Genomic DNA, 111790 nt, shown 5'->3' on the forward strand with positions numbered 1-111790 from the left:
AGCCGAGCTTCAAGATGCTGTCGCGCGTTGCCCGCATCTTCGAGCAGCTGAACAACGCCTGGGATGTGCTGCGGACGATGACGCCCAGCGAATACACCGAGTTCCGCGACGCGCTCGGCCAGTCTTCGGGTTTCCAGTCCTGGCAGTATCGTGCCATCGAATTCATGGCCGGCAACCGCAACCTCGCCATGCTCGGGCCGCACAAGCATCGGCCGGATCTCAGCGGGAAGCTGGAGGCAATCCTGGCCGAACCATCGCTCTACGACGAAGCGCTGCTGCTTTTGGCGCGCAACGGATTCGACATCGGTGCCGACGCCAGGCGCACGGACTGGCGTGAGACACGAACCGAGAATGAAGAGGTCCTGGTCGCCTGGCAGACCATCTACCGCGACCCGCAGCGCTACTGGATGTTCTACGAACTGGCCGAGAAGCTGGTCGACTTCGAGGATTATTTCCGCCGCTGGCGCTTCAACCACGTCACCACGGTCGAGCGCATCATCGGCCTGAAACGCGGCACCGGCGGCACGTCGGGTGCATCGTACCTCAAGAAGATGCTTGAGGTCGTGCTGTTTCCGGAGCTGTGGACGGTCCGCACCCGGCTCTGACATCATCGAAATGAGAACAGGCATACCGAGGGGACGCGCTTGTGGCGGAAAACCCTTCGCGAACAACCGAGGATTGACTGACCATGGGTGGAATTCCTGATCTCGCTGCGATCGAAGCGATGGATGCCACGGATCCGCTGCGCGCCATGCGCGATCGTTTCATTCTGCCGGAGGGGGTGATCTATCTCGACGGCAATTCTCTCGGGGCAGCGTCGCATGCCGTTTTCGGCGAGCTGCAGCAGGCGGCTACCAAGGAATGGGCCCAGGATCTCATCCGGGCCTGGAATACGGCCGGATGGTTCGAGATGCCGATCGAACTCGGCGATCAGCTTGGACGCCTGATCGGAGCCGCGGCCGGCCAGACCGTCGTCTGCGATACGACGTCGACCAACATCTACAAGGTGTTGCATGCGGCGATGGAGATGCGGCCCGGCCGGTTGGCCATCGTCGCCGAGGGCGACAGTTTTCCGACCGACCTGTACATCGCCGAAGGCGTGGCCTCGACCCGGGATGGCGCCTTGCTGCGTCTCGCGGGCGTCGACGCACCAACCATTGAAGAACTGATCGACGAAAGCGTCGCGGTGGTACTGGTCAACCACGTCAATTACAAATCGGGTGAACTGCGCGACATGGCGGCGCTGACGCGCAAGGCTCATGCGGCCGGAGCGCTGATCGTCTGGGATCTCTGCCACACCGCGGGCGCTCTGCCGGTCGAGCTCGACCGCGCAAATGCCGATTTCGCTGTCGGCTGCACCTACAAGTACCTCAACGGGGGGCCGGGCGCGCCGGCCTTCATCTATGCCGCCCAGCGCCACCATGGCGAGATCAGCCAGCCACTCAGCGGCTGGTGGGGGCATGCACGGCCCTTTGCCTTCGAACGGGGTTATGTGGCCGGCACCGGCATCCGCCGCTTTCTGTGCGGCACGCAGCCGGTCCTATCGATGCGGGCGCTCAAAGGTGCGCTTGCCATCTGGAACGACGTCGACATGGCGGAATTGCGAAAGAAAAGCGTCGCGCTGACCGAACTGTTCATCCAGCTCGTCGAAGCGAAGTGCGGCGCCTATGGTCTCACGCTGGAGAGCACCCGCGACGCGACCAGGCGCGGCAGCCAGGTGTCGTTCCTTCACGATCATGGCTATCAAATCATGCGGGCGCTGATCGAGCGGGGGGTGATCGGTGACTTCCGCGCGCCATCGACCATCCGTTTCGGCTTCACGCCACTCTATGTCGGCTACAAGGATGTGTGGCTGGCGGTTGAGGTGCTGGAAGACATTCTGCGCACGGGTGCATGGAAGGACCAGCGTTTCGCCGTCAAGGAGGCCGTTACCTGACGCAGCCGTCCCGACGACTGTTGTCGCGCCCTTGCCTATTGGCGGGATGACGGAGGGACGAATTTCCAGCGCACGAATCCGGTCGCCGCTGGTGGACAGCACTGGCATCACCAAATTAACCAAGGTTGGCATTTTGGCTTCGTTTCGTTCACGGCAGACGAATGCACAGAAGGCTGGGAATACCCCGTCGCGGATCCATGGGCAGCTCATGCCAAGCTTGGGCCAGGGATGGGCGGGCAGCCCATTAACCATAACAATTTCAATGCCGGCAAGCGCATTGTGACGGGATGCAGTCGTCGGCGAGGCCCGGCAGCGAGCTGCCAATAATTTCGATCCCCTTAATAAATTCATTAAACTTTAAACAGTTGCGGAACACAACTGGAACAGATAGTGTTTGTTCTGGGTTTGTTTTCTGATTCTGGTTTTAGGTACCCTGGGGGCCGCCATGCTGACACGCAAGCAACACGAACTGCTGATGTTCATCCATGAACGCCTGAAGGAAAGCGGCATTCCGCCATCCTTCGACGAGATGAAGGAGGCGCTCGACCTTGCCTCCAAATCCGGAATTCATCGGTTGATCACGGCTCTGGAAGAGCGCGGCTTCATTCGCCGACTGCCCAACCGGGCACGCGCGCTGGAAGTGCTGCGGTTGCCGGACTCGATCGCGCCCGGCCTCAACGCGGCGAAAAAGTTCTCGCCAAGCGTCATCCAGGGCAGTCTTGGTCAGACTAGTCTCGGTCAGGGCGGCGTTGGCCGACAGATCAAGCCGGCGTCTTCGCGGATGCCTTCGGCCGGCAATGACGACGACGTGGTCTCCGCCGTGTCGATCCCGGTGATGGGTCGTATCGCCGCCGGTGTGCCGATCGATGCCATCCAGCACCAGACGCATTCGATCTCGGTGCCGCCGGACATGATCATGGGCGGCGAGCACTATGCCCTGGAGGTCAAGGGTGACTCGATGATCGAGGCCGGCATCTTCGACGGCGATACCGTCATCATCCGCAATGCCGATACGGCCAGCCCCGGCGAGATCATCGTGGCGCTGGTGGATGAAGAGGAAGCGACGCTGAAGCGGTTCCGCCGCAAGGGCGCCTCGATTGCTCTCGAAGCCGCCAATCCGGCCTATGAAACCCGGATTTTCGGACCCGACAGGGTCAAGGTGCAAGGCAAGCTCGTCGGTTTGATCCGCCGCTACTGAGGCGGCTGCGGTTTAGCCGCTGGCTTCTCGGGTCTCTGGAAGGGCGGCAGTCCCCTCGCCTCACGCGAGAATTTGCGTTGTACATGCCAGGGCCGATATGGCCTGTCCACGGCGAAGCTGATTGTCGCTGGCGTGGTCGCCGATTGGCGATCGAAGAAGACGGCAGCACTGCCTTTGCGAGCCAGTTGCCGTTTGGTGATGACGAGAACCAGTGGGTTGTGACAGGCGTCATAGGCCGTCGCGTCATTGATGACGATCAGGTCGGCGAAACCACAGGCTTTCCAGGTGTCCTTTCGATCCTCGACATAGGCAATGAATGCACCGGACGGATGCCTGGCGAGACAAACGCCTGATGTGCAATAGAACGGCGCTCCCGGCGGCATTTCAGCGGCATCCCTGACGTCGAATTGGCCATCGCCTTCGTTGAACACCTCCGGCATGACGATGGTTTCGGATGTCAGCGCGCGTTTCCAGTTGTCGACGGTGAATTCGTTCGGGCGCGCGCGGCTGACGGCAAGTTCGCCACCGCCGATCGGCAACGCAACCAGCCTTGCGTCCTCCGAGATCAGCACGTCGGGTGTGCGCGTATCCGAGACGGTCAGCAGGCCGGCAAGCGCGAAGGGAAGAGCCGCGAGCCGCAGCCATGTCGTCGCCATCGTCGCGATGACCAGGGCAATCGCCACCAGCAGGACAGACTGCTGAGAAATCAGTCCGACCGCATCGACAGGCGAACGCTCGGAGATCCAGCCCGATATGGCGATCATCAGCGTAAGTCCCTTGCCCATCAGGTAGAGGGCCGGCCAGTCCAACCCAAACGGCATCAGCAACGCGCTGGCGACGGCCAGAAACATGACGACTGTCACGATGGGCATGATGGCCAGATTGGCGAACAGGCTGAGCGGCGACACACGCTGAAAATGCCAAATGGCAAACAGCGCCGTGGCGCCGCCGGCGATGATGGAAGTCATGGAAAGGCCGCCCGCCGCCAGCAGGAATTTTCGCGTCAGGAAACTGGGCAGCGATCGCTTTGGCGGCGGTGGTCTCGCCTTTCCTGCACGATGATCCGCCCAGCCGGCGTAGGCGCCGACGAGTGCGGCGGTCGCGGCGAAGGACATCTGGAAACTCGGGCCGACCACCTCGTGCGGCGACACCACAATGACGGCGATCGCCGAGATCGCCAGATTGCGCATCGTCAGCGCCGCTCGATCGAACAGCACTGCAATCAGCATCACCGCCAGCATGATGAAACTGCGCTCGGCGGCAACGACGACCCCGGAAATGATGAGATAGGCGGCGATCGAGAAAAGTGCGGCGGCGGCGGCGTATTTCTTGACCGGGCGACGCGCGGAAAAATCCGGAAACAGGGCGAAGGCGCCGCGCAGCAAACCCATGATGGTGCCGGCGACCAACGCCATGTGCAGTCCGGAAATAGAGATGATGTGGTAAATGCCGGTGCGCCGCATCGCTTCGTTGATTTCATCGGGGATGCCGGCGCGAACGCCGACGATCAGCGCCGCGGCGATCTCGCCTTCGGCGCCACCGACGCTGCCCCTGATGTGATCGGCAATGGCTTCACGGGCTTTTTCGATCCCCGAGGAAAGGCGGGCTGCCAGCGGCATATAGTCGTCGGTGACGACGAGTTTTGGATTGCCGAGAAAGAACCCGCTGCCGCCGATGCCGGCAAAATAGCTGTCGAAGGAGAAGTCGTAGCTGTCCGGCCGCACCGGCCCGGTCGGCGGCAACAGCCTGGCATATCCAGTGATCAGGGAGCCGGCGGTCATGTCCGCCGGGATCTTTCGTGTCGAAAGCCGCACCCTCTCCGGCGCATAGCGCAGTTTCGGCCTTGCAGTCGACGTCACGTCGATGGTCAGCCGGATGCGGCCGCTCTCCATCCGGTCGACCGAGACGATCCGGCCGGTCACCTGCGTCGAGATTTCCGAACCCAGCATCTGTGTGCCGGCGCGCCATGTCTCGACCTTTGCGGCGAGCAGCCCGAGCACACACAAAAGCGCCGCCATGAAGCACAAATGGGTTCTCGGCCAGGAACGCGAGATCAGCGCACAGAGCCCCGCCAAGATGACGACTGCGACAGGCTTTGCGAAGTCCGGCTCCGCCGCCAGCGAAAAATAGCCGATCGCTCCGCTCGCCAGGCAGACCGGCACCAGCAGGAAGGCCACGCCACGGTCGAGTTCCAGCCCTGCGGCCGCGGCCACGCTGTAGCGCAGGCGAGGCAGCGAAATCCGGCCGATTTGCCGGCGAACGCGTACGATCCTGCCGGTTTCGGCAGTTGGAACGGAGGCGGAGACATCCGCTTGAAGCGGCGCCTTGCCGGGATCCGGCATGAGGGGCGATGGCGTCGGCAGCGGAGTTGGCAGAGGCGCAAACAGGAATCGCTCGCTGACGCCAACGGCAGCGTCCTCGCCCTGATCCGAGCCCCAGCCTCGTCCAGCCATCGGGTCTGCCCCTTGCGCCCTCGACACCCTATGCTACATGAACGCCGGGCGCGCGAAAGTCCGCGCAACCGCACCCCGCTTCAGATGCTTTCCGAGAGTTCCATGTCCGACAAGGTCGTAACCCGTTTTGCCCCCTCGCCCACCGGCTACCTGCATATAGGCGGCGCGCGCACGGCGCTGTTCAACTGGCTGTACGCAAAGCACACGAGCGGCACGATGCTGCTGCGCATCGAGGACACCGACCGCGAACGCTCCAACGAAGCCGCGACCTCTGCCATCCTCGACGGGCTTTCCTGGCTCGGCCTCAGCTGGGACGGTGAGCCGGTGTCGCAGTTCGAGCGTGCGCCGCGCCATCGCGAGGTGGCCGAGGAGCTGGTGCGCATGGGCAAGGCCTATTATTGCTATGCCACGCCAGCCGAGCTGGAGGCGATGCGCGAGGCGGCCAGAGCCAAGGGACTGCCGCCACGCTATGATGGCCGCTGGCGTGACCGTGACCTCTCAGAAGCGCCTGCAGGCGCCAAGGGCGCCATCCGCATCAAGGCGCCGACCGAGGGGGAGACCATCGTCCATGACCGTGTCCAGGGCGAGGTGCGCTTTCCCAACAAGGATCTCGATGACTTCATCATCCTGCGTTCGGACGGCAACCCGACCTATATGCATGCCGTCGTCGTCGACGATCATGACATGGGCGTAACCCATATCATTCGCGGCGACGATCATCTGACCAACGCCGCCCGCCAGACGGTGATCTACAACGCCATGGGCTGGGACGTGCCGTCCATGTCGCATATCCCGCTGATTCACGGTGCCGATGGCGCCAAGCTGTCGAAACGGCACGGCGCGCTGGGCGTCGAGGCCTATCGTGCCATGGGTTATCTGCCCGAGGCGCTGCTGAACTACCTGGCGCGCCTCGGCTGGAGCCATGGCGACGACGAGATCATGTCGATCGAGGACATGATTTCCTGGTTCGATATCGGCGATGTCAACAAGGGCGCGGCCCGATTCGACTTCGCCAAGCTGGAGGCGATCAACGGCGCGCATATGCGCCGCATGAGCGACGCCGAACTGTTCGATATCTTCATCGCCACTCTGCCCTATCTCGAAGGCGGCCCGGCGATGGCGGCGCGCCTGAACGACAGCAACAAGGCGCAGTTGCTGGCGGCACTTCCGGGCCTGAAGGAGCGCGCCAAAACGCTGGTCGAACTCGTCGATGGCGCCGCCTTCCTGTTCGCCACGCGGCCACTGCCGATCGATGACAAGGCGGCCCTTGTGCTCAATGCCGATGCCCGCAATATCCTGCGCGGCGCTCACGAAGCTTTGAACGGGCTTACGAGCGACTGGACAGCGGCTGCAGCGGAGGCCGCGATCCGCGAGGTTGCCATGGCCGGCGGCCACAAGCTCGGCGCCGTGGCCCAGCCTTTGCGCGCCGCATTGACCGGCAAGAGCACCTCGCCGGGCGTGTTCGATGTGCTTGCCGTGCTCGGCCGCGAGGAAAGCCTGGCGCGCATAGCAGACCAAATCGATTAGGAGCAAACTGGCCCAAGAAGATTGGCATTGAAAGGCGGGTTTCGCAGTGCAACATTAGGCCTTGGCCCAATCTGGCACGCACCCTCCTGAAATGCGGTGGCGAATAAGCGCATTGCGGTGATTTCGACGTGTCGCTTTGCAGAATTTGCCTTTGCCGGCATGAGGAAACAAGAAGGAGTTTGCAATGACCGAAGCTGCGAAAAAACTGGATTTGGGCGGCAAGACCCAGGAGGCCACGGCAACGCTTGCATTCGCCGGCAAGACCCATGAATTCAAGATGCGAAGCGGTTCGGTCGGGCCTGATGTCATCGACATCGCCTCGCTCTACTCCACCACCGGCGCCTTCACCTACGATCCCGGCTTCACCTCGACGGCAAGCTGCGAGTCCGAAATCACCTTCATCGACGGCGACGCCGGAATCCTCTTGCACCGCGGCTATCCGATCGACCAGTTGGCCGAACACGGCGACTTCCTCGAGGTTTGCTATCTCCTGCTCTACGGTGAATTGCCGACCAAGGCCCAGAAGGACGATTTCGACTACCGCGTGACGCGCCACACCATGGTGCACGAACAGATGTCGCGCTTCTTCACCGGTTTCCGCCGCGATGCGCACCCAATGGCGGTGATGTGCGGCGTGGTCGGCGCTCTGTCGGCCTTCTATCACGACTCCACCGACATTTCCGACCCCTACCAGCGCATGGTTGCCTCCATGCGGCTGATCGCCAAGATGCCGACGATCGCGGCGATGGCCTACAAATACCACATCGGCCAGCCCTTCATTTACCCGAAGAACGAGCTGAATTTCGCCGCCAACTTCCTGCATATGTGCTTTGCCGTGCCGTGCGAGGAATACAAGATCAATCCGGTGCTGGCGCGCGCCATGGAGCGTATCTTCATCCTGCACGCCGATCACGAGCAGAACGCCTCGACCTCGACCGTTCGTCTCGCCGGCTCTTCGGGCGCCAACCCGTTCGCGTGCATCGCCGCCGGCATCGCTTGCCTGTGGGGGCCAGCCCATGGCGGCGCCAATGAAGCGGCGCTCAACATGCTGGGCGAGATTGGCCATGTCGACCACATCCCCGAGTTCATCGCGCGCGCCAAGGACAAGAACGACCCGTTCCGGTTGATGGGCTTTGGCCACCGCGTCTACAAGAACTACGATCCGCGCGCCAAGATCATGCAGAAGACGGCGCACGAGGTTCTGGGCGAACTCGGAATCAAGGACGATCCGCTGCTCGACATCGCCATGGAACTGGAAAAGATCGCGCTGACCGATCCCTATTTCATCGAGAAAAAGCTCTACCCGAACGTCGACTTCTATTCCGGCATCACGTTGAAGGCGCTGGGCTTCCCCACCACCATGTTCACCGTGCTGTTCGCGGTCGCCCGCACCGTCGGCTGGATCGCGCAGTGGAAAGAGATGATCGAGGATCCGCGCCAGAAGATCGGCCGCCCGCGCCAGCTCTATACCGGTGCGCCGGAGCGCGACTACGTGCCGATCGCCAAGCGGTGACAGGGGACGAGAGCGAATAGCGAATAGCGAATAGCCAGTAGCGAATAGGGAGTTTTATATAGACCGAGGCGGTGAGAACCGCCTTCTTCCTACTCGCTACTCGCTACTCGCTACTCGCTACTCGCTACTCGCTCTTTTGATATACCGCATCACCACCTGCGCGGCGATGTCACCTGAGGGACGATCGGTCGCCATGCGCCTGGCGACCTCGGCGAAGCCGTCCTTTTGCCAGCTGCGGTAGGGCGTATCGGAAAATAGCGCCTCAAGCTGCCGCGCCAGATATTGCGGCCTCACATACTGGTTGTAGTGTTCCGGCACGACCGTCCGGTCGGCGATCAGATTGGGCAGGGCGGCGCTCCACACCGTGATCAGGGCTTGCGCCATGCGCATGACCGGATCCAGCCGGTAGCATGAGATCATCGGCACGCCCGACAACGCCAGTTCCAGCGATACCGTTCCCGACGCGATCAACGCCGCATCGGCCTTGCCGAAAGCCTGCCATTTGCGCACCGGTTCGAGCAGGATCTCCGGCTTTTCATCCCAGCTGGCGACCGAGGCCCTGACCAGATCCGCGACATGCGGCACCGTCGGCAAGAGCAGCCGCAGCCGGTGTCCGCGCGCGCGCAAGACAGACACCGTCTCGCCAAAAACACCGATTAGCCGGCGCACTTCACCGCGACGCGAGCCCGGCAGCACGAGCAGCGTCTTGACACGATCGGGGGACAGGTCGCGTTCAGGCCCTTGCATCTTCGCGGCGCCGAGCACGCCCGGATCATGGGTCAGGCGATGGCCGACATACGTTCCAGGCGGACCGCCAAGGCGGTCGAGCGCTCTCACCTCGAAGGGCAGGATGCACAGGATATGGTCGACATAGGGCTTCATCGTCACCGCCCTGCCCGGCCGCCATGCCCAAACGCTGGGGCAGACATAGTGGATGATCGGGATCGAAGGGTTGGCGGCGCGCACCTTCTTTGCCACGCGCAGCGAAAAATCCGGACTGTCGATAGTGATGAGACAATCCGGCTGTTCACCGGCGACCAGATTTGCCATCTGGCCGATGCGCCGCATCAAGCGCGGCAGATCACGCAGGATGGCGGTAAAGCCCATGAGGGCAATCTCACTGCCATCGAACGGGGAAGCAAGCCCTAGCGCCTGCAAATGGCGTCCGCCAATACCGATGAGCCTGATGTCGCGGCCGGTTGCGCGTTTCAGCGCCTCGACAATATCGGCGCCGAGCAGATCGCCGGACTCCTCGCCGGCGACGATGGCGATCTTCAATGCCCTGTCAGCCATTGTGCGGCTCCGTCGCGGCAGACAGGCCAATGACGAACAGACCGAGTGCATTGGCACGTGCGATGGTTTCGGGACCCTCGAGAACCAGTGATCGGCCGGCTTCGATGGCGATGCCGGTCAGCCCGGCCGCATGCGCCGCCTCGATCGTCTGCGGGCCAATCGAGGGCAGATCGGCTCGCAGCTCCTGACCCGGTTTAGCGCATTTGACAAGGACGCCACGCGTCCTGCCGGCAAGCCTGCCATGGCCGCGCAGCTCCTTCGTGCGCCGGAGCAGCCCGTCCGTCCCCTCGATGCCCTCCAGGGCGATGGCGCGGCCGCCAATGGCGATCGCCGCCTGACCGATGTCGAGCGCGCCGATGGCTTTCGCAGCCGCGTACGCGGCCTCGATATCACGCCGATCCGATTTCAAGGGAGCAGCCTTGGTCAGGACACCCTCGACAGCGACAAGATCCGGTACGACCTGATGGGCGCCGACGATCTTGACCCCGCGAGCCTCGAGACCGCGTGCCAGAATCTTCAGCAGGCCGTCATCGCCACGGGCGAGCGCCATCACCAGCATGGGCACCAGCGCGAGCAGGCCGAAACTTAGCCGCATGTCGGTCAGTTTTGGCCGGCGTTTGATCTCACCAGCCAGAACGAGATGGGTGATCTTCCGGCGTTTCAGCAACGAAGCCAGCGCGCCGATTTGTTCGAGAGCAAGGCTCTCGTGCTCGTATCTGTAGAGTTCGGATCCACGGTCGACCTCGCCTTCGACCATGATGATGAATGGGGGATAGCGCTGCCCCTCAAGACCCCGGGCGACTTCCACGGGAAGATGACCACCGCCGGCGATAACGCCTACCCTGGCGCCTGGTGCGAGAACGAGACCAGTTGCTTCTGTTTCTGTCTCAGTCTTCGTCATCGACATCGTTGCCATCGCCGCCCTTTAGCGACGGCACAGCATAGTGCCGCTTGCCGCGACTGGTGATGAAATCGATGATCTTCATGGCGGTCGGCGACGACGCGAACTCCGCCTTGGCGAATTCGATGTTCTCGCCAACGGTGCGGGAACGATCGAAGATCATCCTGTAAGCCTTGCGCAGCACAAGGATTTCGGACCTCGGCAGGCCGGAGCGCTTCAGGCCGATGATGTTGAGGCCGCGCAGGCTGGCGCGGTTGCCGACCGCGATTGCAAAGGGAATGACGTCGCCGACGATCGCCGAGCAGCCGCCCAGAAAGGCGTTGTCGCCGATACGGACGAACTGATGCACGGCGGTCAGGCCGCCGATATAGACGTTGTTGCCGACCTCGCAATGGCCGCCCAGCGTCGCGCCATTGGCGAAGGTCGCGTTGTTGCCGACGACGCAATCATGGGCAATGTGGGCGTAAGCAAGGAAATTGCCATTGTCGCCGACCGTCGTCTCACCCCGGCTGGAATCGGTGCCGAGATGCATGGTCACGCCTTCGCGGATCGTGCAGTTCTTGCCGATGACCAGCGTGGTGCGGCCGCCCTTGTGCTTGGTGTTCTGCGGCGGTGCGCCCAATGTCGCCATCGGATAGACCTTGGTCGAGGCGCCGATTGACGTCGCGCCCATCACCGAGACATGACTGACCAGCTCGACGCCATCGCCGATCACCGCATCGGCGCCGACGTGGCAGAACGGTCCGATGCGCACGCCTTGGCCGATTTGCGCGCCTTGCTCCACAACGGAGGAAGCATGGATGGATGTCTTGATTTTCATAAGCATTCGTTCGTCAGTCGCTGGTGACCATCATGGCTGAAATCTCAGCTTCGGCCGCCTTGGCGCCGTCGACCATGGCTTCACAAGCGAATTTGAGCAGGTTGCCGCGTTTCTTGATTTTCTTGACATGGATCTTCAACTGATCGCCGGGAACGACCGGTTTGCGGAATTTGGCGTTGTCGATGGTCAGGAAATAGACCAGCGACGGCTTCTCTGTGCCCAAGCTGCGGATGCAGATGGCGCCGGCCGTCTGCGCCATCGCCTCGACGATGAGTACACCCGGCATGACCGGCTGGTCGGGGAAATGGCCCTGAAAATGCGGCTCGTTTATGGTCACGTTCTTGATGCCGACGGCGGACTCGTCGCCGTCGATGTCGACGATGCGATCGATCATCAGGAACGGATAGCGGTGCGGCAGGAGCTTCATCAACCCCATGATGTCGACCGCTTCCAGCGTCGTCGACGCGATCATATCAGCCATTGCCTCCCTCGCCCTGTTTGCGGGTCCTGGCGAGCTTGCGCAGCATGGCTATCTCCCGCATGGCTTCCGCCATTGGTTGTGCCGGATAACCGCCCCAGATCTCGCCTGCAGGGACATTGCTCATAAATCCACTTCTGGCGGCAAGCTTGGCCCCAGACCCGATGGTCAGGTGATCCGCAAGCCCGACACCGCCGCCCATGGTGACATTGTCACCCACGACCACGGAACCCGAAATACCCGAAAGCCCGGCTATTATGCAATTGCGGCCGATGCGGACGTTATGGGCGATCTGCACGAGATTGTCGATCTTGGTGCCCTGGCCGATGATCGTGTCGGACATGGCGCCGCGATCGACGGTGGTGTTGGAGCCGATCTCGACGTCGTCCTGAATGACGACGCGGCCGATCTGCGGCACGCGTTCGGGCCCCTTGGCACCGCCGACGAAGCCAAAGCCATCCTGGCCGATCCTGGCACCGCCATGGATGATGACTCGGTTGCCGATCAAGGCGTACTGGATGCTGGCGCCCGGCCCGACATAGCCGTCGCGACCGATCTGGCAGGATTGTCCGATGACGGCGCTGGGCGCGATGACGGTACCGCTGCCGATCGAAGCCCCCGGCCCGATGACCGCGCCGGCCTCGATGACGGCACCGGATTCGACATGCGCGGTCGCATCGACATAAGCATGCGGCGAGACACCGGTTTCACTCGTCATCGGCCCCGGCGTCGCCGCCCTCGGAAACAGCAGGCGCCCGACAAACGCGAAGGCCTGTTGCGGACGCGGATGAACCAGAACGGCAACGCCGGCCGGCGCCTTGCCGGCAAATTCCGCCGGGCACAGCACCGCGGCCGCCCGCAATGACGGCATCAGCGCGGAATTACGCTTGCCGTCGACAAAGACGAGCGCATTCTCACCGCCCTCACTGGCCGGCGCGAGCGCCCCGATCGAAATATCGGAGTGGCCGGAATCGACGAGCAGCGAGCCGGTCAGATTCGCGACTTCGCCCGCCGTATACCGGCGTGATGGCGCGAAGAACACCGGATCGGTCATTCCAGAAGCTATATCCAGCTAGGTCGGAACATTTCTCCCGGACCTGAAAGACCCGGGAGCATCGTTAACCGCCGATCAGAAGCGGGTCGATATGCCGAAGTTGAATTCCTGCACGTCGTCGGACGCTTCCTTCTTGACCGGGATCGCATAGTCGATACGGATCGGGCCGAACGGCGACGCCCACATCAGGCCGACACCGACCGAAGCGCGCAGCTTCATGCCAACCGAAGTCTGGGTGGCGGTCGTGTCGATCTTGCTGCCATAGAGCGTTGCAGCGTCCGCGAATACAGCACCGCGCAGACCGAAGCTTTCCGGAATGACCGGCATCGGGAACTGTGCTTCAGCCGAGGCATTGAAATACGTCGTTCCACCGAGATGGTCGCCCGTAACACTGTCCGCCGGACCGATACCGCCATATTCGAAACCGCGGATCATGCGGTCAGTGCTCTGGAATTGATCAAAGATACGCAAACTGCCGTCGCCGCCATAGCCCTGGACATGACCTGCGCCAGCCGAGACGAGACCAACCAGATCGAATTGCTCCGAGAGCGTCTGATAGATGCTGCCGCGTCCAGTCACCTTCACATACTTGGCATCGCCGCCGACGCCGGCAAATTCGGCCGTCGTGGTGGCGTAGATACCTTCATGCGGGTTCTTCATATCGTCGATGGTGTTGTAGATCAGCCCCAAGCTGACCGACGACTTGAGCCACGGGCTTTGTTCGATGCCATCCAGGATAGCCGTCGAAACATCACATTTAAGGGGATCGTAAACGCCACCGGTCACGCAATCATCATCCAGCTTATATTTCTCTTGCGAGATGTTGTAAGCTAGCTGGGTCGAGATGCTGTCTGTGATCGGCAGGCCAAAGCGCACCGTCGCGCCCAAGGTATCGCTGTCGTAGTTGTCGTATTCCCTAGTCTGCTTGAAGATGTCGAAGCCGGCGGCGATGCGCCGTCCGAGGAAATAGGGTTCGGTGAAGGACAGGCTATAGTCGCGCGAATTCTTGCCGCCGCCTGCCGACAGCTTGATGAACTGGCCACGACCGAGGAAGTTGCGCTCGGTGATCGATCCTTCGACCGACGGACCGGACGTGTCGCCACCGGTCGAATAACCGGCGCCGACGGAGAATTCACCGGTCGACTTCTCGACCACGTCGACCACCAGCACGACCTGGTCGGGTTGCGAGCCCGGCACCGTCGAGATGTCGACTTTGTCAAAGTAATTGAGGGCTTCCAGGCGCTTCTTCGCACGCTGGATGAGCACCTGGTTGAAGGCGTCTCCTTCGCTGACGTCGAACTCGCGGCGAATGACATAGTCACGCGTGCGGTCGTTGCCACGGATCTCGATGCGCTCGATATAGGCCTTGGTACCCTGGTCGACCGTATAGACCACAGAAATGGTGTGGTTCTCGAAATTGCGGTCGCCGCGAGGCGTCACCTGCGCGAAGGCATAGCCGGAACCGGCCACCTTCTCGGTCAGCGCGATGATGGAATCCTCGACGTCCTTGGCGTTGTAGACGTCACCCTTTTGGGTCTCGACCACCGATTCCAGCGACTTGCTGTCGACTTCCGGGATCGTGCTTTCGACGCTGACGTCACCGAACGTGTAGCGGTCGCCTTCCTGGACGGTGATGGTGACCGTGTACTTGTTCGTCGCGCTGTCAAGCTCGCCGACAGCGGACACAACCTGGAAGTCGGCATAGCCGTGATTGTAGTAGAAGCGGCGCAGCAGCTCCTGGTCGGCGCGCAGCTTGTCGTCGTCATAGACGTCGTCGCGCAGGACGAAGGAGAGCCAGGACGAGCGCTTGGTATTGATCACATCCGACAGGCGGCGGCTCGAATAGGCGCTGTTGCCGACGAAATTGATCGCCGCGATCTGCGTACGGTCGCCTTCGGTAATGTTGAAGACCACGTTTACGCGGTTGTCGCCAAGCTGCATGACCTGGGTGGTCACGGTCACATCGTCGCGACCAATACGTTTGTAGGCAGCCTTGACCGATTCGACGTCGGCATCGAGCGTCGCCTGCGAGAACGTTCCGCGCGGCTTCAGCTGCACCGCGGCCGCAAGGGCGTTGTCCTTGAGCTTCTTGTTGTTCTGGAACAGCACCTGGTTGACGACCTGGTACTCGGCGACCTTGACCACCAGCGTCGAGCCGACCTGGTTGATCTGTACATCCGAGAACAGGCCGGTGCCGAACAGCGCCTTGACCGCACTGTCGATATCGGAGCTGGAGAAGGCCTTGCCCGGCTTGATGATGATGTAATTGCGGATGGTCTCAGCGTCGATACGCTGGTTGCCGCTCACTTCGACTCTGCTGACGACAGCGGCTTCGGCCGCCGATGTGGCAACGAACTGCACTGCGAGAGCGCCTGGCACGACAAGAGCCGCGGACAGGGTCACCGCGGAAGCGGCGCTCAGAAACTTGGATGCTGCCTTCATCGGGCTTAATAACCTTTTCTCGTAGTCCCCACGGCGAGAAAACCGGACGTGCGGTAATTTCTCCTACCGTATTAACCGGATTTTCCCTACACGCAAGGCTTCTGGTTAATTTGTATTTACTTAACCCTGCGGCGTGGCTTTCGCGTCACTCATATCCCCGTGCATGGTAAACGGCGTCTCAACATCGCCCATGCAGAAGCCAAATTTCTTCATGATTTCAGCACCCAAACAGATCGTTCCAGAAAACGAACCCCATGAAGCACAGCACCAGAAGCAACCCGGCCCGATAGCCCATTTCCATCATCCGTTCCGACACCGGACGGCGAATGACGGCCTCCACCCCGTAGAACAACAGATGGCCGCCGTCGAGGGGGGGAATCGGCAAAAGGTTCAGAATCCCGATGCCAACCGACAGCAGTGCAACCAGCTGTACGAGCCATTCGAATCCCAATTTCGCCGCCTTGCCGGCCATGTCGGCGATCTTCACCGGGCCGCCCAACTGGCATTTGTCTTCCCGCCCGACGACAAAGCGCTGGAGGAACTGACCTGTGCGCTGGATAACGTGTCCGGTTTCCTCGACTGCCGCTGCAACCGCCCCGACGGGCGTGTAGGTGACGAGCCGCGGCTGGCCGAGTTCCTTGTTGTTGACGACGCCGATCACGGCGACCTTGACCTTGTTGCCGAGCGCGTCTTCCTGTTCCATCAGCCGCGGCGCCGCGGTCACCGTGACCTCCTTGCCGTCGCGCAGCATGACGAAGGTGATGATATCGTCGGCACGGCCCGAGACCAGGCGCTGGACGTCGCCGAAGGTTTCGACCTTGTTGCCGTCGACGCTGACGAATCGGTCGCCGGGCAGGATGCCGGCCTTCGCCGCCGGGCTGTCGGCCGTCACCTCGGCCACCATGGGCTCGGCGACATAACGGCCATAGGCGGTGAACAGCACGGCAAAGACGACGATCGTCAGCAGGAAATTGAACAGCGGACCGGCCACCACGGTCGCCGCGCGCTTCCAGATCGGCTGCGTGTGAAAGGCGACCTTGCGCTCCTCCTCCGTTAGCGTTTCGAGTTCTTCCGACGTGGGCTGGCTCGAGGTGGCGTTCATGTCGCCGACGAATTTGACATAGCCGCCAAGCGGTATCGCGCACAGTTTCCAACGCGTGCCGTGGCTGTCATTGAAGCCGAACAGTTCCGGGCCGAAGCCGATCGAGAACGCCCTGACGCCGATGCCGCACCAGCGCCCGACAAGGTAATGGCCCATTTCATGGACGAACACGACCACGGTCAGCACGAAGAGGAACGGCACCAGCGTGCCGAGGACAAAGCCTTCTGTGCTGAAAAGCGCGTGAAGAATCTCGTTCAAGACAAACCCTCAAATTCTTCCACGGCGCGGAGTGTGCCGTGACTGTGACACCAATCCGGGCGAATCCAAGGCGCGCCGCGCATCGGACCTGAAATGACACCACTCAAACGGGAAACAGGCCCTGCGCCGGATGATCGGCGGTCGCCGAAATCCAGCCAATGACGTATAGGGCGAAAGCCGCCGCGACAAGCCCGTCGACACGATCCATGACGCCGCCATGGCCCGGGATCAGCGCACCCGAATCCTTGCGGCCGTGGCGGCGTTTGACCCAGGATTCAAACAGGTCGCCAGCCTGTGAGACAATCGACAGCACGAGCGCCACCAGACCGAGCAATGCCAGATTGCCGACACCGGCGGCGGCGGCGAGGATCAGCCCCGCGACAATGCCGCCCACAGCGCCGCCGAGCGCGCCGCTGCGTGTCTTGCCGGGCGAGATCGACGGGGCCAGCTTCGGGCCTCCAACCGCACGACCAACGAAATACGCAAAAATATCGGTGGCCCAGACGACCGCGAACAGGAACAGGATGGCGATGAGGCCTGAACGGTCGCCATCGCGCAGCAAGGCGAGCGACAAGCCTGAAACGGCGGCATAGGCAAGACCGCTCGCATCCCATTGCCCGGCCTTGCGAACCGAGGCGGCGATCGCCGTTGCGGCAACCATGACCACCACAAGCGGCAGCAGCCAGGATGCGGCAAGACCGCCAATCAGGGCGCCAATGAAGACAACCATCAGCGCCTCCGGCAGGAAACCCAGACTCGTGGCCCCGGCCGGACGCGACATACGGGTCCATTCGTAGAAGATCACCACAGCCATCACGGCGCACAGCAAGCGGAACGGCAGACCGCCGAGCCAGGTCAAGCCAAGGGTGATGATGGCAAGCACGATCGCCGAAATGACGCGCAGCCGGAGATTGCTCATCCCGCGGCCGGTCGCGAAGCGACGTCCTGGGCCCCAAGTCCGCCGAAACGGCGTTCGCGGCTGGCAAATTCGCGCAAGGCCTCGGCAAGGTGCTCGCGGCTGAAGTCGGGCCAGTAGCAAGGCAGGAAGACGAGCTCGCTATAGGCGGCCTGCCACAGAAGGAAGTTCGACAGCCGCAGTTCGCCGCTGGTGCGGATGACCAGTTCCGGGTCGGGAATGCCATGCGTGTCGAGAGCTGCGGCAAAGCTTTCGGCTGATATCGCCTCGCTGTCGAGATCGCCACGCGCCACGGCTGCGGCAAGCTTGCGCGCCGTGCGCACGATCTCGTCGCGGCCGCCATAGTTGAAGGCGATCACCAGCGTCAGTGATTCATTTCCGGCAGTCAGCGATTCGGCCTCGTCGAGCAGCCCCCTGATGTCGGGCTGCAGCCCTGCCCTGTCGCCGATGATCCTGACCCGCACGCCACTCTGGTGCAATTCGGCCAGATCACGGCGGATGAACATTTTCAAGAGGCCCATCAGGTCGCTGACCTCGGACTTCGGCCGCGACCAGTTCTCCGACGAGAAAGCATAGACGGTCAGGTAGGAGATACCGAGCCCGGGTGCGGCTCGCACCGTCTTGCGCAGCGCCTCGACACCGGCACGATGGCCAGCAAGACGAGGCATGCCGCGCGCCTTGGCCCAGCGTCCATTTCCGTCCATGATGATCGCGACATGCGCGGGCGTTGTCATGTTCTCGCTTTCGGGTCAGCCTATGGCCAAGACCCTAAACCTGCATGATTTCAGCTTCCTTATCGGAAAGCAGGTGGTCGATGGTGCTGATCGTCTCGTCGGTAAGTTTCTGGACCTGGTCGGAGCGCTTGCGCTGATCGTCTTCGCTGATGTCACCGTCCTTCTCCGCCTTCTTCAGAAAGTCCATGCCGTCGCGGCGCACATGGCGCGCGGCGACCCGGGCGTTCTCGGCATAGGTGTGAGAGATCTTGACCAGTTCCTTGCGGCGCTGTTCGTTGAGTTCGGGCAGTGGGATCCTGAGGTTCGTGCCGTCGACGATCGGGTTGAAACCCAGATTGGATTCGCGGATCGCGCGGGCGACCGCGCCGACCATCGACTTGTCCCAGACCGATACCGAGATCATGCGCGGCTCCGGCACCGAGACGTTGGCGACCTGATTGATCGGCATGGTGGTGCCATAGGCCTGCACCTGGATCGCGTCGAGCAGGTTGCTGGAGGCGCGACCGGTCCGCAGCGAGGCCAGATCATGCTTGAACGCGGCGATCGCTCCATCCATGCGCCGCTTGAGATCGTCGTACTCACCACTCATCCTAGTCTCCTCGATCCGTCTGACGCGGGTTCACTGCTTCGGGGCCGTATTCGAGCCTGATTTTCGAAACCGGCTTCCCCTTTTTCGGGATCAGGCCCCGGATCAATCGTCCGCGACGACCGTGCAGCGGCCGCCGCCCCTTAGAATATCGCCGAAACCACCTTTTTCGTGGATCGAATAGACGATTATCGGAATGTTGTTTTCGCGCGCAAGTGCAATCGCTGCCGTATCCATGATGGAAAGGCCGCGATTTATGACTTCGCCATGACTGATGCGCTCGAAACGTGTCGCATTTGGGTCTTTCTTCGGGTCCGCCGAGTAGACGCCGTCGACCTGAGTGCCCTTGAACAGCGCGTCGGCGCCGATTTCAGCCGCGCGAAGGGCGGCGGCCGAATCAGTGGTGAAGAACGGATTGCCGGTGCCGCCGGCAAAGATCACCACCTTGCCCTGGTTCATGTAGGCGGTCGCCTGGCGCTGCGAAAAACTTTCGCAAAGCTCGGGCATGGCGATCGCCGAAAGCACCACGGCGTCGACACCGATCTTGTTCAGCGATGTGCGCAGCGCCAGCGAATTGATCACCGTGGCAAGCATGCCCATGTGGTCGCCGGTAACGCGATCACCGCCCTTGGAGGCAACGGCCACGCCGCGAAAGATGTTGCCGCCGCCGATGACCACGCCGACCTCGATGCCCAGTGCGCGAGCCTCGGCGATATCGGCGGCGATGCGATCCACCACTGAAACGTCGATGCCGAAATGCTGTTCGCCCATCAGTGCTTCGCCCGACGCTTTCAGCAAGACACGTCGGTAGAGGGGCTTCACCGTCATCTGGTCCTCGTCATTTGCATGTGGCGCGTTCCGGTGGCCACCAACTCACGCAGGCGCCACCCCGAAACAATGGCGTTCCGATACACGAAGGGGGCCCCCGGGGCGGCCCGCCCCCCCCCCCCCCCCCCCACCCCCCCCCCCCACCCCCCCCCCTGCCCCCCCCCCCCGCCCCGCCCCCCCCCCCCCCCCCCCCCCCCCCGACCCGGAATTCTCTCGCCTTTTGTCAACTCACGCCGGCAAACGCGCCTTCCATGAGCAGGTCCGGGAAGTAGCCCGCCGGCTTGTCGCCGACCGCCTGGCCCCCGGTGAGGCCGCCCTGGATTTCCGGGCCGAAGAACGAATACGGGAACGGCGTGACCGGCTGGCTGACCGCGTCGAGCCTTGCCAGAAGCTCCTGGGGAATCTCGAAATCGAGCGCGCCGAGATTGTCCTTGAGCTGATCGAGCCTCGTCGCACCGATGATCGCCGAAGCGACACCCGGCCGTGTTGCCGCCCAGTTCAAGGCGATTTGGGCCATGCCGCGGCCAAGCTCACCGGCAATTTTTTCCAGTTCGGCAACGATTGCCCAGTTGCGGTCGGTGAATTTCTGGAAGCCGGGATTGGTCGAACCGCGCATCGTCTCCAGTCGCCCGCCCGCCTTGCTGATTGCATCTGAACGATATTTGCCGCTCAGCAGGCCGCTGGCCAGCGGGCTCCAGACCATGATGCCGGCGCCGTAGCGCGTGCCGAACGGCACGAATTCATGCTCGATGTTGCGCTCGGCCAGCGAATATTCGAGCTGCAGCGCCGAAACCGGCTCATAGCCGCGCTGTTCGGCCACGGACTGCGCACGGCTTGCGTACCAGGCGGGGACGTCGGAGAGGCCGACGTGGCGGATCTTTCCGGCGCGCACCAGATCGTCCAGCGTCCGCATCACCTCTTCCGGCGATGTCAGCCTGTCCCACGCATGCAGGATGTAGAGGTCGATGTAGTCGGTGCCGAGCCGTTTCAGTGAGCCCTCGACGGCGCGGATGATGTTCTTGCGGCCATTGCCGCCTGCATTCGGATTGCCCTGCTCCAGATTCATGCTGAACTTGGTGCTGATCACCGCTTTGTCGCGCAGGCCGCGCTCGGCGATGAATTCGCCAAGCCAGGTCTCTGAGGTGCCGCCGGTATAGGCGTCGGCCGTATCGAAGAAATTGCCGCCTGCCTCGACATAGGCATCGACCAGGGCGCGTGCCGTCTCCTTATCGGCGCCCCAGCCCCACTCGGTGCCGAAGGTCATGGTTCCCAGTGCCAACCGGGTGACACGCAGCCCGCTGTTGCCAAGGGTGTAGTAGGACATGGTCATGATGTCGTTTCCGATCCTGTTCCAGAATTCAATGCCGGTCCTGTCCTGGGGTCGTCTTGACCCACGGGTTGCCGCGCTCATGCGTCATGCGGAACGTGAAGCCGTCCACCATCCAGGCGGCTCCTGAACGGGTCAGGTGGTGTTCGTAGGTGCCCCAGACCTCCCAGAGCGGGTCGCCATTGCCTTCCATGCGGTTCCAGGCGTAGCCGTTGGACAAGACAGTCGCGGCACCGGCGTCGATGGTGACCTGGTGATTGGTGCGCAGATGCAGGCTGGTCTTGCTGCCCTTCAGATTCGCTGCCCAGGTCCCGATCAGCTCGTCTGAAGCGATGGTGGCCGCAGGCTGTCCGCTCAGGCTGCTGAAGTCGACGGTGACGCGGTCGGCGAAGTAACTGCGGGCGAGCCGCCAATCCTGGGCATCGACGGCGCGATCGATGGCATCGGCGATGCGGATGACGGCGCGCTCATCAGCGAGCGTCATTTCGCGGGACGGCTCGGCTCCGCCGGCATCGATCGGCGCCAGCGCCATACCCGCCGCGAAGGTGGCATACTTCAATGCGTTCATGTCTTTTCTCCTTTGCGTCGGCCCGCCGCCGATCTGTTGGCCGCAATGTGGGCCAGCCCGGTGACATCGATAAGATTGCATTATTCGCATGGACTGTGCGAGATCATGCATGAATGGACCGCGACCTGCTCAGCCACCTTCCTGTTATCGTCGCCGTGGCGCGGCGCGGCGGCTTTGCGTCCGCGGCGGCAGAGCTTGGCATGAGCCCTTCGGCGGTCAGCCATGCGGTCAGGCTCGTGGAGGAGCGCATCGGTCAACCACTGTTCGCCCGCACGACGCGCAGCGTGTCGCTGACCGAGGCCGGTCAGGCGCTTGTCGCAACGGCCGAGCCCGCGCTGCAGGACATCGCGGAACGGATGGAGCGCATTCGCGGCATCAAGGGTCGCCCGGCTGGACTGCTCAGGATCAATGTTTCGCACGTAGCGGTCCCGATGGCGGTGACGCCTGTCGTGACGGCCATGGCGGAGCGCTATCCGGATGTGACGGTGGAAATCTTTGCCAACGAAGGATTGGTCGATATCGTCGGCGAAGGCTTTGACGCCGGCATCAGGCTTGGCGAAATGATCGCGCAGGACATGATCGCGATCCGGATGACACCGCCATTCCGGGTGATCATCGTCGCTTCGCCGGCCTATATCGGCCGGCGTGGCCGCCCACGCAGCCTGGCCGATCTCGCCGCCCACAATTGCATCGGCTACCGCCTGGTGCGATCCGGCGCGATCTATCGCTGGGATTTGACGGAGGACGGCAAAGACGTGGCCGTGGAAACGCGCGGCACCGCGGTCGTCACCGATTCCCTTGCCGCGATCGACCTGGCGCTGTCGGGGATGGGACTGGCCTATGTGTTCGAGCCGCTGGTGCGCGCCGACCTGGCCGCTGGTCGCCTCGTTCAGGTTCTGCCGCAGTCGGCAATCGAGGAGCCGGGCCTGTTTCTCTACTTTCCGCGCCGGGCGGCAATGGCGCCGAAGCTGCGCGCCTTCGTCGACGTCGCACAAGAAATCGGCCGGACACCCTCGCGGGCGCCCGGCCGAATTGTCTGAGCCGAAAAGCCGGCTGGCGGCTTACTTCTTGACCGCAGCCGCGACTTCCGCCGCGAAATCGGTCTCTTCCTTCTCGATGCCCTCGCCCAGCGCAAAGCGCAGATAAGCCGTGATCTTGGCCGGCGCGCCGATGTCCTTCTCGGCATCCTTGAGTGCCTTCTCGACGGTGATGTCGGGATTGAGCACGAAGGCCTGCTTCAGCAGCACGACTTCCTCGTAGAACTTGCGAAGACGGCCTTCGACCATCTTCTCGATGATCGCTTCCGGCTTGCCGGACTGGCGTGCCTGGTCGGAGAAGATCGCCTTCTCGCGCTCGATAGCCGCCGGGTCGAGTTCTTCGGTGGTCAGCGCCATCGGGCTGGTGGCCGCGACATGCATGGCGACCTGACGGGCAAACGCATTGGCCGCATGCTCGTTGCCCGTGGTCTCGATGGCGACCAGAACGCCGAGCTTGCCGAGACCATCGGCAACCGCGTTGTGGACGTAGGTCGCGACGGCGCCGTGCGGAACGGTCAGCTTGGCAGAGCGGCGGAAGCCCATGTTTTCGCCAATGGTGCCGACAGCGTCCTTGATGGTGTCGGCAACCGACTTGTCCGAACCCGGATACTTTGCGGCAGCCACAGCCTCTGTCGTGCCATAGGCCAGAGCAACCTTGGCTACATTGGAGACGATCTCCTGGAACGCGGCATTGCGGGCAACGAAGTCGGTCTCGGAATTGACTTCTACGACGGCCGCTTCGCGAACGCCGGAATCAACGCCGATCAGGCCTTCAGCCGCGGTACGCCCGGCCTTCTTGTCGGCCTTGGAAATACCCTTCTTGCGCAGCCAGTCGACGGCCTCTTCCATGTTGCCGTTGGTCTCGGTCAACGCCGCCTTGCAATCCATCATGCCCGCGCCGGTCAAGTCGCGGAGTTCTTTGACCTGTGCAGCCGAAATGCTCATTGTCGCCTCTTTGTCTAGAATGCACCGACGCACCATCGGTATTCGATGGTGCGTCTGTTTAGCGTGCCAAAATATGAGAAAGATGAAGGCCGCAACCGGCCTTCGCTTATCAAGCTTCGGGGGCTTCCGACGCCGGAGCCGGGGCCGGCTCGAGCGCCGGCTCGACCGGGGCTTCGACCGAAGCGCCGATGTCGACGCCGAGCGCGCCTTGTTGGCGAGCGATGCCGTCGATGGCAGCCTTGGCGATCAGGTCGCAATAAAGCTGGATGGCGCGGGCCGCGTCGTCATTGCCGGGGATCGGGAAGTCGATCTTGTCCGGATCGCAGTTCGAATCGATGATGGCGACGACCGGGATGCCGAGACGCTTGGCCTCGAGGATGGCGATCGCTTCCTTGTTGGTGTCGATGACGAACATCAGGTCGGGCGTCGAGCCCATGTCCTTGATGCCGCCCAACGCCTTGTCGAGCTTCTCGCGCTCGCGGTCGAGGTTGAGGCGCTCTTTCTTGGTCAACCCTTGCGCCTCGCCGGCCAGCATCTCGTCGAGCTTGCGCAGGCGCTGGATCGAGTTCGAGATCGTCTTCCAGTTGGTCAGCATGCCGCCGAGCCAACGCGAATTGACATAGTACTGGGCCGAACGCTGTGCCGCATCGGCGACGATGTCGGACGCCTGGCGCTTGGTGCCGACGAACAGCACGCGGCCGCCCTTGGCGACAGTGTCGGAAACCTGCTTCAGCGCCTGGTGCAGCAAAGGCACCGTCTGCGAGAGGTCGATGATGTGGATGTTGTTGCGGGCGCCATAGATGTAAGGCGCCATCTTCGGGTTCCAGCGATGGGTCTGGTGGCCGAAGTGAATGCCAGCTTCTAAAAGCTGGCGCATGCTGAAATCAGGCAGTGCCATTCAAAGTTCCTTTCCGGTTAGCCTCCACGGACACAGGCATTTTTGGACTTTGTCCTCGAACGCCACCGGAGGTTTCAGCCGGATTTCTCCCGGGCAGACACCAAAGTCCGTGTGTGGAATGAGCGCGCATATAGAGGGGATGCGCGACAAACGCAAGCGCCGCGGGATCCTTGGTGCGGCGTGCGACGATCCGCGCCTGCCGTCAGCGCTTGGCCTTGCCGTTCGGCACCCGCACCCGCCGGAAGACCGCGACGATCTCCTCGCGGCTGCATTCGATAGCGCCGAGCCGCACCGCACGGTCGCGCTCGAAGCCGGTTATGTCATAGTGCGGCGCCGATGTCTTGGGCGGCCCCTGATATGATGAACGCTTGATCGCCAGCTTTGCGGCGAAGCGATGCAGTTCGTCGGTGTCGTCAGCCAACAGATGGCACCAGCGATGGCCGGCCCAGTTCCAGATCGCTGCGTCGACATAGACTGCCATGAAGCTCGCTGTCTGCCTTCCATCCTTCACGACAGTCGGCCACATGGCCCGTCCGTCCGTCAGTGACGATAGAATGGATTCGGATAGAAAATGAAGCTGCCTTTGGCCGCAAGCTCGGTCACCGTGCTGGTGACGGTTTCCTGCATACGACGGTGCAGCTCGGCAACCGCATCGTCGATCGAGCCCGGATATTCATGCAAGCCGAGTGGATCGGGCACCCGGATATGGGCGCAACGCGGTCCGGCCGGCTGCGGAATGAACCGGTTGATCGTGTCACGCAGTCCGCCCCGGCAATAGTCGTTGCGGATCCGCTTCAGATGTTCGGCGATCTCCTCCTGGGTGATGTGCGGGTTGGCCGAAGCCCAGGGCCCGACGCGTTGCAGCCTTTGAATCGTGTCGGCGAGCGCACGGACCTGCTTTTGCCCTTCCGCGTCGCCGGTGTTTTCGCGCTGCCAGCGACGCGCCCGCCGCAGAAGCTCGATGGTGTCGGTGATGGCAGCGTCGGGTGAGATGCTTTCGCCGAGCCGGCGGCCGAGTTCTGTGACCAACGCCTTCTGGCGTTCGGCATATGTCGCGCCTTCGTCGGACGGCATGCCGCAGGCGGCTTCATCGCGGGTCAGCAGCGTCGAACATATATGGTGGATGCGCTGCGGAAGCGTGTCGGTCGCCTGGCGTTCTATTTTCAGGCTTTTCTCGACATAGGCGCATTCCTTCGCCAGCGCCGCTTCGACATTCCTGGTGAAGGCAAGCTTCCAGATTACGGGGGCGATCCAGACCTTGAAATCGGGGGCCGTGGCCCGACCCAGCCTGAGAGCCTCAAGCCCCATCTCGACAGCACCCGGCAGCAACGGCGCAACGACATTGGCGTGCCAGCCGACGCCGCCTTCGGGATGCAGCAGCACGCCATGGCCTTTCAAGGCCCAGGCGACGGAGTGTTCCTTGGCTGCCCCGCTGTTGCCGGGAATCTGGGCGATCAGATTATTGGCCAGCCAGAATTTCTGCATCATTCTGCCAAGACCGTTGACGACGCCGTTCGTCGCCCACGACGCAGTGAGCGGGCTGACCTGCGACACGATCTCCTTGTCGATCATCCAGTCGGTGAAGAACTCGGGATGATTGGGCGTGATGAAGCTCGCCTTCCCCGCCCCGCAGCTTGCCCTCAGCCGCTCAAGGTCGGTGTCGGGAAAGTCGATATGGCGGACATTGGCGACGCCGCGCAAACCGGCCAGGCGGTTGAACGGCAAGATATCGCGAAATCCGGGAATGCCGCGCAGCATGACGATCCGGTTGACGGATGTCATGGCCCTGATCAGTACCGGGTTAGGTCTCGGCGCAACGAAGACATCGATCTTGCTCAAGCTGCTCCCCCATTGCGCCTGGACGCTGGGGACAAGGTTGAGAGACGATTGCGGCACGTTCAAGTCGTTCGCCACGACCACGGCGTGTCGTGGTTAATCAACTGGCCAGATGAAACACTATTTGGCCGGGCAGGCTTTCGTCTGGTCGAACAGCGACAGATTGACCAGCTTGCCGGTCATCGAGAAGTCGCCATAGTCCATGGTAAGGTCGCGGGTGATGCCGTTGTCATGCAGCTTGAAGCTGATGCGGTATTCCGGCACCTCTTCGCCTGTCTTGCCGGTGTCGTCGAAATAGGCGATGTCGACCGGCCAGTATTTGTCGGTGGCGAGCTTCGCCAGTGCCGGAGCCTCCGGATCGGCCTTGTCGGTGTCGGTTTTCTTGCCGACAACGACGGTGGTGGTCATCACCTTGTTGGCATCTTCGGAGCCGTCGAACAGGTTGGTTTCGTAGAAATTCTCGCCTTTTTCGGCCTTGCCGATCAGTTCGACCAGATGCTGGGTCGGAAACTGGGTCGTGGCCAGTTCGACGCTGTTCTTTTCCGGCTTGTCGATATCGACCTTCAGGCCCTTCGTTCCTTTCGTGGCGATGCCCTTGACCTCCTTGTCGAGGTTCTGGTCGACAAAGGACTTCGTCACGAATGAAAAGGTCTTGCCTTCCGCATCCTCGAACGTGGTCGTCTGCTGATCGGTCAGCCTGGTGTTGTCAGCGGTCACGATCTGGGTGACGAAGCGGAATTTCACCGTATAACCTTCGCAGGCCGAGCCGTTGAACTCATAGACCATGCGGCCGGATATGCCCGTGATGCCGGACTGATCGGAAGCCTTTTTCAGGGTAAGGTCGTAAACGGCGCGGTGGGCCTGCAGCGCCGGCGCGGCGAAGGCTGGGCCGATCGAGAAGACCCCCGACAGCAGGACGGCATGGAATGCAAGGCGCGCTGCGCGCATGAGGTACTCCGATCGTCGCGGCTGATGGCAAGCCGCAGGGAAAGATGGTCCAGCTTAAAAAAAGTCATGGCGGAAGCGAGGCAAAAATAGCAATTTCGGCCCGGCCGGCACGGCGTCACCAAGCAATAGGGAAATACCATGAGTGAAACAATCGAAAAGCGGCTAAGCGACCTGGGCGTGACGCTTCCTGTCGCCGCCGCGCCCGCTGCCAACTACGTACCCTATTGCAGGACCGGCAATTTGCTGTTCACCGCCGGGCAATTGCCGCTCAAGGACGGCAAGCTGCAGGCGAGCGGGCTGCACGGCCGCGACGTCGACACGGCAGGCGGCAAAGAGGCGGCAAAATACTGCGCGATCAACATCCTGGCGCAGGCCAAGGCAGCGCTCGGCAACCTCGAGAAGATCCGCCGGTTGGTGAAGATCACCGTTTTCGTGGCTTCGACGCCTGAGTTTGTCGAGCAGCATCTGGTTGCCAACGGCGCCTCCGATTTCCTGGTCGCGGCGCTTGGCGAGCGCGGCAAGCATGCCCGTTCCGCCGTCGGCACGGCCTGCCTGCCGCTTAATGCCGCAGTGGAAATCGAAGCCATCTTTGAAGTCGAATGAGCCAGGGGACAGATATGACTGACCTATCCTGGCTGACCGCCCGGCCCGTCGCCCATCGCGGCTTCCATGACATGAACAAGACGCGCTGGGAAAACACGCTTTCCGCCTTCGCGGCGGCGGCCGAGCGCGGCTATGCCATCGAATGCGACGTGCACCTGTCGTCCGACCGCATTCCGGTCATCATCCATGACGGCGATCTCAAGCGCCTGACCGGCCAGGACGGCTTCGTCTGGCAGCGCACAGCGGCGGAACTGGCGGCGCTCAAGATCGGTGGCACGGCGGACAATGTGCCGACGCTTCAGGAAGCGCTCGACCTGATCGACGGGCGCGTGCCACTGGTCGTCGAGCTGAAGGGCGTACCCGGCTATGACGAAGGCCTGGTGGCAAGCGTCGGCAAGATGCTCAAGCGCTACAAGGGCAAAGCCGCGATCATGTCGTTCGACCACTGGCTGGTCCGCGATTTCCCGAAACACGCGCCGGGCATTCCGGGCGGACTGACCGCCTACGGCAAAGACGTCAGGCTGATCGAGGCGCATTTCGCCATGCTGGCGCACGAGATCGTCTTCACCTCCTATGCCGCCGGCGACCTGCCGAACGAGTTCGTCAGCTTCGTGCGTGAAAAGCTGAAAATGCCTGTCATCACTTGGACCGTGCAGGACCAGCCGGCTGTCGACCTGACCTTCAGATATGCCGACCAGATGACATTCGAGGGGTTCGAACCCGATCTTGTCAAAGTCGCCTGAGTGTCTGAAACGTGACTTGTACCAAGCTGGACGGAGCTTAAATAAGCCTCATGGATCAAGGCGACGAGGGCGATGGCCAGACAGCAAATGCGGACTATTCGATCCGCGTCGCCGCTGGCATCGGCGCTTTCACCCCAGAGGAATGGAATAGCTTTGCCGGAACTGTGCGCGGCGATGCAGAAACCAATTACAATCCTTTGGTTTCCTTCGCTTTTCTGAGCGCGCTTGAGGATTCCGGATGCGCCGTGCGGCGCACCGGTTGGCAGGGCCACCATCTCAGGCTGGAGGATGGGCAAGGCAGATTGCTGGGCGCGGTGCCCTGCTATCTCAAATCGCACAGCCAGGGCGAATATGTGTTCGACCATGGCTGGTCGGATGCGTTCGAGCGCGCCGGTGGCCGCTACTATCCCAAACTGCAAAGTGCTGTGCCATTTTCCCCGGTCACCGGCCCTCGCCTGCTGGTCACCAAGGGTGAGGACAGCGCCACGGTGAAGGCTGGTCTCGCGGCCGGTCTGAAGGCGGTCACGCAAAAACTCGGTGTCTCTTCCGCGCATGTCACCTTCGCGCAAGAGAGCGACGTGGAAGTGCTGGAAGCGGCAGGTTTCCTGCACCGCACCGACCAGCAATTCCATTTCTTCAACGAAGGCTTTTCGACCTATGACGACTTCCTCGCCACCCTTGCCTCACGCAAGCGAAAGGCGATGAAGAAGGAAAGGCGCGAAGCGCTTGCCGATGGCATTTCGATCGATCGGCTGACCGGCAAGGACATCACCGAGAAGGCCTGGGACGATTTTTATGCCTTCTACATGGACACCGGCAGCCGCAAATGGGGCCGGCCCTATCTCAACCGCCAGTTCTTCTCGCTGATCGGCGAACGCATGGCCGACGATATCCTGCTGGTGATGGCGAGGCGCAACGGGCGCTACATTGCCGGGGCCATCAATTTCATCGGCTTCGACGCACTATATGGCCGCAACTGGGGCTGCATCGAGGACCATCCCTTCCTGCATTTCGAGGTTTGCTACCATCAGGCGATCGACTTCGCCATCGAACGCAAGCTGAAGGTGGTCGAGGCAGGCGCGCAAGGCGAGCACAAGCTGGCGCGCGGCTACCGGCCGGTGACCATGCATTCCGCGCACTACATCGCTCATCCCGGCCTGCGCAACGCCGTTGCCGATTATCTCAGGCGCGAACGCCACGAGGTGGAGCGGATGAGCGAATATCTCGAAGGGCACACCCCGTTCCGCAAGGATCTGGAGGAATAGCAACAGGTTGCCCTGATGGGCAGGGTCGACGATCGTCTTGCCGACTTTCGACGGCTTCGTTACACGAAAGTCACAATCCGGAGCATTGCCATGGCTGAAACCGCCTATGACACCGACAACATTTTCGCGAGAATCCTGCGCGGCGAAATTCCCTCGCACCGCGTCTACGAGGACGATGCGTTCATAGCCTTCATGGATGTGATGCCGCAGGGGCCAGGCCATACGCTCGTGGTGCCGAAGGTACCGTCGCGCAACCTGCTTGACGCCGATCCGTCGATTTTCGGTCCGCTTTTCACGGTCGTTCAGAAGCTAGCGCAGGCGGTAAAAAAGGCCTTCAGCGCCGACGGCGTCACCGTCATGCAGTTCAATGAGCCGGCCTCGGGACAGACCGTGTACCATCTGCATGTGCATGTGATCCCGCGCTTCGACGGCGTCCCGCTGAAGCCGCACACCGGCGAGATGGAGAAGCCGGAGGTGTTAGTCGAAAACGCCGAAAAGATACGAGCGGCACTGCAAGGCTGACGCCGCAATCGCCGACAAACTGGAAACAGCTTTAACCGGCCGAGGGTTGAGCCCGTTGCTCGATGGCACTCGGCCGAGCGACGCCTTGCTCCAGCCGCAGGCGGATCGTATCCGCGCATTGCACAGGGCTCAAAAGCGAGGTGTCGACTTCCAGATCGTATTTGCCTGGCCGGTGGACCTCTTCCTGCCATAGACGCACGGGCAATGGCACGGGATCGTCGGGCGAACCGGTCAGATATCCCTTGTCGGCCGCGCTGACGGCACGCCTTTCCATGATGATTTCGATCGGGCAGCGAACACCGACAAGCAGCACCGGCAGGCCGGCGAGACGGCGAGCGCAATCGGCCAGGATGTGGAGCGGTTTCGAATAGGCATCGTGATGGCCGACATCCGCAACGACATTCAGTTCCAACCGGCTATGAGCGGCTATCGATTCGTAGAGCGCGGCGTACAATCCGGGCACGAAGGCCTCAAGGTCCGGACGCTCGCCGCCAGGCCGCAATCCTATCCCAGGCCGATAGCGTGGCGGCGTGGCCTGCTCGTAGACGTCGACACCGAGATTGAGCCAGACACCGTCGAAGCTCTCCTGAATAGCTCTCGCGATGCTTGATTTTCCCGATCGCGGCGCGCCGTTCAGGATAATGATCTGCCCGGCCATGCATCCTCCCGCTCCAATGAAAAAAGCCCCGTTTCCGGGGCTTTTTCGACTTACGTCAAGGTCAGTTCTTTCGGGGCAGTTGCGGCACGAGGCTGCGCTTGCCGCCGTCCTTGCCCTTGGCTTCGGGCTTCTGCGCCACCAGCTTCTTGGCTGCGGGCTTCTTCGCCACGGCCTTTCTGGGCTTCGGCGTTTCTTCCGGCTCTTCCTTCTTCGGCTTCACCGGCGCCTCGTCGGCGAGCGATTCGAGCTTCAGGCCGGTTTCGCCGGTTTCCTTCTTCTCGACGGTGACCCGCACCGTACCGCCCTTCTTGAGCTTGCCGAACAGCACCTCGTCGGCCAGCGGCTTCTTGATGTGCTCCTGGATCACCCGGCCGAGCGGCCGCGCTCCCATGCGCTCATCATAGCCCTTGTCGGCGAGCCAGGCGATCGCATCTGACGACAGGTCGAAGGTGACGCCACGCTCGGAAAGCTGGGCTTCGAGCTGCATGACGAACTTCTGCACCACCTGATGGATGACCGGCACCGGCAGCGAGCCGAACGGGATGATCGCATCGAGACGGTTGCGGAATTCCGGCGTGAACAGCCGGTTGATCGCCTCGACATCGTCGCCTTCGCGCTTGGTCGAGCCGAAGCCGATCGCCGCGCGCTGCGCATCCGACGCACCCGCATTGGTGGTCATGATCAGGATCACATTGCGGAAGTCGATCTGCTTGCCGTTGTGGTCCGTCAGCTTGCCGTGGTCCATCACCTGCAACAGGATGTTGAACAGGTCCGGATGCGCCTTCTCGACTTCGTCCAGCAACAGCACGCAATGCGGATGCTGGTCGACGCCGTCGGTCAAAAGACCGCCCTGGTCGAAGCCGACATAGCCGGGAGGGGCGCCGATCAGCCGTGAAACGGTGTGGCGTTCCATGTATTCCGACATGTCGAAGCGGATCAGCTCGACGCCGAGCGAGGCGGCCAACTGCTTGGCCACTTCGGTCTTGCCGACGCCGGTCGGTCCGGAGAACAGGTAGGAGCCGATCGGCTTTTCCGGTTCGCGCAGGCCGGCCCGTGCGAGCTTGATGGCCGAGGTCAGCGCGGTAATCGCGGTGTCCTGACCATAGACGACGCGCTTCAGCTCGATATCGAGGCCTTGCAGCACCTTCTCGTCGTCGGCCGAAACCGTCTTCGGCGGGATGCGGGCCATGGTGGCGATCGTGGCTTCGATCTCCTTGATGCCGATGGTCTTCTTGCGCTTGCTTTCCGGCACCAGCATTTGCGAGGCGCCGGTCTCGTCGATCACGTCGATTGCCTTGTCCGGCAGCTTGCGGTCGTTGATGTAGCGCGCCGAAAGCTCCACCGAGGCCTTGATCGCCTCGTTGGTGAACTTCACCTTGTGGAATTCCTCATAATAGGGCTTCAGGCCCTTCATGATCTCGATAGCGTCCTGGATGGTCGGCTCGTTGACGTCGATCTTCTGGAAGCGCCGCACCAGGGCGCGGTCCTTCTCGAAGAACTGGCGGAATTCCTTGTAGGTGGTCGAGCCGATGCAGCGGATCGCACCCGACGACAGAGCCGGCTTCAACAGATTCGACGCATCCATGGCGCCGCCCGATGTGGCCCCGGCCCCGATCACCGTGTGGATCTCGTCGATGAACAGCACAGCACCTGGATAGTCCTCGAGTTCCTTGACGACCTGCTTCAGCCGTTCCTCGAAATCACCGCGATAGCGCGTGCCGGCAAGCAGCGTGCCCATGTCGAGCGCGAAGATGGTGGCGTTGTGCAGCACTTCGGGAACGTCGCCCTCGACGATGCGCTTGGCCAGGCCTTCGGCGATCGCCGTCTTGCCGACGCCGGGATCACCGACATAGAGCGGGTTGTTCTTGGAGCGGCGGCACAGCACCTGGATGGTGCGGTTGATCTCGGATTCGCGGCCGATCAGCGGGTCGATCTTGCCGGCTTTGGCCTTGTTGTTGAGGTTGACGCAATAAGCCGTCAGCGCGTCCTGCTGCTGCTTCTTCTTGCCGCCTTCCTCCTGCGGCTCGGCGCCGTTCTGGCCGCCCTGCTCGTCATCGGCGCCGCGCGGCGAGCGGGTCTCCGACGCGCCCGGACGCTTGGCGATGCCGTGCGAGATGTAGTTGACCGCGTCGTAGCGGGTCATCTGCTGTTCCTGCAGGAAATAGGCGGCATGGCTCTCGCGCTCGGCGAAGATGGCGACGAGCACGTTGGCGCCCGACACTTCCTCGCGGCCCGATGACTGCACATGGATCACCGCGCGCTGGATGACGCGCTGGAAACCGGCCGTCGGCTTGGAGTCCTCGTCGTAGCCGGTGACGAGGTTGTCGAGTTCGGTGTCGATATAGGTGAGAACCGTGTGCTTGAGCTCATCGAGATCGACATTGCAGGCGCGCATGACGGCGGCGGCCTCGGTGTCGTCGATGAGCGCGAGCAGCAAATGTTCAAGGGTTGCGTATTCATGGTGCCGCTCATTGGCGAGCGTCAGCGCCTGGTGAAGCGCCTTTTCCAGGCCTTGGGAGAAAGCCGGCATGTTACCTCACTTCTTCTCCATCACGCATTGCAGCGGATGCTGATTCTGTCGGGCGAAATCCATGACCTGGGACACTTTGGTCTCGGCCACCTCGAATGTATAGACCCCGCACTCGCCCACTCCATGATTGTGAACATGAAGCATGATGCGTGTGGCGGCTTCGCGGTCCTTCTGGAAAAAACGCTCCAGCACGTGAACCACGAACTCCATGGGCGTGTAGTCGTCGTTGAGGATGAGGACCCGATAAAGGCTAGGCTTCTTGGTCTTGGTTTTGGTGCGCGTGATGACGGCCGTCCCGCGGCCGGCCTCATTGCCGTCGCCGCCGCCGTTTTGCATCCGCGCCACGTGTCTCGTGGCAGTCAAACCGATCGTCACGTATTCCTGCCTTTTTCGAATCCCCATGCGAGTCCGACATGTAGGTGTTCGATGTACGATTTTAAGCCCTTCTGTTTAGCTGACAATATGGCTAGGTGACCAAACTTGGACGATTTTCGCAATCGTGAAGGGGCGAGAGGCCCTTGATCGGGAATTGACATGAAAAAACCCGGCCGCGTTTCCGCAGCCGGGTTTTGTCACGGCCCAAAGGGCCGAATCCGGGTCATGCCGGGACGAAGTTACTTCGCCTTGGCAACGATCGATTCGAAAGGCTTGTAAGCTTCCTTGGCGAGCTCGGCATAAAGATCGCCGATCTTGGTGGCCTCGGCGACGAACGCCTCGTAGGACTGCTTGGCGTAATCCGACTGGATCTCGATCGCCTTTTCCAGCGACTTGGCCGAAAACAGCTTCTCCACAGTGGCGCTGCCGGACTCAAAACTCTTCTTGGTGTATTCGCCAGCCTCGGTGGCGATCGCCTGGGCGCCCTTGGAGAGCGACGCGAAGCTCTTCAATCCGGTGTCGGCAAATTCTTTGCCGTATTTGCTGAAGTCCTCATAGGTCTGGGTCATTTCACGATTCCCTTGACGGTTGAGGCGTCCTTCTTCGGGGCGCCCTTGTGCAATGCACTACAATATATTGTGCGCCGCACAAAAGTCAATGTTTCGCGGTGTGCGAGCCCGCCTGCGCAGGCAATGGCTAAAAATCGAATAAAGAGAGCTTCAAGCCCGAATAAAATGGTGAACGCGGCGGTTACCATAAACGGATTGGTAACGCTGCCCCGGTAGCTTGGCCGGAAGCGAGGCAGGACCCTTTGCCGCCTCCAGCGCAACGAAGAAATCCAAGGGAAGTACCAGTGCGTAAGGCGTTGTTGGGCATCGTTTCCAAATCCACCTCCCCTCTCAAAACGATCATGATCATCGCCATGGCGATGGCGTTCGTTTGCGGCGACGTTGCCTCGTCGCTGGCGGCGAGGTCGGCGGCCATCGTCATCGACGCCAAGACCGGCAAGGTGCTGTATTCGGCGGACGCAGACGGCAGGCGCTATCCGGCATCGCTGACCAAGATGATGACGCTCTATCTGACCTTCGAAGCACTGGCGAAGGGCAAGATCAGCAGGAATTCGCAGGTCGTGTTCTCGGCCAATGCCGCGGCCGAGCCGCCGACGAAGCTCGGCGTCAAGGCAGGCGGCTCGGTTACGGTCGAGACCGCGATCCTGTCGATGGTCACCAAATCCGCAAACGACTCTGCAACCGCGCTCGGCGAAATGCTCGGCGGCAACGAAGCCACTTTCGCCCGCATGATGACCGCCAAGGCGCGTGCCTTGGGCATGAACGGCACCGTGTTCCGGAACGCCAACGGCCTGCCCAATCCCGGCCAGTTCACCACCGCGCGCGACATGGCGACGCTCGGCATCGCGCTGAGGGAGCATTTCCCGCAGTATTACGGCTATTTCTCGCAGCGTTCCTTTCTCTATGGGCGCCAGCGCATCAACGGCCACAACCGCCTGCTCGGGCGCATCAAGGGCGTCGACGGCATCAAGACGGGCTACACCCGCGCCTCCGGCTTCAACCTCGTCTCGTCGGTTTCCGACGGCAATCGCCGCATCGTCGGCGTCGTCATGGGCGGCACCTCAGGCGGTAGCCGCGACAATCAGATGGCGACGTTGATCAACACCTATTTGCCGAGGGCATCGACCCGCGGCGGCGGCGATCTGGTAGCCAAGGCCGGCGACAACAACCCGATCACCGCGCTTGCCAAAGTGCTCTTGCCCAAGCACGACGCGCCGACACCGGACGACAAGCCTGATGTGGCGCAGGACGATGCCACCGTCGCCGAGGACGCTACGGTCGCGGAAGACGACACCGCGCAGGCCGAAGAGGCGGCCCCGGTCGTCAAGGCCAGGAAGGTCAAGACCGTCATCGTATCGGCCCCTCAAATTGCCACCGCCCAGGTCGTCGCTGCCTATGCCGAGCCGACGCCGGCGGCTGTCGACCCGGTCAACACGGCGTCGGTGCCGTCGGGCTGGGCCATTCAGGTGGCCTCGTCGCCAAAACAGTCCGAAGCCCAGGCCTTCCTCGACAAGACCACCAAGCAAGCGCCCAAGGTGCTGGCCGACGCGTCCGGCTTCACCGTCGCCTTCGACAAGGACGGGGTCACTTATTACCGCGCCCGCTTCGGTGGCTTTGGTTCGAAGACCGCCGCCTGGAAGGCCTGCACCGCTTTGAAGAAGAAGAACATCGAGTGCTACGCCGTCCAGCAGTAGGACTGCGTGGAAGTCATCTCCCGGAAAAATTCTGCGTCGAAGGAGACTAGTTGTGATTGGAGAGCAAGACGTCCTTGGCTTCATTAATCCGCGCCGCCAGGAAAGACGTGCCGCCGATATCGGGGTGCAGGCGCTGCATCAGGCGGCGGTGCGCCTTGCGGACATCCGCCGCGGCGGCCCCCGCTTCAAGACCAAGGACCTTGTAGGCCTCCTCCTTAGTCATGGCGCCCGAACCTGGCGCAACACCCAACCCTTCGCCACCGTTCGTCTCAGTGTTTTTGCGCCAGACGGGAAATCTGCCGTCAAGATACGTCTCTAGCAACTGCCGGCTCTCCGGATCGCCGGAGAGTTCCCGGTAGAGATGCTGCAACTCTCCCAGCCCCATCGCACCCAGCATCTTGCCTTCATGGCGGCCGGCCAGGACCAGTCCTTCGAGGCCGCCGGTAGCGTGATCAAGCTCCATTTCCAATGCCGCGGTACGCACCGTCGAACGCTTGCCCTGCACCGGTCTGGCCGTCTGGTGTTTCATTCGCACCGAACCATACCAGGCAATTGCAGCGGCCAATATGATGCCGGCGATTCCTTCGCGCCCGACCACAAGCACAGCGACGCCGATCAGCGCCAAAAGAACCGGCCCGAGCGTGCGCATCCCGCTTGCCAGTTTTCCCGGATCAGCGCGCAGAAAGATGGTCACCGCGCCGAGAAGCACCAGAAGCAATGCAACAAATAAGATAACTGCGCCCATCAGTTGCCGCCGCCCCGCAGATGCTCGATCATCAGCCGGTCTTCCGGCCTGCCCCTGGCTTCAAGCGCCTTCAGCCCGCCGGTTGCAAACACCGCAACCGCTGAAAGCAATCCTGCCAGGGTCGCGGCAGCCCGCCGATCAAATCGGAACCAAGCCCCTTTGGACAACCGCGCGATTTCCTTAAACGCTTTTTCTGCGCCGGAATCGTGACCTTCCTGGAAAACGAAGACAGGAACGCCATGCAGGCCGAGGCTGCCGGCCATTTCGGCCAGATCGTCGATGTTTTCCTCCATCGCATCGCCGATATAGACCAGCGCATTGACCTTGGCCGTAGCCGTCTGTTTCAGCGCATGCGCCAGCACCTTGCCGATCTGGGTGTGGCCGCTGCGGCATTGGATTCGCGTCATCAGCTGCTTCAAGGCATTGGTATCGGTTACGAAAGCGGACGAACGGCACTCGCCCAGCCCGCGAAAATAGACCAGTTGGACGCTGAGGATTCCGGCCTTGCCGACGGCATCGAACATCTGGCCCTGCAGCTCACAAGCCAGATCCCAGGTCGGCTGGCGGCTCATCGTCGCGTCGAGCGACAAGATCAGCCTGCCCGAGCCCGTCGCCGACGCAGCCAGCATCCTTGCCTGCCGAAGAAAGGCTTCGATCTCGCCGGCATCGGATTGAGGTTTGACCGGCGCAGGATTGGCCCTTGCGGGCACGGGCTGCTTCTTGTCGTTCATGAAAACAAGATGTGGCGTTGTTCCACCGCTTGCAAGCCCTGCCCAAGGCAACATTGAGGGCCAGAGGCCTGGATTCTCAGGGGTCAGAGCAGACCGAGATCGGCAAGCTCGCGCCTGAGTTTTGGCGGCATCTCGATCAGCCCGGCCTTGCCCTTGCCGAGATCGGGTGGCGCGTCCGCCGGCTTCAGATAGCGCCAGCCCTGAAAGGCCCGGCGCGGCTGCCAGTCGGTTCGAACAACCTCAGGGTCGAGTATCAGGTGGCAGCGGCCGACGCCCTCACCGTCGGTGAACGGCCGGATCTCGGTGATCAGCTGGCGGCATTGCACATTGCCCTTGATCACCCAGTAGAGCGAACCGCCATCGGTAACTTCGGCGCCGCGCGTCGGCATCATGCGGGTGGTGTGGTATTGCTCGACCGGCTCACCGGCGCGCCGCCGCTCGTCGAGACGGAAGGCAATCCACTCTTCGAGATCCTCGACGCTGTCGCAGCCGACACAGAGTTTTATGAGATTGAGAGACATCGCATAAGGTTAGACCGGCACGCGAATGCGTCAACGGCCTGATCGACTTCTCCACAGTAGCGGCTTAGGCCAGACCTCAGCACTCCACGACATTGACGGCTAGCCCGCCAAGGCTGGTTTCCTTATACTTCTCGTTCATGTCGAGGCCGGTCTGGCGCATGGTTTCGATCGCCGCATCGAGTGGTACGAAATGGATGCCGTCGCCCTTGATGGCCAGTGACGCAGCCGTCACCGCCTTGACGGCGCCCAGCGCATTGCGCTCGATGCACGGCACTTGCACCAGCCCGCCGACCGGATCGCAGGTCATGCCGAGATGATGTTCGAGCGCGATCTCGGCGGCGTTTTCGACCTGCTCGGGCGTGCCGCCCATGACGGCGCACAGGCCGGCCGCCGCCATCGCCGACGCCGACCCGACCTCGCCCTGGCAGCCGACCTCTGCGCCCGAAATCGAGGCGTTGGTCTTGATAATGCCGCCGACGGCGGCTGCCGTAAGCAGGAAGTCGCGGATGCTCGGCTGGTCGGCCTCAGGATGGAAATGCAGCCAATAGCGCAGCACCGCCGGCAGCGTGCCTGCCGCGCCATTGGTCGGCGCGGTGACGACCCGGCCGCCAGCGGCATTCTCCTCATTGACCGCCATGGCGTAGATCGACAGCCAGTCATTGGCGAGCAGCGGATTGGGCTTGTTCTGCTGCCACTGCTCCTGCAGCTTGTCATGCAGCATGCGCGCGCGGCGGCGCACCTTCAGTCCGCCCGGCATGATGCCGTCCTGCGACAGGCCACGGTCGATGCAGCCCTTCATGGCGCTCCAGATGCCGTCGAGGCCGGCGTCGAGCTCCTCGCGCGACATCTGCGTCTCCTCGTTGACGCGCTTCATGTCGGCGATGGAAAGACCGCTTTTGCCGGCCATGGCCAGCATCTCGACCGCGTTCTTGAAGGGATAAGGCACTTTCTTGCCTTCTGTGGTCACCGAGCCCTTGGCCTTCATCCGCTGCAGCTCTTCTTCCGAAACCACGAAGCCGCCGCCGATCGAATAGTAGATGCGCTTGAGCAGCAGGCGGCCGCCTGAATCATAAGCATAGAAGGCCATGCCATTGGCGTGGCCGGTGAGCGGCATCTTGCGGTCCAGCACCAGATCGGTAGCCGGATCAAAGCGATAGGAGGGATGGCCGGGCGGCGAAATGCGCTTTTCGGCGGCGATGCGGCTGGCTATGCCATCGGCTTGATCGGGATCGACCGTCTGCGGCGTCAGACCGGCAAGGCCGAGCACGACCGCGCGATCACTGCCGTGGCCGATGCCGGTGTAGGCGAGCGAACCATGCAGGCTGGCGCCAAGCCGGTCGACCTTCACACCCGCCGGGCGCGGCCAGTCACTTCCCGCGATCTCGTCGAGAAACCGCGCCGCTGCGGTCATCGGCCCCATCGTGTGCGAACTCGAGGGTCCTATGCCGATCTTGAACAGGTCGAAAACCGAAAGGAACACGCGGCGTTGTCTCCTGGAGTCAGGTCAAAGACTACATATAGGAACTCCCAGGATATTTCCGCTCTTTTGGAAATCGCGGCGCTGCACCAGCCGACCTTGTTTGCTCCGGCAGCGACATTGGTGCCGATCGCTGGTCGCGGACATCGAAGCGACCCGCACTGAATGTGATAAATTCAGTCCATGGGCGATTCTATCGATCTTCCGACAGCCGATCTCGCGGCGCTAGCCTTCTTCCTCCTCGCGTGGCTGCTGCACACGTTCGCCTCCGACGGCAAGCTGGTCAGCCGCGTGTCGCTGACCACGGCTATGAATGCGCAGCGGCAAGCCTGGATGCGGACCATGGCCGAACGCGAGATCCGCATCGTCGACACCGCCATCATGAGCGGCCTGCAGCAAGGCACTGCCTTTTTCGCGTCCAGCTCACTGATCGCGATCGGCGGCTGCTTTGCCTTGCTCGGCGCGTCGGACCGGGTTCTTGAAGTGCTCAGCGACCTGCCCTTGGGCGGCGCGCCGTCGCGCGCGGCTTTCCAGATTAAGGTCTTCGGACTGGTGCTGATCCTGGCATTTTCGTTCTTCAAATTCGGCTGGGCTTATCGGCTGTTCAACTACTGCACGATCCTCATCGGCGCCGTGCCGATCCCGCATGGCGAAGCCTCGCGCAACCCGGTTACCGAAACGGCGGTGTGGCGTGCGGCGCAGATGAACATGCTCGCGGGAAAGCACTTCAACTCCGGCCTGCGCGGCGTGTTCTTCTCGATCGGCTATCTCGGCTGGTTCGTCGACCCCATGGTGTTCGTGTTGTCGACGCTGTTGCTGCTGGCCGTGCTGGTGCGGCGCCAGTTCTTCTCGGCGGCCAGACAGGCGGTGATCGGTCAGCCGCCAGGCCCTGGAAAAGGCTGATCGATCCGGCCTGACAGCCAATAGGCAAAAAGCCCGATCCATTCGCGGATGGCGGTGGTGGTGGCCTGCAGCGAATCAGCCGGGTTGTCGCGAAACAGGCCGACGCCTTCCCGTCCCGAAGTGCGATAGTCGACCGGCCACGGAACGGTCGCAAAGCCGGCCTTGTCGAACAGCGCCTTGGCGCGCGGCATATGGAAGGCCGAGGTCACCAGCAGCCAGGTCTCGCCGGGCTTCGGCGTCACCAGTTCCTTGGTGAAGACCGCATTCTCATAGGTGTTGCGGGACTTGTTCTCCAGGATCAGGCGATCGGCCGTCACACCAAGCGCGGTGAGCAGACGGGGTGCCGTGGCGGCATCGCCCTCGCCATCGAGAAACAACTCGCCTGTGCCGCCGGAGACGACGATTTTGGCGGTGGGAAAGCGCCGGGCGAGGACAGCGGCCTCGACCATCCGATCGCCGCTGCTGTTCAGATCATAGCCGCCGCGCACCAGGTTGATGGAGCCTTCAAAACCGCCGCCGAGCACGACGATGCCGTCGACCTTTTCCGGCAGCTTCGGGCGCGCAAAGCGCTCTTCCAGCGGGTTGAGCATCATGGCGCCAAGCGACGTCCAGGCCGACAGCGCAAGGATCAGGAGGGCCAGCACGCTGCCGGTGACCGCCAGCCGCGGGCGGCCTATCATCGCCGCGAGCAATCCCGCCAGCAACAGGAAGATCGCCAAATTGAGCGGTTGGATGAAAAACCAGAATATCTTGGAAAAATAGAAGAACATCGCTCATCGCTCTCGGACGAGCGGCATGCTTACCACCACTTTTCCGGCTGGAATGTGCCGGCCGCCTGCTCGATGACGGCAGCAGTCTGGAACAGGGTTTCCTCGTCGAACGGCCGGCCGATCAGCTGCAGCCCGAGCGGCAGGCCCTTGGCGTCGAGCCCGGCGGGCACGGCGATGCCCGGCAGGCCGGCCATGTTCACCGTGACCGTAAAAATGTCGTTGAGGTACATCTTGACCGGATCGGCGGCCATGTCCTCGTCGGCGATGCCGAAGGCGGCGGACGGCGTTGCCGGGGTCAGGATGACATCGACGCCGGCGGCGAAGACAGTCTCGAAGTCGCGCTTGATCAGATTGCGCACCTTCTGCGCCTGTAGGTAGTAGGCGTCGTAATAGCCGGCCGACAGCACATAGGTGCCGATCATGATGCGGCGCTTGACCTCGCGGCCGAAACCGGCTGCACGCGTCTTCTCGTACATGTCGACGATGTCCTTGCCCGGCACGCGCAACCCGTAGCGGACGCCGTCATAGCGGGCGAGGTTGGACGAAGCCTCGGCAGGGGCCACGATGTAGTAGGCCGGCAGCGCGTATTTGGTGTGCGGCAGGGAAATATCGACGATCTCGGCGCCGGCCTCCTTCAGCCAGGCAATGCCCTTTTGCCACAGCGCCTCGATCTCTTCGGGCATGCCATCGACGCGGTATTCCCGGGGAATGCCGACCTTCATGCCCTTGATCGGCTTGCCGATCACCGCTTCGTAGTCCGGCACAGGCCGGTCGACCGACGTGGTGTCCTTCGGATCGACGGACGCCATCGACTTCAACAGGATCGCGGCATCGCGCACGTCACGGGCGATCGGGCCGGCCTGGTCGAGCGACGAGGCGAAGGCGACGATGCCCCAGCGCGAGCAGCGGCCATAGGTCGGCTTGATGCCGACCGTGCCGGTGAAGGCGGCTGGCTGGCGGATCGAGCCGCCGGTATCCGTCGCCGTCGCGCCGGCGCACAGAAAAGCCGAAACGGCGGTCGCTGAACCGCCGGAAGAACCACCCGGCACCAACTGCGCATTGTCCAAGCTGCGCGCGGTCCTGGTGCCGCCGGCCGACACGAAGCCGCCGTCACCCTGATGCGTCGTCGGCATCACCACCGTGTCGACACGCAAACGCCGCCATGGGTTGATGACGGGACCATAATAAGACGTCTCGTTGGACGACCCCATGGCGAACTCGTCCATGTTAAGCTTGCCGAGCATCACCGCGCCGTCGGCCCACAGATTGGCGGTGACAGTCGATTCGTAGCGCGGCTTGAAGCCGTCGAGCACATGGCTGCAGGCCTGCGTATGGACGCCTTCGGTACCGAACAGGTCCTTGATACCGAGCGGGATGCCTTCCAGCGCACCGCCCTCGCCCTTCGCCAGTTTTGCGTCGGAGGCCTTGGCCATGTCGCGCGCCTTGTCACTGGTCACCGCGACATAGGCATTGAGCGCCGGATTGGCGCGATCGATGGCCGCGAGATAGGCCCCGGTGAGTTCGGTCGCGGTGATCTCCTTGCCGCGCAACTTGGCGCGCGCCTGCGAAATCGTCAGCTGGGTCAGGTCGCTCATCAAAGGCTCTTTTCGTAAAACACCGACCACTCGGAATCGGGATAATCCAGCACCGGGCCGCAGCGCGAAAACCCGGCGCGTTCGTAGACAGTCCAGGCGGCGGGATGGCGATCGCCCGTCTCCAGCACCAGGCGCTTCAGCCCCTCAGTACGCGCCAGCGCCTCGACCCGCTCGACGATGCTGGCGCCGATCTTGCGGCCGCGATGCGAAGGCCGTGTGTACATGCGCTTGACCTCGCCGGTGGCGCCGTCATGGCGCTTCAACGCACCGCAGCCAACAGCGAGACCATCCTCGCGGGCGATGAAAACGGTCGTATCCTCACCGGCCATCTGCTCGACCGTCAGATGGTAGCAGTGCTCAGGCGGCGTCAATTCGAGCAAGGTTTCGTTGAGTTCCTCGACCAGGCCGCGCACGTCGTCCTGCAGCGGCGTCTCGATGGCGATCTCGATTGCCATCGGCCCGCTACTCCACGACCTTCGGAACGAGGAAGAAATTCTCGTCGGTCGCCGGCGCATTGGCGACGATGTCGGCCGCCTTGCTGCCGTCGGTGACAACGTCCTGGCGCTTCTTCATCTCCATCGGCGTCACCGAAGTCATCGGTTCGACGCCGGAAACATCGACCTCGTTCAACTGCTCGACGAAGCCTAGTATAGCATTCAGCTCGCCGGTCATGCGTTGGGCATCTTCTTCACTCACCGCGATGCGGGCGAGATGCGCGACGCGCTTCACTGTTTGCAGATCAACAGACATGTTTTGCCTCGGGGAAAACCAGTTCGGGCTATAGCGGCGCCGCGCGCGGTGCGCAACATGCATCGTGCGGCAGATCAGACCGTGGTGGCGGCCCGGTTCTCGGCCATCGGTCCAAGGACAAGGCGCTGTCTATGGCAGGGCAACGCCCTCGCACAGATAGTAGCTGCCGCTATTGCCGCTTGCCTCGCTTTCGTCACCGGCCGGCCGGACCGATACGAGATCGACTTGCTTCGCGTTCATTTGCGTCACCGAGAGCACATCCGGAAAGACATAGCCCGGTTCCTGGCAGATGGCCGTCACCGCCCAGCTTGGCGAAGCCGTTGCCTTGCTGATCTGCAGAAACTCGCAATTGTACTCGACGCCTTGCAGGCCATGCGCCGAAAGAACGATGTTGCCGGCGTCGATCAACGTTTGCAGCGTGTCCCTTTTTGCCTGTTTGCAAAGCTCCTCGGACTGAAGGTAGACGCCTTCGATGAAATCATCCGCGGCGAGCGCGGGCGACGCCGCGACAAACATGGATACGCAAAGAGATCGCCCCAACGCCATGGATTCATTCCGCTTTAGCTGTTTCTAGACAGTAATCGTCTCACCGATTTTCGGCAATGCCACCGTCACACCGGATCCCTCCAGTCCCGCCTCGAACTTATCAGCGGTCTGATCGATCATCGGGAACGTGCCGAAATGACAAGGGATAACGGTTTCGAACTTGAAGAAGCGGCGGCAGGCAAGTGCCGCCACTGCGCCGCCCATGGTGAAACGGTCGCCGATCGGCACGATGCCGATCTTCGGTTCATGCAACTCATTGATCAGCGCCATGTCAGAAAAGATGTCGGTATCGCCCATGTGATAGAGCGTCTTGTCTTCCGGGAAATGCAGGACAAGGCCGCCCGGATTGCCAAGATAGGTGTTCTGGCCGCCATCGCCCGGGAACGAGGACGAGTGCAGCGCCTGGACGAACGTGGTGGTGAAGCTGCCGCAATCGACGGTGCCGCCGATGTTGCCGGGATTGATCTTCTTGTCGCTGGCGCCCTTGCCGACCAGGTACATGCAGATCTCGAAATTCGCGACCAACTGGGCGCCGCTTTTGCCGAGCACTTCCAGCGCGCCGCTGGTGTGGTCGCTGTGACCATGCGTCAGCAGCACATGCGTGATGCCCTCGGCCGGTCCTTCCCAACCGCCCGTCCAGGACGGATTGCCGATCAGATAGGGATCGATGAGGATCTTGGCGTCAGCCGTTTCGATGCGGAAGGCCGAGTGGCCGTACCAGGTCAGTTTCATGAATGCATTCCTCGATTTTTGTCTTGCCAAAGGATAGAACGCCGACAGCCCGGAGATCAAAGGGTTACTGTGCCCGTTATGCGGTTGAGAGAACACATGACGGTGAAAGGCAAAGGACGGCCGTTGGGCATTATCACGATAGAGGAATTGCCGGCGCGGCTGGCCGGCGGCAAGACGCTGGCCGGGCTCGACCTCGGCGACAAGACGATCGGCGTCGCGGTCTCGGACCAGAGGTTTTCCTTCGCCCATCCGCGCCCGGTCATCATGCGAAGGAAATTCTCGCTCGATGCGGCGGCGCTGCTCGCCTTGCTGCGGAAGGAGAATGCCGGCGCGGTGGTGATTGGGCTGCCGATCAACATGGACGGTTCGGAAGGGCCGCGCGCGCAGAAATCGCGCGCCTTCGTCCGCAACATGGCGCAGATGAGCGACCTGCCCTTTGTGCTCTGGGATGAAAGGCTATCGACGGTCGCCGCCGAAAGGACGCTGATCGAGATGGATTTCTCGCGCCGCAAACGTGCCGGCAAGATCGATTCGGCGGCAGCCGCGTTTATTCTGCAGGGAGTTTTGGACCGGCTTCAGTCGCTCCACGCATCCGCCCGAACGGAACCGGACCCGCCCAGCGCCGTCTGACCCAGACTGTGATTTCGCGGCGGCGGCGAAATGCCCACAGCGCCATCAGCAGAAACCCGTCGAAGACGCAGGCCTTTGCCACCATGCCGGGGATGGTCGCCGGATCGATGCCGAGCATCTGGCCATAAAGTTCGAAGACGAAATCGTGCAGTCGTCGGCTGAGCATGACATAGCCGAAATTCATGTCGTTGAGCGAAAGGTAGAACCAGCCCCAAAATAGTGCCATCGGGCCCGCCCACAATGCGAAGATGTAACGCATCAGCGGCCTCCCCCGGCATTGGAGCCCGTGCGGCCCGATATGAGTGAAAGCAGCGAATTGTGGGCCGCGGCCTTTGCCATGCCATGCGCGACGGCGCGAACCTCGCCCTTGCCCGAAGCAGCTGCCGCAACCGCGGACCGCCGTTCGGCAAGCATGGCGACATAGGACGCCAGAAGTGCTGCCAACTGCACGGCGACGACCATGAACAGCCCATTGATGCCTTGCGCGGCGCCACCGATGACGATCAGCGACAACACGCCGGACGCGGAGATGAAGGCGATGCGGGCAACGCTGTCGGCGCCCTGGCTGGTCGCGTCATTGATCAGGGTTTCGACGAAGGCCCAGAAGAACAGCACCGCCACGACAAGCAATGCGGTGGCGAGCGGCGCCACGACGACGAATTTGTCGAGGTCGATGAAGCGGGTGCCCTCGATTGTGGCTCCCAACACCCCGAGCGCCGCCGCCACACCACGGTTTCCGTCGATGCAGATGAGCGCAAGCAGGGCGAAAACGATCGTCCAGTGCAAGGCCAGAAAAGAGGTCAATACGTGTCGCATCGGCGTTCCTGCTTCGCAAAGAAGGGGCGGCCAATTTGAACCATTCCCTGCTTTCGCTGAGACAGTGGGCTTTGCCGCTCGCTACCGCAATGGAAACCATTTGTTAAGGTTAACGGCGATTAGTTATGTGCACGAGGATATCCGCCGATGCCTCAAAACGTGCATGCCGTCAGTTTTTGTGACGCTCGCGGCTCAATTCACCGGCGGGTAGAGCGTGTCGATGATCATGCGCGCATCGTGGCGCGAATCGAGCATGCCATAGGTGTTGCGCCATTGGCCGGCCAAGCGCGTCTCGACGAAAGCGTCGGCGATCCGCCCTGCCCCCAGCCGGCGCAACTCCGCCGCCGCCGCCGACAGTGCCAGCTGTTCGGTGAGCAGACGGGCGGAGCCCTCGTCGGTCGCCGCGACCTGCATAGCCGCCTTCAGCACGCCGATCGTGCCGCGTCCGCCGGCGCCGAGATCGCGGTCGATGCCGGCCAGCACATCCTCAAACAGGCCAGGCGCACGGCCAAGCACGCGCAGCACGTCGAGTGCCATGACATTGCCCGAGCCTTCCCAGATCGCGTTGACCGGGGCTTCGCGATAATAGCGGGCGAGTGGCGCCTCCTCGACATAGCCATTGCCGCCGAGACATTCCATCGCCTCGTAGAGCAGCGGCGGTGCGATCTTGCAGACCCAGTATTTGACCACCGGCGTCATGGCGCGGGCAAACGCTGCTTCACCGCGGTCGCCGGCCGCTTCATCGAAGGACCGCGCCAGCCGGAACGACAGCGCTGTGGCGGCGGCGACATCGAGCGCCATGTCTGCCAACACGCGCTGCATCAACGGTTGCTCGATCAAGGTCGAGCCAAACACCTGTCGGTGGCGCGCGTGATGAACGGCCTCGGCCAGGCCCGCGCGCATGATCGCCGAAGATGCGATGGCACAATCGAGCCGGGTCAGGGTGACCATGTCCATGATCGTCTTCACGCCCGCCCCCGGTTCGCCGACCATCTCGCCGATGGCGTTGACGAATTCCACTTCGGAGGACGCGTTGGAGCGGTTGCCGAGCTTGTCCTTCAGCCGCTGGAAGCGGAAGCCGTTGCCCGAGCCGTCACCGAGAACGCGCGGCACGAGGAAGCACGACAGTCCCTCCGGCGCCTGCGCCAGCACAAGGAACGCATCCGACATCGGCGCCGACATGAACCATTTGTGCCCGGTCAGGCGATAGAAGCCGCTGCCGGCGCGCTCCGCCCTCGTCACATTGGCGCGCACATCGGTGCCGCCCTGTTTCTCGGTCATGCCCATGCCGAGCGTCAGCCCGGTCTTCTCGACCGGCGGCTTCTGGCTCTGGTCGTATTTGCGCGTCGTCACGCGCGGCGCCCATTCGCGAAACAGTTTTGGGCTGGCCATCAAGGCAGCCAGTGAAGCGTTGGTCATGGTGATGGGGCAGAGATGCCCGGTCTCGAGCTCTGCCGTCAGGTAAAACCGGGCGGCACGGACCTGATGGCGGCGGCCGATCTCGGCGTCGCCATTTTCCCAGACCGAGGAATGCAGCCCGTTGGCCACCGAGCGGCGCATCAAGGCGTGATAGGCGGGGTGGAACTCGACCACATCGATGCGCCGTCCCTGGCGATCATGCGTCCTGAGCTTCGGGGTCTCGACATTGGCAAGACGCGCCAGTTCCTGCGCCTCCTGCGTCAGCACGAAACGGCCAAGCCCATCGAGTTCCCGGCGCACCGGATCGGAAAAACGCTCAGCGAGCTGGATCAGCAACGGATCGCCCCGCCAGGCGTTGCCGCCCGTCAGCGGCGGCGGCTGGTTCGTCACGTCGTCGGTCACGCCCAATCCTTCTATCGGTAGAAAGGTGCTTATCGTCAGAAAGCCACGAATCCGAGGCCGTCGGCTAGATATAGCCAAGCCATGCAGCGCGCGCGATGAAAATACCGGCCGATTTAATCGGCCATCTACACGAAAAAATTGAGGAGAACGGCTTCAATCCAAAGCTGGCGCTTGCAGCCGCAAAATCTCCACCCTATAGCAGCGCCTTGAGATGACCGACGCTTCGTCCCTGACACTCTACCCTCACCGCCATCTTCTGGGCATCCGCGACCTTTCCCCCGCCGACATCGAGCTTTTGCTCGACAGGGCGGATCGTGCGGTCGCGATCTCGCGGCAGTCCGAGAAAAAAACCTCGACGCTGCGCGGCCGCACCCAGATCAACCTCTTCTACGAAGCCTCGACGCGTACGCAGTCGTCGTTCGAGCTTGCCGGAAAGCGGCTCGGCGCCGATGTCATGAACATGTCGGTGGCGAGCTCCTCGGTGAAGAAGGGCGAGACGCTGATCGACACGGCGATGACGTTGAACGCCATGCGCCCCGACATCCTGATCATCCGCCACCAGTCGGCCGGCGCCGCCGCCCTTCTGGCGCAGAAGGTCGGTTGCTCCGTCGTCAATGCCGGCGACGGCGCGCATGAGCACCCGACACAGGCACTGCTCGACGCACTGACCATTCGCCGCGCCAAGGGCCCGCTGTCGAAGCTGATCGTGGCGATCTGCGGCGACATCCTGCACTCGCGCGTGGCGCGCTCGAACATCATGCTGCTCAATGCGCTCGGCGCGCAGGTGCGCGTCGTCGCACCGTCGACGCTGCTGCCCACCGGCATCGAGAAAATGGGCGTCATCATCACCCACTCGATGGCCGAGGGCCTCAAGGGGGCCGACGTGGTGATGATGCTGCGCCTGCAGCGCGAGCGCATGGAAGGCGCCTTCGTGCCGTCGGTGCGCGAATATTTCCGCTATTTCGGCCTTGATGCCGAGAAGCTGAAGGCGGCCAAGGACGACGCGCTGGTGATGCATCCCGGTCCGATGAACCGCGGCGTCGAGATCGCCTCGGAAATCGCCGACGGACCGCAAAGCGTCATTCAGGAACAGGTCGAGATGGGCGTCGCGGTACGCATGGCGGTGATGGAAGCGCTTCTCGATCCCCGTCGTAATCAAGAAGGCCGCAACCACGAGGGCCGCGGCGCATGAGTACGACGGTCTTTGAACGCGCCCGCATCGTCGACCCGTCGCGCGGCATCGACGAAGTCGGTGCCGTCATCGTCGAGGGCCACAAGATCGTTGCCGCCGGCAAGGCGGCGCTCAACCAAGGGGCGCCCGAGGGCGCTATCGTCGTCGACTGCGCCGGCAAGGCGATCATTCCAGGCCTGATCGACGGCCGCGTCTTCATCGGCGAACCGGGCGGCGAGCATCGCGAAACCATTGCGTCGGCAAGTGTCGCGGCGGCGGCCGGCGGCGTCACCTCTATCGTCATGATGCCCGACACCGACCCGGTGATCGACAATGTGGCGCTGGTCGAGTTCGTGCTGCGCACCGCCAAGGACACGGCAATCGTCAACGTCTTTCCGGCGGCGGCAATCACCAAGGGCCTCGACGGGCGCGAAATGACAGAGTTCGGCCTGCTGCGCGAGGCCGGCGCCGTCGCCTTCACCGATGGCCGCCACACCATATCGAGCGCGCTGGTGATGCGCCGTGCGCTGACCTATGCACGCGACTTCGGCGCCACCATCGTGCATGAGACGCAGGATGCCGACCTCGGTTCGTCCGGCGTGATGAATGAAGGCCTCTACGCCAGTTGGCTCGGCCTCTCCGGCATTCCGCGTGAAGCCGAATCCATTCCGCTGGAGCGTGATCTCGCCCTTGCGCGGCTGACGCGCGGCTCCTATCACGCGGCGAAGATCTCGACGGCGATGGCGGCAAACGCCGTGATGCGCGCGAAAGCCGACGGTGCTGCCGTAACGTCAGGCGTCGCGATCCACAATCTGTCGCTGAATGAAAACGATGTCGGCGAATACCGTACCTTCTTTCGCCTGACGCCGCCCTTGCGCGCCGAGGAAGACCGGCTGGCGATGATCGAGGCGGTCAGGGACGGCACGATCGACATCATCGTCTCCTCGCACGATCCGCAGGACGTCGACACCAAGCGCCTGCCCTTCGCGGATGCGGCAGCCGGCGCCATCGGGCTCGAAACCCTGCTGGGCGCGGCATTGCGGCTCTACCACAATGGCGACGTGCCGTTGCTCCGGCTGATCGAGACCTTGTCCACCGCTCCCGCAAAACTGTTCGGACTGCCCGGCGGCACGCTGAAACCGGGCGCCCTCGCCGATCTTGCGCTCGTCGATCTCGACGAACCCTGGATCGTCAGCGAGAGCGGCATTCGTTCGCGCTCGAAAAACACCTGTTTCGAAGGCGCGCGGCTGCAAGGCAAGGTCTTGCAAACGCTGGTGGCGGGCCGCACAGTATTTTCCGTCTGAGCCGGCCACCGCGCGCCTGATCCGGCCAGCCTGGGGGAAACGCGGGGAAACAATGACTTACAGCCTTATCCTAGCTCTCGTGTTTGGCTATTTTCTTGGCTCGATTCCGTTCGGGCTGCTGCTCACCCGCGCGGCTGGCCTTGGCGATGTGCGCAAGATCGGCTCCGGCAACATCGGCGCCACCAATGTTCTGCGCACCGGCAACAAGGGCCTTGCCGCCGCGACGCTGCTGCTCGACGCGCTGAAGGGCACGGCCGCCGTGCTGATATCAGGCCATTTTTCGCCTGAACTGGCGATCTGGGCAGGCCTTGGCGCCTTTCTCGGCCATCTCTTCCCGGTATGGCTGGGTTTCAAGGGCGGCAAGGGCGTCGCGACTTATCTCGGCGTGCTGATCGGCCTTGCCTGGCAGGTGGCACTGATCTTCGCCGTCGTCTGGCTGGTGATGGCATTCCTGTTCCGTTATTCCTCGCTGGCGGCGCTGACGGCGGCCGTCGTCGTGCCGATCGCCCTCTATCTGTTGAGCACGCCGCAGAATGCTGCCCTGTTCGTGGTGATGAGCATCATCGTTTTTATCAAGCACCGGGAAAACATTTCACGCCTGCGTGCCGGCACCGAGGGCAAGATCGGAGCTAGGGAGTGAGCGAGCCGGCTGCCGGGCCGCGCCTCAGCGACCGGCAGCGGCTGAGCTGGCTGCGGCTTATCCGCACCCAGAATGTCGGTCCCGCCTCTTTTCGCGACCTGATCAACCGCTTCGGTTCAGCCGAAGTGGCGCTCGAAATACTGCCGGAGCTGATGATTTCAGGCGGCGCCAAACGCATCGCCCGCATTCCTTCCATTGCCGAAGCCGAGGCCGAGTTGGAGACAGCCCGAAAGGCTGGCGCGCGCTTTGTCGGCATCGGTGAGACAGACTATCCGCCGCTTTTGCGCAACATGGACAATCCGCCACCGCTGCTGGCGGTCAAAGGCAATGCCGCAGTGTTCCGGCTGCCGGGGGTCGCCATCGTGGGCGCCCGCAACGCATCGCTGGCCGGCATCAAGATGGCGCGCATGCTGGCGGCGGAACTCGGACGCGACGGCTACGCAATCGTCTCCGGCCTGGCGCGCGGCATCGACACGGCGGCGCATCAGGGCAGTCTTGCGACCGGTACGATCGGTGTTCTGGCTGGTGGCCTCGACCTGCCCTACCCGCCCGAAAATGCCGGCTTGTGCGGGGAAATCGCTGAGCGCGGCGCCGTCATATCGGAAATGCCGTTCGGCTGGCAGCCGCGCGCACAGGATTTCCCGCGCCGCAACCGCCTCGTCGCGGGCGCGGCCCTTGGGCTGGTGGTTGTCGAGGCAGCACAACGCTCGGGATCGTTGATCAGCGCCAGGCTCGCGGGCGAAATGGGCCGGCTGGTCTTCGCCGTCCCGGGCTCACCGCTCGACCCACGCGCCGCCGGCACCAACGGCCTGCTCAAGGACGGCGCCACCCTGGTCACTGAGGCATCGGACATTTCCAGGGCGATTGCCCCGCTGACCGGCATGCGGGCGCCCGACGTGCCGCCGTTCGAAGAGCCGCCCGACTTCTCGGTCACGCCGCCGCCCGGCGAAAGCGATCGCGCCCGAATCATCGAGACGCTCGGCCCGACGCCCGTGCCGATCGACGAGATCATCCGCCACACCGCCTTGCACCCGGCCCAGGTCTTCATGGTGCTCCTGGAGCTCGACCTCGCCGGCCGCCTCGAGCGCCATGCCGGCGGACATGTATCGCTGGTATTTGGGGATTCTTCCATCTGACTCGAGACACCTTCGGTGCGACGCTGTTCGCATCCCGGAAAGAGAACTCGCTATCTCTATGCGGTGGGCCAGAAAAACGCATCAACCCAATTTACAACTGACATGTTAGTGAGCTATCACTGCCTTCGAACATCCTTTCGGAGACTTCCCGGTGACATCACGCTTTGGCCTTTCAGCCGCACTCGCCACACCTTTTGATGCCTCCGGGCAGATCGCCACCGCCCTCATGGTTGCCCAGGCCAGGCGTTGTCTGGCCGAGGGGTGCAGCAGCGTTACGCTTTTCGGCACCACCGGCGAAGGCGCGTCGGTGGGCGCCGTGGAGCGGCATTCGGTGACCGAAGCCATGCTGGCTGCCGGGATCTTGCCGCATCAACTTGTTGCCGGCGTGCTGGTCGATGCGGCCGAAGATGCCGCCGAACAGGCCCGACATGCCTTGCAACGCGGCGCCCGCAACATTCTGCTTGCACCGCCGAGCTACTTCAAGAATGTCGGTGAGGACGGTCTTTTTGGCTGGTTTTCCGCTGTCTTTGCCGCGCTCGGTCCCCTCGCCCGCGGCGTGCTGCTCTACAACATCCCGTCGGTCACGATGGTGCAGCTCTCGCTTGGCCTGATCGGCCGCTTGCGCACCGCCTTTCCGGATGTCGTTGCCGGGGTCAAGGATTCCGGCGGAGACTGGAGCTACAGCGAGGAGCTGCTAAGCGCCCATGGCGATCTGGTGATCCTGATCGGTGATGAGCGGCATCTGGCGCGAGCGGTGCGAATTGGTGCTCAAGGCGCAATCTCCGGCATGGCCAATTTCGCCACCGGCGAAATCCGCGCCATGGCCGAGGATGGGCGCGATGATACCCGCGTCGAGCGTTTCGTGCTCGAATTGCTTAAATACCCGGTCACTCCGGCGGTGAAGGTCATGGTGGCGCGCAAGACTGGCGACGATCGCTGGCTGGCGGTCCGCCCTCCGCTGGAGCCGATCGCTTCGCAGGGGCGCCAACAGCTTGCCGCCGCCTATGACAGTCTGTTTGCCAGGGAATCAGCCTGATCGGCAAAGGGAAGCGCGCTGAAATGGAAGACGGCAGCGAACCGACCACCCTCAGGGAAAAAGCCTATGCCAGCTTCACGCGGCATTTGCTGGCCCGCGATCTGCTGCCGGGCCAGTTCGTGTCGCAGCGCGAGCTGGTTGCCTTCACCGGATTGCCGCTCGGCGCCATTCGCGAAATCGTGCCGCGTCTCGAGGCCGAAGGGCTACTGACGACGATCCCGCAGCGCGGCATGCAGATCGCTCATATCGACATCAGCCTAATCCGCGAGGCTTTTCAGTTCCGCCTGTTCATGGAGCGCGAAGCGGTGGCGCTGTTCACCACCAGCGCCTCCGATGAGGAACTTGCCCGCCTGCGGCGCGAACATGAGGAGATGCTGGCGCAAGCCCTTTCGCAGGCGCCGACGCCCGAAATGGAAGCCAAGGCCCAAAGCATCGACTGGGCGATGCACGACACCTTCATCGATGCGCTGGGCAACGAGATCATCGCCAAGGCCTATCTGGTCAACTCGGTGAAGATCCGTCTGATCCATCAGGAGCGCTTCCGCATCGACGGGCGCGTCGTGCCGGTCATGCGCGAGCACCTCGCGGTCATCGAAGCCATGGAGAGCCGCGACCCGCAGAAGGCGGTCGAGGCGATCAGCCTGCACATTGACAAGGCGCGCCGGCTGGCGCTGCAAATCTGAGGAACCATGAGCCGCACCGCGGTCGCGGTGCAATCGACAACGACAGCAACCGGGAGGAAGAAATGTCGTCCAATCTGTTCAACCCAACCAGGAGGCAACTCCTTCAAGGAACCGCGGCCCTTGCCGCCGCCGGCATTGCGGGCGTCCGCCCGGGCTTTGCCGCCGGCGTCGACTGGAAGCGCTTCGCCGGCACGACGCTCGACGTCAATCTGGTCAAAAGCCCGCGCAGCGACACCCTCATAAAATATCTCGCCGAGTTCGAGGAGTTGACCGGTATCAAGGTCAATGCCGAGGCGACGCCCGAGCAGCAGCAGCGCCAGAAGACGGTGATCGAGCTGAGCTCCGGCAAGCCGAGCTTCGACGTCGTGCATCTGAGCTATCATGTGCAAAAGCGGCAGTTCGAAAAGGGCGGCTGGCTGGCAGACATATCAGGCTATCTCACCGATCCTACCCTTACCGATCCCGGGCTGGTCGAAAGCGATTTCGCCGATGCCGGCATGCTGTTCGCCAAGGACGGCCAGGGCGTGCTGCGTTCGCTGCCCTTCTCGGTCGACTACTGGATCCTCTACTGGAACAAGGAACTGTTCGAGGCCAAGGGGCTCAAATACCCTGAAACCTTCGAGCAACTGGTGGCCGCAGCGGAGGCGCTGACCGACCCGTCGACCAACACCTACGGTTTCGTCGCCCGTGGCATCAAGAACGCCAACACACCGGTGTGGACGTCGCTCATGCTTGGCTACGACATGACGCCACTCGATGGTCAGGGCAAGCTGCGCACGACGTCGCCCGAGGCGATCGAGGCCGCCGGCCTCTACCAGCGGCTGATGACCAAGTCCGCGCCTCCAGGCGTCACCGGCTTCAACTGGGCCGAAGCGCAGTCCGCCTTCCTGCAAGGCAAGATCGGCATGTGGTTCGACGGCGTCGGCTTTGCCCCGCCGATGGAAAATCCGGAAAAGTCGCGAGTGGTCGGCAAGGTCGGCTATGGCGTCATGCCCAAGGGTCCCAAGGCGCACGCCGCGGGCACCTTCGGCGACGGCATCGGCGTGACGGCCGCCAGCGAGAAGAAGGAGGCCGCCTATCTGTTCTGTCAGTGGGCAGTGTCGCCGGCCATGGGCGCGCGGCTGCTGCAGGCAGGCGCCGGCGTCCCGTTTCGCAAATCGGTGCTTGAAGATCCCAAGGTGCGCGAAGGCGTCACCATGCCGGCGAGCTGGCTCGATGCGGTGGTCGGCTCCGGCAATGTTAGCCGGCTGTCGCTGCCGGTCATCATCCCGGTCACCGAATTCCGCGACATCTATGGAGTTGCGCTGACCAATTTGATCGCCGGCGCCGATCCCGCCGAGGAGCTGAAGAAGGCCACCGAGCAGTTCCAGCCGGTCCTCGACAGGAGCGAGCAAGGCTGATGTCCGCCACCACCCCAGAACGCACCGGGGTGACGACGCAAGCCATCGAAGGGAGCCAGACGATCCGGCTGGCTCCCAACTACTGGCCTTTCGTCGTTCCGGCGCTCGTCGTCGTCGGCGCAGTGATCGTCTTTCCCTGGGCCTTCACGCTGTGGATGAGCGTCAACCGCTGGACGCTCGGCCAGTCGCGAAGCTTTGCCGGGATGGAGAATTATCTGCGGCTGGCGGTCGACCAACGCTTCTGGGAATCGCTGCTCCATACCTTGAGCTACACCTTCCTCTCGGTTGCCGCGCCGATGCTGCTTGGCACCATCGCCGCCCTGATCTTCGACGCCAGGTTTCCGCTGCGCGGCCTGTTGCGCGGCGTCTTCGTGATGCCGATGATGGCGACGCCCGTCGCCGTGGCGCTGGTCTGGACGATGATGTTCCATCCCCAGCTCGGCGTCCTCAACTACCTTTTGTCGCTGATCGGCATCCCGGCGCAGGAATGGATCTTCAACGCCAACACGGTCATTCCGTCGTTGGTTGCGGTCGAGACCTGGCAGTGGACACCGCTGGTGATGCTGATCGTGCTTGGCGGCCTGGCGTCCGTGCCGCGCGAGCCGTTCGAGAGCGCCGAAATCGATGGCGCCAATGCCTGGCAGCAATTCTGCTATCTCACTTTGCCGATGATCGCGCCGTTCCTGATGATCGCGGTGATCATCCGCACCATCGATGCGCTGAAGAGTTTCGACATCATCTACGCCATGACCCAGGGCGGACCGGGCACGGCCTCGGAAACCATCAACATCTATCTCTACAACACCGCCTTCTCCTACTACGACATCGGCTATGGCTCGGCCATGGCCGTGGTGTTCTTCATCGTTATCGTCGCCCTGTCCTTCATCCTCTTGATGCTGCGCCAGCGCTCCCAGTGGATCGGCGTGGAGGGCAAATAGATGAGTTCACGGCTGCTCAATCAGGTCGGGCTGTTTTTCGCGGCCCTGGTCTTCGTCTCGCCGGCGATCCTGTTCTTCCTCTGGATGATCTCGCTGTCGCTGAAATTCGAGATCGACAACGGCGCCTACCCGCCGATCCTGGTCCCCGAACATCTCGCCTGGTCGAACTACGCAAAGGTGTTCGAGGAAAACAATTTCCTGCTCTATCTCTGGAATTCGGTTCTGGTGACCGGCACGGCGACACTTTTGGCACTCCTGATCGGCGTCCCGGCCGGCTATGGCATCGCACGGCTCAAGGCCGAACGATCGGCGGTCGTCATCATGATCGCCCGCATGACGCCGGGGCTTTCCTATCTCATCCCGCTTTTCCTGCTGTTCCAATGGGTCGGCATTCTCGGGACGCTGTGGCCGCAGATCATCATCCATCTGGTGGTGACGGTGCCGATCGTGGTCTGGGTGATGATCGGCTATTTCGAGACCACGCCGATGGAACTGGAGGAGGCGGCCAACATCGACGGCGCCTGCTCCTGGCAGGTGTTCCGGCTGGTCGCTTTGCCCATCGCCAAGCCGGGCATCGTGGTCGCCTTCATCTTGTCCGTCATCTTCTCATGGAACAATTTCGTCTTCGGCGTGGTGCTCGCCAGCCGCGAGACGCGCACGCTGCCGGTCGCCGTCTACAACATGCTCTCCTACGAGCAGGTGAGCTGGGGTCCGCTCGCCGCCGCGGCCCTGGTGGTGACGCTGCCGGTGCTGGTTCTGACCATGTTCGCACAAAGGCAGATTGTCGCCGGACTGACCGCCGGCGCCGTCAAGGGCGGCTGAGCGCTACCCGACATCAAACTTTTTCGAGGAAACCCAATGGCTTCGGTAACAATCAACAACGTGCAGAAGGCTTTCGGAACGGCCAAGATCATTCACGATGTCAGCGTCGACATCGCCGATGGCGAGTTCGTCATCCTCGTCGGCCCGTCGGGCTGCGGAAAGTCGACGCTGCTGCGCATGATCGCCGGCCTTGAAACGATCTCAGGCGGCAGGATCGCCATTGGCGACCGCATCGTCAACAATCTGCGGGCACGGGACAGGAATATCGCCATGGTGTTCCAGAACTACGCGCTCTATCCGCATATGACGGTGGCAGACAATATGGGATTTGCCCTGAAGATCAAGAAAGCCGATCCGGCCGATACCGCCAGCCGCGTCGGCCGAGCCGCCAGCATTCTGGGCCTCGACAAGCTGCTCGACCGTTACCCGCGCCAGCTCTCCGGCGGCCAGCGCCAGCGCGTCGCCATGGGCCGCGCGATCGTGCGCGATCCGCAGGTTTTCCTGTTCGACGAGCCGCTGTCCAATCTCGACGCCAAATTGCGCGTCCAGATGCGCGGCGAGATCAAGGCGCTGCACCAGCGGCTGGGTACCACCACCATCTATGTCACGCATGACCAGATCGAGGCCATGACCATGGCCGACAAGATCGTCGTGCTGCACGACGGCCTCGTCGAGCAGATCGGCGCGCCGCTCGACCTTTACGACCGCCCTGCCAATCTCTTCGTTGCCGGCTTCATCGGCTCTCCGGCCATGAACTTCATCACCGGCCACGTCGAGGAAAGCGTGTTCCGCAGCACCGGTGGACTGACCTTGCCGCTGCCGGAAGGCATCAACTTGGCAAAAATTCCCGCGGGTGAACTCATCTACGGCATCCGTCCCGAACATATCCGAGCAACGACTTCCCGGGGTATTGCCGGCACGATCGTGCTTCTGGAAGCCACCGGTTCGGAAATCTTCGCACGGGTCGACTGCGCCGGCGAAGAAATCTCCTGCCTTTTCCGGGAACGGCTTGCGCTGAAGCAGGGCGAGCAGATGCGGATCGAGATCGATCGTGCCTGTGCTCACCTGTTCGATGCCAAGACCGGCCGGCGATTGTAGGGCAAAGGTCCGATATCCCCGCGCAAAGGTCTCAAGCGACGGGTTAGCTCTTGCCACTCGCGTCGCTTGGCAGCAGTCTCGGCTCAAAGAGCCGCTCATCGGGTGGATGCCGGTGCGACAGGATTTTGCAATTGCGACAGGATTTTGCAATGACCCGCGATCAGATGCTCACCCACCTCCGCGCCGCCGGTGACGTCGCAAGCGAGGCGGCGGCGCATGGGCACCATCCCTTCGGCGCCGTCCTGGTCGGGCCCGACGACCGCATCCTCATGCGCCAGGGCAATCTCGACACGGTGCGTCACGCCGAGACCGAACTCGCCCGGCGCGCCGCGGCGGCCTACGAGCCGGAGTTCCTCTGGACCTGCACGCTGGTCTCAACCGGTGAGCCCTGCGCGATGTGCACCGGAACGCTCTACTGGGCGAATATCGGCCGGCTAGTCTACGGCTACGAGGAGGCCAAACTCTTGGCGCTCACCGGGGATCACGCGGAGAATCCGACGATGAGCCTCTCTTCGCGCACCGTGCTCGACTCCGGCCAGAAAAAGATCGAGGTCTTTGGCCCCTTCCCCGAAATCGCGGACGAACTGCTCGCGCCGCACCGCGATTTCTGGAACCGCTGACGGCTTCGTGCCAGTCGGCAAACCCCGGTCAATGGCAACAGCCGTCGGATCGATCGGAGCCGTAATGCTGCTGCCGTGCGCATGGGAAAGTCTCCCCGCTGGCTATGGAGGATTTATAACGATTTGGTGAGCGCGATGGGATTCGAACCCATGACCTACTGATTAAAAGTCAGTTGCTCTACCGGCTGAGCTACGCGCTCCCGCGGGCTCAAAAGCCGCCCTCGAAATTGCGCGGAACATAGGGAGAGTGCCTCGACCGGTCAACCGGAAAAAGAGGGTTCGTAAACACGGTGGCTTCGCCTCGTCGCGGCACTCTCTCGTCGCATCAGCGGAGAGAGCAACTAAGGAGCTCAGCCGTTTAGCCCGCAGCGGCATCCTGTCTCGGGAACAATTGCATAGGCCACTCGTTTTTCCAGCACGGGGACGTCCGCTAACCCTCGAGGAGAAGAGCAATGAACAGAATCACAGTGGGTATGCTGGCAGCCACGCTCTCGGCCACATTCGTTGCGGCGGAGGCAGTGCCCGTCAACGCCCAACCGAACTATGTGCCGCAATCCCAGGTCGCGGTGCCGGATGTGCAGACAGTCCAGTACCAGGAGTGGCGCAAGAACCGCTACAATCGCAGTTTTTCGCGTGACCGCAATTTTTCCCGCAATCGCGGCGCGTATTGGAACGGCCATCGCGGCTATCGCGAATATCGCCCCGGCTACCGTCGTCACGGCGATTATTGGTTCCCGCTCGCGGCCTTCGCTACCGGCGCGCTGATCACCGGCGCCATCATCAACAATGAACGCAATCGTGTCTATGAAGGCAACTCGCATGTGCAGTGGTGCTACGACCACTATCGCAGCTACCGTGCTTCGGACAACACGTTCCAGCCGAATTACGGCCCTCGCCGAGAGTGCCGTTCGCCTTACTGATCCAAAGTGTGAGTGCTGAGTAAAAAGCCCGCGCCGGAAACAGCGCGGGCTTTCTATCGAGATACCTAAGCGGGAAAGCCGTTGTCAGATCGCCCAGTTGATGCTCTTAAAAATCAAATATAGCGCTCCACCCTCACCACGCGGTGAACGGTAGGCCCCAAGAGCATCGCAAATTCGAGCCATCGCTCCAGTCAATTCCCAGCCTAGCGCTTCCAGGTCATTGTCGGCGTCCGTCACGTAGGCCTGCGTCAACTCATCTATGCTGTTCTTCTCGCCGAAGGAGCGAACCAGCCTGGCGTCGCTGAGTAGCTCGCCGGGCAAATTCGAATTTGCCCACGCCCACAGCCAGTTGCTGGCCTTGGCGCTCGTAGAGCCCGCAATCTGGATCTCGGTAACGATCTTGACGCCTCCTTCATCCGAGAACAGAAGCTTTCCAGCCTTAAGATCATAGTCATAGCGCGACCAGCTGCCGAGGTGGAAATCTTTGTTCAACCGGTCATTCTTGGCATTCAGCTGTTCGATAGCCTCGTCGCGCCACGCAGGATACCAGTCTGGCTTCATCCCCTCGCCCCATCACTCATCACCTCACGGGTGCTTATTGCACGCTCAGCGTTCTGCGAACAGCATCGCGCCAGCCGGCAAGCTTGGCTATGCGCACGGAGCCATCCATGTCCGGCTGGAATCGTCGCTCCAGCGCCCAGCTTTTCGCGAACTTCTTGGCATCCGGCCACACGCCCGCTTTAGAGCCAGCCAGCCATGCGGCGCCCAGCGCGGTCGTCTCCAGAATGGTCGGGCGGTCGACCGGTGCATCGAGGATGTCGGCGAGGCGCTGCATGGTCCAGTCGGACGCTACCATCCCGCCGTCGACCCGAAGCACGGTCTTGGCTGAGGCGCCCTTCCAGTCCTTGCGCATGGCGTCGAGCAGGTCGCGTGTCTGGTAGGCCACGGCTTCCAGGGCCGCGCGGGCAAACTCCGCCGGGCCGGAATTGCGGGTCAGCCCAAAGATGGCGCCGCGTGCTTCGGCATCCCAATGCGGCGCGCCCAGCCCGACGAAGGCGGGCACCAGATAGACGTTTTGCGTCGGATCAGCCTCGGCCGCCAATTTGCCGCTCTGCTCGGCCTTGCCGATCACCTTGATGCCATCACGCAGCCATTGGACGGCAGCACCGGCGATGAAGATCGAGCCTTCCAGCGCGTAGGTCGTCTTGCCGTTCAGCCTATAGGCGATGGTGGTCAGCAGTCGGTTTTTCGAGCGCACCAGATCGCTGCCTGTGTTGAGCAGCGCAAAACAGCCGGTGCCGTAGGTCGATTTCATCATGCCTGGCTCGAAGCAGGCTTGGCCAATGGTCGCCGCATGCTGGTCGCCGGCAACGCCGAGGATTCTTATCTCGGCGCCGAAGAGGTTTTTCTCCGTGATTCCAAAATCATCGGCACAGTCTTTTACCTCGGGAAGCATTTTTGACGGGATGTTGAGAATGGCCAGCAGCTCGTCGTCCCAGGCATTCTCAGCGATGTTGTAGACCAGCGTGCGCGAGGCGTTGGTGGCGTCCGTCGCGTGGACCTTGCCGCCGGTCAGCCGCCAGATCAGGAAGCTGTCGATGGTGCCAGCCAGCAATTCGCCTTTCTCGGCGCGCTTTCTAGCGCCCTTCACCTTGTCGAGCATCCAGGCGATCTTGGTGCCTGAAAAATAGGGATCGAGCAGCAGGCCGGTCTTGCGGGTGAACTTCTTCTCCAGGCCCTGCTTCTTCAGTTTCTGGCACAGTGGCGCGGTGCGCCGGTCCTGCCAGACGATGGCGTTGTGGATCGGCTTGCCGGTCGCCCTGTCCCAGATGACGACGGTCTCGCGCTGGTTGGTGATACCGAGCGCGGCCACCTCGGAAGCATTTCGGCCGGCCTTCTTCAATGCCGCCTTCACGGTAGACACGACACTCGCCCAGATATCCTCGGGATCGTGCTCGACCCAGCCGGAGGCCGGATAATGCTGGGTGAATTCCTTCTGCCCGCTGCCGACGACCTTCATCTGACCGTCGAACAGGATCGCCCGTGTCGAAGTCGTTCCCTGGTCGATTGCCAGCACAAAACCGCTCATTCCAGCGCCCTCCGTCTCGATACAAAGAGGGGAGACGGCAACGAGCCGCCTCCCCCAATTTCACACGGGCGCGAACGCCCGCATAGACAATGCTACTTCTGCCAGCTTTTCACCAGTTCGTCGTAGTTGATGGTGATCGGCTTTTCCTTCTCGTTCTCGATCTTCAGCTGAGGAGCGAGATTGCCTTTCTTGACCGCGTCGGCGTTCCAGTAGGCGAGGTCATGCTCTTCGGCCATCTTCGGGCCGATATCGCCCTGGACGCCCGACTTCTCGATGCGGCTCATCACCTTTTCCTGCTCACCGCAGAGCGAGTCCATCGCTTCCTGCGCCGTCTTGGCGCCCGACGAAGCATCGCCGATCGCCTGCCACCAGAGCTGTGCCAGCTTCGGATAGTCAGGCACGTTGGTACCGGTCGGCGACCACTGGACGCGCGCCGGCGAGCGGTAAAACTCGATCAGGCCGCCGAGCTTCGGAGCGCGCTCGGTGAAGCTCTTGTCGTGGATCGTGCTCTCGCGGATGAAGGTCAAGCCGACATGGCTCTTCTTCACGTCGACGGTCTTCGAGGTGACGAACTGCGCGTAAAGCCATGCGGCCTTGGCGCGGTCGGTTGGGGTCGACTTCATCAGAGTCCAGGAACCCACGTCCTGATAGCCGAGCTTCATGCCGTCCTTCCAGTAGACGCCATGCGGCGACGGCGCCATGCGCCACTTGGGCGTACCGTCGTCGTTCAGCACTGCCTTGGCGCCGGCATCGACCATCGAGGCGGTGAAGGCGGTGTACCAGAAGATCTGCTGCGCGACCGCGCCCTGAGCCGGAACCGGGCCGGATTCGGAGAAGGTCATGCCCTGGGCTTCCGCCGGAGCGTAGGCCTTCAGCCAGTCGAGGTATTTCTGGATCGAATAGACGGCAGCTGGGCCGTTGGTGTCGCCGCCGCGCGCCGTGCAGGAGCCGACCGGTCGCGAGTTCTCATCGACCTTGATGCCCCATTCGTCGACGGGCAGACCGTTCGGGAGGCCTTTGTCGCCGTTGCCGGCCATGGACAACCAGGCGTCAGTGAACCGCCAGCCGAGCGACGGATCCTTCTTGCCGTAGTCCATGTGGCCATAGACCTTCTTGCCGTCGATCTCTCGGCCGGTGAAGAACTCGGCGATATCCTCATAGGCCGACCAGTTGACTGGAACGCCGAGGTCGTAACCGTACTTGGCCTTGAAGTCGGCCTTGTTCTTCTCGTCGTTGAACCAGTCGTACCGGAACCAGTAGAGGTTCGCGAACTGCTGGTCGGGAAGCTGGTAGAGCTTCTTGTCGGGCGCGGTCGTGAACGAGGTGCCGATGAAGTCCTTCAGGTCGAGGTTCGGATTGGTGACGTCCTTGCCGTCGCCAGCCATCCAGTCGGTCAAATTGCGCACCTGCTGGTAGCGCCAGTGGGTGCCGATCAGGTCGGAATCGTTGACCCAGCCGTCATAAAGGTTCTGGCCGGTCTGCATCTGGGTCTGGATCTTCTCGACGACGTCGCCTTCCTGGATGACGTCATGCGTGATCTTGATGCCGGTGATGGCAGTAAAGGCCGGCGCCAGCACTTGCGATTCATACTGGTGCGTGGCGATGGTTTCCGAAACGACCTTGATGTCCATGCCGGCGAAAGGCTTCGCGGCATCGATGAACCACTGCATTTCGGCTTCCTGGCCGGCGCGGTCGAGCGTCGAAAGCGGACCGATTTCCTTGTCCAGGAAGGCTTTCGCCTCGTCCATACCGGCATAGGCGTTGCCAACCCCGAGCAATAGGACAAGCGCAGTCGTTGATGTTAAAAATTGCCGTCGCATTGTGTTTCCTCCACTGTTTTAAGGTTTCAAGTGCGATCTGGAGCGGCCGCCGGCACGCGGTCGCTCCAACAGTTTCCCCCTCTATACGTAGCGGAACACGCCAACGGCGTAGACCACGGAGAGAGCGAGAGCCCACCACAGGTTGGATCCGACGAGACCCAACCAAGCGAGATGGATAAAGGCGCTGCCAAGCAGCGAGAGGAAGAGACGGTCGCCGCGCGTTGTCTCGAAACGCAGCACGCCGACGCGCGGATTGCCGCCCGGCGAGGCATATTCCCACGCCGCCATGCCGCACAGCAGCAGAAGGATGGTCCCGAAGAAGGCCGCGGTCGGCCAGGTCCATGCCATCCAGGTGAGGTCGAAATTCATGACCAAACCCTCCCCGGGGTGAAGCCCTTGGCGATGGTGTTGCGCGCGAACTTCTGCGTTCGTTTCATCAAACCCTCCCCAGGGCGAAGCCCTTGGCGATGTAGTTGCGCACGAACCAGATGACCAGCGCGCCGGGGATCAGCGTCAGCACGCCGGCGGCGGCGAGCAGGCCCCAGTCCATGCCGGCGGCCGAGACCGTGCGGGTCATGGTGGCGGCGATCGGCTTGGCGTCGGTCGTGGTCAGCGTGCGGGCGATAAGCAGTTCCACCCACGAGAACATGAAGCAGAAGAAGCAGGCGACGCCGATGCCGCTCGCGATCAGCGGCATGAAGATCCTGACGAAGAAGCGCGGGAACGAGTAGCCGTCGATATAGGCGGTCTCGTCGATTTCCTTCGGCACGCCCGACATGAAGCCTTCGAGGATCCACACCGCCAGCGGCACGTTGAACAGGCAATGCGCCAGCGCGACGGCGATGTGGGTGTCGATCAGGCCGAAGGCCGAATAGAGCTGGAAGAAGGGCAGCGCGAACACCGCCGGTGGCGCCATCCGGTTGGTCAGCAGCCAGAAAAACAGGTGCTTGTCGCCGAGGAAGCGATAACGCGAGAAGGCGTAGGCCGCCGGCAGCGCCGCTGCCACCGAGATCACCATGTTCATCACCACATAGGTGATCGAGTTGATGTAGCCCGAATACCAGGATGCATCGGTGAAGATGGTGACGTAATTGGCGATCGTAGGCTGATGCGGATACAGCGTCAGCGAGGAGACGATCTCGGCATTGGTCTTGAAGCTCATATTGATGAGCCAGTAGATCGGCAGCAACAGCACGATGATGTAGACCGTCGGCACGATCCACCACCAGCGCGATTCCTCGCCGCGACGGCGCATCAGCCGCGCGATCTGGTCCTGCGACATTGCGCTGGCAAGTCCTTCCGAAGCCGTCGTTTCGCTCACTCTTTCCTGCCTCGTCGTTCTTTCGTTGGCGCCGCTCATCTCAGCGCTCCGCGTCGTAGTTGGTCATCACGGTGTAAAACACCCATGACAGCAGAAGAACGATGAGGAAGTAGACCAGCGACATGGCCGCGGCCGGGCCGAGGTCAAACTGGCCGAGCGCCGTCTTGACCAGGTCGATCGAAAGGAATGTCGTCGAGTTACCCGGTCCGCCGCCCGTCACCACGAAAGGCTCCGTGTAGATCATGAAGCTGTCCATGAAGCGTAGCAGCACGGCGATCAGCAGCACCCGGTTCATCTTCGGCAGTTGGATGTAGCGGAACACCGCCCAGCGCGAGGCACCGTCGATCTTGGCCGCCTGATAGAAGGCATCCGGAATGGAGACCAGGCCCGCATAGCAGAGTAGCACGACGAGGCTGGTCCAGTGCCAGACGTCCATGATGATGACGGTGACCCAGGCGTCGAACGAATCCTGCACGTAGTTGTAGTCGATGCCGAGCGCATTGACGTAATAGCCGAGCAATCCGATGTCGTTGCGCCCGAAAACCTGCCAGATGGTGCCGACGACGTTCCACGGGATCAACAGCGGCAGTGCCATCAGCACCAGGCAGACCGGTACGCCCCAGCCCTTCTTGGGCATGTTGAGGGCTATGAAGATGCCGAGCGGCACTTCGATGGCGAGGATGATAAAGGAGAAGATGAGGTTACGGACCATCGCCTCCCAGAAGCGGCTGGAAGAGAGCAGTTCCTCGAACCACTCGGTGCCGGCCCAGAAGAAGACGTTGTTTCCGAACGTGTCCTGCACCGAATAGTTGACGACGGTCATCAGTGGGATCACCGCCGAGAACGCCACCAGCACCAGCACCGGCAGCACTAGGAACCAGGCCTTGTTGTTCCAGGTCTTTTCCATCTATGCCCCCATCTCGACGCGCCAGGAATCGGCATAGATGTTGATGCCGGCCGGGTCGAACCGCATCTTTGGTTCAGCGGGTACGGTTTCGTCCTCACCGATCACGGCAGCGATGTCGCGCCCTTCGAGCTTGGCGCGCACCACCTTGTGGCGGCCGAGATCCTCTATCTTGCTGACCTGCACGGCCATGCCGTCGCGGCCGAGCCGGACATATTCGGGACGAATGCCAAGCTCGATGGCGCCGCTGGCTGCCTTGGGTGCGCCTGGCAGTTCGATCCGCTGCGATCCAAGCGTCGCCGTCTTGCCGTCGATTGCCACCGGCATGACGTTCATGCCGGGCGAGCCGATGAAATAGCCGACGAAAGTGTGGCGCGGCCGTTCGAACAGTTCCGCCGGCGTGCCGATCTGGACGATACCGCCATCATACATGACCACGACCTGGTCGGCGAAGGTAAGCGCCTCGGTCTGGTCGTGCGTGACATAGACCATGGTGTAGCCGAAGCGGCGGTGCAGCTGCTTCAACTGCGAGCGCAGCACCCACTTCATATGCGGATCGATGACGGTCAGCGGCTCGTCGAACAGAATGGCGTTGACATCCGAGCGCACCAGTCCGCGGCCGAGCGAGATCTTCTGCTTCTGGTCGGCGGTCAGCCCCCTCGCCTTCTTCTTCGCCCACGACGCCAGGTCGATCATCTCGAGCGTCTCGCGCACCTTGCGGTCGACATCGGCTTCCGGCACGCCGCGATTGCGCAGCGGGAAGGCCAGATTGTCGTAGACGGTCATCGTGTCGTAGATGACCGGGAACTGGAACACCTGCGCGATGTTGCGCTCTTGCGTCGACAGACTGGTCACATCCTTGCCGTCAAACAGCAACCGGCCATGTGAGGGATGAAGGAGACCCGAAATGATGTTGAGCAGCGAGGTTTTGCCGCAACCGGAGGGCCCGAGCAGCGCATAGGCGCCGCCATCCTCGAAGACGTGATGCACTTCCTTGAGAGCAAAATCGGCATCTGTCCGCGGGTTCGGCAGGTAGGAGTGACGGATGTGATTGACGTCGATGCGCGCCATATCGCTCTCCTATGCCGCCAGCTTCGGTGCGCTTACGGCGCGGCCTTGCCCGTCGAAGACCATGATGTGACGCGGGTCGATAAACACGTCGATCGCGGCGTCAGTCTCGAAATCGAGGATACCGTGGGTCAGCATGACCCAGCGCGCATCGGCGAAGTCGAGATGAATGAAGCTCTCCGACCCGGTGATCTCGGTGATGGTGACCTTCGCACGCACCGGCACGGCCAACGCATTGGGCCGATCGAGCGAAAGATGGTGCGGCTGGAAGCCGACCGTATAGTTCGCATCGGCAATGCCGACGAGTTCGGCCGGCACCGGCAGCTTGACGCCGCCTTCGAGCAAAAAGTCCGGACCCTTCTTGGCCAGCACGATGGTGTTGAGCGGCGGGTCGGCGAAAGTTTTGGCCGTCACCAGATCGACCGGCTTGCGGAACACGTCGATTGTCGGGCCGAACTGGGTGATGTGGCCTTCGGAAAGTGTCGCCGTATTGCCGCCGAGCAGCAGCGCTTCATGCGGCTCGGTCGTGGCATAAACGAAGATGGTGCCGGCGGCGGCAAAAATCCTCGGCAGTTCGGCGCGCAGTTCTTCGCGCAGCTTGTAATCGAGATTGGCAAGCGGCTCGTCGAGCAGAACCAGGCTGGCATTCTTGACGATGGCGCGCGCCAGTGCGGTGCGCTGCTGCTGGCCGCCGGACAGGCTGAGCGGCGTGCGGTCGAGGTAAGGTGTCAGTTTCAAAAGGGCGGCGGCTTCACGCACCTGACTGTCGATCTTGGCCTGCTCGACGCCGGCCACCCGCAACGGCGAGGCGATGTTCTCATAAACGGTCATCGCCGGATAGTTGATGAACTGCTGGTAGACCATGGCGATCTTGCGCTTCTGCACCGGCACGCCGGTGACATTCTGGCCGTCGAACCAGATCGAACCGGAGGTCGGCACATCGAGGCCGGCCATCAGCCGCATCAGGCTGGTCTTGCCGGAAAGCGTGGGCCCGAGCAGGACGTTGAGCGAGCCATGCTTAAGCGTCAACGACACGTCGCGGATATGCTCGACCGCACCAACCTTCTTGGTGACGTTCCTCAGTTCCAGCATGACGCCTCCTCCCAGGCCTTCCGCATCAGCTCAAACCCCTCTTCATTCGGCAGCCGCGACATGTCGCCGGCTTATGCCGCGCATGAATTCATCGAGCGCGGCCACCTGTTCGCGGCTGAGATGCAGACCGCGCTTGGTCCGGCGCCACAATACATCTTCTGATGTGACCGCCCATTCGTTTTGAACGAGGTAGCGCACCTCGGCCTCAAAAAGATCGGCGCCAAAGTTACGGCCGAGATCAGCATTCGATTTGGCCAGCCCCAACAGCATCCTGGCGCGGGTGCCGTAGAGCCTAGTCAGCCGGCGGGCCAGGCGCGCGTCGAGGAACGGATAGGCGGTTTTTAGTTTCGCCACTTCGGCATCGAAACCAGTGGCCGGGAAATCGCCGCCCGGCAGTGGCGCGTTTGCCGTCCACGGCTTGCCGCGCTTGCCAAGAAAACCCTCGATCTTTTCCAGCATCGATTCCGACAGCCGGCGATAGGTGGTGATCTTGCCGCCGAAGGCGTTGACGATGGGGGCAGCGCCCTCGCCGCCATCGGCTTTGAGCACATAGTCGCGCGTCGCTTCCTGCGCCTTGGAGGCGCCGTCATCATAGAGCGGACGAACGGCCGAATAGGTCCAGACGATGTCCGTGCGCTTGACCGGTTGCGCGAAATATTCGCTTGCCGCGGCGCAGAGGTAGTCGATCTCGGTGTCGGTTATCTTCACGTCATGTGGATCGCCGGGATAGTCCTGGTCGGTGGTGCCGATCAGTGTGAACTCTTCCTCATAGGGAATGGCGAAGATGATGCGGCCATCCCGGTTCTGGAAGAAATAGGCACGCGGATCGTCGAACTTCTTGGCGATGACGATATGGCTGCCCTGCACGAGGCGGACATTGTGCACATCGTGGAGGCCGACGACGCCGGAAAGTACATGATCGACCCAGGGCCCGGCGGCATTGACCAGCAGGCGCGCCTTGATCTCCTCGGTCTCGCCGGTCTGCAGATCCTCGATCTGGACCGTCCACAAACCGTTTTCGCGGCGCGCACCGACCACTTTCGTGCGGGTGCGGACCGTTGCACCGCGGTCGGCGGCATCACGCGCATTCAGTGCCACCAGCCGTGCATCGTTGACCCAGCCATCCGAATATTCGAAGGCCTTTTTAAACAATGGTTTCAGAGGCTTGCCGGCCGGATCCCTGGCCATGTCCAGCGTCCTGGTCGCCGGCAGCAATTTGCGCCCGCCGATGTGGTCGTAGAGGAAGAGACCGAGCCTGATCAGCCAGGCTGGGCGCAGGCCCTTGGCATAGGGCAGCACGAAGCGCATCGGCCAGATGATGTGCGGCGCATTCTTCCAGAGAACCTCGCGCTCCATCAGCGCCTCGCGCACCAGGCGGAATTCGTAGAATTCTAGGTAGCGCAGGCCGCCATGGATCAATTTGGTCGAGCCCGAGGAGGTCCCGCTGGCCAAGTCGTTCATCTCGGCGAGGAAGACGGAAAAGCCGCGCCCAACGGCATCGCGGGCGATACCGCACCCATTGATGCCGCCACCAATGACGAAAATGTCACGGATCGGAGATGCGTCCACGAATTCCTCCAACGATTTCGCATTGCACCATTTTTGGCCTTTTACGAAACCGTGTCGGAATTATTTCGAAATGATAACGAATGTCAAACGAAATATCACAAGCCTGTGAGAAGACTGCGATGGAGCGTCGAAATCGCTTAACCGAGCGATGTTTCGATCAGTTGAACCTCGGCTTCCTGGCAGATTTTGCGCACCGACGGGATGTCGCAACGGTCGGTGATGAAGGTGTTGACCTGCGACAGGTGGCCGATGCGCACCGGGGCGGTTCGCTCGAATTTGGTCTGGTCGGAAACCAGGATGACATGCCTTGCGTTGGCGATGATCGCCTGCGCCACTTTGACCTCGCGGAAATCGAAGTCGAGCAAGGCGCCGTCATGATCGATGGCGGAGGCGCCGATCACCGCATAGTCGACCTTGAACTGCCTGATGAAGTCGACCGCCGCCTCGCCGACCACACCGCCGTCGGAACCGCGCACGACACCACCGGCAATCACCACCTCGATCGAGGGATATATCCGCATCCTATTGGCAACATTGATGTTATTGGTGATGACCATGAGACCGCTGTGATCGAGCAGCGCTTTGCTGACGGACTCTGTCGTGGTGCCGATGTTGATGAACAACGAGGCGTTATCGGGGATCAGCCTGGCCGCCGCCCGGCCGATCGCCTCCTTCTCGTCGGCGGCGATCTTGCGCCTGGCCTCATACTCCATGTTCTCGATGCCGGACGGGAACAGCGCGCCGCCATGGATGCGCGAAAGCAGCCGCTGGTCGCACAAATCGTTGAGATCCTTGCGTATGGTCTGCGGCGTCACATTGAAATGTGTGGCCAGATCCTCGACTAGCACCCGACCATGATCCTTGGCCATCTGGATGATTTCAGCATGGCGTGGCGACAGATACATAGGGCAACCTCCCGTTTTCGTTTTTCTTGTCTATAGTCGAAAACGAAACCGATGAAAAGGCATAAGCCGGCTAACGAAATGCATATGATCGCAAAGGCAAACGCCAGCGCAATCCCGGCTGGACTTGCTCAGACCACACCGCGCGCGATTTCCGTGACGACGGTGAAGGCCATATCGACATCGGCGGCGGTCGCTTCGAACTGTCCGACCTGGAAACGGATGGCTATCCGTCCATCGACCCGCGTCTGCGTCAGGTAGATGCGGCCATCGTCGTTGATCGCATTGACCAGCCGCAGATTGTGCTCGTCCGCCTCCGCGTCGGTTGCTGCCTTGTGTCGGAACGAGAACAGCGACAGCATAGGCTCGCTGACGATCTCGAAATCCGGCTCGCTTGCCAGCCGCGCGGCAAGCCCTTCGCTCCACGCGACATGGTTGCGGATCATCGTGCGCAGGTTTTCCAGCCCATGCGCACGCAACAGGAACCACAATTTCAACGCGCGGAAGCGCCGGCCGAGCGGCACCGACCATTCGGAATAGTTGATGATGCCGTCATGACCGTGCGTCTTCAGATAATCCGGCTTGATAGCCAGCGTCCTGACATGGCTTTCCGGGTCGCGCAGGAACTGGATCGAGCAGTCGAACTGGGCTCCGAGCCATTTGTGCGGATTGAAAACGACCGAATCGGCACCTTCGACACCCGTCCAGAAATGCCGATACTCTGGACAGATCATTGCAGATCCGGCCCAGGCGGCATCGACGTGGAGATAAAGGCCATGCCGCCGCGCCACCTCGGCAACCGCTGCAATATCGTCGGTGCCGCCGGCGCTGGTGCCGCCGACACAAGCGATGATCCCCGTTGGCAGCATGCCGGCTTCCCGGTCGGCGACGATCGCCGCCTCGAGGGCTGCCGTATCCATGGCGCGAAAACGACCACCGACGGGAATGCGCACGAGATTGTCCTCGCCGATGCCGGACACCCAGATCGCCCGGTCGATCGAAGTGTGCACCTGGTCGGAGGAATAGATGCGCAATCGCGCTTGCCCGGCCAGGCCTTGCTTGTTGCCTTGCCAGTCGAGAGCCCGTTCGCGCATGGTCAGCACCGCGGCCAGTGTCGCCGACGAGGCCGAATCCTGGATCACCCCGGCGAACCCTTCGGGCAGGCCGAGCGCCTGGCGCATCCAGTCGACGGTGCGCGTTTCGAGTTCGGTCGCCGCCGGCGACGTCTGCCAAAGCATGCATTGCGCGGCCATCGCCGAAACCAGATATTCCGCCACCACCGAGACCGGCGCCGCATTGGCCGGGAAGTAGGCAAAGAAACGCGGATGCTGCCAATGCGTCATCCCCGGCAGAATCTTCTCTTCGAAGTCGGCGAAGATCCGGTCCATCGGTTCGGCGTCTTCGGGTGGAGACGCCTCTATGCTTCTAAAGATGTCGCCGGGCTCGACCAGCGGCCGCACCGGCCGCTCGCGCAGCGTGTTGCGGTAGTCGGCGCCCCAGTCGGCGGCACGCCGCGACCACTGCCGGAACTCATCGTTGTTCATCCTATCCTCCCGACATGATCCCTCGCCGCCATCCGCCGCGGCTGGCCCTTATTATTTAACGCGTGAAATATATGCAACCACCCGCGAATGCGGAACGCCTCAGCCAGGGAAATCAGGCAGGCTGGCAAAGGCCGTCTTCAGCGCATTCGACCAGCCGTCCGAGATCGTGCGGTAATATTGGTCGTCCTGGCCGATCCGCTTTTTCAATCCGACCTTGAAAGCGTCCTTCTCCAGGAAGAGCAGGTCGAGCGGCAAGCCGACGGATAGGTTCGACTTCAACGTCGAATCGAACGACACCAGCAGCAGCTTCACGGTCTCGGCGAGGCTCATCGTCTTTTCATAGGCGCGGATGATGATGGGCTTGCCGTATTTGGTCTCGCCGATCTGGAAAAACGGCGTGTCATCGGTCGATTCGATGAAATTGCCTTCGGGATAGATCATGAACAGGCGCGGCTCGCTGCCCTTGATCTGGCCGCCGAGAATGAAGGAGGCATTGAAGTAGGAATCCGCCTTCTCGCCGGCTGGTGACGAACTGGCGATGACTTCCTTGACCGTGTCGCCGACCAGCCGCACCGTCTGATACATTGACGGCGTCTCCAGCAGCGTGGCGTGACGATCGGCAACTGCCTTGGTGCGTTCATCAAGCAGGCTGACCACGGCCTGCGTCGTCGCCAGGTTGCCCGCCGACATCAAAACGATGACGCGCTCGCCCGGCTGTTCCCAGACATGCATCTTGCGGAAGGTGGAAATCGAATCCATGCCGGCATTGGTGCGCGTGTCCGACATGAACACGAGCCCGCGATCGATCTTCAGGCCGACGCAATAAGTCATGGAATCTCTTCTGGCGGCAATCCTGCGTAGGATTACTGCTCCACCGTGACGGTGACCGCAAGCTGTTCTTCGACCTGTCCCAGCCGAATTCCCGACACCGGCGTGGCGTCGCGGTAGTCGCGGCCGGTTGCCACCTTTACATAGCGCTCGTCAGGCGAAATGCCATTGGCGGCGTCGAAGGCAACCCAGCCGAGGCCCGAAACATGCGCTTCGGCCCAGGCATGACTTGCGGCCTGCTCGACCGTCGCATCCAGCATCAGATAGCCGCTGACGTAACGGGCCGGAAAGCCCATGGCGCGGGCAGCGGCGGCAAAGACATGGGTGTGATCCTGGCAGACACCGGTTTTCAGCGCCAAGGCTTCCTCCGCCGGCGTCGTCGCATTGGTGGTGCCGGGCGTGTAGGCGACGCGCTCGCTAATAACAGCCATCAGCCGGTGCAGCCTTTCGATGTCGGTGCCCTTGCCAACCGATGTGGCGAGTTCGCGAACACCACTGCCGATCGCCGTCAATGGTGTTTCATGGCTGTACAGCCATAGCGGTGTGAACCCCTGGTGTGGTCCGGAGACGCCTGCGGTGTCGCGCGTCACCACTTCGCCTGATGCTTCCACCGTGATGAAGTCGCGCTCGCCCTCGACGCTCAACAGCCTTGTGTCATTGCCGAAATGGTCGACAAAGCGAACCTCTTCGCGCGCGCCTTCGATCGCCAGCGCCCAGGACAAAACAGTCTGCGTCGATCCGCTGACCGGAAGCAGCCGCAACCGCTGCAACAGATAGTGCACCGGTGCATCGTAGCGGTATTCGGTCCGGTGGGTGATCTTCAGCCGCATGCGCTATGTCCCGCCTGTGAGCATGATCCTGTCCCAGTTTTCGGAGTCATGCTCAATTGAACCGGTAGTCCTGCGCGATCTCGTCGCCGAGCCTGGTGTTGTCGCGAATGAAATTGGCCAGGAATTCATGTAGGCCGGCATCGAAAATATCCTTGATCGATCCGGCTCTCAGCATCGTCTGCGTTTTCTCCGCCGTTGCGTGGCAGGCATGACGTTCGCCGTAATCGTCGCCGAGGAACTTCAGATGCTCCGACAGGAAGCGATAGCAGAAGGTCAGCGAGCGCGGCATGCGGACATTGAGGATCAGATAATCGGCGATGTTGGTCGGCTTGTAGTCGGCGTCATAGACCCAGCGATAGGAGCGATGCGCCGACACTGAACGGAGGATCGATTCCCACTGGTAGTTGTCGAGCGTCGAGCCGACCCAGGAGATCGACGGCAGAAGTACGTAGTATTTCACGTCGAGGATGCGCGCCGTGTTGTCGGCGCGCTCGACATAGGTGCCGAGTTGGGAGAAATCGAAAATCTCGTTGCGCAGCATGGTGCCGTAGAACGAGCCGCGGATCAGCGCCGTCTCGCGCTTGATCGCGTCGAGCACGCTGGGCAGGTCGCGCTCGTCGATCGGCCTGGCCAGCATTCGCTTCAGCGACATCCAGGCTTCGTTGATGCTCTCCCATGTCTCGCGCGTCAGCGCGGTGCGCACCATGCGGGCATTGTTGCGGGCCGTCTCGATCGACGCCATCGTGCTCGACGGATTCGACGTGTCGCGCAAAAGAAAGTCGGCGACATTGGCGGCGGTATAGTCAGAATATTTCTGACTGAAGGTGATGTCGGAACCGGCGCTGAGCAGCACTGAACTCCACTCTTCCGAGGCGTTCTGCGTGCGGGTCAGCGCCATGCGCAGACCCGCATCGACCAGCCGCGCCATATTCTCCGCTCGCTCGATATAGCGGTTCATCCAGTAAAGCCCGTTGGCGGTGCGGCCGAGAAGCATGTCAACGTGCCTCGATTTTGAGCGAGTAGCGAATAGCGAGTAGCGAATAGGGGAAAAATAGCTTCATAACTTTTGTTGCAGGCTCCTGATCATAGAACGTAGCATTTTCCCGATCTCATCGGCTTTGCTAAGCAAGCGCACCACCTCTGCTTCGACCATCAACCCTACTTTTGCGGACACGATCAGGTGCGTTTCCAACTCTTTGAGAGACCCCTGGGCCATGCGAAGAAATTGAATGAATGATCCCGTACTTTCTCGCCCATGCCCTTCAGCGATGTTTGCGGCAATTGATACGGACGACCGCCGCATCTGAGAGGTCATTCCGTAGACTTCGCTGTTTGGAAAGGCCTTTGTTACCGAATAGCAATCTACGGCCAACTCGACGGCCGCCTTCCAAACAATCAAGTCCCTGTAAGAGTTAATCGTCGTTTTGCTGCCCTTCCCCTATTCGCTACTCGCTACTCGCTATTCGCTTCAATCATCCAGCACCCACGTATCCTTCGTCCCGCCACCCTGCGAGGAATTCACGACCAGCGACCCCTCCTTCAGCGCGACGCGGGTCAGCCCGCCGGGCACGATCTGGATGCGGTCGGAGACCAGCACATAGGGCCTGAGATCGACATGGCGCGGCGCCAGCCCCTTGTCGGTCAGGATCGGGCAAGTCGACAGCGCCAGTGTCGGCTGGGCGATGTAGTTCGACGGCTTTGTCGCAAGCTTCTTGGAAAAATCCTCGCATTCCTTCTTGGTCGCCGCCGGCCCGACCAGCATGCCGTAGCCGCCGGAACCGTGGACCTCCTTGATCACCAGCTCGCCGATGTGTTCAAGCACATATTTCAGGCTGTCCGGCTCCGAACAGCGCCAGGTCGGAATGTTGCCCAGGATCGCCTTGCGGCCGGTGTAGAATTCAATGATCTCGGGCATGTAGGAATAGATCGCCTTGTCGTCGGCGATGCCGGTGCCCGGCGCATTGGCGATGGTGATGTTGCCGGCACGGTAGACATCCATGATGCCGGGTATGCCAAGTGCGGAGTCAGGGCGGAAGGTCAGCGGGTCGAGGAAGGAATCGTCGACGCGGCGGTACAGCACGTCGATCTGCTTGTAGCCTTCGGTCGTGCGCATCGCGACATGGCCGTCGACGACCCGCAGATCCTGGCCTTCGACCAGTTGCACGCCCATCTGGTCAGCAAGAAAGGCATGTTCGAAATAGGCGGAGTTGAAGCTGCCGGGCGTCAACACGGCAATGGTCGGCGCGCCCTTGGTGCTTTGCGGCCGCACCGCCGCCAGCGACTGGCGCAGAAGCTGCGGGTAGTTCTCCACCGGCCGCACCTTGATCTTCTGGAACAGCTCGGGGAACAGCTGCATCATCGTCTCGCGGTTCTCCAGCATGTAGGAGACGCCCGACGGCGTGCGCGCATTGTCCTCCAGCACATAGAATTCGTCCTCTGAGATGCGGACGATATCGACGCCGATAATGTGGGTGTAGACGCCGGCCGGCGGCCTGACCCCGATCATCTCGGGCAGAAACGCCTCGTTCTTGGCGATCAACTCCCTGGGAATGCGCCCGGCGCGCAGGATTTCCTGGCGATGGTAGATGTCGTCGAGGAAGGCGTTCAGCGCCTGCACGCGTTGCTCGATGCCTTGCGTGAGGCGCCGCCATTCATTGCCTGAAATGATGCGGGGTACGATGTCGAACGGGATCAGCCGTTCGGAGGCTTCCTGCTCGCCATAGACGGCGAAGGTGATGCCGGTCTTGCGGAAGACGCGTTCGGCGTCCTGCATCTTCTCGGTAAGCCTGGCCGGATCCTGCTCCTTCAGCCAGCGATCATAAGCCGAATACGGTCTTCTCAATCCGGAGACTTCCGGAAGCATTTCATCGAACGCTGCCAATCGCATACTCCCCTGTGACACCATTTCACTGGCGTCGCAGAAGAAAATCAAGCGCAATCGGTCATTTGGGAGATGCGGACGATCAGTATGTTGCGGCTGCCTAAAATTGAGGCAGCTGAAATATGCCGGTAGTCAGGCTTTGCCTCGTGTCCGGGCAAGTGCGTTTCGTGGCTAGAATGCGCGGAACGTGACGACGGTGAATGTGTCCTTGATGCCGGGGAGAATCTGCACCTTCTCGTTGACGAAGTGGCCGACATCTTCCTCGTCGTCGACATAGAATTTGGCGAGCAGATCGTAGTTGCCGGCGGTGGAGTAGATTTCCGAGGCGATCTCGGCATCGGCAAGCGCGCTGGCAACCTCATAGGATTTGCCCAGCTCGCATTTGATCTGCACGAAAAACGCCTTCATGGCTTCGTCCCGCTAAACGTCCAAGTCCAAGCGGCCCTTCTGGCAGACTGGAGGCGGGCTTTCAAGCGCTGGAATGAATGCTCAGCCGGCTCGGGCCCAGGCTACCGCCTCTCGCAGGCCTGTCACCGGCATGCCGCGCTTGAACCGAGCGAGATGAATATTCTCACCATCGCTGAAACCACGATGGGCTGCCAAGCGTATGTTATGATGCGTCTTCGGACAGCGCTGTTTTTGAGGGAAGATATTTCGCGGGACAACGGAGACAGGCCATGCGCCGCGCCTTTTTCGCATTCGCAGTCGTTCCATTCATTTTCGTGTCGTCGGCGTTTGCTGGCGACGCCGAAATCAAGGCTGGGCAGTCTGTCATCGACGGCCAACTGAAGGCCCTTATCGCCAATGACGGCGCCACCGCCTACAGCTTCGCCGCCCCGAATGTGAAACGGGTCTTCCCGACCGTGGACGCCTTCATGAACATGGTGACCAACGGCTACCCGCCGGTGCGCAAGCCGCAGACCTATTCCTTCGGAAAGGTCGAGGAGACGGCTCCGGGTTCGATCGTCCAGCAGGTGCTGATCGTCGGTCCCGACGGCAAGGACTACGAAGCTGTCTACACGTTGCAGCAACAGCCCGACGGCACCTTCCAGATCACCGGCTGCAGCCTGCGTGCATCGAATTCGCTGAGCACTTGAAGCCTCAGCGCAACGGAATATCGCCCCTCGCCCAACCCTCGGTGATTTCCGCGCCGCGTGTCCCGAACGTGCCGGCCTCGATGGCAGCACGGATGTCCTGCATAAGGCTCTGATAATACGAGAGATTGTTCCAGGTCAAAAGCATGGCCCCGAGCCCCTCCTGCGAGCGCACCAGATGGTGGAGATAGGCGCGCGAGTAGTCCCGGGCGGCCGGGCAATCGCTTTCCTCGTCCAAAGGGCGCGGATCGTCGGCATGGCGGGCGTTGCGCAGATTGACCTTACCGCGCCTGGTGTAGGCAAGGCCATGCCGGCCGGCTCGCGTCGGCATCACGCAATCGAACATGTCGATGCCGCGCGCCACCGATTTCAGGATATCGTCAGGCGTGCCGACGCCCATGAGATAGCGCGGTTTGTCATCAGGTAGTTCCGGACAGGTGATGTCGAGCATCTCGAGCATCACTGCCTGCGGCTCGCCGACGGCCAGGCCGCCGACGGCGTAGCCCTTCAGCCCCATCGCGCTCAGCGCCTGCGCCGACCGCATCCTGAGTGCCGCGTTGTCGCCGCCTTGCACGATGCCGAACATCGCCTTGCCCGGCTGATCGCCGAACGCCGTCTTGCAGCGCTCGGCCCAGCGCAGCGACAGTTCCATGGCGCGCTCGATCTCCTTCATCTCGGCCGGCAGCGCCGTGCATTCGTCGAGCTGCATCTGGATGTCGGAATCGAGCAGCCCCTGGATCTCGATCGAGCGCTCCGGTGACATCTCATAGGCGGCGCCGTCGATATGCGAGCGGAAGGTGACGCCTTTTTCGGTCAGCTTCCTCAACTTCGACAGCGACATCACCTGGAAACCGCCGCTGTCGGTCAGGATCGGATGCGGCCAGCGGGCGAACTCGTGCAAGCCGCCGAGCCGCGCCACACGCTCGGCACCTGGCCGCAGCATCAGATGGTAGGTGTTGCCAAGGATGATGTCGGCGCCGACGCCGCGCACCTGGTCCATATACATGGCCTTGACGGTGCCGCCGGTGCCGACAGGCATGAAAGCCGGCGTGCGGATTTCGCCGCGCGGCATATCGATCACACCACGCCGCGCCTTGCCGTCAGTCGCCAGAACCTTGAAGCTGAACGGCTTAGCCATTGAATTCCTTGTCGTGGACCGTAGCGCCCGGTGCCTGCTTGTCGAGCGACTGGCGGTATTGGATGCAGCCGCGCATGAATTTTGGCCAGGGCGGCACGGCGATCGCCGGTTCGATCCTCTCCGGCAAGAGCGACCACAGATCGGGGTGATGCCAGCACAGATCATGGCCGGTGGAATCGCGATGCTGGCGAATGCCGGCACGCAGTTTTTTCACCTCCGCGATGAGAGCATCGCGATCCAGGCTCTCGAGATCATCGTCCATCGCTTGTCTCCGCTCGATAAAGCAGGCTTGCGTCGCCATACGAGTAGAATCTGTAACGATTCTCGATGGCATGCGCATAGGCCGCGCGCATCGTTTCAAGACCGCTGAAGGCCGAAACCAGCATGAACAGCGTCGAGCGCGGCAGATGGAAATTGGTCATCAGCATGTCGGCGGTGCGAAAACGATAGCCGGGCGTGATGAAGATGTCTGTCGGGCCGGACCAGGCAGCCAGAGCACCGTCCTCACGCGCAGCACTCTCCAGCAGGCGCAGCGAGGTCGTGCCAACCGCAACGATGCGCCTGCCCCTCGCCTTGGCCGCATTGAGCGCGTCCGCTGTGTCTGCGCTGACCGAGCCCGTCTCGGCGTGCATCTTGTGGTCGGCGGTGTCGTCCGCCTTCACCGGCAGGAACGTTCCGGCGCCGACATGCAAGGTGACGAAGCGGCGTTCAATGCCCTTGGCGTCGAGTGCTGCAAAAAGCTCCGGCGTGAAATGCAGGCCCGCTGTCGGTGCCGCGACGGCGCCTTCCTCACGGGCATAGATGGTCTGGTAGTCGGCCCGGTCGCGTTCGTCGTCGTCACGCTTCGAGGCGATATAGGGCGGCAACGGAATATGGCCGACCGCGTGCAACGCTTCGTCGAGGAAAGGCCCCGACAGGTCGAAGGCAAGCAGCGCCTCGCCGCCCTCGCCTTTCTCGATCACGGTTGCGTCGAGCTGACCGAGGAAACAGGAATTGCCGTCATGGCCGAAATGGATGCGGTCACCCGCGGCGATGCGCTTGCCCGGCCGCATGAAGGCCAGCCAGCGGTCCGGGGCCATGCGCATGTGCAGCGTGGCCTCGACCTGTGCCGTCGCCTCTCCGCGCCGCCTGATGCCTTTGAGCTGCGCCGGAATGACCTTGGTGTCGTTGAAAACCAGCACGTCGCCGGCCCTCAGCAAGGACGGCAGGTCGCCAACCCTGCGGTCGTCGAGCCCTTCGCCCGGTTTGATCACCAGCATTTTGGCGCTGTCGCGCGGCTCCGCCGGGCGAAGCGCGATGCGCTCCTCCGGCAGATAGAAGTCGAAGAGATCGACGCGCATCAGTAGAGCCGGACGAGCAGCGCTCCGGCCAGCAGCAGCACCGCGCCGGCAACGCGGCCGAGCGAGATTTCACGCACAGCGACGCCGAGGAAGCCCACGCGATCGATGAGCATGCCGGCCAGCAGCTGGCCAGCCACCAGAAACGCCATCAGCGCGGCAGCGCCGATGCGCGGTGTCAGGATCGTCGACAGCGTGACATAGAAGCCGCCGAGCATGCCGCCGGCGACGAACAGCCAGGGCGCCGGCGCTTTCCAGTCGAGCGAGATGCCCTGCAGCTTCACCACTGCGATGGAGAGGATGCCGAGCACGATCGCGCCCGACAGGAACGAAAGCGCCGCCGCCGCCACCGGGAGACCCAGGCCGCGCGCCAGCTGCGAATTGATCGGTGCCTGAATGGCAATGAAGGCGCCGGACAGGATGCCGAGAAGCGACCAGACGACGCCCATCATTGTCGTTACCTTACTTGACGTCGGCCGCGACCTTCAGCGACACGATCTTGTCGGGATCCTGCACCGGCTCGCCGCGCTTGATCTTGTCGACATTGTCCATGCCTTCGATGACCTGGCCCCAGACCGTGTACTGGCGGTTGAGGAAGGCGGCATCGTCGAAGCAGATGAAGAACTGCGAATTGGCCGAGTTCGGGTTCTGCGAGCGGGCCATCGAGCAGGTGCCGCGGCCATGGTTGGCGTTGGAGAATTCAGCCTTCAGGTCCGGCTTTTCCGAGCCGCCCATGCCCGCGCGCGACGGCGCAAACGAGGGCTTGCTCGAATTGCCGAACTTGACGTCGCCGGTCTGCGCCATGAAGCCCTCGATGACGCGGTGGAAAACCACGCCGTCATAGGCGCCTTCGCGGGCCAGTTCCTTGATGCGGGCGACATGGCCGGGCGCCAGGTCGGGGAAAAGTTCGATGACCACATTGCCCTTGGTCGTTTCCATGATGAGCGCGTTCTCGCGGTCCTTGATTTCGGCCATGTCAGATATCCTTTTGAGAAAACAGAGTTATTTGTCGGCAGCGATGCGCACCTTGATCATCTGGTCGGGGTCGGTGACCGTGCCATTGTCCGCTTCGTCGCCCTTCTTGACTTGATCCACCAGTTCCATGCCGCTGACGACGTTGCCGACGATGGTGTACTGGCCGTCGAGCGGCGGTGCCGGCGCGAACATGATGAAGAACTGCGAATTGGCGGAGTTGGGGTCCTGCGAGCGGGCCATGCCGACCACGCCGCGCGTGTAACGCTCGGTCTGCGAGAATTCGGCCGGCAGGTCGGGTAGATCGGAACCGCCGGTGCCGACGGCCTGGGCGCTAAAGCCCTTCTTGATGTTGCCGAACTTGACGTCGCCAGTCTGCGCCATGAAGCCGTCTATGACGCGGTGGAAGGCGACGTTGTCATAGGCGCCCTGGCGCACCAGCTTCTTGATCTGCGCGACGTTCTTGGGCGCGAGATCGGGCCGAAGCGCAATGGTAACGTCGCCGTCCTTCAGCGTGATGATCATGGTGTTTTCCGGGTCGGCGGCGAATGCCGAGACCGATGCGGTCACAAGACCGGCGAGCACAACGAGGAACGAGGCGAGCTTTTTCAGCTGCATATCTGTCTCCGGGTCTTATTTCTTGAATTTGGCGGTGAGCGCACCGACAACCGCCGCCGGCACGAAGGGGCGGATGTCGCCTCCCATCGAGGCAATCTGGCGGACAAGTGTGGCGGTAATGGTGCGCACGGAGGGGCTGGCGGGCAGAAAAACCGTCTGCAGCTCAGGCGCCATGGTCTCGTTCATGCCGGCCATCTGCATCTCATAGTCGAGGTCGGTGCCGTCGCGCAGGCCGCGGATCATGATCGAGGCGCCCTGCTTCCTGGCAGCGTCGATGACCAGCCCGTCGAAGGCGACGACCTTGATGCGGGCACCATCACGCCCGAATTCCGCTTTCGTGGCGGTCTCGATCAATTGCACCCGTTCCTCAAAGGAAAACAGCGGTTGCTTGCCCGGATGGATGCCGATCGCCGCATAGACGATGTCGGCCACGGCCAGCGAGGCCTTCAGCACATCGAGATGGCCGTTGGTCAGCGGGTCGAAGGAGCCGGCATAGAGGGCGATGCGTTCAGTCATGGCTGGTGCTTCTAATGCATGATCCCAAAAAGTGGAAACCGGTTTTTGGAAAAGATCATGCTCAAATGAAAGCTAGAGCCTGTTCCATCTTCCGTCCATCAAGATGGAACAGGCTCTAGCGAGCCTCTCTCGCAAAGGCAAATCCGATTGGCGCGCCGGCCGTGAACCTTTTCCGGCGCATGAACGACAGATGAACACGCTGATCACGAAGCCTTCACGCAGCGTTCACTAGGTTGCACCTTAATAAGATGAAACCAAAATCCCATCTATCCGTTGTTAGGCGCAGGAGAACACGCACATGCTGATCTACATGCTCGCCACCGCAATGACCGTCGCCATGCTGATCGCCACCGTATTCGGGCTGCATCAGGAGGCACAACGCGTCCGCGTCAAGGCAAACACCAAACGCTTCGAAGGCTTCGGCCCCCGCAAGCCATATCGTCACTACTGATAAAGCCTGAACTTGCTGCCGCGCCGGCCGATTAGCCGGCGTTGCTATGTCAAAACCTGGGTGCCGGTCTTACTCCGCACCCTCAGGACCGGCGTCAGGCGCCGGAGCGACATCAGCGCCGCCCTCAACGGTCTCTTCGATTTCCTCATCCGATTGCGGCTCAGAGATCCGCTCGACCGAAACCACCTTTTCACCTTCAGCCGTGTTGAAGATGGTCACGCCCTTGGTGGCGCGGCTGGCGAAACGGATGCCGTTGACCGGCACCCGGATGACGGTGCCGCCGTCCGAAACCAGCATGATCTGGTCGTCACTACCGACCGGGAAGGTCGCCACCAGCCTGCCGATCTCGGCAACTTTCGAAACATCCGTGGCACGAATGCCCTTGCCGCCGCGTCCGGTCAGCCGGAAGTCATAGGACGAAGAGCGCTTGCCGTAGCCATATTCGGTCACCGTCAGCACATACTGCTCGTGTGCCTTAAGGAACTCGTAGCGTTCGTCGGAAAGCTCCGTCTCCTCGCCGACCTCTTCGTTGGTCAGCGCGATCTCTTCCTCCTCGCCGGCAGCGATTCCGGCGACAAGCCGCCGTTCGGCCGCCGCCCGCTTGAGATAGGCTGCGCGCTCGGCCGGCGGCGCATCGACGTTCTCGATTACCGACATCGAGATGATGCGGTCGGTCTCGGCCATGGTGATGCCGCGCACGCCGACAGAATTGCGGCTCTGGAAGACGCGCACGTCGCCGACCGAGAAGCGGATGCACTGACCGGAACTGGCGGTCAGAAGCACGTCGTCATTGTCGGTGCAGGTCTCGACGCCGAGGATCTCGTCGCCCTCCTCCTCCAGCTTCATGGCGATCTTGCCGTTGCGGTTGACCTGGACGAAGTCGGAAAGCTTGTTGCGGCGCACGGTGCCGCGCGTGGTGGCGAACATCACGTCGAGCTCGCCCCAGCTGGTCTCGTCCTCGGGCAGCGGCATGATGGTGGTGATGCGCTCGCCCTGCTCGAGCGGCAGCATGTTGATCAGCGCCTTGCCGCGTGACTGCGGATTGCCGATCGGCAGCCGCCAGACCTTTTCCTTGTAGACGATGCCGCGCGAGGAAAAGAACAGCACCGGCGTATGCGTGTTGGCGACGAACAGCCGGGTGACGAAATCCTCTTCCTTGGTCGACATGCCCGAGCGGCCCTTGCCGCCGCGGCGCTGCGCCCGGTAGAGCGATAGCGGCACGCGCTTGATGTAGCCGGAATGGCTCACCGTCACGACCATGTCCTCGCGCTGGATCAGGTCTTCGTCTTCCATGTCCGCCCCACCATCGGTGAGTTCGGTGCGGCGCGGTGTGCCGAACTCGTCGCGCACAGCGGCAAGCTCGTCCTTGACGATCTGCTGGACACGCGCTCGGGACGACAGAATGTCCAGATAATCAATGATTTCGGCGCCGATCGTGTTCAACTCGTCGGCGATTTCGTCGCGGCCGAGCGCTGTCAGGCGCTGCAAGCGTAATTCGAGGATGGCGCGCGCCTGCTCCTCGGACAGATTGTAGGTGCCGTCCTCGTTGATGCGATGGCGCGGATCGTCGATCAGAAGGATCAGCGACTCGACGTCGCCGGAGGGCCAGCGCCGCTCCATCAACTGCTCGCGTGCCGTCTGCGGATCCGGCGCGGTGCGGATCAGCTTGATGATTTCGTCGATATTGGCAACGGCGATGGCGAGACCGACCAGCACATGGGCGCGGTCGCGCGCCTTGCGCAGCAGGAATTTCGTCCGCCGGGTGATCACCTCCTCGCGGAAGGCGACGAACGCCTTCAGCATATCGGTCAGGTTCATCACTTCCGGCTTGCCGCCATTCAGCGCCACCACATTGGCGCCGAAAGAGGTCTGCAGCGGCGTGAAACGGTAGAGCTGGTTGAGGATGACGTCGGCAACTGCGTCGCGCTTCAGCTCGATGACGACCCGGTAGCCCTGGCGGTCGCTTTCGTCGCGGATGTCGGAAATGCCTTCGATGCGCTTGTCGCGCACCAGTTCGGCCATCTTCTCGATCATCGACGACTTGTTCACCTGGTAGGGAACTTCGGTGATGATGATCGATTCACGGTCATTGCCGCGCTGTTCGATGTTGACCTTGCCGCGCATGACGATTGAGCCGCGGCCGGTCGCATAGGCGCTGTAGATGCCGGAACGGCCAAGCACGATGCCGCCGGTCGGGAAATCCGGCCCCGGAATGATTTCCATCAGCGCCGGCAGGTCGATCGCCGGATTGTCGATGAGGGCGATCGCGCCGTTGCAGATTTCGCTGAGATTGTGCGGTGGGATGTTGGTCGCCATGCCGACGGCGATGCCGCCCGAGCCGTTGACCAGAAGGTTGGGGAACCGTGCCGGCAGAACCTTGGGTTCACTGCCCGACGCATCATAAGTGTCCTGGAAATCGACGGTATCCTTGTCGATATCCTCCAAAAGCTCGTGCGCGACCTTGGTCAGCCGCGCTTCCGTGTAGCGCATCGCCGCCGGCGGATCGCCGTCGATGGAGCCGAAATTGCCCTGTCCGTCGATCAGCGGCACGCGCAGCGACCAGTCCTGCGCCATGCGCACCAAGGCGTCATAGATGGAAGCGTCGCCATGCGGATGGTATTTACCCATCACGTCGGCGACCGGACGTGCCGACTTCACATATTTGCGGTTCCAGTGGTAGCCGCTCTCATGGGCGGCGAAGAGAATGCGGCGATGCACCGGCTTCAGGCCGTCGCGTACGTCGGGCAGCGCACGGCTGACGATCACGCTCATGGCGTAATCGAGATAGGAACGCTGCATCTCCTCGACGATGGATATCGGCTCGATGCCGGTGGGGCCGCCGTCGGCGCCGCGCGGTGTCTTCTGGTCGGTCAAATCGGATCACAATCTAATCAGGAATCACTCGGTGCTTATATAGGAAGCAAGGCCGAAACTCCAACATGTCAGGCACTTTTCCAGTGTCATTTTTGGTGGTAATTTCAAATGGATACCGCTGATTGCGACGATATGGCCAAGGCGGTTTCGCTGCCATCGACGCAAAAGCCTGCAATGGACGTTTTCCCTGAGCGAAAGCCACGAGCGCGATGGATTGGACCCCTGTGGCTGCCCTCGCGAGCACCTGAGCCGATTCACGAGACGCGAACGCCCATTGCGCCACGGCGGGCGCGATACTTGCCGGGCGTTTCGCCCATGACACGACGAAACCGGCGGTTGAAGGTCGACAGATCGTTGAAGCCGGCCTCGAAGGCGATCGCCGAGACCGCCTCATCCGACATGTGCAGCCGCACCGCTGCCCTGTGCAGCCGCGTCTTGAGCAGGAACTGATAGGGCGTCATGCCCGCGACCTGCCGGAAAACGCGCAGGAAATGGTAAGGGCTGGTCGCAGTCTCATCGGCAAGCGCTGAAAGTGAGACCGGCCCGTCGGCAGCCAGCTCGATCCGCCGCACCGCTCCGGCGACCCGTTTCTGGTCACGGCGGCTCGGCGCGCGCCTGACATGCGTGGTTCCGGCGGCAGCGGTCACGGCAGCACCGGCTATGCGCAGGGAAAGTTCCTCGAAGGCATCTATGTCAGCAGTCTCGCGCGCGGCCTCCGCGTCGGCCAGCAGTGGCGCCAGCACCGGCAAAGGCGGCAGGCGCGGCGTGGCGAAGGCCAGCTTCCTGGCGCCCGGCACGCCAGCCACGATCCGTTCCATGTAGGACGGTCCGAAATGAAACGACAGGCAACGGTCGCCGCTGCCATGTTCATGCCCGCATTCATAGCATGTGCCGGAATTGCCGAGCAGGAGGGCACCGGGCGCCAGCATCGCCGTGCCTTGTTGCGCGCGGTAGCGAAACGTGCCGCTGGTGACGGCGGCGACGCAGAAATCCTGATGTGCTTCCTCGAACGGCCGATCGCCGGCACCGGCCGTGCAGATCACGTCCGTCACGCGCCAGCCCGGGCCGGATGCAAGCGTATGCGTTGTCGCTGTCATGGCCGAAATATAGCAATTTTTCCCAAGCCCAGAACCCCGTCACCGCCTAGTCTTCCCGGCCTCCTGACAAGAAGAGAGTTGAACCATGTTTGACCAATCCTCCTTTGCCGAAGCCTTGCACAGTCCCGGACCTATCAACGGGCTCGCCGAAAAACTGAACCTCTACGGGCGCTTCGCCGGTGCCTGGACGTTCGATGCCTCGCGCCACCTCGAGGACGGCACCGTGCTGACCGGGCGTGGCGAGGTGCATTTCGGCTGGGTGCTGGAAGGCCGGGCGATCCAGGACGTCTGGATCCTGCCCGCGCGTAACGCCGGCCCCTCGCCCTCGCTCGGCGCCTGGACGTTCTATGGCACGACGCTGCGTGTCTATGATCCCGGCGCCGACGCCTGGCACATCTTCTGGAGCGATCCGCGCAACCAGTATTTCAGCCGCCAGCTCGGCCGCGCCGAGGGCGACACGATCGTGCAAGTCGGCGCCGACGGCACCGGCTCTTCGGTGCGCTGGAGCTTTTCGCGCATCACCGAAGACAGCTTCCGCTGGCTCGGCGAGCGCTCGCACGACGGCGCGGACTGGCACCTCGAAGTCGAATTCCTGGCGCGTCGTCAATCTGCAGACTAGTGCCCAAACCGTTGTAACAATGGAGAAAACCATGTTCGATCATATCTCGATCGGCGTCCGCGACACCGCCGCCTCCAAGCGCTTCTACGATGCGGCGTTGAAGCCGCTTGGTTACAGCTGTCTCAGCCAGTCGCCGGGTTCGTTGGGCTATGGAACTCAGGGCGTCGCGCTATGGGTCAACGAAGCGGCACGGCCTGTGCCTTCAGACGAAAAATCCGGCCTGCATTTCTGCTTCGCCGCACCGACGCGGGGCAGCGTCGACACTTTCCATGCCGGCGCGTTGCGTGAAGGCGGCATCGACAATGGCGCGCCGGGTCTGCGCGCCGACTATGGCGAAAACTACTATGCCGCCTTTGTCGTCGATCCGGACGGCTATCGCATCGAGGCCTATTGCGACGCTGCCGGCTAATCCGTCGAAGTCCTCAGTTTCGCGGTCCTGACTGTTCCCACCGACCGGGCTTTGCTCTACCAATATCCTGGTACGGGCTCGGCCCGGCGGGAGGGGTCAGAGATGCCGAGTTTCGACAGCCTGTTCAACGCCTTCGTCACCATTCTCGTGACCATCGATCCGCCTGGCCTGGCGCCGCTGTTCCTGGCCGTAACGCGCGGCATGAACCGCGAGGAGCGCCAGCAGGTTTCCGTCCGTGCCTCGATCATCGGTTTCCTGGTGATGGCGCTGTTTGCGGTTGCCGGCGCCTCGATCCTGTCGGTGTTCGGCATCACGCTGCCGGCTTTCCGCGTCGCTGGTGGCTTCCTGCTGTTCTTCATCGCATTCGAAATGGTGTTCGAGCGCCGGCAGGACCGCAAGGAGAAGATCGGCGACGTCGCCATCACCAAGGACATGATCCACAACATCGCCGCCTTCCCGCTGGCGATCCCGCTGATCGCCGGTCCCGGCGCCATTTCGGCAACGGTGCTTTTGTCCGGTTCGTTTCCAGGATTTGCAGCCCAGGCGGCCTTGGTCGGCATCATCTTCGTCTGCCTCGCCATAACCTATCTGGTGTTCGTGCTGTCGGAACGCATCGACCGCATCCTCGGCCAAACCGGCCGCTCGATCCTGACCCGGCTGCTCGGCGTCATCCTGGCCGCACTTGCCGTGCAGTTCGTCGCCGATGGCATCAAGGCGCTGATGGCGGGCTGAACGGCAGTTTCTACTGCCTACTGCCTACTGCCTACTGCCTATTCACCCCCGTATCGATCACTTCGAAGTCGTGAGTGATCGTAGCGGTTTTGGCCAGCATCGCCGAAGCCGAGCAGTATTTTTCGATCGAAAGATCGATCGCCCGCTTGACCTTGTCGGGCGACAGCGCCCGGCCCTTGACCACGAAATGCATATGGATGCGCGTGAACACCCTGGGCTCGGTTTCGGCCCGGTCGGCGTCGAGTTCGACGACGCAATCCTCGACCGCCTCGCGGCCCTTTTCGAGGATATGCACCACGTCATAGGCCGAACAGCCGCCGGTTCCGATCAGCACCAGTTCCATCGGGCTCGGGCCCGGCGTCCTGCCTTCCGGTCCGGGCGCGGTTCCGAGCACGACCTTGTGGCCGCTACCCGACTCGCCGACGAAGGTGCGTTCCTCGACCCACTTGACGCGCGCTTTCACGTGATACGTCTTTCCGCTGAAATCAATTGATCGGCGCGCGCTGCGTGCCGATCATATCTTGATACCGGTCCGTTCGCTCAGAACGGGATTTCGTCGTCCAGTTCGCGCGACGAACCGCCACCGCCGCCACTCTTGGCACCACCGCCGCCGCCGCGATTGAAGCCTTCGCTCGGGCTGGACTGGCCGAAATCGGAACCACGGCTGCTGCCACCACCGGCATAGCCGCCGACCTGGCCGCCCTCACCCTGTCCGCGTGCGTCGAGCATCTGCAGCTCGCCACGGAATTTCTGCAGCACGACTTCCGTCGTGTACTTGTCGGCGCCGGTCTGGTCCTGCCATTTGCGCGTCTGCAGCTGGCCCTCGACATAGACCTTCATGCCCTTCTTCAGATACTGCTCCGCCACCTTGGCGATGCCCTCATTGAAGATGACGACGTTGTGCCACTCGGTTTTTTCCTTGCGCTCGCCGGAATTCTTGTCGCGCCAGCTTTCCGACGTCGCGATGCGGATGTTGACGACCGGCTCGCCCGAGTTCAGCCGGCGAATTTCAGGGTCCGCACCGAGATTGCCGACCAGAATGACCTTGTTGACGCTACCCGCCATGATATTTCTCCGCTCATCCGAAACCAATTTTTGTCGCAGCACCTTACAGGCTGCGGACGTCAGCCGCCTGCTAAGGCTGGCTTTTCCCACAAGGTTTTTTGTTCCCTTTTCGTTCTATAGAGTAGACGCTGTTCTGTCAATGTTTGTCGGCATCATGTAGTGTTTCGGCCTGGAATTTCCACGACATCGGGAACGGATCGGGGGGATCGAAATGAAATCAGTTGCACATGAGGACCAGCAGCGCGAGCAATGGCGAGCAGGCGTGGAAACGCGTATGCACGTGTCAGCCAGCAACGGCGCAACGCAACTTTGCATATTCGAGCAATGGGTCGAGACCACGGTCGGTGCCCCAACGCATTGGCATCCAGTCGAGGAAGTGCTCACGGTCATCGCAGGCAAGGCCGAGATGTGGATCGACGATGAGCGCAGCGTCCTGACATCGGGACAGTCTCTCGTTGTTCCCGCGAACAGGAAACACGGTTTCCGGAACGTCGGTTCCAAGCAGCTTCACATCCATGCCGTGCTTGCGTCGCCGATCTTCGAGGCGACGTTTGATGGACCTGCGGGAGTGGTGAAGCGCTGGCTTCCGGCAATTTCGTAAACAGCGCTTGCCAAATCGATAAGTATCGACTTATGCTTTTGTCATGATCGAAGCAGAGATTTTCCGCGCCCTGGCCGATCCGACGCGCCGCGCTGTCTTTGAGCGGCTCGCCGCTGGTGAAATGACGGTATCGGAATTGCGCACCGGCATGACGGTGTCGCAACCGGCGGTGTCGCAGCATCTGGCGGTGCTGCGCGGCGCCGGCCTGGTGGTCGAACGGCGTGCCGGCCGCAACGCTTTTTACCGCGCCGACCCGCAGGGGCTCGCCCCCCTGCTCTCCTGGATCGAACGCTACCGGACCTTCTGGCCGGAACGCATCGAAAGACTGAAGGCGGTTTTGAAGGATATGGACCAATGACGAACGTTCGATCGATGAAGGCCGACCAAAACCATCGTGAAATCTCTCCCGATGCGATCGAGTTCGAGTGCGACCTTGCCGAGCCGCCGGAGAAGGTATGGCGGGCCCTGACCGTGCCGGAGCTGCTCGCCGCCTGGATGATGCCGAACGACATCAAGCCGGAGACCGGCAATCGTTTTGCCTTCGCCGGGCCAGAGGCACCGATCGAATGCGAAGTCCTCGACGCCGAGCCGGAGAAGCTGCTGCGCTATTCCTGGCGGGAGCAGCCAGGCGACGCCGCGCGGCAGGATCGCCTCGACAGCCCATTGGACAGCCCATTGGATAGCATTGTCACCTTCACACTTGCCCGAACCGTTTCCGGCGGCACCCATTTGCGCATCGTTCATGACGGCTTCGCCCGCAAGGCAATGCCCGCGGTCGCCATGGCGGGCACCAGCTGCCGGCTTTCGCTCGACGCAAACGGTTCACGCAAGCCAATCGCCGCGAACACACCTCGCCGCTTGCTGCGTGCAGCCTGAACAAGGACAATGGAGAGAAGATCATGAGCGGTGTTGCCAGTCTGGTGCCGATGGTAATCGAGCAATCGAGCCGCGGCGAACGCGCCTTCGATATCTTTTCGCGGCTGTTGCGCGAACGCATTGTCTTCATCAATGGCGAGATCAACGACGACATCTCGGCGTTGGTCTGCGCGCAGTTGCTGTCGCTGGAATCGGACAATCCAGACAAGGAGATCTCGCTTTACATCAACTCGCCGGGCGGTGTGGTGACCAGCGGCTTCGCCATCTACGACACGATGCAATATATCAGCTGCCCGGTGTCCACCGTGTGCATGGGCTTTGCCGCCTCGATGGGTTCTTTCCTGCTGATGGCGGGCACACCGGGGCGTCGTATCTCGCTGCCGAACGCCACCATCCTGCTGCATCAGCCGCTGGGCGGGTTCCAGGGCCAGGCCTCCGACATCCAGCGCCATGCCGAGCGCATCATCCAGACGAAACGGCACATGGCCGAACTCTATGCGCAGCATTGCGGCCGCACCTATGAGGAGGTCGAACGCACGCTGGACCGCGACCACTTCATGACCGCCCGCGAGGCCCAGGCCTGGGGCATCGTCGACCACGTTTTCGACACGCGCAAAAAGGCGGCATAAAAGTGGGCCGGATCGCACTCCCGCCGGCGCTCAAGTGGTCGCCCAAAGTGGCCTGGTTTTGGGAGAATGATATGCATAAAAACAAAGGCCTAAAACGCATCGCCTGAATCCGTTCTCGAAACACGACACGCTTTGGACGATTTGACGATGCCGGTCTGGTCCCATCGCCGGCACGCCACTATAATCCTGGGATGACCGACACTCATCCGCCCAGAACATTGTACCGTGTCATCGCCATTCTAGCGCTCGCGTGTCTCTCGAGCGGCACAGCCTTCGCCGGCGACGGCTCGGCGCAGGCGCGGAAAGGCGCCCTGCCCGGCGTGGCCGGCGATTATCGCATCGCCAGGCCGACTCCTCAGCCCGAACCCGATGATGCATTTCCCGGCAACGGCAACGGCCAGTTCAAGATCGGCGATACGGATGTCAGGATTTCCGGCAGCATCACCGTCGATGTCGGCGTCGGCTCAATCGGGCAGCCGCGCCACTGATAGTGGTGCCGGCGTGCTGCGCTGGCATATCGCCAACAAGACAATTCGCACATAAAGCGGCCCCGCCGTGCCTTGCGCAAACGGACGGGGCCTTTTTGGATCTCAAATCCAACTTCTACCGGGGGCGTACTGCCGGCATTTGATTTCGGATGCAACGCGGCGTCAGCCGACGATCCGACTTCAGTCTCTGATTTTTACGGGGTATGGCAGGTCACGGTTTGTCGGGTGGCGCAGACGCTAAACCCTGGCACTTATGCCTGCCGCCGCTCCAGTAACAACTGGAACCCTGTGGGACGATCCGGTGGCGTCATAGCTCCGCTCCTTTTTGTCCATTGCGACGTTGTCGTCCGAAGCACAAATCGCTAATGCCTGCGGCGTCTCGCAGGCCGCCTCCGGGCGGCGAGACCATCGAAAGACGGCCGGCTTCGTTGACTGCCGAAGCTTGCCTCCAGGAGCAGGCGCCCGTCAAGCTTCAATAGCCGGTTACCGAAAAATGTGATCGCCGGGAGGTTACGTGCAAGTCAGTTTTTGCACAGCTTTGTCAGGAGCGTGTTCGGTCTTTGTTCTTTCTGCTTGCCCGTTCACGCGAAAGACGCTTAAACGCTTTTGTCGGGAATTGTGGCGTCTCTCGACGTAGCGGTAAAACTACCTACATAGGGGATGGTTGGGAAAACCCGCCATTCCAGGAAATTCCAGATTCTGAGGCGGCGACCGGCGATGGCCGACCATAAATATCTTTCCATTCGCGGGGCGCGCGAACACAATCTGAAGAATGTCGATCTCGACCTGCCGCGTGACAGCCTGATTGTCATGACCGGCCTGTCGGGTTCCGGCAAGTCGTCGCTTGCCTTCGACACCATCTATGCCGAAGGCCAGCGCCGCTATGTCGAAAGCCTTTCGGCCTACGCACGGCAATTCCTCGAAATGATGCAGAAGCCGGATGTCGACCAGATCGACGGCCTGTCGCCTGCCATCTCGATCGAGCAGAAGACCACCTCGAAGAACCCGCGTTCGACGGTCGGCACCGTCACCGAGATCTACGACTACATGCGCCTGCTGTTTGCGCGCGTTGGCATTCCCTATTCGCCGGCCACCGGCCTGCCGATCGAGAGCCAGACAGTTTCGCAGATGGTCGACCGCGTGCTGGCGGTCGAGGAAGGCACCCGCCTGTTCATCCTGGCGCCGATGGTGCGCGGCCGCAAAGGCGAGTACCGCAAGGAACTGCTGGAGCTGCAGAAGAAGGGCTTTCAGCGCGTCAAGGTCGATGGCGTCTTCTATGAAATCGCCGACGTGCCGGCGCTGGACAAGAAGTACAAGCATGACCTCGACGTCGTCATCGACCGTATCGTCGTGCGCGGCGATCTGGCGACACGGCTTGCCGACTCCATCGAAACCGCGCTGAAGCTGGCCGATGGGTTGGCGGTAGCCGAATTCGCCGACAAGCCGCTCGATTCCAGCCAGACCGGCGAGGATTCGGTCAACAAGTCGAAGAACGAGACGCATGAGCGCATCCTGTTCTCGGAAAAATTTGCTTGCCCGGTCTCCGGCTTCACCATTCCGGAAATCGAACCGCGCCTGTTCTCGTTCAACAACCCGTTCGGCGCCTGCCCGACCTGCGACGGCCTCGGCAGCCAGCGCGCCATCGACGGCAATCTGATCGTGCCGGACGAAAACATCTCGCTGCGCGACGGCGCCGTCAGCCCGTGGGCCAAGTCGACCTCGCCCTATTACTCGCAGACACTGGAAGCGCTCGGCAAGGCCTATGGCTTCAAGCTCGGCGACAAGTTCAAAGACCTGACCGAAGAGGCAAAGGAAGCCATCCTGCGCGGCACCGGCGAGCGTGAGATCACCTTCCAGTATGATGACGGCCTGCGCTCCTACAAGACCACCAAAACCTTCGAAGGCGTCATTCCCAATCTCGAGCGCCGCTGGAAAGAGACCGAATCCGCCTGGATGCGCGAAGAAATCGAGCGTTTCATGTCGGCCACGCCCTGCCCGGTTTGCAAGGGCTACCGCCTGAAGCCCGAGTCGCTGGCCGTAAAAATCGCCGGCAAGCACATCGGCGAAGTCACCGAGCTTTCCATCCGCAAGGCCGACCAGTGGTTCACCGACCTGCCTGCGTCGCTTAACGACAAGCAGAACGAGATCGCGGTTCGGGTCTTGAAGGAGATCCGCGAGCGGCTACGCTTCCTCAACGATGTCGGACTCGACTATCTCACTTTGTCGCGCAATTCCGGCACGCTATCGGGCGGCGAAAGCCAGCGCATCCGGCTGGCATCACAGATCGGCTCCGGCCTCACCGGCGTGCTCTATGTGCTGGACGAGCCGTCGATCGGCCTGCATCAGCGCGACAATGCGCGCCTGCTCGATACGCTCAAGCACCTGCGCGACATCGGCAACACGGTGATCGTCGTCGAGCATGACGAGGACGCCATTTTGCATGCCGACTACGTCGTCGACATGGGCCCGGCCGCCGGCATCCATGGCGGCGAGATCATCGCCCAGGGCACGCCGCAGCAGGTCATGGCCAATCCCAATTCGATCACCGGCAAATATTTGTCGGGCGCGCTCGAAGTGGCGACGCCTGGCGTGCGCCGCGAGGCGAAGAAAAACCGGCGCCTGAAAATCGTCGGTGCGCGCGGCAACAACCTGAAGAACGTCACCGCCGAAATCCCGCTCGGCACCTTCACCGCCGTCACCGGCGTGTCGGGCGGCGGCAAGTCGACCTTCCTGATCGAGACCCTGTTCAAGGCCGCCTCGCGCCGCATCATGGGCTCGCGCGAGCACCCGGCCGATCATGACCGCATCGAGGGTCTCGAATTCCTCGACAAAGTCATCGATATCGATCAGTCGCCCATCGGACGAACCCCGCGCAGCAATCCCGCCACCTATACCGGCGCCTTCACGCCGATCCGCGACTGGTTCGCCGGCCTGCCCGAGGCCAAGGCGCGTGGCTATCAGCCCGGCCGCTTCTCGTTCAACGTCAAGGGCGGCCGCTGCGAAGCCTGCCAGGGCGACGGCGTCATCAAGATCGAGATGCATTTCCTCCCCGACGTCTACGTCACCTGCGATGTCTGCCACGGCAAGCGCTACAACAGAGAGACGCTCGATGTCCTGTTCAAGGGCAAGTCGATCGCCGACGTGCTCGACATGACCGTCGAGGAAGGCGTCGATTTCTTCGCCGCGGTGCCCGGCGTGCGCGACAAGCTCGATACGCTGAAGCAGGTCGGCCTCGGCTACATCCATATCGGCCAGCAGGCGACGACGCTGTCGGGTGGCGAAGCGCAGCGCATCAAGCTCGCCAAGGAACTGTCGCGCAAGGCGACCGGCAAGACACTTTACATCCTGGACGAGCCGACCACCGGCCTGCATTTCCACGACGTCGCCAAACTGTTGGAAGTGCTGCATGAACTTGTCGACCAGGGCAACACGGTGGTGGTCATCGAGCACAATCTCGAAGTGATCAAGACCGCCGACTGGGTGCTCGACCTCGGCCCCGAAGGCGGCGACGGCGGCGGCGAGTTAGTGGCGTCGGGCACACCGGAAGCAATCGTGCGCGAGAAGCGCAGCTACACCGGTCAGTTCCTCAAGGAGCTGCTGGAGCGGCGCCCCGGAGGCAAGCGCGAAGCGGCGGAGTGATGATCGGACCGGTTAGCGCCTGGGAGAGCTTTTGAATGACAATCAGAAGGGCGCGGGCTGGTGATCTCCAGACAATCGTCACGCTGACCGAAACCGCCTACGCGCCTTACACCGCCCTGTTCGGCGCACAGCCGATCCCGGTCACCGAGGACTATGCGCCGCGCATCGCGCGTGGCGAGGTCTGGCTTCTGGACAGCGACGACGAACTGGCCGGAGCGATCACGCTGGAGCGGCATGACGATCACGCGATGATCTTCTCCGTCGCCGTCGCACCAGGATTTCAAGGCAAAGGGTTCGGCATCGCCCTGCTGAAACACGCGGATGAGCAGACGCGCTTGTGGCGCCTGCCCGAGGTGCGGCTCTACACCAACGCCAGGATGGAGCGGAACATCGCGCTTTATTTCGCTTACGGCTATCGAGAAACGGGTCGCCGGCCCAATCCCTATCGGCCAGGCTGGGTGCTCGTCGACATGGCAAAACCGGTCGACGGAACCACGACGAGCTGACTTTTCTGAATTCAGCCAGGCTTTTGAATTGGGAGGATGACAATGAGCACATCGGGAACAATCCGCGCCGGCATGGGCGGCTGGACGTTCGAGCCGTGGGATACGTCCTTCTATCCCGACAAGCTTTCCAAGGCCAAGCAGCTGAACTACGCCACTCGGCAGGTGCCGAGCATCGAGGTCAACGGCACCTATTATTCCAGCTTCAAGGAGCCGACCTTCGTCAAATGGGCAAGCGAGGCGCCGGACGGTTTCGTCTATGCGTTGAAAGGCAACCGCTTCGTCACCAACCGGCGCGTGCTCGGCGAGGCCGGCGAATCGATGATGCGCTTCCTCGGCTCGGGCGTGACCGCGCTCGGCGAAAAGCTCGGGCCGATCCTGTGGCAGTTCGCGCCGACGAAAAAGTTCGATCCGGACGATTTCGAAGCTTTTTTGAAACTGCTCCCGGAAAAGCAGGACGCCGTCGCGTTGCGCCACGCGGTCGAGGTGCGCAACGACAGTTTTGTCGTGCCGGAATTCGTAGCGCTGGTGCGCAAATACAAGGTCGCGATCGTCTATGCCGACCATGCCAAATACCCCGACATCGCCGACGTTACCGGTGATTTCGTCTATGCACGGCTGCAGACCGGCAGCGACGACAATCCCGATTGCTACACGCCAAAGGCCCTTGATGAATGGGCGGCGCGAGCAAAGGTCTGGGCGGAGGGCAAGCAGCCGGCCGACCTGCGGCGTGCCGACCCCGCTACCGATGCACCGGTCCAGCCGCGCGACGTGTTCGTCTACTTCATCACCGAAGGCAAGGTGCGCGCGCCGTTCGGCGCCATGGCGCTGATGAAGCGAGTGAATTAAAGCGGCCTCTACCCGGCACCTTACCTTGTTGTTGGAACCTGCACGACGCCTTGATCGTTCTATCCTGGCAGGCGGCGATGCGTGCGACATCGCGAACGCCTGGCCACCGATCCCGCAAGCTCCTGCATCGATGCAGGAGCTTGAAGAAGGGCAAGGACAAATGGCTGTCATCCTCTTCGGTGCATTGCTTACTGTCGCCGGCGTTGTGTACATGGCAGGCGCCGTCCTCTGGCGCGGGCGGCTTAGCGATCCTGCGCCTGTAGTTCCGGATCGCCCGATGCCAAACCTCGCAACACCAGGCCCGACGCTCGAGCCACGCCGGCGGGGGCTCAGTTTCCTCGGCTTGTCGCAGAATTGGCCAGGCCTGTTGATGATGGGGGTCGGCCTAGCCCTGCTGTTGTTGTCGGCGCTCTTCTGACGCAGCGGAATCATGGCATCTTCGCCACGGTCGTAACCTTATCGATACCTCCTTGCTGCATGAATCCAGCTTGGCCAAGTCGCCGATCTGGGCCGCCGAGGGCAAGGACGAGGGGCATGTCGCTCGACTACACTTCACTTCTGTTGGCTGTCGGGTTTTCCGCCGCCTGCCTGAGCCTGACATTGTTCGGCATGTGGCTGACCGCTCGCTCGGAGAAATTCCTGCTGACATGGGCGGTCAGCCTGATGTTCGTGGTCGGCGACATTTTTGCCTATGACGCCTATATCGACATGCCTGGGCGCCTGCTCGGCATCACGACCCTTGCCCTGCTCCTGCTTGGCTTCTCGACCATGCTGGGCGCTGCCTATCAGTTCAGAACCGGCGGGTCGCCAATGCCGCGAACGGTGCTTGGCGGCGCCATTTCGCTGGCCGTGACGTTGCCTCCTATGGCTCTTGGCTATGACGGGCTGGGCTTCATGCTCGAAAACGCCTTGGCCGCATTGCTTCTGTTCGCAACGGCGTTCGAATACTGGAAAGGCCGCGACGAAGCCCCTGCCCTGACGATCGGCATCACCACACTCTATTCGGCCACGGCCACGTCCTTCGTTCTGTGCGCCATGGTTCTTGCGTGGGATGGAAAGCTGATCCTTGGGCATGCGCCCAGCAACTGGGCCGAGGAACTCAGCCTCATCATCGTCATCGCCAGCATGACCGGCATCGGAGCGCTTTCCCTGGCTCTCAATCAGGGGCGCCTGGCCAGGCATCATCGCCGCAACGCGCTGACTGATCCGCTGACCGGCCTTCTCAATCGCCGTGCCCTGTTCGACCTGCATGGCAATGCGCCGGTCGGCGCCTTCACGGCCGTGGTGGTGTTCGACCTCGACGGCTTCAAGGCCATCAACGACGAATTCGGCCATGCCGCCGGCGATGAAGTGCTGAGGGTGTTCGCCAGGGACCTCGCCGGCAACCTTCGCCCGGCCGACGTCGCCGCGCGCATGGGCGGCGAGGAATTCGCGCTTGTGCTGAAGCGGACCTTGCCCGAAACGGTGGAAGCCACCGCAGAAGCCATACGGGCAGCTTTCGCCGCGCGTCGCATCGAAACCGAGACCGGCTCGCTGATATGCACGGTCAGTGCCGGTTTTGCCTTCGGCACCAAAGAGGGCCTCAGCTTCGACAAGGTGCTCAGCGCCGCCGACAAGGCGCTCTACGTCGCCAAGCGCGGCGGCCGCAACCGCGTCACCGCCTCGGCATTCCGGCGCGCGGGTTAGTCCACGCGCATCGATGCCATAGCTACGATCGGGACGGGCGAACGCGGCTCTTATGCCGCCATGACGATTTCATTGAAGGCATCCAGGTCGACATAGAAGACCTTGGTGATTTCCTCGATCAGGTCGTCGTGGCCGTAGCCTTGGGACTTCAAGATGTTGATGGCGGTGATGATGTCGACGCGCTCGGTAAGCCGCCGCTTCTGGTAGTCCTCGACATAACGTTCCATGGCTGTCCCTTGGCCTGAGTGCCCAAACGCGTTGAACGACAAAGATCGCAGGAGGGAAGCTAGGAAGCCTTGCTTGCGTGAAACTTGCCCGGTGCTAGCCGCGCCCTCGATCTGCGATGAACCAGACTGATACGGAAGCGGCCGACTCACAAAAGCCCTGCGAAAGACTAGCACGCAGTCTATGGTGCACCAGTGACGCAGATGGCTGGATCGGAGAAATATTGGACTTGCCAAGGACTTCGGATCGTCAACTGAAGTCCAGCGTCGATTCTACACCGTCAGGAACTTGCGTACATCAGCACGGTCTAAATCTTCCGCCGGGCCGGTATGGACGATCAGGCCCCGGTCCATGATGTTGACCTCGTCGGCAAGCTCGCGGCAGAAATCGAGATATTGTTCGACCAGAAGCACGGCGATGCCGGCCTGGTCGCGCAAATAGCGGATCGCACGGCCGATATCCTTGATGATCGACGGCTGGATGCCTTCCGTCGGCTCGTCGAGCACCAGCAGCTTCGGCCGCATCACCAGGGCCCTGCCAATAGCGAGCTGCTGCTGCTGGCCGCCGGAAAGGTCTCCGCCACGGCGGCCGAGCATCTGCTTCAGCACCGGGAACAATTCGAAGACATGCGCCGGAATGTTGCGGTCGGCCCGCTTCAGCGGCGCGAAGCCCGATTCGAGATTTTCCCGTACAGTGAGCAGCGGAAAGATCTCCCTGCCCTGCGGCACGAATGCGATGCCCGACCGGGCGCGGTCATACGCCGCGCTCCGGTCGAGCGCCTTCCCCTCGAAGGCAACGCTTCCGCTCGTCAGCCGGTGGTGGCCGACGATCGATCTCATCAAACTGGTCTTGCCGACGCCGTTGCGGCCGAGCACGCAAGTAATCTTGCCGGCGCCGGCCTTCATCGACACGCCGCGCAGCGCCTGGGCGGCGCCGTAGTGCAGCGTGGCATTGGAAATTTCGAGCATGTCAGCGCCTTCTCCAGAACCTGAGGAGGGACAGATCGAAATGATGGAATTGAACCCGCCACACCATGCTCATCTCCCCAGATAAACTTCGACGACGCGCTCGTCGGCCGAAACGAAATCGAGTGTGCCTTCCGACAGCACCGAGCCCTCGTGCAGGCAGGTTACCTTGACGCCGAGTTCGCGCACGAAATGCATGTCGTGCTCGACGACGATGACCGAATGGTCACGCGCAATATCCTTCAGCAGCCGCGCGGTTTCCTCGGTCTCGGCATCGGTCATGCCGGCGACCGGCTCGTCGACCAGAAGCAGCTTCGGATCCTGCGCAAGCAGCATGCCGATCTCGAGCCACTGCTTTTGTCCATGGCTCAGATTTGCCGCCAGTTCGTTACGCTTGTCGCCAAGCCGGATGATGCCGAGAATGTCGTCGATCTGCCGCGTCTCGGCGGCCGAGCGGCGATGAAACAGTGCCGGGAAGATCGAGCGCGGCCCCTTCAGCGCCAGCATCAGGTTTTCCTCGATCGTGTGGCTTTCGAAGACGGTCGGCTTCTGGAATTTGCGGCCGATGCCCATCATGGCGATCTCAGCTTCGTCATGCTTGGTGAGATCCACCTGGCCGTCGAAGAAAACCTCGCCCTCGTCGGGCCGCGTCTTGCCGGTGACAATGTCCATCATCGTCGTCTTGCCGGCGCCGTTGGGACCGATGATGGCGCGCATCTCGCCCTTGTCGAGCACCAGCGACAAATTGTTGATGGCACGAAAGCCATCGAAGGAGACCGAGACGCCGTCGAGATAGAGGATCGTGTTCGACTTCGACATGGTCGCTCACTCCGCCGGCTGCGGTTCGGGGCTGGTCGCGGACCAGTCGCCGGGCGTTCTCGCCTCGCTGCGAACGATTTTCGTCGGCGGCGGAACGTCGACATCGGTGCCGGCTTCCTCGGCAATCGAGGCTGCCCGCAGCGCCTTGGCGTTGCCACGCCAGGAATCCCACATGCCGATGAAGCCCTTGGGCAGCAAAAGCGTGACGGCGACGAACAGCCCACCCAATGCAAACAGCCAGAATTCCGGCAGCACGCCGGTGAACCAGGATTTGCCGGCATTGACCAGCAGCGCACCGATGATCGGTCCGACAATGGTGCCGCGACCGCCAACGGCGGCCCACACGACGACTTCGATCGAATTGGCCGGCTCGAACTCACCCGGATTGATGATGCCGACCTGCGGCACGTAGAGCGCGCCGGCTATACCGGCCATGACTGCCGAGATGGTGAAGGCGAACAATTTTACGTTCTCCGCCCGCCAGCCGAGGAAGCGCGTGCGGCTCTCGGCGTCGCGCACCGCCATCAGCAACTTGCCGTATTTGGAACCGACGATTGCCCAGGTGACGAAAACGGCGAGTGCGAGCATCACCGCGCTGGCCGCGAACAGCGCCGAACGCGTCGCGTCGGCTTGCACGTTGAAGCCCAAAATGTCCTTGAAATCGGTCAGGCCGTTGTTGCCGCCGAAACCCATGTCGTTGCGGAAAAGGGCAAGCAGCAGCGCGTACGTCATCGCCTGGGTGATGATGGAGAGATAGACGCCGGTGACACGGCTGCGGAAGGCAAACCAGCCGAAGACGAAAGCGAGCACGCCGGGCACCGCGAGCACCATGAGGCCGGCAAACCAGAAATGGTCGAAGCCATACCAGAACCACGGCAATTCCTTGTAGTTCAGGAACACCATGAAATCAGGCAGGATGGGATTGCCGTAGACGCCGCGCGAGCCGATCTGGCGCATCAGATACATGCCCATCGCATAGCCGCCGAGCGCGAAGAAAGCGCCGTGGCCGAGCGAAAGGATGCCGCAATAGCCCCAGACAAGGTCGAGCGCCAAGGCGAGCAGCGCGTAGCAGAGATATTTGCCGGTCAGCGCCACGATATAGGACGGGATGTAGAACGCGCTCGTCGGCGTGACCGCCAGATTAAGCAGCGGCACGATGATAGCCACCGCCAGCAGGATGAGAACCGTGATGGCGATTCGGCGGTCCGCGCCGGCGGCGAAGAAGCGTCCGGTGATCATGCTTCCACCGCCCTGCCCTTGAGCGCGAACAGGCCGCGCGGGCGCTTCTGGATGAACAGGATGATGAGGACCAGCACCACGATCTTGCCGAGCACGGCGCCGGCATAGGGCTCAAGGAACTTGTTGACGATGCCGAGCGAGAAGGCACCGACCAGCGTACCCCACAGATTGCCGACGCCGCCGAAGACGACGACCATGAAGCTGTCGATGATGTAGCCGCGTCCGAGATTGGGCGAGACGTTGTCGATCTGGCTGAGCGCCACACCGGCGATGCCGGCAATGCCTGACCCCAAGGCAAAAGTCAGCGCGTCGACCCAAGGCGTCCTGATGCCCATCGAGGCGGCCATGCGCCGGTTGGCGGTGACGGCGCGCATCTGCAAGCCCCAGGGCGTGCGCTTCATCACGTAAAGCAGCACGGCGAACACGGTGAGCGCGAAAACCAGGATCCACAGCCGGTTCCAGGTGATCGCAAGCTGGCCGACATTGAACGAGCCCGACATCCAGGAGGGATTGCCGACCTCCTGGTTGGTCGGCCCGAAAATCGAGCGCACGGCCTGCTGCAGGATCAGCGAAACGCCCCATGTCGCCAGCAATGTTTCCAGCGGCCGCCCGTAGAGGAAGCGGATGACGCCGCGCTCGATGATCAGACCAACCAGAGCCGAGACGAGGAAGGCGAGCGGCAGTGCAATGACCAGTGACCAGTCGAACAAGTCCGGAAAAGACGTACGGACCACTTGCTGGACGACGAAGGTCGTGTAGGCGCCGAGCATGACCATCTCGCCATGCGCCATGTTGATGACGCCCATGACGCCGAAGGTTATGGCAAGCCCGATCGCCGCCAGCAGCAGCACCGAGCCCAGCGAAATGCCGTACCAGATGTTCTGGCCGGCATCCCAGACGGCCAGGGTCGAATTGATGGTGGCGATCGCGCCCGTGGCCGCTTGCTTGACCGCATCCGAGGAGTTCGCCTCGACCGAGGTCAGCAGCGAGACCGCATCACGGTCGCCCCGCGCGCCGATCAGCGAGATGGCAGCGAGCTTATCGGTATCCGGCCGATCGGAGACCAGCACGGAGGCGGCACGAGCCTGTTCGAGAAGAGCCTTGACGCTGGCCACGGTCTCAATGGCGATCGCGGTGTCGAGCGGCTCGATGTTTGCGGCGTCGGGTGTCTTGAACATGGTGTCGGCGGCGGCAATGCGGACAGTCGGGTCCTTGGCGCCAAGCGTCAGCGTGCCCAGCGCATCGCGGATGGCGCGGCGCAGCGTGTTGTTGACCTTGATCTTGGTGATGTCGTCCTTGGCCGCCTCGCCCGATGCCTCGCCGCTCAACGGGTCGAAAAGCTGGACGCTCTCGCCCGCTTCCTTGCCGGTAAACACCAGGGAATCGGCCTTGCGGACATAGAGGTTGCCGTCGGCGAGCGCCGCAAGTGGCCGTTCGACTGCCGGGTCGCCGGTGCCCGCCAGTTCGTGGACGACGGCTCCGGTCTCCGAAAAACCCTTGGCCGTCGCGAATTTGGCGATGATGCCACGCAGATCGGCTTCGCCAGCGCCCAATGACGACAGCGTCGCCAGCAGGAACAGCAATGTCAGGCCAATCGCAGGGAATGGGTTCATCGGCTTGAGGCGATCCTTGAAGGTTGAATTGGGCGTCCGGACGGCGGAGGAAACCGTCCGGACGCGCGCGGTCTTAGGTCATGGACCCGGTGGTCCAGACCGAGGTCATGGACCTGGTGGTCCAGACCAGGTCAGACCTGGGAGGATCAGTTCGTTCCCTTGCCGCCGCACTTGCCGGTGGCAACGTTGAAGTTGCCGCACGACAGAGGCGCGCGCCAATCGGAGATCAGGTCCTTGGAGTCAGGCAGGTAGTCGGACCATTCGTCGCCCATCACGAGGCCCGGCGTGCGCGACACTGTCTCGAACTGGCCATCGGCCTGGATTTCACCGATCAGCACCGGCTTGGTGATGTGGTGGTTCGGCATCATCGTCGAATAGCCGCCAGTCAGGTTCGGCACCGAAACCCCGATCATGGCGTCGATGACCTTGTCCGGATCGGTGGTGCCGGCCTTCTCGACCGCCTTCACCCACATGTTGAAGCCGATGTAATGGGCTTCCATCGGGTCGTTGGTGGTGCGCTTGTCGTTCTTGATGAACTTGTGCCAGTCGGCGATGAACTTCTTGTTCTCAGGCGTGTCGATGCTTTCGAAGTAGTTCCAGGCGGCGAGATGGCCGACCAGCGGCGCGGTGTCGAGACCGGCAAGCTCTTCTTCGCCGACCGAGAAGGCCATGACCGGGATGTCCTCGGCCTTGATGCCCTGGTTGCCGAGTTCCTTGTAGAACGGCACGTTGGCGTCGCCGTTAACGGTCGAGACGACGGCGGTCTTCTTGCCAGCCGAACCGAACTTCTTGATGGCCGACACTTCGGTCTGCCAATCGGAGAAGCCGAACGGCGTGTAGTTGACCAAGATGTCTTCCGGCGCGACACCCTTGGCCTTCAGGTAGGCTTCGAGGATCTTGTTGGTGGTGCGCGGATAGACGTAGTCCGTGCCTTCCAGCACCCAGCGTTTCACCGAACCGCCGTCCTCGCTCATCAGGTAGTCGACGGCCGGGATGGCTTGCTGGTTCGGCGCCGCACCGGTGTAGAACACGTTGCGCTCGCTCTCCTCGCCCTCATACTGGACGGGGTAGAACAGGATGTTGTCGAGTTCGGAAAACACCGGCAGCACCGATTTGCGCGACACCGAGGTCCAGCAGCCGAACACCGCCGCGACCTTGTCCTTCGAAATCAGCTCGCGTGCCTTTTCGGCGAACAGTGGCCAGTTGGAAGCAGGATCGACGACGACCGCCTCGAGTTTCTTGCCGAGCAGGCCGCCCTTGGCGTTCTGCTCGTCGATGAGCATCAGCATCGCGTCCTTCAGCGTCGTCTCCGAAATCGCCATTGTCCCCGACAGCGAATGGAGAATGCCGACCTTGATGGTGTCGTCGGCCGCCTTGGCGGGCGCGGAGATCAACAGGCCGGCGGCAACCACGCTCGCCGAAAACATCTTTGTTATTGTCGAGAAATTACCCCTCATATGACAGACTCCCAAGCTGGTTGATTGCACCGCGACACTACAATGCAACCCCCATGCCAATCGCTTTGGCGACGCCAAGGGGAGACGAATAATCCAGCCTTATCAGTGTGTTGAAATATTAGGCTTATAAAAACAAAGAAAGCCGGTTAAAAATTGATTGAGAGAAATTTGCGCAGTGCGCGGGGTGATTGCCTAATTTTCGCCCAATTTTACCAAGTGCCTAGATTTTGGTCTTCGCAGGCGGATCACCGACGACCGATGTTGCGGCGCGACGCAAAAATAGGGCAATCTCGCTTCTCAAACGAGCGACGTCATGGTTTCAGGCATTTCACGCATTTTTTTCGGCATATTGCTTCTGGCGGCAGCAACCGGGGCGGCCCGAGCCGACTTCAGCGACGGCAAGATGCCCGACGGCACCTATCACTGCGAAGTGTATCTGCTTGGCATGTTCCTCAACCTCGGCGACATCACCATCAAGGGGAACGTCTACAGCGGCCCATTCTACACCGGCCTCGGCGTCTTCGGGACCGCGCAGCAGGGGTACAACTATCAAATGGATGCAAACGGCGTGATCTCCTGGCTGGGGCCTTTGGGCGGCTATACCGCCGGTGGCAACTCGCTGTCGCTGACCCAGGCAACGCTGGACGGCCAGGCCCCACCCTCCTTCGACATCATCATGAAGCAGCCCGACGGCGCTTTCACCGCCTCGACCTGCACCAAACAATGAGACGGCAAGAAAAAGGCGCGGAACCTTGTGGGATCCGCGCCAGCAGGCCGTCGGGAGGATGTGACTAGATCGTCTTGGCTGACATCTGCGCGGCGATGTAATCCGCCTGGCGGATTGCCAGCGACACGATCGTCAGGGTCGGGTTTTCCGCCGCACCGGTCGTGAACTGGCTGCCATCCGACACGAACAGGTTCTTGATGTCGTGCGCCTGGCCGTGCTTGTTGACGACGCCGTCTTCCGCTTTTTCGCTCATCCGGTTGGTGCCGAGATTGTGGGTCGACGGATAGGGTGGCGTCGGGAAGGTGCGCGTGGCGCCGACCGCCGCATAGAGCGCAGTGGCCTGCTTGTAGGCGTGGTTGCGCATCGCGGTGTCGTTCGGGTGGTCGTCGAAATGCACGTCGGCGATCGGCATGCCGTGCGCGTCCTTCTCGTCGGCATGCAGCGTGATGCGGTTCTCCGCGCGCGGCATGTCCTCGCCGACGATCCACAGGCCGGCCATGTGGTCGTAGTGGTCGAGGGCGGTGGTGAACGAGCGGCCCCAGGCGCCCGGATCGAGGAAGGCGGCCATGAACGGCAGGCCGAGCGACAGCGTCTCGAATTCGTAGCCGCCGACGAAACCACGCGACGGGTCGTGGCGTGCCTCGTCGCGGATGATGCCGGCCATGGTGGTGCCGCGATACATGTGCACCGGTCTGTCGAAGATGGCGTAGACCGAGCCGGTGGTGTGACGCATGTAGTTCTTGCCCACCTGCCCCGACGAGTTGGCGAGACCATCGGGGAATTTGCCCGACGCCGAATTGAGCAGCAGCCGCGGGCTCTCGATCGAGTTGCCGGCGACCGCGACGACGCGGGCTTTCTGTTCCTGCAGCTTGCCGTCCTTGTCGGCATAGACGACGCCCGTCACCTTTCCGCTAGCGTCGTGGTTGATCTTGATCGCCATGGCGTTCGGCCTGACCTCAAGATGGCCTGTCGCCTCGCCCTTGGGGATTTCGGTGTAGAGCGTCGACCATTTGGCGCCCCATTTGCAGCCCTGGAAGCAGAAGCCGGTCTGCTGGCAGGACATGCGGTCGTCGCGATCGACCGAGTTGATCGCCATGTTGCCGGTGTGGCATTCCTTGTAGCCGAGTTTGTCGGCGCCGGCCTTCAACACCTTGAAATTGTTGTTGCCCGGCAGCCTCGGCCAGTCATTGGTGCCGGTAACGCCCATCTTGGCTTCGGCCTTGGCATAGTAGGGCTCCATCTCGGCCAGCGTGATCGGCCAGTCGAGCAGGTTGGCGCCTTCCAGTTTGCCATAGGTCGACAGCGTCTTGAACTCATGCTCCTGGATGCGCAGCGAGGCTCCGGCCCAATGCGTGGTCGAACCGCCGACCGACTTGACGATCCAGGCCGGCAGGTTCGGAAAATCCTTGGCCACACGCCAGTCACCGGATGTCGTGCGCTTGTCCGTCCAGGCGAGCTGGCTGAACGAACCCCATTCGTCGTTGATGAAATCCTCGTATTCGTGGCGCGCACCCGCTTCCAGGATGACGGCGTCGACACCTTTCTGGGCGAGTTCGTTGCCGAGCGTGCCGCCGCCGGCGCCCGAGCCGATGATGACGACCACGCCGTCGTTGTTCAGGTCAAATGAAGCTGCCATGGTTTCCTCCCATGATTTCTGTTTGCGGGTTCGGGAACGACGGGGCTCAGAGCCACTCGATGTCGTCGAAACCGCGCGCGATGTAGCCGCCCTTGGAATAGGACTCGCCCTCGTAGCCGAAGATCGGCCACACCTCTTTCTGGTTGTAGAGGCTGACGACGAGGCCGCCACGAATGGCCTGGAAGAACGGCGTCGCCTCGATCTGCTTCAGCACGCCGACGCGCTGGTCCTCCCAGCCGAGGCCCCGATAGCCTCCGTCACCGGACTTCTTGTCGAGGTCGGCGATGCCGTCTTCGATCATCGCCTTGTAGGCGGCGTCCTTGCCGGCCTGCTCGTCATGGCCCTTCACGGCAACGGCGTAATATTTGTCGGGGACCTGATCGTGCGGATAGATGTCGCGCGCCATCTGGATCAGCGTCGCCATGGTTTCGGGCTTGAGCGCAGATGTTTCCAGCCCCCAGGCATGTTCGGGGCTGATGACCGCACTGCCGGAGATGACCAGCAGCGCGCCGATGCCACCGCGTTTGAGAAGCTCGCGACGTGAAAGCCCAGGCTTCGCGTCATAGATCGTGACCATTTTGTTCCTCCCTGCTTGCTATTTGCACTCCTTGAAGCACGTCACGATTGACGGGCTTCAACACCTTGTTTGTGCATGTCGTTGTCCCAAAACAGCTGCGCACTTTTGGGCGACATGGTTGAGAGTGCCGTTGCTGGCGCCGCACCCGCCGGTGCGGTTGCTATGTCTCCTATTGGAAGCGACCTCCACGCTGCAGAACCTCGATCTTGTAGCCGTCCGGATCCTCGATGAAGAAGAAGCGGGCGATCAGCGACCCGTCGCGGTTGAATTCGACGATCTTCCTCGGGTTGAGGCCGAGCGCGCCGAGACGGTCATGTTCGCTGTCGAGATCGGCGACCGAGACCGCCAGGTGACCGTAGCCGTCGCCGAGTGCGTAAGGCTCCTGCCGATCCTTGTTCACGGTCAGTTCGAGCTCGAACCCTGTCTCGGCATTGCTGAGGTAAACAAGCGTGAAAGTCCCGAAGTCCAGCCTGTCGGCGACATCGAGCCCGAAGGCATTTCTGTAGAAATCGACGGATCGGGCCTCATCGAGAACCCGGATCATGCTGTGGATCGCCTTGGCCAAATCAGTCTCCGCGGTGGTGTGGAGGCGATTATGCGCGGCGCGGACAAAAGGTGGTGGCAGCCGGTTACCACGCCCGGAACCGTGAACGGGACGAAAGTCCGATTGCCGGACCGGCAATTTTGCCTGAGAATGCATACGGGGACAGGTTAAGCAGTATCAAGCTGCGGGCCCGTCCACCCAAGACCAACAATCATGGGAGGTTTGTCGGATGTGCAGGGTGTTTGCGGGCCAGGATCCCGAAGGCTATCGCCAGATCAACCGGTCGATTCGCATCGACGGCTACTCGACCAGCATCCAGCTTGAAGCGACATTCTGGGCTTTGCTGGACGAAATCGCCGAAAACCAGGGTTTGACGACGCCAAAATTCATCTCGAAGCTTTATGACGAAGCCATCGAGATCAACGGCGCCATTCCAAACTTTGCCTCGATGCTGCGCACCACCTGCGCACTCTATTTGCGCGGCCATCGGCCTGATATGGACGAGCAGATGGTGCCGAAGCGGGAAGCCGCCTAGAGCGCTTCCACAGCGACAGCGAACGCCAGCCGGCTCATGTCGGTGAACAGCACCTGGCGTTCGGAATAGTCGGTCTGTTCGCCGGTCTCGATGTTGTCGACCACGACGCACATCGACAGCGCGCGAGCCCCGAAATGCGCGGCGATGCGATAAAGCGCGCTGGTTTCCATATCGACGGCCAGGGCTCCGGCAGCCTGCGCATCGGCAAAACGGCCGCGGCCTTCCGGGTGATAGAAGATGTCGCTGCAGACCGTCAGGCCGGCACGATGGTCGATGCCAAGTTCGGCCGCCTTGGCCAGCGCACAGGCGAGAAGCGCCGGATCCGGGCCGGCGGGTCCATAGACGCCGAAAACCTGACCGCTCTGGGCGCTCTCCGCCTGTGCCGATTGCGAGATGACAAGGCTGCGCAGCTTTGCCTCGGCGGTCAGGCTGCCGCAGGTGCCGGTGCGGATCAACGTCCGGGCGCCATAATGGTCAAGCAATTCATGGGCATAGATCAGAAACGACGAGACGCCGATGCCGGTCGACTGGATGCTGATGGGTTTGCCACGAAACAGCCCGGTAAAGCCAAGCGCGCCGCGTCGGCGATTGATGCAACGCGGTGCTTCCAGGAAAGTTTGAGCCATCCACTCGGCGCGCTGTGGGTCACCCGGCAACAACACCGTGTCGGCGTAGTCGTCCTTGTCTGCTTCGTTGTGTGGCGTCACCAACTGCCCCCAGTCCCTCCCGCCGTTTCATCCGCAATCATGGCGTTGTCACGACGCAGTGCAAGGGAAGAACGTAGGGAGGCTCTAAGACTCCAGCATGTCCTTGACGATCGTTGCCAGTTGCTTGAGCGAAAACGGCTTTGGCAGGAAGCCGAAATGCGCGTCGGCCGGCAGGTTTCTGGCGAATGCATCCTCCGCATAACCGGACACGAAGACGAACTTGATGTCCGGCTGGCGCTTGCGCAACTCGCCAAGCAGCGTCGGTCCATCCATTTCCGGCATCACCACGTCGGAAACGACGATGTCGACCTTGCCACCCAGCGCTTCGAACACTTCCAGCGCCTCGACGCCCGAAGACGCCTCATGCACGGTGTAGCCGCGCGAGGTCAGCGCCCGCATACCGCCCATGCGCACGGCATCCTCGTCCTCGACGAGCAGCACCGTGGCCGAGCCCGACAGATCCTTGGCCGCATCGGCGACCTTCGCCGGTGCTGCCGGCACATCGCCGGGCTCACCTGCTTTTTTCGCTTCCGCGATATGACGCGGCAGGAAAATGCGGAAAGTCGACCCTTTGCCGACCTCGGAATCGCAGTAGATGAAGCCACCGGTCTGCTTGATGATGCCGTACACCATCGACAGGCCAAGGCCGGTGCCCTTGCCGACTTCCTTGGTGGTGAAGAAGGGCTCGAAAATCTTCTTCAGCACGTCGGGCGCGATACCGCTGCCGGTGTCCTCGACTTCGACCACGACATAGTCGGCCGGGGTGAGTTCGCGGTAGGAAAAGGCCTTGCACTCCTCGGCGGTCACATTGCGGGTGCGCACGGTAAGATCGCCACCCGCCGGCATTGCGTCGCGCGCGTTGACCGCGAGGTTGACCACCACCTGCTCGAACTGCCCGATATCGACCTTGACCGGCCACAGGTCGCGGCCATGATCGACCTTCAGCTTGATGTCGTTGCCGACCAGGCGGGCCAGCAGCATCCTGAGATCGGCGAGCACGTCGGTCAGGTTGAGCACTTCCGGCCGCAATGTCTGCTTGCGCGAGAAGGCCAGCAGCTGCCGCACCAGCGAAGCCGCCCGGTTGGCATTTTGCTTGATGTTCATGATGTCGGGGAAGGACGGGTCCGACGGACGGTGGTTGGTCAACAAAAGATCGGACGCCATGATGATGGCGGTCAGCACATTGTTGAAATCGTGCGCGATGCCGCCGGCAAGCTGGCCGACCGCCTGCATCTTCTGGCTTTGCGCCATCTGCCCTTCGAGCGCTTTCTGCTCCGTCGTCTCGACGGCGTAGACGATGGCCGACTCCTCGGCGCCCTCGCCGCCGGTCCCGTCGGCGACAG

General features: G+C 62.1%; 116 protein-coding genes and 1 tRNA gene (2 of these 117 cut by a window edge). 41 read left to right on the forward strand and 76 right to left on the reverse strand.

From position 1 onward, the window contains the following. The 3 genes from kynA to lexA all read left to right on the forward strand — a co-directional run. Positions 1-605, forward strand: the 3' portion of a protein-coding gene (gene kynA / locus NKI73_RS05135) for a tryptophan 2,3-dioxygenase (protein ID WP_027036649.1). It extends 232 nt beyond the left edge of the window; only the last 605 of its 837 coding nucleotides appear in the window; its start codon lies off the left edge, out of view; it ends in the stop codon at positions 603-605. Positions 606-688: 83 nt separating this feature from the next. Further along, complete coding sequence (gene kynU / locus NKI73_RS05140; protein WP_352627776.1) at positions 689-1936, forward strand: kynureninase; 1248 nt, start codon at positions 689-691, stop codon at positions 1934-1936. Between the two features lie 445 nt (positions 1937-2381). Next, positions 2382-3134: a transcriptional repressor LexA gene (gene lexA, locus NKI73_RS05145; RefSeq protein WP_352627777.1), complete on the forward strand. Its 753-nt coding sequence runs from the start codon at positions 2382-2384 to the stop codon at positions 3132-3134. Here lexA and NKI73_RS05150 read toward each other — a convergent pair. Continuing rightward, complete coding sequence (locus tag NKI73_RS05150; RefSeq protein WP_352627778.1) at positions 3128-5587, reverse strand: ComEC/Rec2 family competence protein; 2460 nt, start codon at positions 5585-5587, stop codon at positions 3128-3130. The two genes, lexA and NKI73_RS05150, sit on opposite strands and share 7 nt — an antisense overlap. Positions 5588-5689: 102 nt before the next feature. Between NKI73_RS05150 and gltX the strand changes: the two genes are divergently transcribed. Further along, the gene (gene gltX / locus NKI73_RS05155) at positions 5690-7114 is read left to right on the forward strand and encodes a glutamate--tRNA ligase (protein WP_352627779.1); all 1425 of its coding nucleotides are present in this window, start codon (positions 5690-5692) and stop codon (positions 7112-7114) included. 184 nt (positions 7115-7298) lie between these two features. After that, positions 7299-8627: a citrate synthase gene (gene gltA, locus NKI73_RS05160; protein ID WP_352627780.1), complete on the forward strand. Its 1329-nt coding sequence runs from the start codon at positions 7299-7301 to the stop codon at positions 8625-8627. A gap of 117 nt (positions 8628-8744) precedes the next feature. On the opposite strand, the gene lpxB is transcribed toward gltA, so the two are convergent. The 13 genes from lpxB to NKI73_RS05225 form a co-directional block, all read right to left on the reverse strand. Beyond that, complete coding sequence (lpxB, locus tag NKI73_RS05165) at positions 8745-9920, reverse strand: lipid-A-disaccharide synthase (RefSeq protein WP_352627781.1); 1176 nt, start codon at positions 9918-9920, stop codon at positions 8745-8747. Further along, positions 9913-10821, reverse strand: coding sequence for an LpxI family protein (locus NKI73_RS05170; protein ID WP_502905580.1), 909 nt, complete (start codon positions 10819-10821; stop codon positions 9913-9915). The genes lpxB and NKI73_RS05170 overlap by 8 nt, the downstream gene beginning before the upstream one ends. After that, a complete protein-coding gene (gene lpxA, locus NKI73_RS05175; protein ID WP_352627783.1) occupies positions 10808-11641 on the reverse strand; it encodes an acyl-ACP--UDP-N-acetylglucosamine O-acyltransferase in 834 nt (277 codons plus the stop codon). The genes NKI73_RS05170 and lpxA overlap by 14 nt, the downstream gene beginning before the upstream one ends. A 13-nt stretch (positions 11642-11654) precedes the next feature. Beyond that, positions 11655-12122 (reverse strand): 3-hydroxyacyl-ACP dehydratase FabZ, encoded by a 468-nt coding sequence (gene fabZ, locus NKI73_RS05180; protein WP_352627784.1) that lies wholly within the window; start codon positions 12120-12122, stop codon positions 11655-11657. Then, complete coding sequence (gene lpxD, locus NKI73_RS05185) at positions 12115-13173, reverse strand: UDP-3-O-(3-hydroxymyristoyl)glucosamine N-acyltransferase (RefSeq protein WP_352627785.1); 1059 nt, start codon at positions 13171-13173, stop codon at positions 12115-12117. Before lpxD ends, fabZ begins: the two co-directional genes overlap by 8 nt. Before the next feature lie 75 nt (positions 13174-13248). After that, complete coding sequence (gene bamA / locus NKI73_RS05190; protein ID WP_352627786.1) at positions 13249-15615, reverse strand: outer membrane protein assembly factor BamA; 2367 nt, start codon at positions 15613-15615, stop codon at positions 13249-13251. Between the two features lie 217 nt (positions 15616-15832). Beyond that, on the reverse strand, positions 15833-16975 hold the full coding sequence (gene rseP / locus NKI73_RS05195; RefSeq protein ID WP_352627787.1) for an RIP metalloprotease RseP: 1143 nt from the start codon (positions 16973-16975) through the stop codon (positions 15833-15835). A 103-nt stretch (positions 16976-17078) separates the two neighbouring features. Beyond that, positions 17079-17894, reverse strand: a complete 816-nt coding sequence (locus NKI73_RS05200; protein ID WP_352627788.1) for a phosphatidate cytidylyltransferase — start codon at positions 17892-17894, stop codon at positions 17079-17081. Further along, the gene (locus NKI73_RS05205; protein WP_352627789.1) at positions 17891-18625 is read right to left on the reverse strand and encodes an isoprenyl transferase; all 735 of its coding nucleotides are present in this window, start codon (positions 18623-18625) and stop codon (positions 17891-17893) included. Before NKI73_RS05205 ends, NKI73_RS05200 begins: the two co-directional genes overlap by 4 nt. A gap of 34 nt (positions 18626-18659) precedes the next feature. Further along, complete coding sequence (gene frr, locus NKI73_RS05210; RefSeq protein WP_128309126.1) at positions 18660-19214, reverse strand: ribosome recycling factor; 555 nt, start codon at positions 19212-19214, stop codon at positions 18660-18662. A gap of 102 nt (positions 19215-19316) precedes the next feature. Next, a complete protein-coding gene (gene pyrH / locus NKI73_RS05215) occupies positions 19317-20039 on the reverse strand; it encodes a UMP kinase (protein ID WP_082525466.1) in 723 nt (240 codons plus the stop codon). Positions 20040-20262: 223 nt separating this feature from the next. After that, on the reverse strand, positions 20263-21369 hold the full coding sequence (locus tag NKI73_RS05220) for an aldo/keto reductase (RefSeq protein WP_352627790.1): 1107 nt from the start codon (positions 21367-21369) through the stop codon (positions 20263-20265). Between the two features lie 28 nt (positions 21370-21397). Further along, complete coding sequence (locus NKI73_RS05225) at positions 21398-21934, reverse strand: nuclear transport factor 2 family protein (protein ID WP_352627791.1); 537 nt, start codon at positions 21932-21934, stop codon at positions 21398-21400. A 113-nt stretch (positions 21935-22047) separates the two neighbouring features. On the opposite strand from NKI73_RS05225, the gene NKI73_RS05230 reads away from it, so the two are divergent. Beyond that, positions 22048-22974 (forward strand): LysR family transcriptional regulator, encoded by a 927-nt coding sequence (locus NKI73_RS05230; RefSeq protein ID WP_352627792.1) that lies wholly within the window; start codon positions 22048-22050, stop codon positions 22972-22974. A gap of 21 nt (positions 22975-22995) precedes the next feature. Here NKI73_RS05230 and tsf read toward each other — a convergent pair whose 3' ends face one another. From tsf to NKI73_RS05255, 5 genes are all read right to left on the reverse strand, one after another. After that, the gene (gene tsf / locus NKI73_RS05235; protein ID WP_352627793.1) at positions 22996-23916 is read right to left on the reverse strand and encodes a translation elongation factor Ts; all 921 of its coding nucleotides are present in this window, start codon (positions 23914-23916) and stop codon (positions 22996-22998) included. Positions 23917-24025: 109 nt separating this feature from the next. Then, complete coding sequence (gene rpsB, locus NKI73_RS05240) at positions 24026-24814, reverse strand: 30S ribosomal protein S2 (RefSeq protein WP_292177508.1); 789 nt, start codon at positions 24812-24814, stop codon at positions 24026-24028. Between the two features lie 202 nt (positions 24815-25016). Further along, positions 25017-25295, reverse strand: a complete 279-nt coding sequence (locus NKI73_RS05245) for a DUF4031 domain-containing protein (RefSeq protein ID WP_352627934.1) — start codon at positions 25293-25295, stop codon at positions 25017-25019. Between the two features lie 59 nt (positions 25296-25354). Beyond that, entirely contained in the window at positions 25355-26653 is a 1299-nt protein-coding gene (locus NKI73_RS05250) for a lysophospholipid acyltransferase family protein (protein WP_352627794.1), read from the reverse strand. Between the two features lie 117 nt (positions 26654-26770). Beyond that, complete coding sequence (locus NKI73_RS05255; protein ID WP_352627795.1) at positions 26771-27598, reverse strand: cell envelope integrity EipB family protein; 828 nt, start codon at positions 27596-27598, stop codon at positions 26771-26773. 138 nt (positions 27599-27736) lie between these two features. On the opposite strand from NKI73_RS05255, the gene NKI73_RS05260 reads away from it, so the two are divergent. The 4 genes from NKI73_RS05260 to NKI73_RS05275 all read left to right on the forward strand — a co-directional run bounded on the left by NKI73_RS05260 (position 27737) and on the right by NKI73_RS05275 (position 30731). Then, positions 27737-28201, forward strand: coding sequence for a RidA family protein (locus tag NKI73_RS05260; protein WP_352627796.1), 465 nt, complete (start codon positions 27737-27739; stop codon positions 28199-28201). A gap of 14 nt (positions 28202-28215) precedes the next feature. Continuing rightward, on the forward strand, positions 28216-28944 hold the full coding sequence (locus NKI73_RS05265) for a glycerophosphodiester phosphodiesterase (protein ID WP_352627797.1): 729 nt from the start codon (positions 28216-28218) through the stop codon (positions 28942-28944). Between the two features lie 50 nt (positions 28945-28994). Beyond that, entirely contained in the window at positions 28995-30209 is a 1215-nt protein-coding gene (locus NKI73_RS05270; protein WP_352627798.1) for a GNAT family N-acetyltransferase, read from the forward strand. Positions 30210-30299: 90 nt separating this feature from the next. Continuing rightward, positions 30300-30731 (forward strand): HIT family protein, encoded by a 432-nt coding sequence (locus NKI73_RS05275; protein WP_352627799.1) that lies wholly within the window; start codon positions 30300-30302, stop codon positions 30729-30731. Positions 30732-30762: 31 nt separating this feature from the next. Here the strand turns inward: NKI73_RS05275 and NKI73_RS05280 are convergent, their stop codons facing one another. The 4 genes from NKI73_RS05280 to NKI73_RS05295 all read right to left on the reverse strand — a co-directional run bounded on the left by NKI73_RS05280 (position 30763) and on the right by NKI73_RS05295 (position 34863). Continuing rightward, on the reverse strand, positions 30763-31389 hold the full coding sequence (locus NKI73_RS05280) for a chloramphenicol phosphotransferase CPT family protein (RefSeq protein ID WP_352627800.1): 627 nt from the start codon (positions 31387-31389) through the stop codon (positions 30763-30765). Between the two features lie 61 nt (positions 31390-31450). Beyond that, positions 31451-33919, reverse strand: coding sequence for an ATP-dependent Clp protease ATP-binding subunit ClpA (clpA, locus tag NKI73_RS05285; RefSeq protein ID WP_352627801.1), 2469 nt, complete (start codon positions 33917-33919; stop codon positions 31451-31453). A 6-nt stretch (positions 33920-33925) separates the two neighbouring features. Continuing rightward, positions 33926-34255 carry an ATP-dependent Clp protease adapter ClpS gene (gene clpS / locus NKI73_RS05290; protein WP_010909565.1) on the reverse strand — a complete coding sequence of 110 codons (330 nt, stop codon included), beginning with the start codon at positions 34253-34255 and terminating at the stop codon, positions 33926-33928. A gap of 278 nt (positions 34256-34533) precedes the next feature. After that, positions 34534-34863: a phasin family protein gene (locus tag NKI73_RS05295; RefSeq protein WP_352627802.1), complete on the reverse strand. Its 330-nt coding sequence runs from the start codon at positions 34861-34863 to the stop codon at positions 34534-34536. A 284-nt stretch (positions 34864-35147) separates the two neighbouring features. Here NKI73_RS05295 and NKI73_RS05300 point away from each other — a divergent pair, with 284 nt between their 5' ends. After that, on the forward strand, positions 35148-36557 hold the full coding sequence (locus NKI73_RS05300) for an SPOR domain-containing protein (RefSeq protein ID WP_352627803.1): 1410 nt from the start codon (positions 35148-35150) through the stop codon (positions 36555-36557). 46 nt (positions 36558-36603) lie between these two features. Here NKI73_RS05300 and NKI73_RS05305 read toward each other — a convergent pair whose 3' ends face one another. From NKI73_RS05305 to NKI73_RS05320, 4 genes are all read right to left on the reverse strand, one after another. Further along, entirely contained in the window at positions 36604-37302 is a 699-nt protein-coding gene (locus NKI73_RS05305) for a DnaJ domain-containing protein (protein ID WP_352627804.1), read from the reverse strand. After that, positions 37302-38033: a vWA domain-containing protein gene (locus NKI73_RS05310; RefSeq protein ID WP_352627805.1), complete on the reverse strand. Its 732-nt coding sequence runs from the start codon at positions 38031-38033 to the stop codon at positions 37302-37304. The genes NKI73_RS05305 and NKI73_RS05310 overlap by 1 nt, the downstream gene beginning before the upstream one ends. A gap of 83 nt (positions 38034-38116) precedes the next feature. Next, positions 38117-38554 (reverse strand): DUF1489 family protein, encoded by a 438-nt coding sequence (locus NKI73_RS05315; RefSeq protein WP_352627806.1) that lies wholly within the window; start codon positions 38552-38554, stop codon positions 38117-38119. A 76-nt stretch (positions 38555-38630) separates the two neighbouring features. Beyond that, positions 38631-40034 carry an L-serine ammonia-lyase gene (locus NKI73_RS05320; RefSeq protein WP_352627807.1) on the reverse strand — a complete coding sequence of 468 codons (1404 nt, stop codon included), beginning with the start codon at positions 40032-40034 and terminating at the stop codon, positions 38631-38633. Positions 40035-40214: 180 nt separating this feature from the next. On the opposite strand from NKI73_RS05320, the gene NKI73_RS05325 reads away from it, so the two are divergent. Continuing rightward, positions 40215-40934: a DUF599 domain-containing protein gene (locus NKI73_RS05325; protein WP_352627808.1), complete on the forward strand. Its 720-nt coding sequence runs from the start codon at positions 40215-40217 to the stop codon at positions 40932-40934. On the opposite strand, the gene NKI73_RS05330 is transcribed toward NKI73_RS05325, so the two are convergent. The 6 genes from NKI73_RS05330 to NKI73_RS05355 all read right to left on the reverse strand — a co-directional run bounded on the left by NKI73_RS05330 (position 40907) and on the right by NKI73_RS05355 (position 45327). After that, positions 40907-41704 (reverse strand): YdcF family protein, encoded by a 798-nt coding sequence (locus NKI73_RS05330; RefSeq protein ID WP_352627809.1) that lies wholly within the window; start codon positions 41702-41704, stop codon positions 40907-40909. The genes NKI73_RS05325 and NKI73_RS05330 overlap by 28 nt on opposite strands. Before the next feature lie 29 nt (positions 41705-41733). Next, positions 41734-43299, reverse strand: coding sequence for an amidase (locus NKI73_RS05335; protein WP_352627810.1), 1566 nt, complete (start codon positions 43297-43299; stop codon positions 41734-41736). Further along, a complete protein-coding gene (locus NKI73_RS05340; RefSeq protein ID WP_352627811.1) occupies positions 43299-43754 on the reverse strand; it encodes a GNAT family N-acetyltransferase in 456 nt (151 codons plus the stop codon). Before NKI73_RS05340 ends, NKI73_RS05335 begins: the two co-directional genes overlap by 1 nt. A gap of 7 nt (positions 43755-43761) precedes the next feature. After that, positions 43762-44049, reverse strand: coding sequence for an Asp-tRNA(Asn)/Glu-tRNA(Gln) amidotransferase subunit GatC (gene gatC / locus NKI73_RS05345; RefSeq protein ID WP_352627812.1), 288 nt, complete (start codon positions 44047-44049; stop codon positions 43762-43764). 129 nt (positions 44050-44178) lie between these two features. After that, positions 44179-44595, reverse strand: coding sequence for a hypothetical protein (locus NKI73_RS05350; protein ID WP_352627813.1), 417 nt, complete (start codon positions 44593-44595; stop codon positions 44179-44181). Positions 44596-44619: 24 nt separating this feature from the next. Next, entirely contained in the window at positions 44620-45327 is a 708-nt protein-coding gene (locus NKI73_RS05355) for a metal-dependent hydrolase (protein ID WP_352627814.1), read from the reverse strand. Between the two features lie 123 nt (positions 45328-45450). On the opposite strand from NKI73_RS05355, the gene ruvX reads away from it, so the two are divergent. Next, on the forward strand, positions 45451-45957 hold the full coding sequence (gene ruvX / locus NKI73_RS05360) for a Holliday junction resolvase RuvX (RefSeq protein ID WP_352627935.1): 507 nt from the start codon (positions 45451-45453) through the stop codon (positions 45955-45957). Here ruvX and NKI73_RS05365 read toward each other — a convergent pair. The 3 genes from NKI73_RS05365 to NKI73_RS05375 all read right to left on the reverse strand — a co-directional run bounded on the left by NKI73_RS05365 (position 45875) and on the right by NKI73_RS05375 (position 48594). Next, positions 45875-46216 (reverse strand): DUF6105 family protein, encoded by a 342-nt coding sequence (locus NKI73_RS05365; RefSeq protein ID WP_352627815.1) that lies wholly within the window; start codon positions 46214-46216, stop codon positions 45875-45877. The two genes, ruvX and NKI73_RS05365, sit on opposite strands and share 83 nt — an antisense overlap. Next, positions 46216-46773 carry a hypothetical protein gene (locus NKI73_RS05370; RefSeq protein WP_352627816.1) on the reverse strand — a complete coding sequence of 186 codons (558 nt, stop codon included), beginning with the start codon at positions 46771-46773 and terminating at the stop codon, positions 46216-46218. Before NKI73_RS05370 ends, NKI73_RS05365 begins: the two co-directional genes overlap by 1 nt. Positions 46774-46965: 192 nt before the next feature. Continuing rightward, complete coding sequence (locus NKI73_RS05375) at positions 46966-48594, reverse strand: DNA alkylation response protein (RefSeq protein ID WP_352627817.1); 1629 nt, start codon at positions 48592-48594, stop codon at positions 46966-46968. Positions 48595-48805: 211 nt separating this feature from the next. On the opposite strand from NKI73_RS05375, the gene NKI73_RS05380 reads away from it, so the two are divergent. The 11 genes from NKI73_RS05380 (at position 48806) to NKI73_RS05430 (ending at position 59442) form a co-directional block, all read left to right on the forward strand. Next, the gene (locus NKI73_RS05380; RefSeq protein WP_352627818.1) at positions 48806-49786 is read left to right on the forward strand and encodes an aspartate carbamoyltransferase catalytic subunit; all 981 of its coding nucleotides are present in this window, start codon (positions 48806-48808) and stop codon (positions 49784-49786) included. Next, complete coding sequence (locus tag NKI73_RS05385; protein ID WP_352627819.1) at positions 49783-51069, forward strand: dihydroorotase; 1287 nt, start codon at positions 49783-49785, stop codon at positions 51067-51069. The genes NKI73_RS05380 and NKI73_RS05385 overlap by 4 nt, the downstream gene beginning before the upstream one ends. Before the next feature lie 52 nt (positions 51070-51121). Beyond that, positions 51122-51709 (forward strand): glycerol-3-phosphate 1-O-acyltransferase PlsY, encoded by a 588-nt coding sequence (plsY, locus tag NKI73_RS05390; protein WP_352627820.1) that lies wholly within the window; start codon positions 51122-51124, stop codon positions 51707-51709. Beyond that, positions 51706-52845, forward strand: coding sequence for a DNA-processing protein DprA (dprA, locus tag NKI73_RS05395; RefSeq protein WP_352627821.1), 1140 nt, complete (start codon positions 51706-51708; stop codon positions 52843-52845). Before plsY ends, dprA begins: the two co-directional genes overlap by 4 nt. 151 nt (positions 52846-52996) lie before the next feature. Continuing rightward, positions 52997-53881, forward strand: a complete 885-nt coding sequence (locus NKI73_RS05400; RefSeq protein ID WP_352627822.1) for a dihydrodipicolinate synthase family protein — start codon at positions 52997-52999, stop codon at positions 53879-53881. A gap of 23 nt (positions 53882-53904) precedes the next feature. Beyond that, positions 53905-54564 carry a GntR family transcriptional regulator gene (locus tag NKI73_RS05405; RefSeq protein WP_352627823.1) on the forward strand — a complete coding sequence of 220 codons (660 nt, stop codon included), beginning with the start codon at positions 53905-53907 and terminating at the stop codon, positions 54562-54564. Between the two features lie 62 nt (positions 54565-54626). After that, positions 54627-55964 carry an ABC transporter substrate-binding protein gene (locus NKI73_RS05410; protein ID WP_352606190.1) on the forward strand — a complete coding sequence of 446 codons (1338 nt, stop codon included), beginning with the start codon at positions 54627-54629 and terminating at the stop codon, positions 55962-55964. Beyond that, positions 55964-56902, forward strand: coding sequence for a carbohydrate ABC transporter permease (locus NKI73_RS05415; protein WP_352627824.1), 939 nt, complete (start codon positions 55964-55966; stop codon positions 56900-56902). Before NKI73_RS05410 ends, NKI73_RS05415 begins: the two co-directional genes overlap by 1 nt. Continuing rightward, positions 56903-57724 (forward strand): carbohydrate ABC transporter permease, encoded by an 822-nt coding sequence (locus NKI73_RS05420; protein WP_352627825.1) that lies wholly within the window; start codon positions 56903-56905, stop codon positions 57722-57724. It begins immediately after the preceding gene. Between the two features lie 36 nt (positions 57725-57760). After that, positions 57761-58822 (forward strand): ABC transporter ATP-binding protein, encoded by a 1062-nt coding sequence (locus tag NKI73_RS05425; protein WP_352627826.1) that lies wholly within the window; start codon positions 57761-57763, stop codon positions 58820-58822. 149 nt (positions 58823-58971) lie between these two features. Beyond that, positions 58972-59442 (forward strand): nucleoside deaminase, encoded by a 471-nt coding sequence (locus NKI73_RS05430; RefSeq protein ID WP_352627827.1) that lies wholly within the window; start codon positions 58972-58974, stop codon positions 59440-59442. A 124-nt stretch (positions 59443-59566) separates the two neighbouring features. On the opposite strand, the gene NKI73_RS05435 is transcribed toward NKI73_RS05430, so the two are convergent. Further along, positions 59567-59642, reverse strand: a tRNA-Lys gene (locus NKI73_RS05435). A 252-nt stretch (positions 59643-59894) separates the two neighbouring features. Here NKI73_RS05435 and NKI73_RS05440 point away from each other — a divergent pair. Beyond that, entirely contained in the window at positions 59895-60362 is a 468-nt protein-coding gene (locus tag NKI73_RS05440; RefSeq protein WP_352627828.1) for a BA14K family protein, read from the forward strand. Positions 60363-60446: 84 nt separating this feature from the next. Here NKI73_RS05440 and NKI73_RS05445 read toward each other — a convergent pair whose 3' ends face one another. The 17 genes from NKI73_RS05445 to NKI73_RS05525 form a co-directional block, all read right to left on the reverse strand. Continuing rightward, complete coding sequence (locus tag NKI73_RS05445; RefSeq protein ID WP_352627829.1) at positions 60447-60923, reverse strand: DUF6882 domain-containing protein; 477 nt, start codon at positions 60921-60923, stop codon at positions 60447-60449. A gap of 34 nt (positions 60924-60957) precedes the next feature. After that, positions 60958-62451, reverse strand: coding sequence for a glycerol kinase GlpK (gene glpK / locus NKI73_RS05450; protein WP_352627830.1), 1494 nt, complete (start codon positions 62449-62451; stop codon positions 60958-60960). Positions 62452-62543: 92 nt separating this feature from the next. Then, positions 62544-64271 carry an ABC transporter substrate-binding protein gene (locus NKI73_RS05455; protein ID WP_352627831.1) on the reverse strand — a complete coding sequence of 576 codons (1728 nt, stop codon included), beginning with the start codon at positions 64269-64271 and terminating at the stop codon, positions 62544-62546. 81 nt (positions 64272-64352) lie between these two features. Next, entirely contained in the window at positions 64353-64640 is a 288-nt protein-coding gene (locus NKI73_RS05460; protein WP_127258932.1) for a DUF2160 domain-containing protein, read from the reverse strand. Positions 64641-64707: 67 nt separating this feature from the next. Then, positions 64708-65631, reverse strand: a complete 924-nt coding sequence (locus NKI73_RS05465; RefSeq protein WP_352627832.1) for a carbohydrate ABC transporter permease — start codon at positions 65629-65631, stop codon at positions 64708-64710. Between the two features lies 1 nt (position 65632). Further along, positions 65633-66499, reverse strand: coding sequence for a carbohydrate ABC transporter permease (locus tag NKI73_RS05470; protein ID WP_023759298.1), 867 nt, complete (start codon positions 66497-66499; stop codon positions 65633-65635). Further along, positions 66500-67567 carry an ABC transporter ATP-binding protein gene (locus NKI73_RS05475; protein WP_352627833.1) on the reverse strand — a complete coding sequence of 356 codons (1068 nt, stop codon included), beginning with the start codon at positions 67565-67567 and terminating at the stop codon, positions 66500-66502. It abuts the gene before it with no gap. Between the two features lie 9 nt (positions 67568-67576). Next, positions 67577-68656, reverse strand: a complete 1080-nt coding sequence (locus NKI73_RS05480; protein ID WP_352627834.1) for an ABC transporter ATP-binding protein — start codon at positions 68654-68656, stop codon at positions 67577-67579. A gap of 42 nt (positions 68657-68698) precedes the next feature. After that, complete coding sequence (gene glpD / locus NKI73_RS05485) at positions 68699-70225, reverse strand: glycerol-3-phosphate dehydrogenase (protein ID WP_352627835.1); 1527 nt, start codon at positions 70223-70225, stop codon at positions 68699-68701. 137 nt (positions 70226-70362) lie between these two features. Continuing rightward, positions 70363-71130 (reverse strand): DeoR/GlpR family DNA-binding transcription regulator, encoded by a 768-nt coding sequence (locus NKI73_RS05490; protein ID WP_352627836.1) that lies wholly within the window; start codon positions 71128-71130, stop codon positions 70363-70365. 128 nt (positions 71131-71258) lie between these two features. Next, positions 71259-72671: a pyridoxal phosphate-dependent decarboxylase family protein gene (locus tag NKI73_RS05495; RefSeq protein WP_352627837.1), complete on the reverse strand. Its 1413-nt coding sequence runs from the start codon at positions 72669-72671 to the stop codon at positions 71259-71261. Positions 72672-72770: 99 nt separating this feature from the next. Beyond that, the gene (locus NKI73_RS05500; protein ID WP_352627838.1) at positions 72771-73502 is read right to left on the reverse strand and encodes a proteasome-type protease; all 732 of its coding nucleotides are present in this window, start codon (positions 73500-73502) and stop codon (positions 72771-72773) included. A 32-nt stretch (positions 73503-73534) separates the two neighbouring features. Further along, entirely contained in the window at positions 73535-74329 is a 795-nt protein-coding gene (locus tag NKI73_RS05505; protein WP_352627839.1) for a transglutaminase family protein, read from the reverse strand. Positions 74330-74381: 52 nt separating this feature from the next. After that, positions 74382-75323, reverse strand: coding sequence for an alpha-E domain-containing protein (locus NKI73_RS05510; RefSeq protein WP_352627840.1), 942 nt, complete (start codon positions 75321-75323; stop codon positions 74382-74384). Positions 75324-75386: 63 nt separating this feature from the next. Continuing rightward, the gene (locus NKI73_RS05515; RefSeq protein WP_352627936.1) at positions 75387-75746 is read right to left on the reverse strand and encodes a four helix bundle protein; all 360 of its coding nucleotides are present in this window, start codon (positions 75744-75746) and stop codon (positions 75387-75389) included. 51 nt (positions 75747-75797) lie between these two features. Continuing rightward, positions 75798-77210: a circularly permuted type 2 ATP-grasp protein gene (locus NKI73_RS05520; protein ID WP_352627841.1), complete on the reverse strand. Its 1413-nt coding sequence runs from the start codon at positions 77208-77210 to the stop codon at positions 75798-75800. A 171-nt stretch (positions 77211-77381) separates the two neighbouring features. Next, entirely contained in the window at positions 77382-77618 is a 237-nt protein-coding gene (locus NKI73_RS05525; protein ID WP_010909609.1) for an Lrp/AsnC family transcriptional regulator, read from the reverse strand. Positions 77619-77887: 269 nt separating this feature from the next. Between NKI73_RS05525 and NKI73_RS05530 the strand changes: the two genes are divergently transcribed. Further along, complete coding sequence (locus NKI73_RS05530; protein ID WP_352627842.1) at positions 77888-78307, forward strand: DUF4864 domain-containing protein; 420 nt, start codon at positions 77888-77890, stop codon at positions 78305-78307. A 4-nt stretch (positions 78308-78311) separates the two neighbouring features. On the opposite strand, the gene tgt is transcribed toward NKI73_RS05530, so the two are convergent. The 7 genes from tgt to coaD form a co-directional block, all read right to left on the reverse strand. Next, entirely contained in the window at positions 78312-79442 is a 1131-nt protein-coding gene (gene tgt / locus NKI73_RS05535; RefSeq protein ID WP_352627843.1) for a tRNA guanosine(34) transglycosylase Tgt, read from the reverse strand. Beyond that, on the reverse strand, positions 79435-79704 hold the full coding sequence (locus NKI73_RS05540; protein WP_352627844.1) for a hypothetical protein: 270 nt from the start codon (positions 79702-79704) through the stop codon (positions 79435-79437). Before NKI73_RS05540 ends, tgt begins: the two co-directional genes overlap by 8 nt. Further along, positions 79694-80782, reverse strand: a complete 1089-nt coding sequence (gene queA / locus NKI73_RS05545) for a tRNA preQ1(34) S-adenosylmethionine ribosyltransferase-isomerase QueA (RefSeq protein WP_352627845.1) — start codon at positions 80780-80782, stop codon at positions 79694-79696. Before queA ends, NKI73_RS05540 begins: the two co-directional genes overlap by 11 nt. Continuing rightward, positions 80782-81231, reverse strand: coding sequence for a DMT family transporter (locus NKI73_RS05550; protein ID WP_352627846.1), 450 nt, complete (start codon positions 81229-81231; stop codon positions 80782-80784). The genes queA and NKI73_RS05550 overlap by 1 nt, the downstream gene beginning before the upstream one ends. A 10-nt stretch (positions 81232-81241) precedes the next feature. After that, on the reverse strand, positions 81242-81754 hold the full coding sequence (locus tag NKI73_RS05555) for a peptidylprolyl isomerase (RefSeq protein WP_352627847.1): 513 nt from the start codon (positions 81752-81754) through the stop codon (positions 81242-81244). Positions 81755-81781: 27 nt separating this feature from the next. After that, positions 81782-82276, reverse strand: coding sequence for a peptidylprolyl isomerase (locus NKI73_RS05560; RefSeq protein ID WP_352627937.1), 495 nt, complete (start codon positions 82274-82276; stop codon positions 81782-81784). 108 nt (positions 82277-82384) lie between these two features. Further along, a complete protein-coding gene (coaD, locus tag NKI73_RS05565) occupies positions 82385-82885 on the reverse strand; it encodes a pantetheine-phosphate adenylyltransferase (protein WP_352627848.1) in 501 nt (166 codons plus the stop codon). Between the two features lie 298 nt (positions 82886-83183). Between coaD and NKI73_RS05570 the strand changes: the two genes are divergently transcribed. After that, positions 83184-83336 (forward strand): hypothetical protein, encoded by a 153-nt coding sequence (locus tag NKI73_RS05570; protein ID WP_082525247.1) that lies wholly within the window; start codon positions 83184-83186, stop codon positions 83334-83336. Positions 83337-83405: 69 nt separating this feature from the next. Here NKI73_RS05570 and gyrA read toward each other — a convergent pair whose 3' ends face one another. Beyond that, positions 83406-86210 (reverse strand): DNA gyrase subunit A, encoded by a 2805-nt coding sequence (gene gyrA / locus NKI73_RS05575; RefSeq protein ID WP_352627849.1) that lies wholly within the window; start codon positions 86208-86210, stop codon positions 83406-83408. Positions 86211-86464: 254 nt separating this feature from the next. Beyond that, complete coding sequence (locus NKI73_RS05580; RefSeq protein WP_352627850.1) at positions 86465-87307, reverse strand: helix-turn-helix transcriptional regulator; 843 nt, start codon at positions 87305-87307, stop codon at positions 86465-86467. Between the two features lie 85 nt (positions 87308-87392). On the opposite strand from NKI73_RS05580, the gene NKI73_RS05585 reads away from it, so the two are divergent. From NKI73_RS05585 to NKI73_RS05595, 3 genes are all read left to right on the forward strand, one after another. Continuing rightward, positions 87393-87926, forward strand: a complete 534-nt coding sequence (locus NKI73_RS05585) for a hypothetical protein (RefSeq protein ID WP_352627851.1) — start codon at positions 87393-87395, stop codon at positions 87924-87926. Positions 87927-87957: 31 nt separating this feature from the next. After that, on the forward strand, positions 87958-88335 hold the full coding sequence (locus NKI73_RS05590; protein WP_352627852.1) for a VOC family protein: 378 nt from the start codon (positions 87958-87960) through the stop codon (positions 88333-88335). Between the two features lie 102 nt (positions 88336-88437). Further along, positions 88438-89067: a MarC family protein gene (locus tag NKI73_RS05595; protein ID WP_352627853.1), complete on the forward strand. Its 630-nt coding sequence runs from the start codon at positions 88438-88440 to the stop codon at positions 89065-89067. A gap of 31 nt (positions 89068-89098) precedes the next feature. On the opposite strand, the gene NKI73_RS05600 is transcribed toward NKI73_RS05595, so the two are convergent. Further along, positions 89099-89530 (reverse strand): OsmC family protein, encoded by a 432-nt coding sequence (locus NKI73_RS05600; RefSeq protein WP_352627854.1) that lies wholly within the window; start codon positions 89528-89530, stop codon positions 89099-89101. 77 nt (positions 89531-89607) lie between these two features. After that, positions 89608-90132 carry a single-stranded DNA-binding protein gene (locus NKI73_RS05605; protein ID WP_352627855.1) on the reverse strand — a complete coding sequence of 175 codons (525 nt, stop codon included), beginning with the start codon at positions 90130-90132 and terminating at the stop codon, positions 89608-89610. A 262-nt stretch (positions 90133-90394) separates the two neighbouring features. Here NKI73_RS05605 and NKI73_RS05610 point away from each other — a divergent pair, with 262 nt between their 5' ends. The 9 genes from NKI73_RS05610 (at position 90395) to NKI73_RS05655 (ending at position 99403) form a co-directional block, all read left to right on the forward strand. Next, positions 90395-90733, forward strand: a complete 339-nt coding sequence (locus NKI73_RS05610; protein ID WP_352627856.1) for a cupin domain-containing protein — start codon at positions 90395-90397, stop codon at positions 90731-90733. 43 nt (positions 90734-90776) lie between these two features. After that, positions 90777-91091, forward strand: coding sequence for an ArsR/SmtB family transcription factor (locus NKI73_RS05615; protein WP_352627857.1), 315 nt, complete (start codon positions 90777-90779; stop codon positions 91089-91091). Continuing rightward, positions 91088-91609, forward strand: a complete 522-nt coding sequence (locus tag NKI73_RS05620) for an SRPBCC family protein (RefSeq protein ID WP_352627858.1) — start codon at positions 91088-91090, stop codon at positions 91607-91609. Before NKI73_RS05615 ends, NKI73_RS05620 begins: the two co-directional genes overlap by 4 nt. Positions 91610-91632: 23 nt before the next feature. Beyond that, complete coding sequence (locus NKI73_RS05625) at positions 91633-92238, forward strand: ATP-dependent Clp protease proteolytic subunit (protein ID WP_352627859.1); 606 nt, start codon at positions 91633-91635, stop codon at positions 92236-92238. A 191-nt stretch (positions 92239-92429) separates the two neighbouring features. Then, positions 92430-92726, forward strand: coding sequence for a hypothetical protein (locus NKI73_RS05630; protein WP_352627860.1), 297 nt, complete (start codon positions 92430-92432; stop codon positions 92724-92726). A 717-nt stretch (positions 92727-93443) separates the two neighbouring features. Further along, positions 93444-96365 carry an excinuclease ABC subunit UvrA gene (gene uvrA, locus NKI73_RS05635; protein WP_352627861.1) on the forward strand — a complete coding sequence of 974 codons (2922 nt, stop codon included), beginning with the start codon at positions 93444-93446 and terminating at the stop codon, positions 96363-96365. 35 nt (positions 96366-96400) lie between these two features. Beyond that, entirely contained in the window at positions 96401-96871 is a 471-nt protein-coding gene (locus NKI73_RS05640; protein ID WP_352627862.1) for a GNAT family N-acetyltransferase, read from the forward strand. Between the two features lie 42 nt (positions 96872-96913). Next, positions 96914-97717, forward strand: coding sequence for a DUF72 domain-containing protein (locus NKI73_RS05645; RefSeq protein WP_352627863.1), 804 nt, complete (start codon positions 96914-96916; stop codon positions 97715-97717). A gap of 534 nt (positions 97718-98251) precedes the next feature. Next, positions 98252-99403, forward strand: a complete 1152-nt coding sequence (locus NKI73_RS05655; protein WP_352627864.1) for a sensor domain-containing diguanylate cyclase — start codon at positions 98252-98254, stop codon at positions 99401-99403. Between the two features lie 50 nt (positions 99404-99453). Here NKI73_RS05655 and NKI73_RS05660 read toward each other — a convergent pair whose 3' ends face one another. From NKI73_RS05660 to urtA, 6 genes are all read right to left on the reverse strand, one after another. Next, positions 99454-99630 carry a hypothetical protein gene (locus NKI73_RS05660; RefSeq protein WP_023759335.1) on the reverse strand — a complete coding sequence of 59 codons (177 nt, stop codon included), beginning with the start codon at positions 99628-99630 and terminating at the stop codon, positions 99454-99456. A gap of 270 nt (positions 99631-99900) precedes the next feature. Further along, on the reverse strand, positions 99901-100596 hold the full coding sequence (gene urtE, locus NKI73_RS05665; protein WP_352627865.1) for an urea ABC transporter ATP-binding subunit UrtE: 696 nt from the start codon (positions 100594-100596) through the stop codon (positions 99901-99903). 69 nt (positions 100597-100665) lie between these two features. Then, the gene (urtD, locus tag NKI73_RS05670; protein WP_127263655.1) at positions 100666-101412 is read right to left on the reverse strand and encodes an urea ABC transporter ATP-binding protein UrtD; all 747 of its coding nucleotides are present in this window, start codon (positions 101410-101412) and stop codon (positions 100666-100668) included. Between the two features lie 6 nt (positions 101413-101418). Next, positions 101419-102651, reverse strand: coding sequence for an urea ABC transporter permease subunit UrtC (gene urtC / locus NKI73_RS05675; protein WP_352627866.1), 1233 nt, complete (start codon positions 102649-102651; stop codon positions 101419-101421). Beyond that, positions 102648-104264 carry an urea ABC transporter permease subunit UrtB gene (gene urtB / locus NKI73_RS05680; RefSeq protein ID WP_352627867.1) on the reverse strand — a complete coding sequence of 539 codons (1617 nt, stop codon included), beginning with the start codon at positions 104262-104264 and terminating at the stop codon, positions 102648-102650. Before urtB ends, urtC begins: the two co-directional genes overlap by 4 nt. 146 nt (positions 104265-104410) lie before the next feature. Continuing rightward, positions 104411-105691, reverse strand: a complete 1281-nt coding sequence (urtA, locus tag NKI73_RS05685) for an urea ABC transporter substrate-binding protein (protein WP_352627939.1) — start codon at positions 105689-105691, stop codon at positions 104411-104413. A 343-nt stretch (positions 105692-106034) separates the two neighbouring features. On the opposite strand from urtA, the gene NKI73_RS05690 reads away from it, so the two are divergent. After that, positions 106035-106448, forward strand: a complete 414-nt coding sequence (locus NKI73_RS05690) for a hypothetical protein (RefSeq protein ID WP_352627868.1) — start codon at positions 106035-106037, stop codon at positions 106446-106448. 64 nt (positions 106449-106512) lie between these two features. Here NKI73_RS05690 and NKI73_RS05695 read toward each other — a convergent pair whose 3' ends face one another. From NKI73_RS05695 to NKI73_RS05705, 3 genes are all read right to left on the reverse strand, one after another. Next, entirely contained in the window at positions 106513-108084 is a 1572-nt protein-coding gene (locus NKI73_RS05695; protein WP_352627869.1) for a GMC family oxidoreductase, read from the reverse strand. Between the two features lie 46 nt (positions 108085-108130). Beyond that, positions 108131-108661: a gluconate 2-dehydrogenase subunit 3 family protein gene (locus NKI73_RS05700; RefSeq protein WP_352627870.1), complete on the reverse strand. Its 531-nt coding sequence runs from the start codon at positions 108659-108661 to the stop codon at positions 108131-108133. A gap of 169 nt (positions 108662-108830) precedes the next feature. Beyond that, positions 108831-109226, reverse strand: a complete 396-nt coding sequence (locus NKI73_RS05705) for a VOC family protein (protein WP_352627871.1) — start codon at positions 109224-109226, stop codon at positions 108831-108833. Positions 109227-109434: 208 nt separating this feature from the next. Between NKI73_RS05705 and NKI73_RS05710 the strand changes: the two genes are divergently transcribed. After that, complete coding sequence (locus NKI73_RS05710) at positions 109435-109740, forward strand: ribbon-helix-helix domain-containing protein (protein ID WP_352627872.1); 306 nt, start codon at positions 109435-109437, stop codon at positions 109738-109740. Here the strand turns inward: NKI73_RS05710 and NKI73_RS05715 are convergent. Both NKI73_RS05715 and cckA read right to left on the reverse strand, forming a co-directional pair. After that, on the reverse strand, positions 109737-110447 hold the full coding sequence (locus NKI73_RS05715; protein WP_352627873.1) for a purine-nucleoside phosphorylase: 711 nt from the start codon (positions 110445-110447) through the stop codon (positions 109737-109739). The genes NKI73_RS05710 and NKI73_RS05715 overlap by 4 nt on opposite strands. Before the next feature lie 84 nt (positions 110448-110531). Beyond that, a protein-coding gene (gene cckA, locus NKI73_RS05720; protein WP_352627874.1) for a cell cycle histidine kinase CckA crosses the window boundary here: on the reverse strand, positions 110532-111790 show its 3' end. Its footprint extends 1315 nt past the window's final position; the window shows 1259 of its 2574 coding nt (coding positions 1316-2574); the start codon falls outside the window, past its right edge; it ends in the stop codon at positions 110532-110534.

Source organism: Mesorhizobium sp. M0496 (genome assembly GCF_040321205.1).
In the GTDB taxonomy this organism is placed as follows: Bacteria; Pseudomonadota; Alphaproteobacteria; order Rhizobiales; family Rhizobiaceae; genus Mesorhizobium.

Bases quoted from the DNA above. Each gene is read 5' to 3' on its own strand.
- NKI73_RS05590 (WP_352627852.1), top strand. From the start codon at position 87,958: ATGTTCGATCATATCTCGATCGGCGTCCGCGACACCGCCGCCTCCAAG.
- NKI73_RS05265 (WP_352627797.1), top strand. From the start codon at position 28,216: ATGACTGACCTATCCTGGCTGACCGCCCGGCCCGTCGCCCATCGCGGC.
- frr (WP_128309126.1), bottom strand. From the start codon at position 19,214: ATGAGTGGTGAGTACGACGATCTCAAGCGGCGCATGGATGGAGCGATC.
- kynU (WP_352627776.1), top strand. From the start codon at position 689: ATGGGTGGAATTCCTGATCTCGCTGCGATCGAAGCGATGGATGCCACG.
- NKI73_RS05615 (WP_352627857.1), top strand. From the start codon at position 90,777: ATGATCGAAGCAGAGATTTTCCGCGCCCTGGCCGATCCGACGCGCCGC.
- NKI73_RS05280 (WP_352627800.1), bottom strand. From the start codon at position 31,389: ATGGCCGGGCAGATCATTATCCTGAACGGCGCGCCGCGATCGGGAAAA.
- NKI73_RS05430 (WP_352627827.1), top strand. From the start codon at position 58,972: ATGACCCGCGATCAGATGCTCACCCACCTCCGCGCCGCCGGTGACGTC.
- NKI73_RS05595 (WP_352627853.1), top strand. From the start codon at position 88,438: ATGCCGAGTTTCGACAGCCTGTTCAACGCCTTCGTCACCATTCTCGTG.
- uvrA (WP_352627861.1), top strand. From the start codon at position 93,444: ATGGCCGACCATAAATATCTTTCCATTCGCGGGGCGCGCGAACACAAT.
- NKI73_RS05340 (WP_352627811.1), bottom strand. From the start codon at position 43,754: ATGGCAATCGAGATCGCCATCGAGACGCCGCTGCAGGACGACGTGCGC.
- NKI73_RS05470 (WP_023759298.1), bottom strand. From the start codon at position 66,499: ATGGAAAAGACCTGGAACAACAAGGCCTGGTTCCTAGTGCTGCCGGTG.
- NKI73_RS05225 (WP_352627791.1), bottom strand. From the start codon at position 21,934: ATGAACGCATTGAAGTATGCCACCTTCGCGGCGGGTATGGCGCTGGCG.
- urtA (WP_352627939.1), bottom strand. From the start codon at position 105,691: ATGTTTTCGGCGAGCGTGGTTGCCGCCGGCCTGTTGATCTCCGCGCCC.
- NKI73_RS05570 (WP_082525247.1), top strand. From the start codon at position 83,184: ATGCTGATCTACATGCTCGCCACCGCAATGACCGTCGCCATGCTGATC.
- NKI73_RS05550 (WP_352627846.1), bottom strand. From the start codon at position 81,231: ATGATGGGCGTCGTCTGGTCGCTTCTCGGCATCCTGTCCGGCGCCTTC.
- NKI73_RS05620 (WP_352627858.1), top strand. From the start codon at position 91,088: ATGACGAACGTTCGATCGATGAAGGCCGACCAAAACCATCGTGAAATC.
- NKI73_RS05315 (WP_352627806.1), bottom strand. From the start codon at position 38,554: ATGTCTCTCAATCTCATAAAACTCTGTGTCGGCTGCGACAGCGTCGAG.
- urtB (WP_352627867.1), bottom strand. From the start codon at position 104,264: ATGAACCCATTCCCTGCGATTGGCCTGACATTGCTGTTCCTGCTGGCG.
- lpxA (WP_352627783.1), bottom strand. From the start codon at position 11,641: ATGAAAATCAAGACATCCATCCATGCTTCCTCCGTTGTGGAGCAAGGC.
- NKI73_RS05510 (WP_352627840.1), bottom strand. From the start codon at position 75,323: ATGCTTCTCGGCCGCACCGCCAACGGGCTTTACTGGATGAACCGCTAT.
- NKI73_RS05440 (WP_352627828.1), top strand. From the start codon at position 59,895: ATGAACAGAATCACAGTGGGTATGCTGGCAGCCACGCTCTCGGCCACA.
- clpS (WP_010909565.1), bottom strand. From the start codon at position 34,255: ATGCAAAACGGCGGCGGCGACGGCAATGAGGCCGGCCGCGGGACGGCC.
- urtD (WP_127263655.1), bottom strand. From the start codon at position 101,412: ATGTCGAAGTCGAACACGATCCTCTATCTCGACGGCGTCTCGGTCTCC.
- NKI73_RS05415 (WP_352627824.1), top strand. From the start codon at position 55,964: ATGTCCGCCACCACCCCAGAACGCACCGGGGTGACGACGCAAGCCATC.
- NKI73_RS05380 (WP_352627818.1), top strand. From the start codon at position 48,806: ATGACCGACGCTTCGTCCCTGACACTCTACCCTCACCGCCATCTTCTG.
- NKI73_RS05410 (WP_352606190.1), top strand. From the start codon at position 54,627: ATGTCGTCCAATCTGTTCAACCCAACCAGGAGGCAACTCCTTCAAGGA.
- tgt (WP_352627843.1), bottom strand. From the start codon at position 79,442: ATGGCTAAGCCGTTCAGCTTCAAGGTTCTGGCGACTGACGGCAAGGCG.
- NKI73_RS05625 (WP_352627859.1), top strand. From the start codon at position 91,633: ATGAGCGGTGTTGCCAGTCTGGTGCCGATGGTAATCGAGCAATCGAGC.
- lpxB (WP_352627781.1), bottom strand. From the start codon at position 9,920: ATGGCTGACAGGGCATTGAAGATCGCCATCGTCGCCGGCGAGGAGTCC.
- NKI73_RS05500 (WP_352627838.1), bottom strand. From the start codon at position 73,502: ATGACTTATTGCGTCGGCCTGAAGATCGATCGCGGGCTCGTGTTCATG.
- NKI73_RS05230 (WP_352627792.1), top strand. From the start codon at position 22,048: ATGGACCGCGACCTGCTCAGCCACCTTCCTGTTATCGTCGCCGTGGCG.
- NKI73_RS05335 (WP_352627810.1), bottom strand. From the start codon at position 43,299: ATGAGCGACCTGACCCAGCTGACGATTTCGCAGGCGCGCGCCAAGTTG.
- NKI73_RS05420 (WP_352627825.1), top strand. From the start codon at position 56,903: ATGAGTTCACGGCTGCTCAATCAGGTCGGGCTGTTTTTCGCGGCCCTG.
- queA (WP_352627845.1), bottom strand. From the start codon at position 80,782: ATGCGCGTCGATCTCTTCGACTTCTATCTGCCGGAGGAGCGCATCGCG.
- NKI73_RS05255 (WP_352627795.1), bottom strand. From the start codon at position 27,598: ATGCGCGCAGCGCGCCTTGCATTCCATGCCGTCCTGCTGTCGGGGGTC.
- lpxD (WP_352627785.1), bottom strand. From the start codon at position 13,173: ATGACCGATCCGGTGTTCTTCGCGCCATCACGCCGGTATACGGCGGGC.
- NKI73_RS05555 (WP_352627847.1), bottom strand. From the start codon at position 81,754: ATGGCCGAAATCAAGGACCGCGAGAACGCGCTCATCATGGAAACGACC.
- fabZ (WP_352627784.1), bottom strand. From the start codon at position 12,122: ATGGCTGATATGATCGCGTCGACGACGCTGGAAGCGGTCGACATCATG.
- NKI73_RS05505 (WP_352627839.1), bottom strand. From the start codon at position 74,329: ATGCGGCTGAAGATCACCCACCGGACCGAATACCGCTACGATGCACCG.
- NKI73_RS05305 (WP_352627804.1), bottom strand. From the start codon at position 37,302: ATGGGCGCAGTTATCTTATTTGTTGCATTGCTTCTGGTGCTTCTCGGC.
- gatC (WP_352627812.1), bottom strand. From the start codon at position 44,049: ATGTCTGTTGATCTGCAAACAGTGAAGCGCGTCGCGCATCTCGCCCGC.
- NKI73_RS05480 (WP_352627834.1), bottom strand. From the start codon at position 68,656: ATGCTGGAACTGAGGAACGTCACCAAGAAGGTTGGTGCGGTCGAGCAT.
- NKI73_RS05465 (WP_352627832.1), bottom strand. From the start codon at position 65,631: ATGAGCGGCGCCAACGAAAGAACGACGAGGCAGGAAAGAGTGAGCGAA.
- NKI73_RS05560 (WP_352627937.1), bottom strand. From the start codon at position 82,276: ATGATCATCACGCTGAAGGACGGCGACGTTACCATTGCGCTTCGGCCC.
- NKI73_RS05585 (WP_352627851.1), top strand. From the start codon at position 87,393: ATGTTTGACCAATCCTCCTTTGCCGAAGCCTTGCACAGTCCCGGACCT.
- NKI73_RS05445 (WP_352627829.1), bottom strand. From the start codon at position 60,923: ATGAAGCCAGACTGGTATCCTGCGTGGCGCGACGAGGCTATCGAACAG.
- NKI73_RS05150 (WP_352627778.1), bottom strand. From the start codon at position 5,587: ATGGCTGGACGAGGCTGGGGCTCGGATCAGGGCGAGGACGCTGCCGTT.
- NKI73_RS05495 (WP_352627837.1), bottom strand. From the start codon at position 72,671: ATGAACAACGATGAGTTCCGGCAGTGGTCGCGGCGTGCCGCCGACTGG.
- glpK (WP_352627830.1), bottom strand. From the start codon at position 62,451: ATGAGCGGTTTTGTGCTGGCAATCGACCAGGGAACGACTTCGACACGG.
- coaD (WP_352627848.1), bottom strand. From the start codon at position 82,885: ATGACTGAACGCATCGCCCTCTATGCCGGCTCCTTCGACCCGCTGACC.
- NKI73_RS05630 (WP_352627860.1), top strand. From the start codon at position 92,430: ATGACCGACACTCATCCGCCCAGAACATTGTACCGTGTCATCGCCATT.
- NKI73_RS05355 (WP_352627814.1), bottom strand. From the start codon at position 45,327: ATGAAACTGACCTGGTACGGCCACTCGGCCTTCCGCATCGAAACGGCT.
- rpsB (WP_292177508.1), bottom strand. From the start codon at position 24,814: ATGGCACTGCCTGATTTCAGCATGCGCCAGCTTTTAGAAGCTGGCATT.
- urtE (WP_352627865.1), bottom strand. From the start codon at position 100,596: ATGCTCGAAATTTCCAATGCCACGCTGCACTACGGCGCCGCCCAGGCG.
- NKI73_RS05525 (WP_010909609.1), bottom strand. From the start codon at position 77,618: ATGAAGGCGTTTTTCGTGCAGATCAAATGCGAGCTGGGCAAATCCTAT.
- NKI73_RS05350 (WP_352627813.1), bottom strand. From the start codon at position 44,595: ATGGCGTTGGGGCGATCTCTTTGCGTATCCATGTTTGTCGCGGCGTCG.
- NKI73_RS05655 (WP_352627864.1), top strand. From the start codon at position 98,252: ATGTCGCTCGACTACACTTCACTTCTGTTGGCTGTCGGGTTTTCCGCC.
- NKI73_RS05710 (WP_352627872.1), top strand. From the start codon at position 109,435: ATGTGCAGGGTGTTTGCGGGCCAGGATCCCGAAGGCTATCGCCAGATC.
- NKI73_RS05245 (WP_352627934.1), bottom strand. From the start codon at position 25,295: ATGGCAGTCTATGTCGACGCAGCGATCTGGAACTGGGCCGGCCATCGC.
- NKI73_RS05490 (WP_352627836.1), bottom strand. From the start codon at position 71,130: ATGTATCTGTCGCCACGCCATGCTGAAATCATCCAGATGGCCAAGGAT.
- NKI73_RS05405 (WP_352627823.1), top strand. From the start codon at position 53,905: ATGGAAGACGGCAGCGAACCGACCACCCTCAGGGAAAAAGCCTATGCC.
- NKI73_RS05170 (WP_502905580.1), bottom strand. From the start codon at position 10,821: ATGACGAAGACTGAGACAGAAACAGAAGCAACTGGTCTCGTTCTCGCA.
- NKI73_RS05660 (WP_023759335.1), bottom strand. From the start codon at position 99,630: ATGGAACGTTATGTCGAGGACTACCAGAAGCGGCGGCTTACCGAGCGC.
- gltA (WP_352627780.1), top strand. From the start codon at position 7,299: ATGACCGAAGCTGCGAAAAAACTGGATTTGGGCGGCAAGACCCAGGAG.
- NKI73_RS05275 (WP_352627799.1), top strand. From the start codon at position 30,300: ATGGCTGAAACCGCCTATGACACCGACAACATTTTCGCGAGAATCCTG.
- NKI73_RS05455 (WP_352627831.1), bottom strand. From the start codon at position 64,271: ATGCGACGGCAATTTTTAACATCAACGACTGCGCTTGTCCTATTGCTC.
- NKI73_RS05605 (WP_352627855.1), bottom strand. From the start codon at position 90,132: ATGGCGGGTAGCGTCAACAAGGTCATTCTGGTCGGCAATCTCGGTGCG.
- NKI73_RS05385 (WP_352627819.1), top strand. From the start codon at position 49,783: ATGAGTACGACGGTCTTTGAACGCGCCCGCATCGTCGACCCGTCGCGC.
- lexA (WP_352627777.1), top strand. From the start codon at position 2,382: ATGCTGACACGCAAGCAACACGAACTGCTGATGTTCATCCATGAACGC.
- NKI73_RS05330 (WP_352627809.1), bottom strand. From the start codon at position 41,704: ATGTTCTTCTATTTTTCCAAGATATTCTGGTTTTTCATCCAACCGCTC.
- NKI73_RS05530 (WP_352627842.1), top strand. From the start codon at position 77,888: ATGCGCCGCGCCTTTTTCGCATTCGCAGTCGTTCCATTCATTTTCGTG.
- tsf (WP_352627793.1), bottom strand. From the start codon at position 23,916: ATGAGCATTTCGGCTGCACAGGTCAAAGAACTCCGCGACTTGACCGGC.
- NKI73_RS05700 (WP_352627870.1), bottom strand. From the start codon at position 108,661: ATGGTCACGATCTATGACGCGAAGCCTGGGCTTTCACGTCGCGAGCTT.
- bamA (WP_352627786.1), bottom strand. From the start codon at position 15,615: ATGAAGGCAGCATCCAAGTTTCTGAGCGCCGCTTCCGCGGTGACCCTG.
- NKI73_RS05200 (WP_352627788.1), bottom strand. From the start codon at position 17,894: ATGAGCAATCTCCGGCTGCGCGTCATTTCGGCGATCGTGCTTGCCATC.
- NKI73_RS05640 (WP_352627862.1), top strand. From the start codon at position 96,401: ATGACAATCAGAAGGGCGCGGGCTGGTGATCTCCAGACAATCGTCACG.
- pyrH (WP_082525466.1), bottom strand. From the start codon at position 20,039: ATGACGGTGAAGCCCCTCTACCGACGTGTCTTGCTGAAAGCGTCGGGC.
- NKI73_RS05425 (WP_352627826.1), top strand. From the start codon at position 57,761: ATGGCTTCGGTAACAATCAACAACGTGCAGAAGGCTTTCGGAACGGCC.
- NKI73_RS05205 (WP_352627789.1), bottom strand. From the start codon at position 18,625: ATGACAACGCCCGCGCATGTCGCGATCATCATGGACGGAAATGGACGC.
- NKI73_RS05695 (WP_352627869.1), bottom strand. From the start codon at position 108,084: ATGGCAGCTTCATTTGACCTGAACAACGACGGCGTGGTCGTCATCATC.
- NKI73_RS05220 (WP_352627790.1), bottom strand. From the start codon at position 21,369: ATGACCATGTCCTACTACACCCTTGGCAACAGCGGGCTGCGTGTCACC.
- NKI73_RS05270 (WP_352627798.1), top strand. From the start codon at position 28,995: ATGGATCAAGGCGACGAGGGCGATGGCCAGACAGCAAATGCGGACTAT.
- plsY (WP_352627820.1), top strand. From the start codon at position 51,122: ATGACTTACAGCCTTATCCTAGCTCTCGTGTTTGGCTATTTTCTTGGC.
- NKI73_RS05260 (WP_352627796.1), top strand. From the start codon at position 27,737: ATGAGTGAAACAATCGAAAAGCGGCTAAGCGACCTGGGCGTGACGCTT.
- clpA (WP_352627801.1), bottom strand. From the start codon at position 33,919: ATGCCGGCTTTCTCCCAAGGCCTGGAAAAGGCGCTTCACCAGGCGCTG.
- NKI73_RS05690 (WP_352627868.1), top strand. From the start codon at position 106,035: ATGGTTTCAGGCATTTCACGCATTTTTTTCGGCATATTGCTTCTGGCG.
- NKI73_RS05365 (WP_352627815.1), bottom strand. From the start codon at position 46,216: ATGCGTTACATCTTCGCATTGTGGGCGGGCCCGATGGCACTATTTTGG.
- NKI73_RS05325 (WP_352627808.1), top strand. From the start codon at position 40,215: ATGGGCGATTCTATCGATCTTCCGACAGCCGATCTCGCGGCGCTAGCC.
- NKI73_RS05475 (WP_352627833.1), bottom strand. From the start codon at position 67,567: ATGGCGCGCATCGACGTCAATCACATCCGTCACTCCTACCTGCCGAAC.
- NKI73_RS05460 (WP_127258932.1), bottom strand. From the start codon at position 64,640: ATGAATTTCGACCTCACCTGGATGGCATGGACCTGGCCGACCGCGGCC.
- NKI73_RS05580 (WP_352627850.1), bottom strand. From the start codon at position 87,307: ATGACAGCGACAACGCATACGCTTGCATCCGGCCCGGGCTGGCGCGTG.
- NKI73_RS05310 (WP_352627805.1), bottom strand. From the start codon at position 38,033: ATGAACGACAAGAAGCAGCCCGTGCCCGCAAGGGCCAATCCTGCGCCG.
- NKI73_RS05645 (WP_352627863.1), top strand. From the start codon at position 96,914: ATGAGCACATCGGGAACAATCCGCGCCGGCATGGGCGGCTGGACGTTC.
- NKI73_RS05540 (WP_352627844.1), bottom strand. From the start codon at position 79,704: ATGGACGATGATCTCGAGAGCCTGGATCGCGATGCTCTCATCGCGGAG.
- gltX (WP_352627779.1), top strand. From the start codon at position 5,690: ATGTCCGACAAGGTCGTAACCCGTTTTGCCCCCTCGCCCACCGGCTAC.
- NKI73_RS05295 (WP_352627802.1), bottom strand. From the start codon at position 34,863: ATGACCCAGACCTATGAGGACTTCAGCAAATACGGCAAAGAATTTGCC.
- urtC (WP_352627866.1), bottom strand. From the start codon at position 102,651: ATGATCACCGGACGCTTCTTCGCCGCCGGCGCGGACCGCCGAATCGCC.
- NKI73_RS05370 (WP_352627816.1), bottom strand. From the start codon at position 46,773: ATGCGACACGTATTGACCTCTTTTCTGGCCTTGCACTGGACGATCGTT.